The 112,417-nt window shown below is 71.0% G+C and carries 101 protein-coding genes, 2 tRNA genes, 1 other RNA gene, 2 pseudogenes and 2 riboswitches (1 of these 108 cut by a window edge); of the genes and pseudogenes, 68 read left to right on the plus strand and 38 right to left on the minus strand.

Going from position 1 to position 112,417, the window contains the following annotated elements:
- Nucleotides 1–698: the 5' end (the start) of an FHA domain-containing protein gene (locus R2B67_RS22885; protein WP_317820667.1), read on the minus strand. It extends 3,196 nt beyond the left edge of the window; 698 of the gene's 3,894 nt are visible here — the first part of the coding sequence; the start codon lies at nt 696–698; the stop codon falls past the left edge of the window.
- A gap of 502 nt (nt 699–1,200) precedes the next feature.
- Between R2B67_RS22885 and R2B67_RS22890 the strand changes: the two genes are divergently transcribed.
- The 4 genes from R2B67_RS22890 to R2B67_RS22905 all read left to right on the plus strand — a co-directional run bounded on the left by R2B67_RS22890 (nt 1,201) and on the right by R2B67_RS22905 (nt 6,857).
- Complete coding sequence (locus tag R2B67_RS22890) at nt 1,201–2,910, plus strand: serine/threonine-protein kinase (protein WP_317820669.1); 1,710 nt, start codon at nt 1,201–1,203, stop codon at nt 2,908–2,910.
- A 213-nt stretch (nt 2,911–3,123) separates the two neighbouring features.
- Complete coding sequence (locus R2B67_RS22895) at nt 3,124–4,377, plus strand: serine/threonine-protein kinase (RefSeq protein WP_317820671.1); 1,254 nt, start codon at nt 3,124–3,126, stop codon at nt 4,375–4,377.
- A 70-nt stretch (nt 4,378–4,447) separates the two neighbouring features.
- Nucleotides 4,448–5,554 (plus strand): peptide chain release factor 2, encoded by a 1,107-nt coding sequence (gene prfB / locus R2B67_RS22900; RefSeq protein ID WP_026241534.1) that lies wholly within the window; start codon nt 4,448–4,450, stop codon nt 5,552–5,554.
- Nucleotides 5,555–5,909: 355 nt separating this feature from the next.
- Complete coding sequence (locus R2B67_RS22905; protein WP_317820673.1) at nt 5,910–6,857, plus strand: LPXTG cell wall anchor domain-containing protein; 948 nt, start codon at nt 5,910–5,912, stop codon at nt 6,855–6,857.
- Nucleotides 6,858–7,026: 169 nt separating this feature from the next.
- On the opposite strand, the gene R2B67_RS22910 is transcribed toward R2B67_RS22905, so the two are convergent.
- On the minus strand, nt 7,027–7,227 hold the full coding sequence (locus R2B67_RS22910) for a hypothetical protein (RefSeq protein ID WP_018512315.1): 201 nt from the start codon (nt 7,225–7,227) through the stop codon (nt 7,027–7,029).
- A 260-nt stretch (nt 7,228–7,487) separates the two neighbouring features.
- Between R2B67_RS22910 and ftsE the strand changes: the two genes are divergently transcribed.
- From ftsE to ssrA, 5 genes are all read left to right on the plus strand, one after another.
- Entirely contained in the window at nt 7,488–8,177 is a 690-nt protein-coding gene (gene ftsE / locus R2B67_RS22915) for a cell division ATP-binding protein FtsE (RefSeq protein ID WP_018512316.1), read from the plus strand.
- A 57-nt stretch (nt 8,178–8,234) separates the two neighbouring features.
- Entirely contained in the window at nt 8,235–9,155 is a 921-nt protein-coding gene (gene ftsX / locus R2B67_RS22920; RefSeq protein ID WP_018512317.1) for a permease-like cell division protein FtsX, read from the plus strand.
- Nucleotides 9,156–9,223: 68 nt separating this feature from the next.
- Nucleotides 9,224–10,411 (plus strand): S41 family peptidase, encoded by a 1,188-nt coding sequence (locus R2B67_RS22925; protein ID WP_317820679.1) that lies wholly within the window; start codon nt 9,224–9,226, stop codon nt 10,409–10,411.
- An 18-nt stretch (nt 10,412–10,429) separates the two neighbouring features.
- Nucleotides 10,430–10,918, plus strand: a complete 489-nt coding sequence (smpB, locus tag R2B67_RS22930; protein WP_026241535.1) for an SsrA-binding protein SmpB — start codon at nt 10,430–10,432, stop codon at nt 10,916–10,918.
- A 98-nt stretch (nt 10,919–11,016) separates the two neighbouring features.
- Nucleotides 11,017–11,404, plus strand: a transfer-messenger RNA (tmRNA) gene (gene ssrA, locus R2B67_RS22935).
- A 68-nt stretch (nt 11,405–11,472) separates the two neighbouring features.
- Here ssrA and R2B67_RS22940 read toward each other — a convergent pair.
- Nucleotides 11,473–11,979 carry a GNAT family N-acetyltransferase gene (locus R2B67_RS22940; protein WP_317820680.1) on the minus strand — a complete coding sequence of 169 codons (507 nt, stop codon included), beginning with the start codon at nt 11,977–11,979 and terminating at the stop codon, nt 11,473–11,475.
- A gap of 88 nt (nt 11,980–12,067) precedes the next feature.
- Nucleotides 12,068–12,154 (minus strand): annotated as a pseudogene (locus R2B67_RS22945) (DUF397 domain-containing protein); the annotation flags it as partial.
- On the opposite strand from R2B67_RS22945, the gene R2B67_RS22950 reads away from it, so the two are divergent.
- Both R2B67_RS22950 and R2B67_RS22955 read left to right on the plus strand, forming a co-directional pair.
- Nucleotides 12,137–12,334, plus strand: coding sequence for a hypothetical protein (locus R2B67_RS22950; RefSeq protein WP_317820682.1), 198 nt, complete (start codon nt 12,137–12,139; stop codon nt 12,332–12,334). The pseudogene R2B67_RS22945 and the gene R2B67_RS22950 sit on opposite strands and share 18 nt — an antisense overlap.
- Nucleotides 12,335–12,409: 75 nt before the next feature.
- The gene (locus R2B67_RS22955) at nt 12,410–12,757 is read left to right on the plus strand and encodes a VOC family protein (RefSeq protein ID WP_317820683.1); all 348 of its coding nucleotides are present in this window, start codon (nt 12,410–12,412) and stop codon (nt 12,755–12,757) included.
- On the opposite strand, the gene R2B67_RS22960 is transcribed toward R2B67_RS22955, so the two are convergent.
- Nucleotides 12,735–14,045, minus strand: coding sequence for an MFS transporter (locus R2B67_RS22960; RefSeq protein ID WP_317820684.1), 1,311 nt, complete (start codon nt 14,043–14,045; stop codon nt 12,735–12,737). The genes R2B67_RS22955 and R2B67_RS22960 overlap by 23 nt on opposite strands.
- Nucleotides 14,046–14,162: 117 nt before the next feature.
- Here R2B67_RS22960 and R2B67_RS22965 point away from each other — a divergent pair, with 117 nt between their 5' ends.
- The 9 genes from R2B67_RS22965 to R2B67_RS23005 all read left to right on the plus strand — a co-directional run bounded on the left by R2B67_RS22965 (nt 14,163) and on the right by R2B67_RS23005 (nt 25,504).
- Nucleotides 14,163–15,134, plus strand: a complete 972-nt coding sequence (locus tag R2B67_RS22965; protein WP_317820686.1) for a LysR family transcriptional regulator — start codon at nt 14,163–14,165, stop codon at nt 15,132–15,134.
- A gap of 225 nt (nt 15,135–15,359) precedes the next feature.
- Nucleotides 15,360–16,691, plus strand: coding sequence for a nitrate/nitrite transporter (locus R2B67_RS22970; RefSeq protein WP_317820687.1), 1,332 nt, complete (start codon nt 15,360–15,362; stop codon nt 16,689–16,691).
- A gap of 134 nt (nt 16,692–16,825) precedes the next feature.
- Nucleotides 16,826–17,977, plus strand: coding sequence for a uroporphyrinogen-III synthase (locus R2B67_RS22975; RefSeq protein ID WP_317820688.1), 1,152 nt, complete (start codon nt 16,826–16,828; stop codon nt 17,975–17,977).
- Nucleotides 17,978–18,098: 121 nt separating this feature from the next.
- On the plus strand, nt 18,099–18,743 hold the full coding sequence (locus R2B67_RS22980; RefSeq protein WP_317820689.1) for a CGNR zinc finger domain-containing protein: 645 nt from the start codon (nt 18,099–18,101) through the stop codon (nt 18,741–18,743).
- A gap of 80 nt (nt 18,744–18,823) precedes the next feature.
- Complete coding sequence (locus R2B67_RS22985) at nt 18,824–19,411, plus strand: sigma-70 family RNA polymerase sigma factor (RefSeq protein ID WP_076966337.1); 588 nt, start codon at nt 18,824–18,826, stop codon at nt 19,409–19,411.
- Nucleotides 19,408–20,391, plus strand: coding sequence for an anti-sigma factor family protein (locus R2B67_RS22990; RefSeq protein ID WP_317820690.1), 984 nt, complete (start codon nt 19,408–19,410; stop codon nt 20,389–20,391). The genes R2B67_RS22985 and R2B67_RS22990 overlap by 4 nt, the downstream gene beginning before the upstream one ends.
- A 166-nt stretch (nt 20,392–20,557) precedes the next feature.
- A complete protein-coding gene (locus R2B67_RS22995; RefSeq protein ID WP_317820691.1) occupies nt 20,558–22,990 on the plus strand; it encodes a HelD family protein in 2,433 nt (810 codons plus the stop codon).
- A 418-nt stretch (nt 22,991–23,408) separates the two neighbouring features.
- The gene (locus R2B67_RS23000) at nt 23,409–24,845 is read left to right on the plus strand and encodes an NAD-dependent malic enzyme (protein WP_317820693.1); all 1,437 of its coding nucleotides are present in this window, start codon (nt 23,409–23,411) and stop codon (nt 24,843–24,845) included.
- A gap of 377 nt (nt 24,846–25,222) precedes the next feature.
- The gene (locus tag R2B67_RS23005; RefSeq protein WP_003968811.1) at nt 25,223–25,504 is read left to right on the plus strand and encodes an HU family DNA-binding protein; all 282 of its coding nucleotides are present in this window, start codon (nt 25,223–25,225) and stop codon (nt 25,502–25,504) included.
- A 114-nt stretch (nt 25,505–25,618) separates the two neighbouring features.
- Here R2B67_RS23005 and R2B67_RS23010 read toward each other — a convergent pair whose 3' ends face one another.
- Complete coding sequence (locus tag R2B67_RS23010; RefSeq protein ID WP_317820700.1) at nt 25,619–26,083, minus strand: PTH2-like family protein; 465 nt, start codon at nt 26,081–26,083, stop codon at nt 25,619–25,621.
- Between R2B67_RS23010 and R2B67_RS23015 the strand changes: the two genes are divergently transcribed.
- Entirely contained in the window at nt 26,082–26,960 is an 879-nt protein-coding gene (locus R2B67_RS23015; protein ID WP_317824940.1) for a helix-turn-helix transcriptional regulator, read from the plus strand. The two genes, R2B67_RS23010 and R2B67_RS23015, sit on opposite strands and share 2 nt — an antisense overlap.
- Nucleotides 26,961–27,012: 52 nt before the next feature.
- Here the strand turns inward: R2B67_RS23015 and murA are convergent, their stop codons facing one another.
- Nucleotides 27,013–28,353, minus strand: coding sequence for a UDP-N-acetylglucosamine 1-carboxyvinyltransferase (gene murA / locus R2B67_RS23020; RefSeq protein WP_109977970.1), 1,341 nt, complete (start codon nt 28,351–28,353; stop codon nt 27,013–27,015).
- Between the two features lie 286 nt (nt 28,354–28,639).
- Here murA and R2B67_RS23025 point away from each other — a divergent pair, with 286 nt between their 5' ends.
- From R2B67_RS23025 to R2B67_RS23070, 10 genes are all read left to right on the plus strand, one after another.
- Complete coding sequence (locus tag R2B67_RS23025; RefSeq protein WP_018512335.1) at nt 28,640–29,200, plus strand: YqgE/AlgH family protein; 561 nt, start codon at nt 28,640–28,642, stop codon at nt 29,198–29,200.
- A 30-nt stretch (nt 29,201–29,230) separates the two neighbouring features.
- Nucleotides 29,231–29,530, plus strand: a complete 300-nt coding sequence (locus R2B67_RS23030) for a DUF3039 domain-containing protein (RefSeq protein WP_029395429.1) — start codon at nt 29,231–29,233, stop codon at nt 29,528–29,530.
- Between the two features lie 296 nt (nt 29,531–29,826).
- On the plus strand, nt 29,827–31,131 hold the full coding sequence (locus tag R2B67_RS23035) for an extracellular solute-binding protein (protein WP_317820702.1): 1,305 nt from the start codon (nt 29,827–29,829) through the stop codon (nt 31,129–31,131).
- Between the two features lie 2 nt (nt 31,132–31,133).
- On the plus strand, nt 31,134–32,120 hold the full coding sequence (locus R2B67_RS23040) for a carbohydrate ABC transporter permease (RefSeq protein ID WP_109977968.1): 987 nt from the start codon (nt 31,134–31,136) through the stop codon (nt 32,118–32,120).
- Entirely contained in the window at nt 32,117–33,004 is an 888-nt protein-coding gene (locus R2B67_RS23045) for a carbohydrate ABC transporter permease (protein WP_317820703.1), read from the plus strand. The genes R2B67_RS23040 and R2B67_RS23045 overlap by 4 nt, the downstream gene beginning before the upstream one ends.
- A gap of 4 nt (nt 33,005–33,008) precedes the next feature.
- The gene (locus R2B67_RS23050; protein ID WP_317820704.1) at nt 33,009–34,658 is read left to right on the plus strand and encodes a beta-N-acetylhexosaminidase; all 1,650 of its coding nucleotides are present in this window, start codon (nt 33,009–33,011) and stop codon (nt 34,656–34,658) included.
- A 315-nt stretch (nt 34,659–34,973) separates the two neighbouring features.
- On the plus strand, nt 34,974–35,870 hold the full coding sequence (locus R2B67_RS23055) for an FAD binding domain-containing protein (RefSeq protein WP_018512341.1): 897 nt from the start codon (nt 34,974–34,976) through the stop codon (nt 35,868–35,870).
- The gene (locus R2B67_RS23060) at nt 35,867–37,579 is read left to right on the plus strand and encodes a 2Fe-2S iron-sulfur cluster-binding protein (protein ID WP_317820706.1); all 1,713 of its coding nucleotides are present in this window, start codon (nt 35,867–35,869) and stop codon (nt 37,577–37,579) included. Before R2B67_RS23055 ends, R2B67_RS23060 begins: the two co-directional genes overlap by 4 nt.
- Nucleotides 37,580–37,676: 97 nt before the next feature.
- Nucleotides 37,677–40,031 carry a xanthine dehydrogenase family protein molybdopterin-binding subunit gene (locus R2B67_RS23065; RefSeq protein ID WP_317820710.1) on the plus strand — a complete coding sequence of 785 codons (2,355 nt, stop codon included), beginning with the start codon at nt 37,677–37,679 and terminating at the stop codon, nt 40,029–40,031.
- 63 nt (nt 40,032–40,094) lie between these two features.
- The gene (locus R2B67_RS23070; protein ID WP_317820712.1) at nt 40,095–40,847 is read left to right on the plus strand and encodes a hypothetical protein; all 753 of its coding nucleotides are present in this window, start codon (nt 40,095–40,097) and stop codon (nt 40,845–40,847) included.
- 12 nt (nt 40,848–40,859) lie between these two features.
- On the opposite strand, the gene R2B67_RS23075 is transcribed toward R2B67_RS23070, so the two are convergent.
- Complete coding sequence (locus R2B67_RS23075) at nt 40,860–41,411, minus strand: hypothetical protein (RefSeq protein ID WP_317820713.1); 552 nt, start codon at nt 41,409–41,411, stop codon at nt 40,860–40,862.
- Nucleotides 41,412–41,580: 169 nt separating this feature from the next.
- Nucleotides 41,581–41,652 (minus strand) — tRNA-Cys (locus R2B67_RS23080).
- A 185-nt stretch (nt 41,653–41,837) separates the two neighbouring features.
- Between R2B67_RS23080 and R2B67_RS23085 the strand changes: the two genes are divergently transcribed.
- The 4 genes from R2B67_RS23085 to R2B67_RS23100 all read left to right on the plus strand — a co-directional run bounded on the left by R2B67_RS23085 (nt 41,838) and on the right by R2B67_RS23100 (nt 46,070).
- Nucleotides 41,838–43,505 (plus strand): MFS transporter, encoded by a 1,668-nt coding sequence (locus tag R2B67_RS23085; protein WP_381074017.1) that lies wholly within the window; start codon nt 41,838–41,840, stop codon nt 43,503–43,505.
- A 36-nt stretch (nt 43,506–43,541) separates the two neighbouring features.
- Complete coding sequence (locus tag R2B67_RS23090) at nt 43,542–43,739, plus strand: hypothetical protein (RefSeq protein ID WP_018488586.1); 198 nt, start codon at nt 43,542–43,544, stop codon at nt 43,737–43,739.
- Nucleotides 43,739–44,107 carry a type II toxin-antitoxin system death-on-curing family toxin gene (locus R2B67_RS23095; RefSeq protein ID WP_317820715.1) on the plus strand — a complete coding sequence of 123 codons (369 nt, stop codon included), beginning with the start codon at nt 43,739–43,741 and terminating at the stop codon, nt 44,105–44,107. Before R2B67_RS23090 ends, R2B67_RS23095 begins: the two co-directional genes overlap by 1 nt.
- A 169-nt stretch (nt 44,108–44,276) precedes the next feature.
- Nucleotides 44,277–46,070, plus strand: coding sequence for a DEAD/DEAH box helicase (locus tag R2B67_RS23100; protein ID WP_317820716.1), 1,794 nt, complete (start codon nt 44,277–44,279; stop codon nt 46,068–46,070).
- Nucleotides 46,071–46,163: 93 nt separating this feature from the next.
- Here R2B67_RS23100 and R2B67_RS23105 read toward each other — a convergent pair whose 3' ends face one another.
- From R2B67_RS23105 to R2B67_RS23115, 3 genes are all read right to left on the minus strand, one after another.
- Nucleotides 46,164–46,721 carry a hypothetical protein gene (locus R2B67_RS23105; protein ID WP_317820718.1) on the minus strand — a complete coding sequence of 186 codons (558 nt, stop codon included), beginning with the start codon at nt 46,719–46,721 and terminating at the stop codon, nt 46,164–46,166.
- A gap of 150 nt (nt 46,722–46,871) precedes the next feature.
- Nucleotides 46,872–49,172 carry a hypothetical protein gene (locus R2B67_RS23110; protein ID WP_317820720.1) on the minus strand — a complete coding sequence of 767 codons (2,301 nt, stop codon included), beginning with the start codon at nt 49,170–49,172 and terminating at the stop codon, nt 46,872–46,874.
- Nucleotides 49,172–49,621: a hypothetical protein gene (locus R2B67_RS23115; protein WP_237326138.1), complete on the minus strand. Its 450-nt coding sequence runs from the start codon at nt 49,619–49,621 to the stop codon at nt 49,172–49,174. Before R2B67_RS23115 ends, R2B67_RS23110 begins: the two co-directional genes overlap by 1 nt.
- Nucleotides 49,622–50,107: 486 nt before the next feature.
- Between R2B67_RS23115 and R2B67_RS23120 the strand changes: the two genes are divergently transcribed.
- Together R2B67_RS23120 and R2B67_RS23125 are read left to right on the plus strand one after the other, a co-directional pair.
- On the plus strand, nt 50,108–50,752 hold the full coding sequence (locus tag R2B67_RS23120) for an IclR family transcriptional regulator (RefSeq protein WP_018512354.1): 645 nt from the start codon (nt 50,108–50,110) through the stop codon (nt 50,750–50,752).
- Nucleotides 50,753–50,895: 143 nt separating this feature from the next.
- Nucleotides 50,896–51,684 carry a S16 family serine protease gene (locus R2B67_RS23125; RefSeq protein ID WP_317820722.1) on the plus strand — a complete coding sequence of 263 codons (789 nt, stop codon included), beginning with the start codon at nt 50,896–50,898 and terminating at the stop codon, nt 51,682–51,684.
- Here the strand turns inward: R2B67_RS23125 and R2B67_RS23130 are convergent.
- The 7 genes from R2B67_RS23130 to R2B67_RS23160 all read right to left on the minus strand — a co-directional run bounded on the left by R2B67_RS23130 (nt 51,644) and on the right by R2B67_RS23160 (nt 58,007).
- Nucleotides 51,644–53,044, minus strand: coding sequence for an MFS transporter (locus tag R2B67_RS23130; RefSeq protein ID WP_317820724.1), 1,401 nt, complete (start codon nt 53,042–53,044; stop codon nt 51,644–51,646). The two genes, R2B67_RS23125 and R2B67_RS23130, sit on opposite strands and share 41 nt — an antisense overlap.
- The gene (locus tag R2B67_RS23135) at nt 53,041–53,649 is read right to left on the minus strand and encodes an ArsR/SmtB family transcription factor (RefSeq protein ID WP_317820729.1); all 609 of its coding nucleotides are present in this window, start codon (nt 53,647–53,649) and stop codon (nt 53,041–53,043) included. Before R2B67_RS23135 ends, R2B67_RS23130 begins: the two co-directional genes overlap by 4 nt.
- A gap of 90 nt (nt 53,650–53,739) precedes the next feature.
- A complete protein-coding gene (locus R2B67_RS23140) occupies nt 53,740–54,723 on the minus strand; it encodes a glycine betaine ABC transporter substrate-binding protein (RefSeq protein WP_381074008.1) in 984 nt (327 codons plus the stop codon).
- Nucleotides 54,724–54,725: 2 nt separating this feature from the next.
- The gene (locus tag R2B67_RS23145; RefSeq protein WP_109977956.1) at nt 54,726–55,595 is read right to left on the minus strand and encodes an ABC transporter permease; all 870 of its coding nucleotides are present in this window, start codon (nt 55,593–55,595) and stop codon (nt 54,726–54,728) included.
- Nucleotides 55,592–56,851, minus strand: a complete 1,260-nt coding sequence (locus R2B67_RS23150; RefSeq protein WP_317820730.1) for a betaine/proline/choline family ABC transporter ATP-binding protein — start codon at nt 56,849–56,851, stop codon at nt 55,592–55,594. Before R2B67_RS23150 ends, R2B67_RS23145 begins: the two co-directional genes overlap by 4 nt.
- Nucleotides 56,844–57,491 carry an ABC transporter permease gene (locus tag R2B67_RS23155; protein ID WP_018512361.1) on the minus strand — a complete coding sequence of 216 codons (648 nt, stop codon included), beginning with the start codon at nt 57,489–57,491 and terminating at the stop codon, nt 56,844–56,846. Before R2B67_RS23155 ends, R2B67_RS23150 begins: the two co-directional genes overlap by 8 nt.
- Nucleotides 57,492–57,533: 42 nt before the next feature.
- Nucleotides 57,534–58,007 (minus strand): Lrp/AsnC family transcriptional regulator, encoded by a 474-nt coding sequence (locus R2B67_RS23160; protein ID WP_026241547.1) that lies wholly within the window; start codon nt 58,005–58,007, stop codon nt 57,534–57,536.
- Nucleotides 58,008–58,129: 122 nt separating this feature from the next.
- Here R2B67_RS23160 and hppD point away from each other — a divergent pair, with 122 nt between their 5' ends.
- On the plus strand, nt 58,130–59,275 hold the full coding sequence (gene hppD / locus R2B67_RS23165) for a 4-hydroxyphenylpyruvate dioxygenase (RefSeq protein ID WP_317820732.1): 1,146 nt from the start codon (nt 58,130–58,132) through the stop codon (nt 59,273–59,275).
- Between the two features lie 87 nt (nt 59,276–59,362).
- On the opposite strand, the gene R2B67_RS23170 is transcribed toward hppD, so the two are convergent.
- Nucleotides 59,363–61,099, minus strand: a complete 1,737-nt coding sequence (locus R2B67_RS23170) for a tetratricopeptide repeat protein (RefSeq protein ID WP_317820734.1) — start codon at nt 61,097–61,099, stop codon at nt 59,363–59,365.
- 99 nt (nt 61,100–61,198) lie between these two features.
- Between R2B67_RS23170 and R2B67_RS23175 the strand changes: the two genes are divergently transcribed.
- Nucleotides 61,199–62,566: an FAD-binding oxidoreductase gene (locus R2B67_RS23175; protein ID WP_237326131.1), complete on the plus strand. Its 1,368-nt coding sequence runs from the start codon at nt 61,199–61,201 to the stop codon at nt 62,564–62,566.
- Between the two features lie 73 nt (nt 62,567–62,639).
- Here R2B67_RS23175 and R2B67_RS23180 read toward each other — a convergent pair whose 3' ends face one another.
- Nucleotides 62,640–63,122, minus strand: coding sequence for an SsgA family sporulation/cell division regulator (locus R2B67_RS23180; RefSeq protein ID WP_317820735.1), 483 nt, complete (start codon nt 63,120–63,122; stop codon nt 62,640–62,642).
- Nucleotides 63,123–63,371: 249 nt separating this feature from the next.
- Here R2B67_RS23180 and R2B67_RS23185 point away from each other — a divergent pair, with 249 nt between their 5' ends.
- Nucleotides 63,372–64,886, plus strand: coding sequence for an RDD family protein (locus tag R2B67_RS23185; RefSeq protein WP_317820736.1), 1,515 nt, complete (start codon nt 63,372–63,374; stop codon nt 64,884–64,886).
- A gap of 149 nt (nt 64,887–65,035) precedes the next feature.
- Nucleotides 65,036–65,746, plus strand: a complete 711-nt coding sequence (locus R2B67_RS23190; protein WP_317820737.1) for an RDD family protein — start codon at nt 65,036–65,038, stop codon at nt 65,744–65,746.
- 73 nt (nt 65,747–65,819) lie between these two features.
- On the opposite strand, the gene R2B67_RS23195 is transcribed toward R2B67_RS23190, so the two are convergent.
- Nucleotides 65,820–66,146 (minus strand): hypothetical protein, encoded by a 327-nt coding sequence (locus tag R2B67_RS23195; RefSeq protein WP_317820738.1) that lies wholly within the window; start codon nt 66,144–66,146, stop codon nt 65,820–65,822.
- 370 nt (nt 66,147–66,516) lie between these two features.
- On the opposite strand from R2B67_RS23195, the gene R2B67_RS23200 reads away from it, so the two are divergent.
- Together R2B67_RS23200 and R2B67_RS23205 are read left to right on the plus strand one after the other, a co-directional pair.
- Nucleotides 66,517–68,928, plus strand: a complete 2,412-nt coding sequence (locus tag R2B67_RS23200; RefSeq protein ID WP_317820740.1) for an immune inhibitor A domain-containing protein — start codon at nt 66,517–66,519, stop codon at nt 68,926–68,928.
- Nucleotides 68,929–69,052: 124 nt separating this feature from the next.
- Nucleotides 69,053–69,409: a hypothetical protein gene (locus R2B67_RS23205; protein WP_078533132.1), complete on the plus strand. Its 357-nt coding sequence runs from the start codon at nt 69,053–69,055 to the stop codon at nt 69,407–69,409.
- Between the two features lie 30 nt (nt 69,410–69,439).
- Here R2B67_RS23205 and R2B67_RS23210 read toward each other — a convergent pair whose 3' ends face one another.
- Nucleotides 69,440–70,027 carry an isochorismatase family protein gene (locus R2B67_RS23210; protein ID WP_237326125.1) on the minus strand — a complete coding sequence of 196 codons (588 nt, stop codon included), beginning with the start codon at nt 70,025–70,027 and terminating at the stop codon, nt 69,440–69,442.
- A gap of 157 nt (nt 70,028–70,184) precedes the next feature.
- A complete protein-coding gene (locus R2B67_RS23215) occupies nt 70,185–71,513 on the minus strand; it encodes a nicotinate phosphoribosyltransferase (protein WP_317820742.1) in 1,329 nt (442 codons plus the stop codon).
- A gap of 79 nt (nt 71,514–71,592) precedes the next feature.
- Here R2B67_RS23215 and clpS point away from each other — a divergent pair, with 79 nt between their 5' ends.
- The 10 genes from clpS to R2B67_RS23265 all read left to right on the plus strand — a co-directional run bounded on the left by clpS (nt 71,593) and on the right by R2B67_RS23265 (nt 79,561).
- Nucleotides 71,593–71,910 carry an ATP-dependent Clp protease adapter ClpS gene (gene clpS / locus R2B67_RS23220; RefSeq protein WP_026241551.1) on the plus strand — a complete coding sequence of 106 codons (318 nt, stop codon included), beginning with the start codon at nt 71,593–71,595 and terminating at the stop codon, nt 71,908–71,910.
- Nucleotides 71,911–71,957: 47 nt separating this feature from the next.
- Nucleotides 71,958–72,569 carry a DUF2017 domain-containing protein gene (locus R2B67_RS23225; protein WP_237326122.1) on the plus strand — a complete coding sequence of 204 codons (612 nt, stop codon included), beginning with the start codon at nt 71,958–71,960 and terminating at the stop codon, nt 72,567–72,569.
- 321 nt (nt 72,570–72,890) lie between these two features.
- Entirely contained in the window at nt 72,891–74,336 is a 1,446-nt protein-coding gene (locus R2B67_RS23230) for an amino acid permease (RefSeq protein WP_030567738.1), read from the plus strand.
- A gap of 176 nt (nt 74,337–74,512) precedes the next feature.
- Nucleotides 74,513–74,935: a M67 family metallopeptidase gene (locus R2B67_RS23235; RefSeq protein WP_018512377.1), complete on the plus strand. Its 423-nt coding sequence runs from the start codon at nt 74,513–74,515 to the stop codon at nt 74,933–74,935.
- Between the two features lie 18 nt (nt 74,936–74,953).
- Nucleotides 74,954–75,132: riboswitch (cobalamin riboswitch) on the plus strand.
- A gap of 39 nt (nt 75,133–75,171) precedes the next feature.
- Nucleotides 75,172–76,167, plus strand: coding sequence for an ABC transporter substrate-binding protein (locus R2B67_RS23240; RefSeq protein ID WP_317820746.1), 996 nt, complete (start codon nt 75,172–75,174; stop codon nt 76,165–76,167).
- Nucleotides 76,164–77,204 (plus strand): FecCD family ABC transporter permease, encoded by a 1,041-nt coding sequence (locus R2B67_RS23245; RefSeq protein WP_317820747.1) that lies wholly within the window; start codon nt 76,164–76,166, stop codon nt 77,202–77,204. The genes R2B67_RS23240 and R2B67_RS23245 overlap by 4 nt, the downstream gene beginning before the upstream one ends.
- Nucleotides 77,205–77,235: 31 nt before the next feature.
- On the plus strand, nt 77,236–78,033 hold the full coding sequence (locus R2B67_RS23250; RefSeq protein ID WP_317820749.1) for an ABC transporter ATP-binding protein: 798 nt from the start codon (nt 77,236–77,238) through the stop codon (nt 78,031–78,033).
- A gap of 69 nt (nt 78,034–78,102) precedes the next feature.
- Complete coding sequence (locus R2B67_RS23255) at nt 78,103–78,219, plus strand: putative leader peptide (RefSeq protein WP_309544402.1); 117 nt, start codon at nt 78,103–78,105, stop codon at nt 78,217–78,219.
- A 113-nt stretch (nt 78,220–78,332) separates the two neighbouring features.
- Complete coding sequence (locus tag R2B67_RS23260; protein WP_006124874.1) at nt 78,333–78,611, plus strand: MoaD/ThiS family protein; 279 nt, start codon at nt 78,333–78,335, stop codon at nt 78,609–78,611.
- Nucleotides 78,611–79,561 (plus strand): PLP-dependent cysteine synthase family protein, encoded by a 951-nt coding sequence (locus R2B67_RS23265; protein ID WP_018512381.1) that lies wholly within the window; start codon nt 78,611–78,613, stop codon nt 79,559–79,561. The genes R2B67_RS23260 and R2B67_RS23265 overlap by 1 nt, the downstream gene beginning before the upstream one ends.
- A gap of 171 nt (nt 79,562–79,732) precedes the next feature.
- Here the strand turns inward: R2B67_RS23265 and R2B67_RS23270 are convergent, their stop codons facing one another.
- Nucleotides 79,733–80,266 (minus strand): type II toxin-antitoxin system PemK/MazF family toxin, encoded by a 534-nt coding sequence (locus tag R2B67_RS23270; RefSeq protein WP_317820752.1) that lies wholly within the window; start codon nt 80,264–80,266, stop codon nt 79,733–79,735.
- A gap of 249 nt (nt 80,267–80,515) precedes the next feature.
- Between R2B67_RS23270 and R2B67_RS23275 the strand changes: the two genes are divergently transcribed.
- Nucleotides 80,516–81,268: an MBL fold metallo-hydrolase gene (locus R2B67_RS23275; protein ID WP_317820754.1), complete on the plus strand. Its 753-nt coding sequence runs from the start codon at nt 80,516–80,518 to the stop codon at nt 81,266–81,268.
- 107 nt (nt 81,269–81,375) lie between these two features.
- Here the strand turns inward: R2B67_RS23275 and R2B67_RS23280 are convergent, their stop codons facing one another.
- Both R2B67_RS23280 and R2B67_RS23285 read right to left on the minus strand, forming a co-directional pair.
- Nucleotides 81,376–82,641, minus strand: coding sequence for a PTS transporter subunit EIIC (locus tag R2B67_RS23280; protein WP_018512384.1), 1,266 nt, complete (start codon nt 82,639–82,641; stop codon nt 81,376–81,378).
- Nucleotides 82,642–82,901: 260 nt separating this feature from the next.
- On the minus strand, nt 82,902–84,161 hold the full coding sequence (locus tag R2B67_RS23285; protein WP_026241552.1) for a PTS transporter subunit EIIC: 1,260 nt from the start codon (nt 84,159–84,161) through the stop codon (nt 82,902–82,904).
- A 221-nt stretch (nt 84,162–84,382) separates the two neighbouring features.
- Here R2B67_RS23285 and R2B67_RS23290 point away from each other — a divergent pair, with 221 nt between their 5' ends.
- The 4 genes from R2B67_RS23290 to rdgB all read left to right on the plus strand — a co-directional run bounded on the left by R2B67_RS23290 (nt 84,383) and on the right by rdgB (nt 86,688).
- On the plus strand, nt 84,383–84,616 hold the full coding sequence (locus R2B67_RS23290) for a PTS sugar transporter subunit IIB (protein ID WP_109165463.1): 234 nt from the start codon (nt 84,383–84,385) through the stop codon (nt 84,614–84,616).
- Nucleotides 84,617–84,801: 185 nt separating this feature from the next.
- The gene (gene rph, locus R2B67_RS23295; protein WP_317820757.1) at nt 84,802–85,539 is read left to right on the plus strand and encodes a ribonuclease PH; all 738 of its coding nucleotides are present in this window, start codon (nt 84,802–84,804) and stop codon (nt 85,537–85,539) included.
- A 123-nt stretch (nt 85,540–85,662) separates the two neighbouring features.
- Entirely contained in the window at nt 85,663–86,052 is a 390-nt protein-coding gene (locus R2B67_RS23300) for a hypothetical protein (protein ID WP_018512387.1), read from the plus strand.
- A 33-nt stretch (nt 86,053–86,085) separates the two neighbouring features.
- Entirely contained in the window at nt 86,086–86,688 is a 603-nt protein-coding gene (gene rdgB / locus R2B67_RS23305; RefSeq protein WP_109977936.1) for an RdgB/HAM1 family non-canonical purine NTP pyrophosphatase, read from the plus strand.
- A gap of 57 nt (nt 86,689–86,745) precedes the next feature.
- Here the strand turns inward: rdgB and R2B67_RS23310 are convergent.
- The 5 genes from R2B67_RS23310 to bcp form a co-directional block, all read right to left on the minus strand.
- A tRNA-Leu gene (locus R2B67_RS23310) sits at nt 86,746–86,821 on the minus strand.
- 12 nt (nt 86,822–86,833) lie between these two features.
- Nucleotides 86,834–87,667 (minus strand): HNH endonuclease signature motif containing protein, encoded by an 834-nt coding sequence (locus tag R2B67_RS23315; RefSeq protein ID WP_317820760.1) that lies wholly within the window; start codon nt 87,665–87,667, stop codon nt 86,834–86,836.
- Nucleotides 87,664–88,299 (minus strand): HNH endonuclease, encoded by a 636-nt coding sequence (locus R2B67_RS23320; protein WP_317820762.1) that lies wholly within the window; start codon nt 88,297–88,299, stop codon nt 87,664–87,666. The genes R2B67_RS23315 and R2B67_RS23320 overlap by 4 nt, the downstream gene beginning before the upstream one ends.
- Before the next feature lie 117 nt (nt 88,300–88,416).
- The gene (gene proP / locus R2B67_RS23325) at nt 88,417–89,913 is read right to left on the minus strand and encodes a glycine betaine/L-proline transporter ProP (protein ID WP_317820763.1); all 1,497 of its coding nucleotides are present in this window, start codon (nt 89,911–89,913) and stop codon (nt 88,417–88,419) included.
- 223 nt (nt 89,914–90,136) lie between these two features.
- Nucleotides 90,137–90,604, minus strand: coding sequence for a thioredoxin-dependent thiol peroxidase (gene bcp, locus R2B67_RS23330; protein ID WP_015608808.1), 468 nt, complete (start codon nt 90,602–90,604; stop codon nt 90,137–90,139).
- Between the two features lie 143 nt (nt 90,605–90,747).
- Here bcp and R2B67_RS23335 point away from each other — a divergent pair, with 143 nt between their 5' ends.
- The 3 genes from R2B67_RS23335 (at nt 90,748) to R2B67_RS23345 (ending at nt 92,017) form a co-directional block, all read left to right on the plus strand.
- Complete coding sequence (locus tag R2B67_RS23335) at nt 90,748–91,062, plus strand: DUF3618 domain-containing protein (protein ID WP_018512393.1); 315 nt, start codon at nt 90,748–90,750, stop codon at nt 91,060–91,062.
- Nucleotides 91,063–91,174: 112 nt separating this feature from the next.
- A complete protein-coding gene (locus R2B67_RS23340) occupies nt 91,175–91,531 on the plus strand; it encodes a GroES family chaperonin (protein WP_237326113.1) in 357 nt (118 codons plus the stop codon).
- A gap of 64 nt (nt 91,532–91,595) precedes the next feature.
- Nucleotides 91,596–91,654: riboswitch (guanidine-III (ykkC-III) riboswitch) on the plus strand.
- A gap of 42 nt (nt 91,655–91,696) precedes the next feature.
- Complete coding sequence (locus R2B67_RS23345) at nt 91,697–92,017, plus strand: DMT family transporter (protein ID WP_015608805.1); 321 nt, start codon at nt 91,697–91,699, stop codon at nt 92,015–92,017.
- Nucleotides 92,018–92,020: 3 nt separating this feature from the next.
- Here the strand turns inward: R2B67_RS23345 and R2B67_RS23350 are convergent, their stop codons facing one another.
- Nucleotides 92,021–94,444 (minus strand): transglycosylase domain-containing protein, encoded by a 2,424-nt coding sequence (locus R2B67_RS23350; protein WP_317820768.1) that lies wholly within the window; start codon nt 94,442–94,444, stop codon nt 92,021–92,023.
- Between the two features lie 219 nt (nt 94,445–94,663).
- On the opposite strand from R2B67_RS23350, the gene R2B67_RS23355 reads away from it, so the two are divergent.
- From R2B67_RS23355 to R2B67_RS23370, 4 genes are all read left to right on the plus strand, one after another.
- On the plus strand, nt 94,664–95,464 hold the full coding sequence (locus tag R2B67_RS23355) for an ABC transporter permease (protein ID WP_317820770.1): 801 nt from the start codon (nt 94,664–94,666) through the stop codon (nt 95,462–95,464).
- Entirely contained in the window at nt 95,457–96,350 is an 894-nt protein-coding gene (locus R2B67_RS23360; RefSeq protein ID WP_317820771.1) for an ABC transporter permease, read from the plus strand. Before R2B67_RS23355 ends, R2B67_RS23360 begins: the two co-directional genes overlap by 8 nt.
- A gap of 38 nt (nt 96,351–96,388) precedes the next feature.
- Nucleotides 96,389–97,453, plus strand: coding sequence for an ABC transporter ATP-binding protein (locus R2B67_RS23365; RefSeq protein ID WP_317820772.1), 1,065 nt, complete (start codon nt 96,389–96,391; stop codon nt 97,451–97,453).
- A 128-nt stretch (nt 97,454–97,581) separates the two neighbouring features.
- Nucleotides 97,582–98,298, plus strand: a complete 717-nt coding sequence (locus tag R2B67_RS23370) for a DUF1707 SHOCT-like domain-containing protein (protein ID WP_317824943.1) — start codon at nt 97,582–97,584, stop codon at nt 98,296–98,298.
- Between the two features lie 42 nt (nt 98,299–98,340).
- On the opposite strand, the gene R2B67_RS23375 is transcribed toward R2B67_RS23370, so the two are convergent.
- Nucleotides 98,341–99,585, minus strand: coding sequence for an SGNH/GDSL hydrolase family protein (locus tag R2B67_RS23375; protein ID WP_317820773.1), 1,245 nt, complete (start codon nt 99,583–99,585; stop codon nt 98,341–98,343).
- A gap of 196 nt (nt 99,586–99,781) precedes the next feature.
- Here R2B67_RS23375 and R2B67_RS23380 point away from each other — a divergent pair, with 196 nt between their 5' ends.
- Entirely contained in the window at nt 99,782–101,254 is a 1,473-nt protein-coding gene (locus R2B67_RS23380) for a DUF445 domain-containing protein (protein WP_317820774.1), read from the plus strand.
- A gap of 181 nt (nt 101,255–101,435) precedes the next feature.
- Here R2B67_RS23380 and R2B67_RS23385 read toward each other — a convergent pair whose 3' ends face one another.
- Nucleotides 101,436–102,290, minus strand: a complete 855-nt coding sequence (locus R2B67_RS23385) for a hypothetical protein (RefSeq protein WP_317820775.1) — start codon at nt 102,288–102,290, stop codon at nt 101,436–101,438.
- A 263-nt stretch (nt 102,291–102,553) separates the two neighbouring features.
- On the opposite strand from R2B67_RS23385, the gene R2B67_RS23390 reads away from it, so the two are divergent.
- A complete protein-coding gene (locus R2B67_RS23390; protein WP_317824944.1) occupies nt 102,554–104,425 on the plus strand; it encodes a BamB-related PQQ repeat family beta-propellar protein in 1,872 nt (623 codons plus the stop codon).
- Nucleotides 104,426–104,434: 9 nt separating this feature from the next.
- Here R2B67_RS23390 and R2B67_RS23395 read toward each other — a convergent pair whose 3' ends face one another.
- Nucleotides 104,435–104,734: a hypothetical protein gene (locus R2B67_RS23395; protein WP_317820777.1), complete on the minus strand. Its 300-nt coding sequence runs from the start codon at nt 104,732–104,734 to the stop codon at nt 104,435–104,437.
- A 134-nt stretch (nt 104,735–104,868) separates the two neighbouring features.
- Here R2B67_RS23395 and R2B67_RS23400 point away from each other — a divergent pair.
- Nucleotides 104,869–105,255 (plus strand): annotated as a pseudogene (locus R2B67_RS23400) (hypothetical protein); the annotation flags it as partial.
- 33 nt (nt 105,256–105,288) lie between these two features.
- Here R2B67_RS23400 and R2B67_RS23405 read toward each other — a convergent pair.
- Together R2B67_RS23405 and R2B67_RS23410 are read right to left on the minus strand one after the other, a co-directional pair.
- Nucleotides 105,289–105,993 carry a hypothetical protein gene (locus R2B67_RS23405; protein WP_317820779.1) on the minus strand — a complete coding sequence of 235 codons (705 nt, stop codon included), beginning with the start codon at nt 105,991–105,993 and terminating at the stop codon, nt 105,289–105,291.
- Between the two features lie 211 nt (nt 105,994–106,204).
- Complete coding sequence (locus R2B67_RS23410; RefSeq protein WP_317820781.1) at nt 106,205–112,336, minus strand: DNRLRE domain-containing protein; 6,132 nt, start codon at nt 112,334–112,336, stop codon at nt 106,205–106,207.
- Nucleotides 112,337–112,417: the final 81 nt, after the last annotated feature.

A 112,417-nucleotide genomic window follows, 5' to 3' on the forward strand; every position in this document is an offset into this window, starting at 1 on the left:
GACGGCGACGGGCCCCCGAACGCGGCGTCCGGCGCGTGCGGCTCCGTCTCGACGCGGCTCACCCGCAGGTGGCCCTCGCCGTCCGGGGCCGTCGGCAGCGTCACCGGACGCCCGCCCGCCGTCAGCCGGAGGGTCGATTCGCCGAGCCGCAGCAGGGCGCCGGGCGGGAAGCGGACGGGCCGGTCGCGGACCTCCGTACCGTCCAGAGAGGTGCCGTTCGTCGAGCCGAGGTCGGCGACCGCGACCCGGCCGTCCTCGGAGACCGTCACCGCGCAGTGCAGCCGGGACACGTCCGGGTCGTCCAGCGGGACATCGGCCTCGGCGGAGCGGCCGATCCGGATCTGCCCGCCGTGCAGCAGATGGACCCCGCCCGCGTCCGGCCCGGCGACCACGTGGAGCTGGGCCGGAACGGTGTCGTCCGTCGCCTCGTCCTCGCCGGGGAGCTGGAGCGAGAGGACCGCCCCGTCCACCAGCGGCGGCTCACCGAGGGCGATGCGCTGGGAGTCCAGCCGCTCCCGCCCGGCGAAGAGCACCACCGCCCCGCCGCCCTGGGAGCCCTCGGGCCCGGAGACGGCCTGGGCCAGGCCGGAGGCGACCGCGGCCAGTGCCGTCCCGGCCGGTGCGGTGACGAGCACGTCGCAGGCGCGCGCCGGGGTCTGGCCGCTGCGCGGCGCGAGGACGGTCAGCCGGATCTGCATCGCCGTCGGCGGTCCCTTCTGCGCGGGGTGCCCGGCAGGGGAAACGCCCTGTGATTCCCCCCACCCGGCACGGACAGGTCGTCCGTACAGGTCGTCACGGACCCCGGGCTCCCGACCCGTCAGATCCGTCCTTGGAGGCATCCTCGCACCTGCCACTGACAACACGCCCGGCGGTCACCTTTAAATGATCTTGAATGGTCGGCTGTGGGCGCAAAAGTGCCGGGTTGCGTCCGGTTCCCGCCGTCAGGACCCTGGTGGCGGGGGTTGCCCGCCGCATCCCGCACGGGCGTACGGCACTGCTGTTCGAGCCTCCGACGCCCGAGCGCCAACCGCGTGCGGCAACCATCTGTCCGGTCTGCGCGTCTTCCCCCGAAACGCGACTCCCCGGCCCCGTGCCCGACGGCATTAGAGTGGCCCGGAACATGGGCCGGAGCGTCGGCCCGGACACATCCGGGTGGGCCCGGGGGACCGCAAGCACCACGATCAGCAGGGAGTGCAAGACGTGCGGCCTGTAGGCAGCAAGTACCTCCTGGAGGAGCCGCTCGGACGCGGCGCCACGGGCACCGTCTGGCGAGCCCGCCAGCGGGAGACCGCGGGCGCCGAGGCGGCCGTCGCCGGGCAGCCCGGCGAGACCGTGGCGATCAAGGTCCTCAAGGAGGAGCTCGCCAACGACGCCGAGGTGGTGATGCGCTTCCTGCGGGAGCGCTCCGTGCTGCTCCGGCTCACGCATCCGAACATCGTGCGCACCCGCGACCTGGTCGTCGAGGGCGATCTCCTCGCCCTGGTGATGGATCTCATCGACGGCCCGGACCTGCACCGCTACCTCCGCGCGAACGGCCCGCTCACCCCGGTCGCCGCCTCGCTGCTCACCGCGCAGATCGCCGACGCGCTCGCCGCCAGCCACGCCGACGGCGTCGTCCACCGCGACCTCAAGCCGGCCAACGTGCTGCTCGACGAGCGGGACGGCGGCATGACCCCGATGCTCACCGACTTCGGCATCGCGAGGCTCGCCGACTCCCCGGGGCTGACCCGGACGCACGAGTTCGTCGGCACCCCCGCCTACGTGGCGCCGGAGTCCGCCGAGGGCCGCCCGCAGACCTCCGCCGTGGACATCTACGGCGCGGGCATCCTGCTGTACGAGCTGGTCACCGGCCGCCCGCCGTTCGCCGGGGGCACCGCCCTCGAAGTCCTGCACCGGCACCTCAGCGAGGAGCCCCGCCGCCCCTCCACCGTCCCCGAACCGCTGTGGACGGTCATAGAGCGCTGCCTGCGCAAGGACCCGGACCAGCGGCCCAGCGCCGAGAACCTGGCCCGTGGTCTGCGTACGGTCGCCGCCGGCATCGGCGTCCACGCGAACTCGGCCCAGATCGCCGCCGCCGACGGGGTGGGCGCCCTGCTCGCCCCCGACCCGGCGCCCACGGCCGTCCCCGAGACCCCCGGCGCAGCCGACCCCACCCAGGTGCTGCCGAGCAACGCGGGCTCGTACGACCCCGGCGCGGCCACCAGCGTGCTCCCGCAGACCGGTGGCCCCGGCAACAACCAGGGCCACGGCAACCAGGGCCACGCCGACCCGACCGCCGTCATGCCGCCCGTACCGCCGCAGCACCCCGACGGGCAGCGGCAGCCGGACGGCCCGCACCCCTGGCAGTCGCAGCTCCAGGCGGCCCGCGACCGCAACCAGCAGACGCAGGTGCAGTACCTGGACCCGAGCCAGGACCCCCTGCGCCGCCGCCCCCAGCGCCAGCAGCAGCCCCCGCAGCGGCAGCAGCAGCCTCCGCAGCACCGGCAGCAGCCGCTCCAGCAGCAGTACCCGCAGCACCAGCAGCAGCACCAGCCTCAACACCAGCAACAGCACCAGCCGCAGCGCTACCAGGCCCCGCAGCAGCCCCAGCGCCAGCAGTACGCGCCCCCGCAGCCGCAGCAGCCCCAGCAGCCGGCCCAGCGCCCGCCGCGTGAGCCGCGTCCGCCGAGGCAGCGCAGCTCCAACCCGATGCGCATCCCCGGCCTCGGCTGCCTCAAGGGCTGCCTGTTCACGATCGTGCTGCTGGTCGTCGCCGGCTGGCTGATCTGGGAGCTGACCCCGCTCCAGGACTGGGTCGCCCAGGGCAAGGGCTACTGGGAAGCGATCGGCGACGCGATCGGCAAGGTCACCGACTGGGTTTCCCAGATCGGCGAGGCCACCGGCGAATCCGGGGGCACGGGCGGGGCCTGACGGCCGCGGACGGAATCCTGACGGCCGCGGACGGAGGCCTGACGGGCCGCGGACGGAGGCCTGACGGCTCCCGACCCTGTCCCTTTGTCGACTTCTCCGGACCGATTCGGTCCGGAGAAGTGCAGGTTGGCGCCATCCCGGGCACGCACCACCCCGAACGCCGCGTAACTTTGTCGACCGGGGGTCCCACCGCCAGCCGCTGAGGGAGCAGTCTTGGCACGGAATATCGGCAGCCGGTACACGGCCCACCAGATCCTGGGGCGCGGCAGCGCCGGCACGGTGTGGCTCGGCGAAGGGCCCGAGGGCCCGGTCGCCATCAAGCTGCTCCGTGAGGACCTCGCGTCCGACCAGGAGCTCGTGGGCCGCTTCGTACAGGAGCGCACCGCCCTGCTCGGGCTCGACCACCCCCATGTGGTCGCCGTCCGGGACCTCGTGGTGGACGGCAACGACCTCGCCCTGGTCATGACCCTCGTACGCGGCACCGACCTGCGCACCCGACTGGACCGCGAACGCCGCCTCGCCCCCGAGGCGGCCGTCGCGATCATCGCGGACGTCGCCGACGGCCTGGCCGCCGCCCACAAGGCCCAGATCGTCCACCGGGACGTCAAGCCCGAGAACATCCTGCTCGACATGGAGGGCCCGCTCGGCCCCGGCGGCTCCCACCCGGCCCTGCTCACCGACTTCGGCGTCGCCAAGCTCATCGACACCCCGCGCCGCACCAAGGTCACCAAGATCATCGGTACGCCGGACTACCTGGCCCCGGAGATCGTCGAGGGCCTCCCGCCGCGCGCCGCCGTCGACATCTACGCGCTCGCGACCGTGCTGTACGAGCTCCTCGCCGGGTTCACCCCCTTCGGCGGCGGCCACCCCGGCGCAGTCCTGCGCCGCCATGTCACCGAGACCGTCGTCCCGCTCCCCGGCATCCCCGAGGAGCTCTGGCAGCTCCTGGTGCAGTGCCTGGCCAAGGCCCCGGCCTCCCGGCTGCGCGCCTCCGAGCTGGCCGTACGCCTGAGGGACCTGCTCCCGCTCCTCGCCGGCATCCCGCCCCTGGACGTGGACGAGCCCGGCGGCGACGAGGCGGAGCAGCAGCAGCCGGCCGCGTACGACGAGCAGCAGTACACCCCGTCCGCCGAGGAGCCGCGCCGCCGCGGGGCGGTCCCGCTGGTGCCCGGCTCGTCCCCGGACTCCAACCGGGACACCCACACGAGCATGCGCGTCCCCGCCCCCGACGAGCTGGCCGGCGGCCCGCTCGGCACCGCCCGCGCCCCGCGCTCCCCGGGAAAGCCGCGCCCCGGCTCCGCCCGTAACAAGGCGGCGGCCGTCCGCAAACGCCGCATCACCCTGGGCGCCGCGGCCCTCCTGCTCTGCGCGGCCGTCGCGGTGGGCGGCTGGTTCGCCGCGGGCGGCGGGGACGGCGACCCGGCCGGGCCCCAGGACAGCGAGAACTCGGCTCCGGCGACCCCGTAGGAACCCTGCGAGGGGAGGAGGGTTCCCGGGGGAGGGCAAGCTTCACCCGCCATGCCGTTACGCTGGACCCGTGGCAGTCGTCGATATTTCCGAAGAGCTGAAGTCCCTCTCCTCGACCATGGGGTCGATCGAGGCCGTCCTGGACCTGGATGCGCTGAGGGCGGACATCGCCGCGCTCGAGGAGCAGGCAGCGGCACCGTCCCTCTGGGACGACCCGGACGCGGCCCAGAAGATCACCAGCAAGCTTTCACACCTCCAGGCCGAGGTCCGCAAGGCCGAGGCCCTGCGCGGTCGCATCGACGACCTCGGAGTCCTCTTCGAGCTCGCCGAGGACGAGGGCGACGCCGACACGCTGGCCGAGGCCGAGGCCGAGCTGGAGTCGGTGAAGAAGGCGCTGGACGAGATGGAGGTCCGCACCCTCCTGTCCGGCGAGTACGACGCCCGCGAGGCGCTCGTCACCATCCGCGCCGAGGCCGGTGGCGTGGACGCCGCCGACTTCGCCGAGAAGCTCCAGCGCATGTACCTCCGCTGGGCCGAGCAGCACAACTACAAGACCGAGGTCTACGAGACGGCGTACGCGGAAGAGGCCGGCATCAAGTCGACCACCTTCGCCGTCCAGGTCCCGTACGCCTACGGCACGCTCTCCGTCGAGCAGGGCACCCACCGCCTGGTCCGGATCTCGCCCTTCGACAACCAGGGCCGCCGCCAGACGTCCTTCGCGGGCGTCGAGGTGCTCCCGGTCGTCGAGCAGACCGACCACATCGAGATCGACGAGTCCGAGCTGCGCATCGACGTGTACCGCTCCTCGGGCCCCGGCGGACAGGGCGTCAACACCACGGACTCCGCGGTCCGTCTGACCCACCTGCCGACCGGCATCGTCGTCTCCTGCCAGAACGAGCGCTCGCAGATCCAGAACAAGGCGTCCGCGATGAACGTCCTCCAGGCCAAGCTCCTCGAGCGCCGCCGCCAGGAGGAGCAGGCCAAGATGAACGCGCTCAAGGGCGACGGCGGCAACTCCTGGGGCAACCAGATGCGTTCGTACGTCCTCCACCCGTATCAGATGGTCAAGGACCTGCGTACGGAGTTCGAGATGGGCAACCCCGAAGCGGTCTTCAACGGCGAGATCGACGGCTTCGTCGAGGCGGGCATCCGCTGGCGCAAACAGCGCGAGAAGTAACCTCCGCCGTACGAAGGTTGGGCCCGGACAGGGAACTGTCCGGGCCCGCCTGCGTTGGGGTGCGGCCGGCGCGAGTTGGGGGGAAGCTGTGCCCGATGCGTCACAGTCGTGCTGCCGAATACCCGTCAAGAACCCCTATAAGGGTGCCTACTGCACACAACGGCCTTGACGGAATCCTTAACTCTGGCCAGGGTGCTAGAGCAGCATGCGTATGTCTGGGACAGGTGTGAACCGGGGGACTGGCGGGGTGACCACGGCACGAACGTGGCCTCGCCGAGAGCGATCCCCGCAGGGCCGCCGTGGCCCCGCATATGGCTGCTCCAATGACGAGATCAGCTACTGGGGGTAGCAACAGATGACGAAGAAGACGCGCATTCGCGTCGCGCGGATAGCCGCTGGTGCGGTTATTGCCGCAGGTGCCTCGCTGACCGCCGCGGGTGCGGCGCAGGCGGTCGGCATCGGTTTCGGTGCGGACGGCGGCGACCTCAGCGGCGACGTGTCGATCCAGACAGGGGACAACCCGATCGGCGGCGCCGACCAGGGTGGCACGACGGGCGAGGCCACCACGGGCGAGGCCACGACCGGTGAGGCCACCACGGGTGAGGCCACCACGGGCGAGGCCACGACGGGCGAGGCCACCACGGGCGAGGCCACGACGGGCGAGGCCACCACGGGTGAGGCCACCACCGGTGAGGCCACGACGGGCGAGGCCACCACGGGCGAGGCCACCACCGGTGAAGCCACGACCGGTGAGGCCACCACGGGTGAAGCTACGACCGGTGAGGCCACCACCGGCGAGGCCACGACCGGTGAAGCCACGACGGGCGAGGCCACCACGGGTGAAGCCACCACGGGCGAGGCCACCACGGGTGAAGCCACGACCGGTGAGGCCACGACCGGCAACAACGGCGGCACGGGTAACAACGGCGGCACCGGCAACAACGGCGGCACGGGCAACACCGGCGGCAACGGCGGCGACACCGGTTCGACCGGCACCACCGGTTCGACCGGCACCACCGGCACCACCGGTTCCACCACCGACGGCGTCGGCACCACCGGCTCCGCGACCGGTGGCGACGACGCCTGCACCGTCGAGTCCGGTGTCGTCGAGTGCGCCGACAACACGGACACCGACAGCGTCGGCAACCAGCCGGTCGAGCAGAGCAAGGGCAAGGAAGAGCTCGCCGAGACCGGTGCGGCCGAGACCACCTTCCTGGTCATCGGTGCCGCGACGATGATCGCCGGCGGCATCGGCTTCCGCATCCTGCCCCGTCTGGTCGGCGGCGCCCGTACGGTCGCCTAGGACCCGCTGAAGACCGCGTACGGGGTGCACCTGAGCCCCGTACACGGTCCGGCACGGCACAGTGAAGGGCCCGGGAGGCCGTACAGCGCCTCCCGGGCCCTTCTGCGTGTATGAAGCCGCCCCAGCGGCCGTCACAGCCGTCACGGCCGTCACGGCCGTACGGGAGGGGTCAGGCGGTCTGGTGGGCCACCAGCGCCAGCGCCGCGAGCAGCACGACCATCAGCGCGATCAGCATGGCCGGATTCATCCCGGCCAGCGGGCCCTGCCCCTGCTCCTCCAGCATCTGCTGCCGGACGGCACGGCAGACCCGGCAGCGGCCCTCGCTCACGGGGGACGCGCAGTTCGCGCACACCAGTCGGTCGTAGGTCATGCGCATTCCTCCTCCCGCGCGGCGGAGCCGCTGACTGCTTCTCTCTCCGCACAACGCTCCGGGAAACGCAACCGTTCCCCCCACCACTGTGCCAGCTCCCACCGTTTTCGGCGCGGCCCGCCGGACAAGGGAGGGCCCGACCCGATACGTACCCGGCGGCGATCCACCATAAATCGCCCATTGCCGGACGCCGCCTGCACGCGTGAGCCCGGTTCGCGTATGGTCACGCTCACCTACTCCCGGCCGACCGTGGTGCATCCGTGATCCGATTCGACAACGTCTCCAAGACCTACCCGAAGCAGACCCGACCGGCTCTGCGCGATGTCTCGCTGGACATCGAGAAGGGTGAGTTCGTCTTCCTGGTGGGCTCCTCCGGCTCCGGCAAGTCGACCTTCATGCGGCTGATCCTGCGCGAGGAGCGCGCCAGCACGGGCATGGTCCATGTGCTCGGCAAGGACCTCGCGCGGCTCTCCAACTGGAAGGTGCCGCAGATGCGCCGCCAGCTGGGGACGGTCTTCCAGGACTTCCGCCTGCTGCCCAACAAGACCGTCGCGCAGAACGTGGCCTTCGCCCAGGAGGTCATCGGCAAGCCGCGCGGTGAGATCCGCAAGGCCGTGCCCCAGGTGCTCGACCTCGTCGGCCTCGGCGGCAAGGAGGAGCGGATGCCCGGTGAGCTCTCCGGTGGTGAGCAGCAGCGTGTGGCGATCGCCCGTGCCTTCGTCAACCGCCCGATGCTGCTGATCGCGGACGAGCCGACCGGCAACCTCGACCCGCAGACCTCCGTCGGCATCATGAAGCTGCTGGACCGGATCAACCGGACCGGCACCACCGTGATCATGGCGACCCACGACCAGAACATCGTCGACCAGATGCGCAAGCGCGTCATCGAGCTCGAACAGGGCCGTCTCGTACGCGACCAGGCACGCGGCGTCTACGGCTACCAGCACTGACCGATGGCGCCCCCGGGCCCCTCGTTCATGTCGAGCATCGAGTACTGAAAGGACGCCATGCGCGCCCAGTTCGTCCTGTCGGAGATCGGCGTCGGTCTCCGTCGCAACCTCACGATGACCTTCGCCGTCGTGGTCTCCGTCGCCCTGTCGCTCGCCCTGTTCGGGGGCGCGCTGCTGATGCGCGAACAGGTCAGCACGATGAAGGACTACTGGTACGACAAGGTCAACGTCTCGATCTTCCTCTGCAACAAGAACGACGCCAAGGACATGCCCAAGTGTGCGAAGGGCGCGGTCACGGCGGAGCAGAAAGCCCAGATCAAGGCCGACCTCGAGAAGATGGAGGCCGTGCAGAAGCCGGTCCACTTCGAGACGGTCGACGAGGCGTACAAGCACTACCAGGAGCAGTTCGGGGACTCCCCGATGGCGGGCAACATCACGCCCGACCAGATGCAGGAGTCGTTCCGCGTCAAACTGAAGGACCCGCAGAAGTACAAGGTCGTCGCGACGGCCTTCGCGGGGCGGGACGGGGTGCAGTCCGTCCAGGACCAGCGGTCCATCCTGGACAACCTCTTCGAGCTGATGAACGGCATGAACGTCGTCGCGATCTACGTGATGATCCTGATGCTCGTCATCGCGCTGATCCTGATCGTCAACACCGTGCGCGTCTCCGCGTTCAGCCGGAGACGTGAAACAGGCATCATGCGCCTGGTGGGAGCCTCCGGCTTCTACATCCAGGCCCCCTTCATCATGGAGGCGGCCGTCGCCGGACTCATCGGCGGTCTGCTGGCCTGCGCGATGCTGCTCGGCGGCCGGTACTTCCTGATCGACGGCGGGCTCGCGCTCCAGGAGAAGCTGAACCTGATCAACTTCATCGGCTGGGACGCGGTCCTCACCAAGCTTCCGCTGGTGCTCGCGATCGGCCTCCTGATGCCGGCCGTCGCCGCTCTCTTCGCGCTGCGCAAGTATCTGAAGGTATGACTTATACCTCCTGGGGCGCGCGGGCAACTGCCCGTGCGCCCCAGGAGGCTTGTCCTAGACTCGGCGCCATGTCCGGTTGTTCGTACCGCTTCCGGCCCCGCGGCCTCTGCCGCGGGGTGACCCTGACATTGGTCTTCGGGTGTGTCCTCGCCACCGGCGCGGCGACCGGTTCGCTGCCGCAGGACCCCGACCCCGTACCCGAACTCCCGGCCCGTACGGTCGCCTCCCGCCATGCCCCGGTCGACCGCGAGGAGATCGAGGACGCGGCGGCGGAGGCCGAGGCCGACGGCAAGTCCGTGAAGGATGCCGCCGGGGAGGTCGTCAGCCGCAGCGGGGACCGCTGGGGGGCGGTCTACGACGAGCAGGAGTACGAGGAGTTCGAGCAGGCCCTGGACGGCTCGTACCTCGGCGTCGGCCTCTCCGCCCGCCGCACCGCGAACGGAGGCGTCGCCGTCTCCCGGGTCCAGCCCGGGGGCCCCGCCGACCGGGCCGGCATCCGCGAGGGCGACCTGCTCCGCACGATCGACGGCCGCCGCGTCGACAAGCGCCCCGTCCCCGAGGTGGTCGCCTTACTCCGCGGTGACGGTACGGGGGCCGGGGAAGGCACCCGCGTCACCCTCGGTCTCGTACGGGACGGAGAACCCACCACACAGACCCTGAAGCGCGCCCGGCTGACCCCCGACGCGGTCACCGTGAGCCGTCTGGGCACCGGCCCCTCCTCGGCGCTCCTCGTCAAGGTCGCCGCCTTCACCAAGGGGACCGGTCAGGAGGTACGGGACGCGGTCCGCGGGGCGCCCGGGGACGCCGGGATACTCCTGGACCTCCGTGCCAACTCCGGGGGCCTGGTCACCGAGGCCGTCACCGCCGCCTCCGCCTTCCTGGACGGCGGACTGGTCGCCACGTACGACGTACGCGGGGAGCAGCAGGCGCTGTACGCCGACCCGGGCGGCGACACCGAGCGGCCTGTGGTGGTTCTCGTCGACGGCGGCACGATGAGCGCGGCCGAGCTGCTGACCGGCGCCCTCCAGGACCGGGGCCGCGCGGTCACCGTCGGCTCGCGCACCTTCGGCAAGGGCTCGGTGCAGATGCCGAGCGAGCTGCCGGGCGGTTCGGTGGCCGAGCTGACCGTGGGCCACTACCGCACTCCGGCGGGCCGCAGCGTCGAAGGTACGGGCATCACGCCCGACCTGGTGGCGGGGGAACGAGCCCAGCAGCGGGCCGAGACGGTATTGAGTGGCCTCGGGGGTGGGTCGTAGTGCGAAAATGACCGCACTATGGCTAAGGAAAAAGACACCGGGCGCAAGATGATCGCGCAGAACAAGAAGGCGCGGCACGACTACACGATCCTCGACACCTACGAGTGCGGCCTCGTGCTCATGGGCACCGAGGTGAAGTCCCTGCGCATGGGCCGGGCCTCCCTGGTCGACGGGTTCGTCCAGATCGACGACCACGAGGCGTGGCTGCACAACATCCACGTCCCCGAGTACGTCCAGGGCACCTGGACCAACCACGCGGCCAAGCGCAAGCGCAAGCTGCTCCTCCACCGGGCCGAGATCGACAAGCTGGAGTCCAAGTCCCAGGAGAGCGGCCACACGATCGTGCCGCTCGCCCTGTACTTCAAGGACGGCCGGGTGAAGGTCGAGATCGCGCTGGCGAAGGGCAAGAAGGAGTACGACAAGCGGCAGACGCTCCGCGAGAAGCAGGACACGAGGGAGACGAACCGCGCGATCGCGGCTGCCCGCCGGCGGCAGCGCAGCGCCTGAGAACCCCCTGCGGGGGAATACGCTGGCATCGTCCCGCGTTGGTCACGTACGATGGGCCGTGCACCTCAGCGAAGGTGCACGTTTTGAAAAATCAACATGGGGATGATCGGTTTCGACAGCGGATGTCGAAGCAGGGGAAGCGAGTCGAGGAAGCGGCAATGATCTCGTAAACCATATGTCGCAAACAATAATCGCCAATTCCAAGCGCGATTCCTCCGCCTTCGCCCTCGCTGCCTAATTAGCAGCTAAGCGAAGACTCTGCGGAGTGTCAGCCCGGGGGTGATCCCGACCCGGATCCTGGCATCAACTAGGGATCTAAACTTCTAAGCCCGGCCACGGGGCCTAGAAGGAAATCAAACAGTGGCTGAGCCTGTCGGAGGCTTGTTCGCGTGACCTCCGGGGCCGAGAAAAGCGTAGCGAACTGCACTCGGAGAAGCCCTGGTTCCGCACCGTTGGACGCGGGTTCGATTCCCGCCATCTCCACAATTCCCATGTAGGCCGCTGCCCCGTGAGTTCGCTCGCGGGGCAGCGGCTTTTTCATGCCGCAGGGCTTTTCACGGCAACGACCGGGTGAGCCACACCACCTCTTTGGCGCCTTCCAGGGAAACGCGGTCCTGCTCGAACCCGAGCTTCTCCAGAACGCGGAGCGAGGGCGTGTTCCACGTACCGACGGTGGACCAGAGCCGCTGCCGCCCGGTCGCACCGGCGGCGCCGACCACCGCGCGGGCCGCCTCGGTGGCGTAGCCCCGCCCGTGTGCGTGCCGGAACAGCTCGTACGCGATCTCGGGCTCCTCCAGGGTGGAGCGGCCGATGATCAGCCCGCAGTACCCGATGAAGTCACCCTCGGCCCGGCGCTGGACGGGCAGCAGGGCGATTCCCGTGGTCTCGGTCGCGGCGAGCAGTCCCGCGATCCTTTCGCGGCCGTGCTCGACCGTGTACGTCTTGTCGTCACCGCGTTCGGAGAGGAGGGCGCTCAACTCGGCAGCGTCCGACTCCGCCCACGGCCGCAGTATCAGCCGCTCGGTCTCCAGGTGGAACGCCATGGTCCCGTAGCTCGACATGCCCCCACCCTGCCCCATGAGCAGGCCGGGCCGCAGCGGTCATCCCGCGCGGCCCGGCCGTGTGCGTGGCTGTGGTGGTGCGTCCGCGTCAGCTCCCGTACGCCCCGCCCTTCACGCCGTCGGTGAAGGCGGCCCACTGGGCGGGGGCGAAGTGGAGGTGGGGGCCGCGCTGGTTCTTGCTGTCGCGGACTGCCCGGCCGCCGTCGGAGAGGGGGGCCTGAAACTGGCGGGCTTCTCCCTGCCCTCCCTCTACGGCGACATCCCCACCATCACCGACGGGGCCCTGGTCCACCTCGGCGGCGCTTCGGCCGAACTCGTCCGTGAACTGGCCGCGTGGATCCGGCAACGGGCCTGAAATGCCGGTCCCTGGGGGCGCGTTCTGGTAGGCGTGGGCATGCCTGGATCTCTGTCCGCCTCACCGGGAGTCCCGATGACCGTTCGCCGCGTCATGCCCCTCGTCCAGTCCGAAGCCGTGCAGGAGAGCCGGGAGTTCTACGGCCTGCTCGGCTTCGAGGAAGTCATGAACCACGGCTGGATCATGACGCTCGCCCCGCCGTCCAGCCCGACGGCACAGATCAGCATCATCACCAGCGACGCCACGGCCCCCGTCACCCCCGATCTGAGCGTGGAGGTCGACGACGTGGACGCGGCGTACGCGGTCGTGCGGGAGAGCGGGGCGGAGATCGTCCATCCGTTGCAGGACGAGGAGTGGGGGGTGCGGCGGTTCCTGGTCCGCGACCCCAACGGCCGTGTGGTCAACGTGCTGAGTCACCGCTGACACCCTGCCGCCGCAGTGCTGCGCCCGCCGCCGCGATGACCAGCGCCAGGGCCGCCGCGCCCATCGGAGCGGCGTAGCCGGAGACCGTACCCGCGTGCTCCACCAGCCAGCCGCCCGTCGCCGCGCCCGCCGCCACCCCGCCCAGCAGGGCGGTCACCGAGAGCGTCATGCCCTCGTTCAACTGGCCCGCAGGTGTCGCGCGTTGGACCAGCGTCATACCCGTGACCATGGTGGGGGCGGTGGCCGCGCCCGCGAGCAGCAGGCAGAGCGCCAGGACCGGCAGGGAGGCGGTCGAGGTGGTGGCGAGCAGCGGCAGGGACATCAGCGCGGTCATCGCGGCCAGGCAGAGCAGCAGCCTGCGGTGGACGTTCCGGGCGGGCCGCAGTGAGCCGTAGAGCAGGCCCGCCGCACAGGACCCCGCCGCCTGGAGCGCCAGGATCGCGCCCCCGGCATGGGCGATGGAGACGACCTCCAGCGCCCCGAACACCGCGCCCGTGGCGAGGAAGACCGCCAGCAGCGCGGGCATCCCCGGCGTGCGGAGCGGGGAGACGGCCGTGCGCGTACGCGGGGTCGGCGGCGGTTCCGTCGCGCGCTGGGCGGCGAAGATCAGGACCCCGGTCATCAGCAGGAACGCGCCCACCAGCGTGCCCGCCTCCGGGAACAGCGCCCCGCAGAGCACCGCCGCGAGGACCGGGCCGAGCATGAAGCAGAGCTCGTCGGCGGCCTGCTCGAAGGAGTTCGCGGTGTGCAGGGCCGCCGGGTCGCCCCGGTGCAGGTGCGCCCAGCGGGCCCGGGACATCCCGCCGGTGTTGGGGGTGGTCGCGGTGGCGGCGTACGCCACGAAGAGCGTCCAGGCCGGGGCGTCGTACCGTACGCAGAGCACCAGCGCGAGGGAGCCGAGCACGGCGAGGGCGGTCGCGGGCACCGCGATCCTGGCCTGCCCGTAGCGGTCCACCAGCCGGGCGGTGAAGGGCGCGACCACGGCCGTCGCGGCGAGGCCCGTCGCGGTGACGGCCCCGGCGAGCGCGTACGAGCCCCGGGACCCGGCGATCATGATGACCGCGCTGACGCTGAGCATCCCCATGGGGAGCCGGGCGATCAGGTTGCCCGCGGTGAAGGCGCGGGCGCCGGGGGTGGCGAGCAGCCGGAGGTAGGGGTTGGCGGAGGCGGGCCGTTTCCTCCGTACGCGCTCCGGCGCGGCGCGCGGGGCCGCGACCAGGTGGCCGCCGGCGACGGTGAGCAGCGGGGTGGAGGAAGGGAGCGTACGGGTGGCAGGGGATTTCGGCATGGGGTTCAGCCTCGTCGCGCCCGGCCGCCCCGGTCCAACACCTTCTGCAGGCCCATTCACGCACTGCTGTTGTGAATCGCCCGCCGCGCTGTGGAGCCCGCGTTGTAGATTCGCCGTGTGCCCGCCCCCGACACCGACCCCCGGCTCCTCCGTGCCTTTCTCGCCGTCGCCGAGGAGCTGCACTTCACCCGGGCCGCCGCCCGGCTCTTCGTCGCCCAGCAGGCGCTGAGCCGGGACATCCGCCGACTGGAGCGCGAGCTCGGCGCGGAGCTGTTCGTCCGCACCACCCGGCAGGTCTCCCTGACCCCGGACGGCGAGCGGCTGCTTCCGTACGCCCGCCGGGTTCTCGACGCCCACGCCGAACTCGCCGGAGCCTTCGGCGGCGGGTCCGCCCGGCCGCTGCTGGTCGACCTGAACACGGACGGGATGACCGCCGCCCGGGTGCTGGCACGGGCCCGGGAGATCGCCCCGGAGTGCGAGCTGATGGCACGGTTCGAGTCCGGGCTCACCTGGGCCGCCTCCGAGATCCTGGCCGGGCGGCTCGACGTCTCCTTCGGCCGGGCCGCCGGGCTGGCCCCCGGGGTGCGGGCCGGACTCTCCGTACAGCCGGTGCGGTACGAGCCGATGGCCCTGATGCTGCCCGCCTCCCACCCCCTCGCCGGACGCGCGGCCATCCCCCTGGCCGAGCTGTCCGGGACGACCGTCTACGCGGGGGCGGGCAACGAGCGGACGAGGGAGTGGACGGAGCTGGCGGCGCTGCTCTTCGCCGCCTGGGGGATCGTGATGGCCCCGCCCGTGCCGCTCGCCGTGGGGGTGGCCGAATTCCAGCGGGTCATGGCGAAGGGCGGACACCCCGTACTCGCGGTGACGGACTTTCCCCCGCTGCCGGGGACCGTGCTCCGCCCGCTCGTCGATCCCGTTCCGCTGTCGCCGCTGATGCTGGTCTGGCGCAAAGGCCTGAACCACCCCGGAGTGGATGCGCTGCGCACGGCATCGGACCAGTTGGGTACGGCCCAGGGCTGGCTCGCACCCCCGCCTGGCGCCTGGCTGCCGGAGAGGGATCTGGCACTGATGCGCCAAGGGCGCTGACGTATCGAGGGCGCTGACGTAATCAACGGCGCTGACGTGCCAAGGGCGCTGATGCGTCAGGCGGTTCCGTAGCGGCGCATCTCACCGGGCCGCCTCCGGCCCGGTGAGAGCAAGGTTGCCCACCGGTCACCTCACGGCACTCCGCCGAAACGCGCGCTCCCTAGCGTCGGGACCACACCCCGCAGCGACGGGGACACCACCCCGACCCCCCTGTGGAGGCGCGTGATGGCAGGCCGTTGGATCGAGACCTGGGAGCCGGAGGACGAGACGTTCTGGCGGGAGAAGGGCGAGCGCGTCGCCCGCCGCAACCTGTGGTTCTCCGTGCTCTCCGAGCACATCGGATTCTCCGTCTGGACGCTGTGGTCGGTAATGGTCCTGTTCATGGGACCGGAGTACGGCGTCGACCCGGCCGGGAAGTTCTTCCTGATCTCCACCGCCACTCTGGTCGGGGCGGTGGTGCGGGTGCCGTACACCTTCGCCGTCGCCCGGTTCGGCGGCCGCAACTGGACCATCTTCACCGCGGTCAGCCTGCTCGCCCCGACGCTCGCCGCGCTCTGGGTGATGGAACCGGGGACCTCGTACGGCACGTTCGTGGCGGTCGCCGCGCTCACCGGGATCGGCGGTGGCAACTTCGCCTCCTCGATGACCAACATCAACGCCTTCTTCCCGCTCCGCGAGAAGGGCTGGGCGCTCGGCCTCAACGCGGGCGGCGGCAACATCGGCGTCCCCGTCGTCCAGCTCATCGGCCTCCTCGTCATCGGCACCCTGGGCGCGGCCCACCCCCGGCTGGTGCTCGGCGTCTACATCCCGCTGATCGTGGTGGCCGCGCTCTGCGCCGCGCTGTACATGGACAACCTCCGGCCCGTACGCAACGACACCGGGGCGGCCAAGGAAGCCGTCCGGGACCCGCACACCTGGATCATGTCGACGCTCTACATCGGCACCTTCGGCTCGTTCATCGGCTACAGCTTCGCCTTCGGCCTGGTCCTCCAGACCCAGTTCGGCCGCACCCCGCTCCAGGCCGCCTCGCTCACCTTCATGGGCCCGCTGCTCGGCTCGCTGATCCGCCCCTTCGGCGGGCGGCTCGCCGACCGGCACGGCGGCGCCCGGATCACCCTGGCCGCCTTCGCCGCGATGGGCGCCGCCACCACGGTCGTCATCTACGCCTCCGCCACCGCGTCGCTCCCCGTCTTCCTCGTCGGCTTCACCGCCCTGTTCGTCCTGACGGGGCTCGGCAACGGGTCGACGTACAAGATGATCCCGGGCATCTTCCACGCCCAGGCCATCGAGAAGGGCCTCGACGGCGAGGCGGCCGCCGCCCACGGACGGCGGCTCTCCGGCGCCGCCATGGGCTTCATCGGGGCCGTCGGCGCCCTGGGCGGCCTCGCCATCAACCTCGCGTTCCGTCAGTCCTTCCAGACCTCCGGCACCGGCACCGCCGCCTTCTGGTCCTTCCTCGCCTTCTACGGCGTCTGCTCCGCCCTCACCTGGGCGGTATACCTTCGCCGGCCCGCACCCGTGCCCGCGAAGGCCCAGGTCGGTTACGCAGAGGTGTAGGGACGGGACCGCCCGGGCCACTGGTGACGTAACGGCCGGGAAATACGGGGGAACCGAGCCTGTCACGCACCGTTGGCAGTCTCGGGCCTCCGCACCATCGCGTAACAGCGGGACACAGAAGCCGGGGACACGCCATGCAGGACGACGACACCACCCACGGCCCCCTCGCGGGCTTCACGGTCGGAGTGACCGCCGCCCGCCGCGCCGAGGAGCTCGCCACCCTCCTCAAGCGGCGCGGCGCCGCCGTCCAGCACGCCCCCGCCCTGCGGATCGTCCCGCTCGCCGACGACAGCGAACTCCTCGACGCCACGAAGGAGTTGATCGACCACGCCCCCGACGTGGTGGTCGCCACCACCGCGATCGGCTTCCGGGGCTGGGTCGAGGCGGCCGACGGCTGGGGCATCGGCGACGCGCTCCTGGAGCGGCTGCGCGGCGTCGAACTCCTCGCCCGGGGCCCCAAGGTCAAGGGCGCGGTGCGGGCCGCCGGGCTGACCGAGGCCTGGTCACCCGGGTCCGAATCGATGGCCGAAGTCCTCGACCGGCTCCTCGGCGAGGGCGTCGAGGGCCGCCGCATCGCCCTCCAGCTGCACGGCGAACCGCTCCCCGGCTTCATCGAGTCCCTCCAGGCAGCGGGCGCCGAGGTCGTCGGCGTCCCCGTCTACCGCTGGATGCCGCCGCAGGACATCGCCCCGCTCGACCGGATGCTCGACGCCACCGCCGCCCGGGCCCTGGACGCCGTCACCTTCACCAGCGCCCCCGCCGCCGCCTCGTTCCTGGGCCGCGCGGAGACCCGCGGGCTGCTCCCGGAGATCCTGGGCGCCCTGCGCGACGACGTCCTGGCCGCCTGCGTCGGACCGGTCACCGCCCTCCCGCTCCAGGCCCGTGGCATCCCCACCGTCCAGCCCGAACGCTTCCGCCTGGGCCCACTCGTCCAGCTCGTCTGCGCCCAACTCCCCACCACCGCCCGGGTCCTGCCCATCGCCGGCCACCGCGTCGAGATCCGCGGCCACGCCGTGCTGGTCGACGACGAACTGCGCGCGGTCCCGCCTGCGGGCATGGCCCTCCTGCACACCCTGGCCCGCCGCCCCGGCTGGGTGGTGGCCCGCGCCGACCTGCTGCGGGCGCTGCCCGGCAGCGGCACCGACGAACACGCGGTGGAGACGGCGATGGCCCGGCTGCGCTCCGCGCTGGGGGCGCCGAGGCTGATCCAGACCGTCGTCAAACGCGGCTACCGGCTGTCGCTGGACCCGGCGGGGGACACCCCGGGTTCGGCCGCGCCGCGCTGAGCATCGTCCGTTCCCCGTGATCCTTGATGGCCGTCACGGTAGCGGGGGTTACGGCCGGGCCCCGCCGGGGGCACTCTGGAGGGTGGCATCCGACCGGTGACCCCGAGGCGGTGACAGGCGCATGGCGGCGGGCAGGGGCGCGTACGTGTGGCGGTTCGACTCCGGCCGGATCTGTCTCGACCTGGTGGCCACCGGGCCCGCGGGCGGGACACCCCGCGCCCGGGAACAGCTCGACGGACCGGGGCGGCTCGCCGACTGGCTGACCGCCGCCCGGCTCGTCCCGCCGGGTACGGCCCTGAGCGCGCTGGACGCCACCTGGCTGACCCGGTTCCGGCAGCTGCGGGCGGACGTGGGCCGGCTGATGTCGGCCCAACTCGCCTTGGCAGACAGTGGTGTCGACCCTTCAGTCGCCCAACTCGGCAGCCCGGGCTACGGGAGCGCCCTGGACCGGCTCAACTCCCTTGCGGCCGAAGCCCCGCCGGGACCGCGTGCCGTGCGTGGCGAGGGCGGGGCGCTGGTTCGGACCCTGAGCGCCGAACCCGGCTGCGCGGGGCTCCTCGCGGTCGTGGCGCGGGACGCGGTGGACCTGCTCACCGACCCGGTGGCGCGGGGAGCGCTGCGCCGCTGCGCGGGCGGGGCGTGCCACCGGCTCTACCTGGACACCTCGCGCGGCGGCCGGCGCCGCTGGTGCTCCGGCGAGGTCTGCGGCAACCGCGAACGGGTGGCCCGGCACCGGCGCCGGAGGATCTCGACGAAAGAAATATGAAGCGACGTTGAATGATCCGGCGCCCGACCCCGTATCCCTCCCCGAAGAGCTCCATTCAGGGTCTCGACCAGGAGGTTCGGGTGCGCAAGGATGCGGCCGTGGCCGATGACCGTCCGCACAGGGCTCGACATCGCAGTGAGCCGCCCACGCCTCCTGACGGGATACCGGACGAGGAGCTGATGCGGGCGCTCTACCGCGAACACGCCGGGCCGCTGCTCGCGTACGTCCTCCGGCTCGTGGCGGGCGACCGCCAGCGGGCCGAGGACGTGGTGCAGGAGACGCTCATCCGTGCCTGGAAGAACGCCGGCCGGCTCAACCGGGCCACCGGCTCCGTCCGCCCCTGGCTGGTGACGGTCGCCCGGCGCATCGTCATCGACGGCCACCGCAGCCGGCAGGCCCGGCCGCGCGAGGTCGATCCGTCGCCGCTGGAGGTCATTCCCGCGGAGGACGAGATCGACAAGGCGCTGTGGCTGATGACGTTGTCGGACGCGCTCGACGATTTGACGCCCGCGCACCGGGAAGCATTGGTCGAGACCTACTTCAGGGGACGTACGGTGAACGAGGCGGCCGAGGTGCTCGGCATCCCCAGCGGCACCGTGCGGTCCCGGGTCTTCTACGCACTCCGTTCGATGAAGCTCGCACTCGAAGAGAGGGGGATCACGGCATGAGCGACCAGCAGTGGCAGCCGTTCGGGCCCCGGCCTCCGGGACCCCGTATGCCCACCGGTCCCTCTCACCCCCCGCACTCCCCCTATCCCGCGGGTCCTGCACACCCCTCAGGGCCCGCGTACCTCTCCGGCCCCGGGCAGCCCCCGGGCCTCGGCTATCCGGGCGCTCCGGGCGGCCCCACCGGACCCGAGCCGCCGTTCGGCGGCGAGCCCGAAGGGAGCGAGCACGACGCCGCCGCCGCCTATGTCCTGGGCATCCTGGACGACGCGCAGGCGAGCGCGTTCGAAACCCATCTCGCGGGCTGCGCCCGGTGTTCCGCGCATCTGGACGAGTTCGCGGGGATGGAGCCCATGCTCGCGATGCTGGCCGAAGCGCCGGCGGCGGCACCCGGGGCCCGTCCCGTACCGCACGTTCCCGAGCGGCCCGCGCCCAAGGTGCTCGGCGGGCTGATGGACGAGGTCGCGCACCGGCGGCACCGGCGGACGAGGCGGAGCAGATATCTGATCGCCGCGGCGGCCGCCCTGATCATCGGCGGGCCGGTCGCGGCCGTCGCCGTCACGGCGGGCGACGAGGGCGGCGGCCGCTCCGTCGCCGTCGGGGACCCGCACCCCACCAGCCCGGCCGAGGACGCCTTCTTCCAGCACATGACGGAGAAGGTGACGGCGACCGACCCCACCACCCGGGTCGGCGCGACGGTCGGGATGGAGGAGAAGGCCTGGGGCACCCACACGGTCCTGGAACTGAAGAACGTCAAGGGTCCGCAGAAGTGCACGCTCGTCGCCGTCTCCAAGACGGGGGAGGAGGAGGTCGTCACCTCCTGGTCCGTCCCGAAGTGGGGGTACGGCATCGAGGGTTCGACGCACGAGTCGGCGAAGAACCCGCTGTACGTGCACGGCGGCGCGGCGATGGCCCGTGAGGACATCGACCGCTTCGAGGTGCGCACGTTCGACGGGGAGCGGCTGGTGGAGATCGGCGCCTGAGGCATGTCCGCCGGACCCGGCCGCTCCGGCGCGTCACCCCGGCCGCCTGGGCGGGCAGCCTTCCGACGCGCAATCGCAACACGCGTAACGGTGGACGGCAGGTGCGCCCGGGCCCCCCTTCGCATAGGGTTGACGGCTGCCCGATGCACGTCAGAAGGGGGCCTCGGTGGCCGCGCAGGATGCCGCTGTCGATTCGCTGCGGGACCGGGAAATCGGTGTCGAGCAGGATCATCTGGACCGCGTTTACCACCGTCTCGAAGAGAAGATCGACGAGGCGGAATTTCTCATGAACGACGCCGTCAAACGCGGGCAGGTCGGCACGCCCGGCGCCCTCGCCGAGCGGGACGCCCAGGTCTTCCGGGCGGGCGTCCACCTCAACCGGCTGAACAACGAGTTCGAGGACTTCCTCTTCGGGCGGATCGACCTGCTCCTCGGCAAGGACGGTGAGCGCGGCCCCGACGGCGCGTACACCTCCGTCGAGCCGGCCGACGACGCCGTACGGGAGGACGCCACCGCCGACATCGCCGAGACGCTCCACATCGGCCGGATCGGGGTCCTGGACTCCGACTACGCGCCGCTGGTGATCGACTGGCGGGCCCCGGCCGCCGCCCCGTTCTACCGCTCCACCCCGAAGGAGCCCGGCCGCGTCGTACGCCGCCGGGTCATCCGCTCCAAGGGCCGCAGGGTCCTCGGGGTCGAGGACGACCTGATGCGCCCGGAGCTGACGGCGTATCTGGACGGCGACAAGCTCCCGGTGATCGGCGACGGAGCCCTGATGGCCGCCCTCGGCCAGGCCCGCAGCCACACCATGCGGGACATCGTCGCCTCCATCCAGGCCGAGCAGGACCTGGTGATCCGGGCCCCCGCCGCCTCCGTCACCGAGGTCACCGGCGGCCCCGGCACCGGCAAGACGGCCGTCGCCCTGCACCGCGCCGCCTACCTCCTCTACCAGGACCGGCGGCGGTACGCGGGCGGCATCCTCGTCGTCTCACCGACCCCGCTCCTGGTCGCGTACACCGAGGGCGTGCTGCCCTCGCTCGGCGAGGAGGGCCAGGTCGCGATCCGCGCGGTCGGCTCGCTCTCGGACGAGGCGGCGGGCGTCGAGGGCGCGTACGGAAGGGGCGGCCCGAAGGGCCTCGATGAGGGGCGGTGGTCGGGTGACGGGGGGGCCTACGACGAACCGGCGATCGCCCGGATCAAGGGCTCCTCGCGGATGCTCCATGTGCTGCGCAAGGCGGCCCGGGGAGCCCTGGAGGCACCGAAGCCGCCCAACAGCGGTGGCGGCCAGCTCTCCTTCGGCGACGAGCCCGCGCAGAACGGCACGGCGACCACCCCCACCCGGCTGCGCGTCGTCGCCTTCGGCGCCCGCATCGAGCTGGAGGCCGACGAGCTCCAGCGCATCCGGCACAACGTGCTCAGCGGCACCGCCCCCGTCAACCTGCTGCGCCCGCGCGCCCGCAAGCTGCTGCTCGACGCCCTGTGGAGCAAGTCCTCCGGGCGCGGCCGCTACACCGACCCGCAGCTGGTGGCGGAGTTGCGGTCCTCCTTCGACGAGGACGTCTCCACCGAGACGCCGTTCCTGGAGTTCCTGAACGCCTGGTGGCCCGAGCTGACCCCGCGTCGGGTGCTGGCCGCGATGGCCGACGAGAAGCGGCTGGCCCGCTGGTCCCGGCGCATCCTCAACCAGGGCGAGGTGCGCCGGCTGGCCCGCTCCCTGAAGCGGCTGGACCCGGTGGACGGCAGTGGCGCCCTCTCCGTCCACGATGTGGCGTTGCTGGACGAGCTCCAGGCCCTGCTGGGCACGGTGGCCCGGCCGAAGCGGAAGCGTGAGGCGGACCCGCTGGACCACCTCTCGGGGCTGGAGGAGCTGATGCCGCAGCGCGAGGAGACCCAGTGGGAGCGGGCCGAGCGGCTCGCGGCGGAGCGCACGGAGTACGCGCACGTCATCGTCGACGAGGCGCAGGACCTCACGCCCATGCAGTGGCGGATGGTGGGCCGCCGGGGCCGCCACGCCACCTGGACCATCGTCGGCGACCCGGCGCAGTCCTCCTGGTCCGACCCGGACGAGGCGGCGGCGGCCCGGGACGAGGCGCTCGGCTCCCGCCCCCGCCGCCGCTTCACCCTCACCGTCAACTACCGCAATCCGGCCGAGATCGCGGAGCTGGCCGCGAAGGTGCTGGCGCTCGCCATGCCCGGCATGGAGTCCCCGTCGGCGGTCCGCTCGACCGGGGTGGTGCCGCGCTTCGTGCCGGTGGAGGGCGGCGACCTGGCCGCCACGGTCCGCGAGGAGGCGCGCCGGCTGCTGGCGGAGGTCGACGGCACGGTCGGTGTGGTCGTGGCGATGGACCGCCGCGCCCAGGCCCGCGAGTGGCTGGCGGAGCTGGGGGAGCGGGTGGTGGCGCTGGGCAGCCTGGAGGCGAAGGGCCTGGAGTACGACGCCACGGTGGTCGTCTCCCCGGCGGAGATCGCGGACGAGTCCCCGGCCGGGCTGCGGGTGCTGTACGTGGCGCTGACGAGGGCCACGCAGCAGCTCACGGTGGTGTCGGGGGAGCGGGACATGCCGGACGAGGACGGGGTGCCTGACCTGCTGCGGGAGTGATCCGGAGCTGCTGCCGGAGTGACGGGATCAGGTCGGCCCGTCGTACGGGAATCACTTCTCCGGGGTCTTTGTTACCGTGGTACTGGCACCGGCTCGATCCAAGCCCCCGGGCCCAACCTTCGTCGCTTCGAGCGACCACTTGCCGCGAGGCGAGCATGGCGGGTCGGTGCCACCTAAGTGAAGAAGACAGACCCGCGTCACCTGATGGTGGCGCGGGTCTGTTTTCGTTTACGAGACTACTCGAGGGCTGTTGGGGGTTCCGCCGAACGGGTGACTTCTCGTATGGTGGAAAACACTTTCCGAAAGAAGATGCTCATTACCGGCTACCAGTCGGTAGGTGCGACGATCGGGAAGCGTGACCGGAACGAGGGTTCCGGATGCGAAGCAATGAAGCTTGAGGAAAGCGAAGGACTCGGCCATGGCAACGGCGCCCAGCGTCTCGTACTCGATGACGGTCAGGCTGGAGGTGCCCGCGAGCGGCACCGCGGTCTCCCACCTCACCACGGCGGTCGAGTCCTCCGGAGGGTCGGTCACCGGCCTCGACGTCACGGCGTCCGGCCACGAGAAGCTCCGGATCGACGTGACGATCGCCGCTTCCTCCACCTCGCACGCGGACGAGATCGTCGAGGGCCTGCGCGGCATCGAGGGCGTCGTGCTGGGCAAGGTCTCCGACCGTACGTTCCTCATGCACCTCGGCGGCAAGATCGAGATGGCGTCCAAGCACCCCATCCGCAACCGTGACGACCTCTCGATGATCTACACCCCCGGCGTCGCCCGGGTCTGCATGGCCATCGCCGAGAACCCCGAGGACGCCCGCCGCCTCACCATCAAGCGCAACTCCGTCGCAGTCGTGACGGACGGCTCCGCGGTGCTCGGCCTCGGCAACATCGGCCCGATGGCCGCGCTGCCCGTCATGGAGGGCAAGGCGGCCCTCTTCAAGCGCTTCGCGGGCATCGACGCCTGGCCGATCTGCCTGGACACCCAGGACACCGACGCCATCGTCGAGATCGTCAAGGCGATCGCCCCCGGCTTCGCGGGCATCAACCTGGAGGACATCTCCGCGCCCCGCTGCTTCGAGATCGAGGCCCGGCTGCGCGAGGCCCTGGACATCCCCGTCTTCCACGACGACCAGCACGGCACCGCCATCGTCGTCCTGGCCGCCCTGACCAACGCCCTGCGCGTGGTGGGCAAGAGCATCGGGGACGTACGGGTCGTCATGTCCGGTGCCGGAGCCGCCGGTACGGCCATCCTGAAGCTGCTGATCGCCGCCGGTGTCAAGCACGCCGTCGTCGCCGACATCCACGGCGTCGTCCACTCCGGCCGCGAGGACCTCGTCGCCGCGTCCCCCGACTCGCCGCTGCGCTGGATCGCCGACAACACCAACCCGGAGGGCGTCACCGGCACCCTCAAGGAGGCCGTCGTCGGCGCCGACGTCTTCATCGGCGTCTCCGCCCCGAACGTCCTGAACGGCGACGACGTCGCGGCGATGGCGGACGGCGCGATCGTGTTCGCGCTCGCGAACCCGGACCCCGAGGTGGACCCGGCGATCGCCCGCGAGACCGCGGCCGTCGTCGCCACCGGCCGCTCCGACTTCCCCAACCAGATCAACAACGTGCTGGTCTTCCCGGGTGTCTTCCGCGGTCTGCTGGACGCTCAGTCCCGCACCGTCAACACGGAGATGATGCTCGCCGCCGCCGGAGCCCTCGCCGACGTGGTCGCCGAGGACGAGGTCAACGCGAACTACATCATCCCCTCCGTCTTCAACGACAAGGTCGCCGGTGCGGTCGCCGGAGCCGTCCGCGCAGCCGCCAAGGCCGCCGCCGGCACCGGAGCCGCACCCTCCGACGCCGTCTAGGCCACACCGTTTCGCGGGGTCCATCAGGGGTACGCGCGAAACACCCCGGGCCGCACCCGCCCGTGCCGTACGGCGCGTCGCGGGTCGCGGCGCCCCAAACGCCCCTTTAGGGTGGGCGGGCAGTGGGCCCCGTAGGGCCCGGCATCCGCTGCGGACCGCTAAGGGAAGCCGACGGAACGTCACCACGAGCAGACAGTGGCGCTTTTCGTTGACCCTGAAGGGTTCCGGATTGGCTTTCCCGCCGCAGGTGGGGGCAGGATGCGTAATCGGGCGCGAGGGTCTGACATCAGACCCGGGTCCGGGGACTGTCAGAGGGCCCTGGCAGCATCGGCTTCGATCTCACGCCTCACAGGCAAGAAGAACACGGGAGTAACAACATGAACCGCAGTGAGCTGGTGGCCGCCCTGGCCGACCGCGCCGAGGTGACTCGCAAGGACGCCGACGCCGTGCTGGCCGCGCTCGCCGAGACCGTCGGTGAGATCGTCGCCAAGGGCGACGAGAAGGTCACCATCCCCGGCTTCCTGACCTTCGAGCGCACCCACCGTGCCGCTCGCACCGCTCGCAACCCGCAGACCGGCGACCCGATCAACATCCCCGCCGGCTACAGCGTGAAGGTCTCCGCGGGCTCGAAGCTCAAGGAAGCCGCCAAGGGTAAGTAACCCCCAAAGGCGCAAGGAGGGCGGTCACCCCCGACCAGGGGTGGCCGCCCTCGCGCATGCCACGGGCACATGCGCCCCGCTCAGGCGCTCGCACACTGCTGGGCTCACCCGGGGTCAGGGATGCATCCGCGCGCCCTTGAGGGCCTTGTCCACGGCGTTGCGGGGCCCGTACACGAGTAGCCCCACCAGATCCAGCGCGTCCCGCCCCACGGCCCGTACCGCCGCCCGGTTGTCCCGGTCGTTCCCCGTGCCGAACAGGTCCGAGGTGAACACGGCCGTCGTCAGGGACCGGGAGAGCGCCTTGGTGTGCGCGGCGGCCAGCGTCTCCTTCGTCCCCTCGAAGACCAGCACGGGCTGCCGGATCATCGGGAGGTACGGGGTGGAGTCGGCGTCCTCGTAGGGCTCGCCGATCACTTCGGGCGCCACCGTCCCCAGGCCGCTGACCAGGAAGGCGGTCACGTTCAGGCGCTGCCAGGTCTCCAGGTCGTCGCGGAGCAGCACCGCGACCTTCGTGTCGAAGCGGACGGGAGCCTCACCGGTGGCCGTGGTTCCGCTCGCTGTCTCGTGCGTGTTCGTCATGGTCCGAGCCTGGCCGGTGGCCCCCGGCCGTTTCTTGTACGTTTTAAGCGTGGTGGCACGTCAGGAGATCTCGGCCTGGCGTCCGGCGGTCCCGGGCGTCGTGGAGGTCTTCCACGCGCGCTTCACCGAGCACGCCTACCCCATGCATGTGCACGACGCCTGGACGCTCCTGATCGTCGACGACGGGGCCGTCCGCTACGACCTGGACCGCCACGAGCGCGGCACCCCGGGCGGCACGGTGAGCCTGCTGCCGCCGCAGGTCCCGCACAACGGTTCGCCCGCCACCTCCGACGGCTTCCGCAAACGGGTGCTCTACCTGGACATGACCCTCCTCGACACGGGCTACATCGGCCCCGCCGTGGACACCCCCGCCCTCGCCGACCCGCTCCTGCGCAGCCGCGTGGGCCGCCTCCACACGGCCCTGGCGGACCCGGACGGGGCCTTCGAGGCGGAGAGCCGCCTGGCGTTCATCGGCGAGCGGCTACGGGGCCACCTGCGCCCCCGTACGGCCCCCGCGGGCCCGCCGCCCGGCCCCGGCGTCGCTAAGGACCTCCGCGACCTCCTGGACGAGCGGCCGGTCGAGGGCATCACCCTGGCCGAGGCCGCCCGGCTGGTCCACGCGCACCCCGCCCATCTCGTACGGGCGTTCAGCGCGGCGTACGCGATCGCGCCGCACCAGTACCTGACGTCCCGCCGGGTCGACCGGGCCCGCCGCCTGCTGCTGGACGGCGTGCCGCCCGGGGAGGCGGCGGCCGCCGTGGGCTTCCACGACCAGTCCCACCTGACCCGGCACTTCAAGCGGATCGCGGGGACGACGCCGGGGCGGTTCGCGCGATCCCGAGGAGCCCGGGAAGCACGGCGCCCCGGCCCCCTGTGAGGGGACCGGGGCGCCGGGTGCGCAGTGCTGTGTGCGGCAGCGCTGTGCGGGGTCAGACCAGGGAACCGCCCGGCAGCTCCACCTTCGCGCCGAGCTTCTCCAGCTTGTCCATGAAGTTCTCGTAGCCACGGTTGATCAGGTCGATGCCGTGCACCCGGGAGGTGCCCTGCGCCGCCAGCGCCGCGATCAGGTACGAGAAGCCGCCGCGCAGGTCGGGGATGACCAGATCGGCGCCCTGGAGCTTCGTCGGTCCCGAAACGACCGCCGAGTGCAGGAAGTTGCGCTGGCCGAAGCGGCAGTCCGAGCCGCCCAGGCACTCGCGGTAGAGCTGGATGTGCGCACCCATCTGGTTGAGCGCGGAGGTGAAGCCGAGCCGCGACTCGTACACCGTCTCGTGGACGATGGACAGCCCCGCGGCCTGCGTCAGCGCCACGACCAGGGGCTGCTGCCAGTCGGTCTGGAAGCCGGGGTGGACGTCCGTCTCCAGCGCGATGGCGTTGAGCGCGCCGCCCGGGTGCCAGAAGCGGATGCCCTCGTCGTCGATCTCGAAGGCGCCGCCGACCTTGCGGTAGGTGTTGAGGAAGGTCATCATCGAACGCTGCTGGGCGCCGCGTACGTAGATGTTGCCCTCGGTCGCCAGCGCCGCCGACGCCCAGGAGGCCGCCTCCAGACGGTCCGGGATGGCCCGGTGGGTGTATCCGTCGAGCTTGTCGACACCGGTGATCCGGATGGTCCGGTCGGTGTCCATGGAGATGATCGCGCCCATCTTCTGCAGTACGCAGATGAGGTCCTCGATCTCCGGCTCGACGGCCGCGTTGGACAGCTCGGTGACGCCCTCGGCGAGGACGGCGGTGAGCAGCACCTGCTCGGTGGAGCCCACCGAGGGGTACGGCAGCCGGATCTTGGTGCCGCGCAGCCGCTGCGGGGCCTCCAGGTACTGGCCGTCGGCCCGCTTCTCGATGGTCGCGCCGAACTGGCGGAGCACCTCGAAGTGGAAGTCGATCGGCCGGCCGCCGATGTCGCAGCCGCCCAGGCCCGGGATGAAGGCGTGGCCGAGGCGGTGCAGCAGCGGGCCGCAGAAGAGGATCGGGATGCGCGACGAACCCGCGTGGGCATCGATGTCGGCGACGTTCGCCGACTCGACGTGCGAGGGGTCGAGGATCAGTTCGCCCGGCTCGTCGCCGGGGCGGACGGTGACGCCGTGCAGCTGCAGCAGTCCTCGGACCACCCGTACGTCACGGATGTCGGGAACGTTGCGGAGACGGCTGGGCCCGCTGCCGAGCAGCGCGGCGACCATTGCCTTCGGCACCAGGTTCTTGGCGCCTCGGACGCGGATCTCGCCCTCCAGCGGGGTGCCGCCGTGGACAAGCAGGACATCGTCTGTGCCGGTCATGTATCTCGCGTTCCGGAGTGGTCGGGCAGGGGGCCAACGAAAAGGGTAATGGCCTCCTACCCCCGTTCCGTAAGGCGAAGGGGGGTGTACGAACGTCATGAATCCGCCACAACACCCTCCGCGCATCCGATCTTGCGGAGGGTCACCGTCCGGATGGCCCCCGGATCCTGCCCGTACGGTGCGCTCCCCGTGCCTCCGTGCGCCCTGAGCTGCGCTCGCTCTCCTGCGGTGGTCATCACGGCCGCCGGGACCCCGCGGAGGGCGAAGATGCGGGATCATTTCTGCCATGACGGAGGTGTCCTCGCTCACAGGGCGACTGCTCGTGGCCACACCCGCCCTCGCGGACCCGAATTTCGACCGCGCGGTGGTGCTCCTCCTCGACCACGACGAGGAGGGCTCCCTCGGCGTGGTCCTGAACCGCCCGACCCCGGTCGGCGTCGGTGACATCCTCGGCTCCTGGGCCGGGCTCACCGGTGAGCCGGACGTCGTCTTCCAGGGCGGCCCGGTCTCGCTCGACTCGGCGCTCGGCGTGGCGGTGATCCCCGGCGACGAGGGCCCGCTCGGCTGGCGCCGGGTGCACGGGGCGATCGGCCTGGTCGACCTGGAGACCCCGCCGGAGCTGCTGGGACCGGCGCTGGGCTCGCTGCGGATCTTCGCCGGGTACGCGGGCTGGGGGCCCGGTCAGCTGGAGGGCGAGCTGACCGAGGGCGCCTGGTACGTGGTCGAGTCGGAGCCCGGTGACGTCTCCTCCCCGCGCCCGGAGAACCTCTGGCGCGCGGTGCTCCGGCGGCAGCGCAGCGAGCTGGCGATGATCGCCACGTATCCGGACGACCCTTCGCTCAACTGAAGGCACCTTCTTTCAGTACCCTTGGCGGTTATGAGCACTCTTGAGCCCGATCGCGGGGCAGGTACGGGGACCCTCGTAGAGCCGACGCCGCAGGTGTCGAGGGGCGACGGCGACCACGAGCGCTACGCCCATTACGTCCAGAAGGACAAGATCATGGCGAGCGCCCTGGAGGGCACTCCCGTGGTCGCACTGTGCGGCAAGGTCTGGGTGCCGGGGCGCGACCCCAAGAAGTACCCGGTCTGTCCCATGTGCAAGGAGATCTACGAGTCCATGGGCGCCGGCGGCGACAAGGACAAGGGCAAGGGCGGCAAGGACAAGGGCAAGAAGTAGGGCCGGGTTCCCGCTTCGTCAGTAGGGCCGGGCTCCCACTCCGTCTTCGGAAGGCCCCCGGTACACGCGTCGACCGCGTGTGCCGGGGGCCTTTCGCGTGCCCGGGCCCAGGACTCCCACGCCGCCGGTCACGGATCGTGACCGCGCGTGCTCGCGTTGCGCGGGCTGCGTCGGCGGGTCACAGAGTGGTGGAGACCACTTGTCGGGCGCCGGAACCGGACTTACTCTCCTGCCAGTTGTGCAGAACGAAACGCACGTTGCACATGATGCAACGCATGACCGGTAGGGGTTCCCGGATGAAGCTTTCTGCCCGAATTGCCGCCCCGGTTGCGGCGCTTGTGCTGGCGGGCCTCACCGCCACCGCCTGCGCGCCGCAGACCTCCGACACCAGTGCGAAGGGTGACGAGAAGAGCGGGACTCTCCGTGTCTGGCTCTTCCAGGAGGTCGGCAACAAGCCCAAGGAGAAGGTCGTCGACGATGCGGTCGCCGCGTTCGAGAAGAGCCACAAGGGCGCGAAGGTCGAGGTCGAGTACATACCCGTCGACACCCGCGCCCAGCGCATCAAGGCCGCGTTCAACGACCCCAAGAGCGCCCCGGACCTCATCGAGTACGGCAACAGCGACACCGCCGGATACGTCAAGGACGGCGGACTCGCGGACGTGACCGAGGAGTTCGGCGCCTGGGAGGAGGCCAAGGACACCGACCCGATCGCCAAGCAGTCCGTCACCGTCGGCGACAAGGTCTACGGCGCCCCCTTCTTCGTCGGCGTCCGGGCCCTCTACTACCGCACCGACGTCTTCAAGGACCTCGGCATCGAACCCCCCAAGTCCCAGGCCGAGTTGATCTCCACCGCCAAGAAGATCCACAAGGCCAAGCCGGACCTCTACGGCCTCGCGGTCGGCGGCGCGTACACCTACGGCGCGATGCCCTTCATCTGGTCGCACGGCGGCGAGATCGCGGGCGAGAGCGGCGGTACGTACAGGTCGGCCATCAACAGCGAGAAGGCCCGCAAGGGCATCGAGGCCTACACCTCCCTCTTCGGCGACGACAACTGTCCGGCCGCCAAGTGCGCCTCCATGGGCGGCAACGCCACCGTGACCGCCTTCGCCTCCGGCAAGGCCGCCATGGCCATCGGCGGCGACTTCAGCCACGCGGCCGTCGAGGCGGGCTCGGTCAAGGGCAAGTACGCGGTCGTCCCGCTGCCCGGCATCGCCCCGAACTCCATCGCCCCCGCCTTCGCGGGCGGCAACAACATCGGCGTACTGAAGAGCAGTTCGCACCGCACCCTCGCCGTCGACCTGATGAAGTCGCTCACCGGCAAGAAGACCCAGGCCGAGATGTTCGACGCGATGGGCTTCCTGCCCACCTACACCGACGTCCTGGACAACGCCGCGAAGAAGCAGCCGTTCGTCGCGCCGTTCGTCCAGACCCTCGGTGCCGGCGCCAAGTTCGTCCCCGCCTCGCCCGCCTGGGGCCAGATCGACGCCTCGCTGGTCCTGCCGAACATGTTCCAGGAGATCGTCTCCGGCCGTAAGGACGTGGCGCAGGCCTCGGACGACGCGGCGAAGAAGATGGACGCGGCCTTCACCGACGCGGGCTGACGATGACCACGCCCACCACCGCTCTCAAGGCTCCGGCCCCCGGTGCGTCCGGGGCGGGCGCGGGCACTCCCGCCGCCCGCCCGCCCCGGCGCGGCCGCTCGGTGTCCCCCCGGGGCCACTCCGGCTGGACCCCCTGGCTCTACCTCCTGCCCGCCCTCGTCCTGCTCGCCGGGCTGCTGGTCTACCCGATCTACCAGCTCGGCCTGATCTCGTTCCTGGAGTACACCCAGGCCCAGGTCAGCGGCGGCGAACCGACCACCTTCAAGGGCTTCGACAACTACGCCACCCTCTTCAACGACAGCCAGTTCTGGCAGGTCCTCCTCGCCACCGTCCTCTTCGCCGCGGCCTGCGTGGTCTCCACGCTGGCCGTCGGCTGCGCGCTCGCCGTCCTGCTCACCCGCATCCGCGCCCTGCCCCGGCTGGTGCTGATGATGGCCGCACTCGGCGCCTGGGCCACCCCCGCGATCACCGGTTCGACGGTCTGGGTCTTCCTCTTCGACCCCGACTTCGGACCCGTGAACAAGGTGCTCGGGCTCGGTGACTTCTCCTGGACGTACGGGCGCTACAGCGCCTTCGCGCTCGTGCTCCTCGAAGTCCTGTGGTGCTCGTTCCCGTTCGTCATGGTCACCGTGTACGCGGGCATCCGGGCCATCCCCACCGAGGTGCTGGAGGCCGCCTCGCTGGACGGCGCATCCCAGTGGCGGATCTGGCGGACCATCATGGCGCCGATGCTCAAGCCCATCCTGATCGTCGTCACCATCCAGTCGATCATCTGGGACTTCAAGGTCTTCACCCAGATCTACGTCATGACCAACGGCGGCGGCATCGCCGGCCAGAACCTGGTGCTCAACGTGTACGCGTACCAGAAGGCGTTCGCGTCCTCGCAGTACAGCCTCGGCTCCGCGATCGGCGTCGTGATGCTGGTGATCCTGCTGGCCGTCACGCTGGTCTATCTGCGCCTGGTGCGGCGCCAGGGGGAGGAACTGTGAGCGCGACGACCGACAGTGCCGCACGTGGGGGCACACGCGGCGTACGTACGCTGCTGCGCGTCAAGCGGCCCGGCAGGCTGGCGGCCGAGGCCGCGGCCCTGCTGATCGCCGTGGCGGTCGCCTTCCCCCTCTACTGGATGGTGCTCTCCGCCTTCAAGCCGGCCGGGGAGATCCAGTCGACCGAGCCCCGCCCCTGGACGCTCGCCCCCTCGCTCGACTCGTTCCGCCGGGTCTTCGAGCAGCAGGACTTCGGCCGCTACTTCCTCAACAGCCTGCTGGTGGCGGGCACGGTGGTCATCCTCTCGGCGCTGGTCGCCTTCCTGGCCGCCACCGCCGTGACCCGCTTCCGCTTCAAGTTCCGCACCACGCTGCTCATCATGTTCCTGGTGGCGCAGATGGTGCCGGTGGAGGCGCTGACCATCCCGCTGTTCTTCCTGATGCGGGACTTCGGCCAGCTCAACACGCTCGGCTCGCTGATCCTGCCGCACCTGGCCTTCTCGCTGCCGTTCGCCATCTGGATGCTGCGCGGCTTCGTCAGAGCGGTCCCCGAGGCCCTGGAGGAGGCCGCCTACATCGACGGGGCCAGCCGCACCCGCTTCCTGTGGCAGATCCTCTTCCCGCTGGTCTTCCCGGGCCTGGTGGCGACGAGCGTCTTCTCCTTCATCACCACCTGGAACGACTTCCTGTTCGCGAAGTCGTTCATCATCAGCGACACCTCCCAGTCGACGCTGCCGATGGCGCTGCTGGTCTTCTTCAAACCGGACGAGAACGACTGGGGAGGGATCATGGCAGCCTCGACGGTGATGACCATTCCCGTCCTCGTCTTTTTCGTACTCGTACAGCGACGCCTCGTCTCCGGACTGGGCGGAGCGGTTAAGGACTGACGTCATGACATCCGATGACACGGCGGCTCCCGGCCTGATCCCCGCGCCGCGCGAAGTGACCTGGGCCGGGCCGGGGCAGGGGCGGTATCCGGTGGACGAGGCGACGGTGCTCAGCGTCGCGCCGGGCGCCGAGGGCGTCGCCCGCTGGCTGCGCGCCACCGTCGGCGCGGCCACCGGACTGCCGCTCGCCGACGGCACGGAGGGCTCCCGCGTGGAGCTTTCGCTCGACCCGGCGCTGGCCCCCGAGGCGTACGGACTGGTCGTCGACGGCGACGCCGTACGCATCACCGGCGGCAGCGCGGCCGGCCTGTTCTGGGGGACGCAGACCTTCCGTCAGCTCCTCGGCCCGGACGCCTTCCGCCGCGCGCCCATCGTCCCGGGGCGCACCTGGGACGTTCCGGCGGTGGTCGTCGAGGACGAACCCCGCTTCTCCTGGCGTGGTCTGATGCTCGACGTCTCCCGGCACTTCCTGCCCAAGGACGACGTCCTGCGCTACCTGGACCTGCTGGCCGCCCACAAGCTGAACGTCTTCCACTTCCACCTCACCGACGACCAGGGCTGGCGCGTCGAGATCAAGCGCTACCCGCGTCTCACCGAGGCCGGTGCCTGGCGCTCCCGTACCAGATACGGCCACCGGGCCTCCGAGCTGTGGGACGAGACCCCGCACGGCGGCTACTACACCCAGGACGACATCCGCGAGATCGTCGCCTACGCAGCCGAGCGGCATATCCGCGTCGTCCCCGAGATCGACATCCCGGGCCACTCGCAGGCCGCGATCAGCGCGTACCCCGAGCTGGGCAACACCGACGTCATCGACACCACCACCCTCTCCGTCTGGGACACCTGGGGCATCAACCCGAACGTACTCGCCCCCACTGACAACACCCTCCGCTTCTTCGAGGGCGTCTTCGAGGAACTGCTCGACCTCTTCCCCGCCGCCACCTCCCCGTTCATCCATGTCGGCGGCGACGAGTGCCTCAAGGACCAGTGGAAGGAGTCCCCGACCGCCCAGGCCCGGATCGCCGAACTCGGCCTCAAGGACGAGGACGAGCTCCAGTCCTGGTTCATCCGCCACTTCGACAGCTGGCTCACCGCCCGCGGCCGCCGTCTCATCGGCTGGGACGAGATCCTCGAAGGCGGCCTCGCCGAGGGCGCCGCGGTCTCCTCCTGGCGTGGGTATGCGGGCGGCATCGCGGCAGCCGAGGCCGGGCACGACGTGGTGATGTGCCCGGAGCAGCAGGTGTATCTGGACCACCGTCAGGACGGCGGCCCCGACGAGCCGATGCCCATCGGGTACGTCCGCACCCTGGAGGACGTGTACCGCTTCGAACCCGTTCCGCCGGGGCTGAGCGAGGAGGCCGTACGCCACATCCTCGGCACCCAGGCCAACGTGTGGACCGAGGTCATGCAGAACAGGTCGCGCGTCGACTACCAGGTCTTCCCGCGCCTCGCCGCCTTCGCCGAGGTCGCCTGGAGCTCCCTGCCGGCCCCGGCCGACCGGGACTTCGCGGGGTTCGACGCGCGCATGACCGACCACTACGCCCGGCTCGACGCTCTCGGCGTCGACTACCGCCGGCCGGGCGGCCCGCTGCCGTGGCAGCGGCGGCCCGGCATCCTCGGTCGCCCGATCGAGGGAGCGCCGCCGGTGGTGTGAGCCCCGGGACGGTCCGCGCCGGAGTGTGTACCGGCGCGGACCGAACGGGCTCCGGACGAACAGCCTCGGGAACGAACGGCCTCCGGAACGAACGGAATAAGTCGTACAAGCATCGCTGAAGAGTGGCAATTCACCCTCCACTCCGAAGAGGTGCGAAACCGGATCATCACCCAGGTCAGGGACGGATCCACCCTTCGCGGACCCTCGCGCCGGTCCCATCGGAAGATGTGCCAGAGTTGCCACGTCCGGCCTGTGAACACGTACCGTACGGCGCAACAGGCGGACCAGCCGGGAGACCGGGAAGGGGCAGCTGGGTTGACCACGCACGCACCGCAGGCGATGCAGTCGGTGACGCTGCCGGCCTCGCTCGACGAGGCCGTGGCGGCGCTGGAAGCCATGCCTGCCGCCGTCCCCGTGGCGGGGGGAACGGACCTGATGGCGGCCGTGAACAAGGGGCTCCTGCGCCCCTCGGGGCTGGTCGGCCTCGGCCGGATCAGCGAGCTGCGCGGCTGGCACTACCAGGACGGTCACGCCCTGCTCGGCGCCGGCCTCACCCACGCCCGGATGGGCCGACCCGACTTCGCCGCCCTGATCCCCGCCCTCGCCGCCTCCGCACGCGCCGCGGGCCCGCCCCAGATCCGCAACGCCGGAACCCTCGGCGGCAACATCGCCACTTCCGCGCCGACCGGCGACGCCCTCCCGGTGCTGGCCGCCCTGGAGGCCGAGCTGGTCGTCGCGGGACCCGGCGGGGTCCGCCGCGAGATCCCCGTCTCGCACCTGCTGGCGGGCCGCGAGATGCTGAGCCCGGCCGAGCTGATCGGCTTCGTGCGGGTCCCGCTGCTGCACGCCCCGCAGGTGTTCCTGAAGGCCACCGGCCGCACCGGCCCCGGCCGCGCCACCGCCTCGGTCGCCATCGTGCTCGACCCGGCCCGGCGCGGGGTGCGCTGCGCGGTCGGCGCCATCGCCCCGATGCCGCTGCGCCCCCTGGAGGCGGAGCGCTGGATCGCCTCGCTGATCGACTGGGACGGCGAGCGGGGCCTGGCCCCCGACGCGCTGGCCGCCTTCGGCGAGTACGTCGCCGCCGCCTGCATCCCGGACCACGAACCGCCGGCCGACGGATCGGAGACCCCGCCGCTCTCCCCGGCCGTACTCCACCTGCGGCGCACCGTCGCCGTGCTGGCCCGACGCGCACTGGGGAGGGCACTGTCGTGAGCAATGAGGAACACCCCGACCCCCGGTACGAGGGCTGGGAGCCGACGCCGCAGAGCGGTGAGTACGACGCGGACGCCACCGCGTTCGTCCAGTTGCCGCCGGAGGACCTGGCCAACATCCCGCTGGCCGCGCCCGGCCACGGGTACGTACCGCCGATGATCGTCCCGCTGACCCCGGCCGCCGGTCTGGACCCGGCCGCGACGGGCAGCTGGGTCGTGCAGACGCAGAGCCAGCAGCAGGCGCAGGCCGAGCGGCGCGCCCAGGAGCAGGCCCCGGGGGCGGTGCACTGGCCGGACCCGAACGAACAGGGCGGCTACGCGCAGCCGTACCAGGAGACCTCGCACTCCACGGCCCAGTGGAACTTCACCGAGGCGAGGGGGGAGCAGCCCGGGCAGTCCGGGCAGTCAGGTGCGGGGGAGGGCTCTGCGGAGTACCAGGACCACACAGGCCACCAGGGCCACACAGGCCACCAGGACCACACAGGCCACCAGGGCCACACAGGCCACACCGAGACCTCCGCGCACACGGACCCCTCCGCACAGACGGGTCACACAGACCACGCAGGCCACACGGACCACACGGACCACACAGGCCACACGGACCACACAGGTCACACCGGTCAGTGGACGATCCCGGTCGCGGACGGGGATCTTCCGGACGAGTCGGGCGAGTTCCTGGCCTCGGCGGCGGCCGCTCAGCAGTGGTACACGGACGACACGCGCCCGGCCACGCTCCCCGGCGGCGCCCCCGCCCCCTGGGCGACGCAGCCGCAGGCACAGCCGCAGCCCGAGGAGTCCCCGGCGCCCGCGCGCCCCGCCCCGGACGAGGAGTACGAGGAGCACACGGCGGCCCACCCCGTCGCGGACCCCGCCCCCGAGACCGACGGCCACCCGCTCCCCGCCCCCGAAGCGGAGGAGCCGCCGGCGGAACCCCTCGCCGCGGCGGACACGGAACCGGAAGCGGAGTCCCCGGCCGTCCCCGGCCCGGAAACCACAGCCGCCCCCGAGGCGGAAGCGGAACAGACCCCCGAAGCGGAACCCGAGCCGGACCCGGCCCACGACCCCGCGCACGACCCGTCCCACGACCCGGTCGCCGCCCCCCTCGACGTACCGAGCGAGCACCCCGCCGCCTCCTACGTCCTCCACGTCAACGGCGTGGACCGCCCGGTCTCCGACGCCTGGATCGGCGAGTCCCTGCTCTACGTGCTCCGCGAGCGCCTCGGCCTCGCCGGTGCCAAGGACGGCTGCTCGCAGGGCGAGTGCGGGGCGTGCAACGTCCAGGTCGACGGCCGCCTCGTCGCCTCCTGCCTGGTGCCCGCCGCCACCGCCGCGGGCAGCGAGGTCCGTACGGTCGAGGGGCTCGCTGTCGACGGCGAACCCTCCGACGTCCAGCGGGCGCTCTCCGCCTGCGGGGCCGTCCAGTGCGGCTTCTGCATCCCCGGCATGGCGATGACCGTCCACGACCTGCTGGAGGGCAACCACGCCCCCAGCGAACTGGAGACCCGCCAGGCCCTCTGCGGCAACCTCTGCCGCTGCTCCGGCTACCGGGGCGTGCTCGACGCGGTCGCGGACGTCGTGGCGGCCCGCGAGGCGAGTGCGGAGGCGTCCGCGGCCGCCCAGGACGAGCCCCGCATCCCGCACCAGGCCGAGCCCGGCGCCGGCGGCGTACAGCAGCACCAGCACCACTCGCACGAGGGAGGCGCGCAGTGATCAACGCGCGCAGACCCGTGCCATCCGGACAGCACCCCGCGACACCACAGGTCACCCCCCGCCCCCGTAGCGGCGGGGCGAACGACAAGGAGGCGGCGTGAGCGGCGACGCAGCCACCGCGGCCAACGCGACCAGCACCACCCTGCCCAGGATCGACGCGGCCGCCGGCCCGGGCGACGGTCCCGGCCAGGAGCCGCCCCTGATGGGCCTGGGCGCCTCGCTGCCGCCCGCCGACGCCCGCGCGAAGACCGAGGGCACCTTCCCGTACGCCGCCGACCTCTGGGCCGAGGGGCTGCTCTGGGCCTCCGTGCTGCGCTCGCCGCACCCGCACGCCCGCATCCTGTCGGTCGACACCTCGGCCGCCGCCGCGATGCCCGGGGTGCGCGCGGTCGTCACGCACGAGGACGTCCCCGGGGACAGCAACTACGGCCGCAGCGTCGTCGACCGCCCGGTCTTCGCCTCGGACCTGGTCCGCCACCACGGCGAGCCGATCGCCGCCGTAGCAGCCGACCACCCGGACACCGCGCGTCTCGCCGCCGCCGCGATCGCCGTCGAGTACGAGGTGCTGGAGCCGGTCACGGACCCGGAGAAGGCGTTCGCGGCCGAGCCCCTGCACCCCGACGGCAACCTGATCCGGCACATCCCCCTCCGCTACGGCGATGCCGAGGCGACCGGCGAGGTCATCGTCGAGGGCCTCTACCGCATCGGCCGCCAGGACCCGGCCCCCATCGGTGCGGAGGCCGGCCTCGCCGTGCCCCGCCCCGACGGCGGCGTGGAGATCTACACCGCCTCCACCGACCCGCACACCGACCGCGACCTGGCCGCCGCCTGCTTCGGCCTGGAGCCGGACCGGGTCAAGGTCGTCGTCACCGGCGTCCCCGGCGCGACCGGCGACCGCGAGGACCCCGGCTTCCAGATCCCGCTGGGCCTGCTCGCCCTGCGCACCGGCTGCCCGGTGAAGCTGGCCGCCACCCGCGAGGAGTCCTTCCTCGGCCACGCCCACCGCCACCCCACCCTCCTCCGCTACCGCCACCACGCGGACGCGGACGGCCGGCTGGTCAAGGTGGAGGCCCAGATCCTGCTGGACGCGGGTGCGTACGCCGACTCCTCCTCGGAATCACTCGCGGCGGCCGTGGCGTTCGCCTGCGGACCGTACGTCGTCCCGCACGCCTTCATCGAGGGCTGGGCGGTCCGTACGAACAACCCGCCCTCCGGCCACGTACGCGGCGAAGGCGCCATGCAGGTGTGCGCGGCGTACGAGGGCCAGATGGACAAGCTGGCCGCCAAGCTCTCCATCGACCCGGCCGAACTCCGCCTCCGTAACGCGCTCTCCACGGGCGACATCCTGCCCACCGGCCAGACGGTGACCTGCCCGGCCCCGGTGGCCGAACTGCTCCGCGCGGTCCGCGACGCCCCCCTCCCCGCCCTCCCCAAGGACACCCCCGAGGACGACTGGCTGCTGCCCGGCGGCCCCGAGGGCGCGGGCGAACCCGGGGCGGTGCGCCGGGGCGTGGGCTACGGGGTCGGCATGGTCCACATGCTCGGCGCCGAGGGCGCGGACGAGGTCTCCACAGCCACGGTCCGGGTCCACGACGGCGTGGCCACGGTCATCTGCGCAGCGGTCGAAACAGGCCAGGGCTTCACCACTCTCGCCCGCCAGATCGTCCAAGAGGTCCTAGGCGTCGACGAGGTCCATGTCGCGGCGGTCGACACCGATCAACCGCCCGCGGGCCCGGCGACGCACGGCCGCCACACCTGGGTCTCCGGCGGGGCGGTGGAGCGGGCGGCGAAGATGGTCCGCACCCAGCTCCTCCAGCCGCTGGCCCACAAGTTCGGCATGTCCACGGAGCTGCTCCAGATCGCCGACGGCAAGATCACCTCGTACGACGGCGTCCTGTCCACCACGGTCATGGAGGCGATGGACGGCAAGGAACTCTGGGCCACCGCCCAGTGCCGCCCCCACCCCACCGAGCCGCTGGACGGCTTCGGCCAGGGCGACGCGTTCGTGGGCCTCGCGTTCTGCGCGGTACGGGCCGTGGTCGACGTCGACATCGAGCTCGGCTCGATCCGCGTGGTCGAGATGGCGGTGGCCCAGGACGTGGGCCGCGTCCTCAACCCCAAGCAGCTCGCGATCCGCATCGAGGCAGGCATCACCCAGGGCATCGGCGCGGCCCTCACCGAGAACCTCCGCACCGCCCGCGGCCTGATCCGCCACCCCGACCTGACCGGCTACGCGCTCCCGACCTCGCTGGACGCCCCGGACATCCGCATCGTCAAACTGGTCGAGGAACGGGACGTGGTGGCCCCCTTCGGCGCCAAGCCCGCCTCGGCCGTCCCGGTCGTGACCGCCCCGGCGGCGGTGGCCTCGGCGATCCGCTCGGCCACCGGCCGCCCGGTCAACCGCCTGCCGGTGCGGCCGCAGGCGGCGGTGGTGACGGCTCCGAAGGCCTGACGGCGGGGTTTGATCAACCAGCTCGACCAGCTCGACCAGCTTGACCCGGGGGGAGAACCGAACATGATTTCCGAGCCGGAGCTGATAGGCGAGTTCGGACCGGAGCACACCGCGGAGGCGGTGGGCGACTTCGACCGGAAGCCCGCGTCCGAACGCAGACGCGGCCACGGCCTGCTCTGGGGCGCGGCCGGAGCACTGGTCGCGTCCGCGGTGTGGGCGACGGCCGTCTTCGCGTACGGGGACGGCGTCGCGCGGAAGCCGGACGCGCGCGGCTACCAGGTGGACGGCCGCTCGTGTTCCGCGATGCAGGTGAAGGCGCTGACCGCGTCGGTGGGGAAGCACGAGGACGCCCCCGCCCTCGCCGCGGGACGCATAGAACACCCGGCGCTCCACCAGGTCCGCTGCTTCATAGGACTCGTCTCCGAGGAGGGCGCGGAGACGTACGCCCAGGGCTGGAGCGTCAACGCCCACGTCGGGCTGACGGTCGAGTTGTACAAGGAGAGAGACCCCCGGTCCGAGTTCGAGGCCCGCGAGGGGCCCTCGGTTCTGACGGACGGCGAGGAGAAACGGCCCGAGCTGGTACCCAACCTCGGGGACCGGGCCTATCTGCTGGTCGAGGACGAGGAAGGGACGCGGCTGAGCGTGCTGGACGGCGCCGCGGTCCTCACGCTCACCGTCTCCGCCGTCATGAACCGCGCGGAACCTGAAGCCGACGAGGAGCCGGACGAATGGCCCGACGGCCCCGCGCCGGAGTCGTTCCACGCCGACATGATCAGTGACATGCGCGACGTGATGGAAAAGCTGAAGACGCCCTGAGCGCCGCCCGGTTCAGCAGGCGCCGTCCTCGACCGTCGCGGTCAGGTCGTACGTGGCGATGGACCCGCTGCCGCCACCCGCTTCCGGCACCAGGATCCCGCCCTGTGCCGACCTCACCTCCGTGACGTGCATGCAGACCTCGGAGCCGTCCGCCGAGATGGCGTAGGAGTGACCGGAACCGGCTCGTTCGACGGAGACGTGGTACGAGGGTCCCTGGCCCTCTCCCGCTTCGCGGACGGCCGCCTCGATCAGTGAGGTGTAGCCCTCCGCCGGATCGCGGCGGATCTGCGGGTCGGAGGCCATCGACTTCGCCGCGTCCTCGGAGGCTTTCCGGACCTCGCTCGCTGTCCAGGCCCCCAGGTCGGCCGCTTCCTGGGCCGAGCAGCCCGCGAAGACGAAGGCCCCGGCGGCCCCGAACGCGGCGATCCGCCCCACCGCTAGAGCCGCTTCCGAAGGCTGCCCCGCCGCGCGTGGCCGGGCCCGCCAGTACAGGCGGTACGGGCCGATCAGGGCGACGGCGAGAAATACCGCGGCTATGAGGAACAGGAGGACGACGACGGCCATGGGTGCGATCCCTGTGCTTCCGCGGGTTCGTTGCTTTCGTTGCTTCAGTTGCTCAGGAGGGGAGAGCGAGCCCCGGCCGCGCCTGCGTCCCCGTGACGCCGTGCCCCGGACACGGCAACGGCCGCCCCCGCAGAATAGGGGCGGCCGTAGCCTTTCGGTGCCTCATCGGAGGCCGTGACCGGAATCGAACCGGTGTAACTCGAGTTGCAGTCGAGCCCCTGAGCCTCTCGGGCACACGGCCATGCGTTTGCTGTTGTGTCCTCGACGTTAGGGCGCGCGGGGAGCGGACCACAAGGGAAGCGGCCGGTACGCAATGTGACTGCCATACGCCGTTCACGCCCGGCCCTGCGGCCTACGACCAAGGGACGACCCGGGGCAGGCCCAGGGACAGGGCTCAAACCGCTCCACGCCCCTTACTCTGGGGCCATGACCGCCCCCGAACAGCGTGACGGCACCGACGCCGCGCGCCCCGCGCCGACCGATCCGCCGCATGACCACCGCGGGGCCGACCTGCCTCACGACCACCGCGGGGCCCACCTGCCGCACGACCTGCCGGGCGGCCCCACCGACCCGGCGACCGGGCTGCCGGCGGACCTCCCCACCGATCTGAAGACCGGCATACCCGGGGACCTGCGGCCGGGGATGCCGGACGCGCTGCCCGACGATCTGGCCGGGGCGGTCACCGGGGCGGCCGCCGAGGGGGTGCTCGGGCGGACCTACCGGGCGCTGAGCATCGGCATCGTCTCCGTGGTGTTCCTCATCGCGTTCGAGGCGACGGCGGTCGGTACGGCGATGCCGGTGGCGGCCCGGGAGCTGCACGGCATCCCGCTCTACGCGTTCGCCTTCTCCGCGTACTTCACCACCAGCCTCTTCGCCATGGTCCTCTCCGGCCAGTGGGCCGACCGGCGCGGGCCGCTCCAGCCGCTCGCCACCGGGATCACCGCCTTCGGCGCGGGGCTGCTGCTCTCCGGGGCGGCCGGCTCCATGTGGGTCTTCATCGCGGGCCGGGCGGTCCAGGGGCTCGGCGGCGGGCTGGTGATCGTCGCCCTGTACGTGGTCATCGGGCGCGCCTACCCCGAACGCATCCGGCCCGCCATCATGGCCGCCTTCGCCGCGAGCTGGGTGATCCCGTCCGTGGTCGGGCCGCTGGCCGCTGGCACGGTGACCGAGCACCTCGGCTGGCGCTGGGTCTTCGTCGGCATCCCCGCCCTGATCGTGATCCCGCTGGCCCTGGCCCTTCCGCAGATCCGCCGGATGGCCTCGGGCCCCGCGGACCCGGACGCGCCGCCGGCCCCGTACGACCGCCGCCGCATCCGCCTCGCGCTGGGGATCTCGGCGGGGGCCGGGCTGCTCCAGTACGCGGGCCAGGAGCTGAACTGGCTCGCCGTGCTCCCCGCCGCCGCGGGCGTCGCGCTGCTGGTGCCCGCCGTACGGGGCCTGCTGCCCACCGGCACCGTACGGGCGGCGCGCGGGCTGCCGTCGGTGATCCTGCTGCGCGGGGTGGCGGCCGGTTCGTTCATCGCGGCCGAGTCCTTCGTACCGCTGATGCTGGTCACCCAGCGCGGCCTGACCCCGACCATGGCGGGCCTCTCCCTGGCGGTGGGCGGCGCGACCTGGGCGCTCGGCTCGTACGTCCAGTCCCGGCCGCGCCTGGAGCCGTACCGGGAGCGGCTGATGGTGAGCGGGATGGTGCTGGTGGCCGCGTCCATCGCCGTCGCGCCGACCGTCCTCATCCCGGCCGTCCCGGTCTGGATCGTCGCCGTGGCCTGGGCCTTCGGCTGCTTCGGCATGGGCATGGTGATCGCCTCCACCAGCGTGCTCCTGCTGAAGCTGTCGGCCCCCGAGGAGGCGGGCTCCAACTCCGCCGCCCTCCAGATCTCCGACGGCCTCTCCAACGTCCTGCTCCTGGCCCTCGGCGGCGCCGCCTTCGCGGCCCTCGGCGGCGAGGCCCTGGGCGCGGCGGCCCACGGCACGGTGTCCGGCGCGGCCACGGGCTCGCACCCGGCGGCCTTCGCGGCGGTGTTCGTGCCGATGGCGGTGGTCGCGGTGGTGGGGGCGTGGGTGGCTACGCGGGTGGTCGTACGGGAGAAGTGAGTGGTACCGCGCGGTACCACTCGGTACCATGGGCCTATGGCTGGTCTGAATCTGCGGTTCACCGAAGAAGAGCTGGACTCCCTGCGCTCCCGTGCCGAGGCGGAGGGCAAGAGCATGCAGGCGTTCGCCCACGACGCGGTGATCACTGCCATAAACGAGCACTCGCGGCTCTTCAACGAGGCCGCGGACCATGTGCTGAAGGCGAGTGAGGAGCTCAACCGGAGGCTCGCCTGATGCAGTACCTGACTCTGCCCGAGGTGTTGAACCTGGCGGAACGGCTCGGCGCTGCGGAGGTGCGCGACTACGGGCTGCTGGAGTCGGCCCTGGCCAGACCACAGGCGAGCGTGTTCGGACAGGATGCGTATCCGGACGTCTGGCAGAAGGCCGCGGCCCTGATGGAGTCCCTGGCCCGCAACCACGGGCTGGTCGACGGCAACAAGCGCATCGCGTGGTACGCGACCTGGGTCTTTCTCCACATGAACGGCCATCCGCTCGATCCGCACTTCGATGTCGACGAAGCGGAGCGGTTTGTGCTGGCCGCGTGCCAGGGGGCCCTGGACATGCCCAAGATCGCCGAGCAGTTGCCGCGGTTCGCCCGGTAGCCGCAGTTGTGAAGAGGGTCTCAACGGACTCGAACCGCGACTCGTTCGTACGGGTTCTCAGCCGGGCCCCCGGTAGGGTGGCCCGGTTGTCGTATCGCGGGCCGGGTCCTTCGGGCCGGGTGCGGTAGCGGCAGCGACCCACGTACCCGAGCGCCCCGAACCGGAGACCGTGACTACCACCACCACCGCCTCCTCCTCCCACCACCTCTCTCCCGCCTTCCCGGGCCGCGCCCCCTGGGGCACCGCCAACAAGCTGCGAGCCTGGCAGCAGGGGGCCATGGAGAGGTACGTCCAGGAGCAGCCGCGCGACTTCCTCGCCGTCGCCACGCCCGGCGCCGGCAAGACCACCTTCGCGCTGACCCTCGCGTCGTGGCTGCTGCACCACCATGTCGTCCAGCAGATCACCGTGGTCGCCCCGACCGAGCACCTCAAGAAGCAGTGGGCGGAGGCGGCCGCCCGCATAGGGATCAAGCTGGACCCGGAGTACAGCGCCGGTCCGCTGAGCAAGGAGTACCACGGCGTCGCCGTGACGTACGCCGGTGTCGGCGTCCGGCCCATGCTGCACCGCAACCGCTGCGAGCAGCGCAAGACCCTCGTGATCCTCGACGAGATCCACCACGCCGGTGACTCGAAGTCCTGGGGCGAGGCCTGCCAGGAGGCGTTCGACCCGGCGACCCGGCGGCTCGCGCTGACCGGTACGCCGTTCCGGTCGGACACCAACCCGATCCCCTTCGTCCAGTACGAGGAGGGGAACGACGGCATCCGCCGTTCCTCGGCCGACTACACCTACGGGTATGGGAACGCGCTCGCCGACGGCGTGGTCCGGCCGGTCATCTTCCTCAGCTACAGCGGCAACATGCGCTGGCGCACCAAGGCCGGCGACGAGATCGCGGCCCGGCTCGGCGAACCGATGACCAAGGACGCCATCGGCCAGGCCTGGCGCACCGCGCTCGCCCCCACCGGGGAGTGGATCCCCAACGTGCTGGCCGCCGCCGACAAGCGGCTCACCGAGGTCCGCAAGGGCATCCCCGACGCGGGCGGGCTCGTCATCGCGACGGACCAGGACTCGGCCCGCGCGTACGCCAAGATCCTGAAGAAGGTCACCGGCGAGACCCCGACCGTCGTCCTCTCCGACGAGAAGGCCGCCTCGAAGAAGATCGACAAGTTCAGCGCGGACGAGTCGCGCTGGATGGTCGCCGTGCGCATGGTGTCCGAGGGTGTCGACGTGCCGCGGCTCGCCGTCGGCGTGTACGCGACCACCATCTCGACGCCCCTCTTCTTCGCCCAGGCCGTCGGCCGCTTCGTGCGCTCCCGCAGGCGCGGTGAGACGGCCTCCGTCTTCGTACCGACGATCCCGATGCTCCTCGACTTCGCCAACGAGATGGAGGTCGAACGCGACCACGTCCTCGACAAGCCGAAGAAGGGCAGCGACGAGGAGAACCCGTTCTCGGAGGAGGACAAGCTCCTCGCCGACGCCGAGCGGCTGGAGGACGAGGAGACCGAGGAGCAACTGCCCTTCGAGGCACTGGAGTCCGACGCGGTCTTCGACCGGGTGCTGTACGACGGCGCCGAGTTCGGCATGCAGGCCCACCCGGGCAGTGAGGAGGAGCAGGACTACCTCGGCATCCCCGGCCTCCTCGAACCCGACCAGGTGCAGCTCCTCCTCCAGAAGCGCCAGAGCCGGCAGATCGCGCACAGCCGCCAGAAGCCGGCCGAGGAGGCCGACCTCCTGGAGAAGCCCGCCGAGGCGCGGCCCGTCGTCACCCACAAGCAGCTGCTGAGCCTGCGTAAGCAGCTCAACACGATGGTCTCCGCCTACACCCACCAGAGCGGCAAGCCCCACGGCGTGCTCCACAACGAACTGCGCCGCGTCTGCGGCGGCCCCCCGAGCGCCGAGGCGACCGCCCACCAGATCCAGCAGCGGATCGCCAAGGTCCAGGAGTGGGCCACCCGCATGACGTGAGCGGGCGCGCGGAGGTCCGTGCGCACGGGAGAGAGGAGGAGGGCGGAACGCGTACGGATACGCGTTCCGCCCTCGTCGTCCGTACGCAGACCGTCAGCCCTTCGCGGGTCCGGGGACCTGAGCGGGCAGCGCGGCCTCGTCGGCGCAGCCGAGCTGCCCGGCCATGGCACGAGACACGTCGTTGAGGATGGCCATACGGTCTGTGGCCGTGCTGTCCGGCTGTGTCTGTTCCGTCGGGACATAAAGAGATGCCTTGACGTGGGAGGTGCTCCCGTCGGGCCCCTTCGTCGCACAGGTGAAGATCAGGGTCGCGTAGTCGCTGCCCGGCTTGGAATTCACCGCTGCGAAGGCACCGAGCGGGTAGAACACTTCACCGTCCCCGGCTTTGACGTCCTTTCCCGGAACCGAAGAGGCGGTTTGCGCCTCGAAGCCGATGTCAAGGAGCGGGAAGTCGTTCTTCCCGTCGGCCTTGTACACCGCGCACTTGTTCCGCAGGGGCAATTCCGAGTGGAGGCGTTCGGCGGCCAGTGGTAGCGAGAACCGGCGGGGATCCCCGTTCTCCTGGTTCCCCGACAGCTCGGTGTACCGGTCCGTTCCCCCGATATCTTCCAGCGCCTTCCGGGCCGACGCCTTCAACGTCGCGTCACACACCTGGGACGGGGAACGTACGGGCTGTCCCGCCTCGTCGCTTCCACCGTCGCCGCATGCGGCGGCCCCTATGACGAGCGCCGTTCCGTACGCCGCCCACCGCCAGACCTTGCCCACCGAGACTCCGCCCTTCGTGGTCCGTAGCATCGTGGCTCAGTCCTTGTAGGCGGGGCGACCGCGGGTGTCACCCTGGCCCGAGCCTGTGTCGTAGGCATTCTTGACGTCCTGGGTCCAGTCCGACCGGTCGGCGGACATGTCCATCCGGGGATTCTCCTTGAGATAGTTGTCGTAAGCCGCACCCAGTTCGGCGGTGCCTTTCCCGTAGAACTCCTGACTGGTGAGCTGCGCCTGTTCCGTCGGGTCCTTCTCGCTCTTGTCGATGCTCTTGTCGATCTCTTGTCCGATAAAGGTGTTGACCGCGTTTCCGACCGTGTCCGCGGCCAGCGGGGCGACCACGAGGGCTGCCGCAGTCGACCCGGGCAGCGGAATCGCGGCGATGCCACCGCCCACCACGACCCCGGCGCCCAGCTTGACCCAGTCCCCGGAACGACCGAGCGACTTGTTCTGCTGCTCCGCCTCGTCCTTGTACGTCGTCTCGGCCTGCTGCACGCGGGCGTGGTCGAGGATGCCGCGGGCTTCGGCCCCTGTTGTCAGAGCGTCGTGCGCGTTGTCGATGTTCTGCGCGCTCGTGGCCGGGTTGGCGTCCAACGCGCTCAGCGTGTATAGGTGCTGTGCCGCAGTGACGACACCGTGTGAGGTCTCGTTCTGGCCGAGCACGCTGAGAAAGTCGATGGCGCCCTGGTTGCCGAATTCGGCCCGCCCCGCGTACTTCGCGGGAAAGGCGTCCGGGTCCTTCGCGCTGTCGCCGATCCCCGACAGGCCGTAATTGATGTCATCGATATACGCAGCCCCCATCTTGCCGAGGCTGTCGGCCAGCTGTGACTGCTCATGGAGCATCTTCGGACCGTCCTCGCTCCCGTAGAGGAACACGACCTGCTCCATGACGCCCGCCGTCTCCGCCGTGCGCAGGTCGCGGTTGCCGGGAGTCATCGGGTCCTTGGCGGACATCGGCTCGGCATCGTACGCGTATCCGGTGGCGGCGGCCTCCAGGGCGTGGCCGAGGGCGTCGTGGCCGGCGATGACCTTGTTGTCGCCGCCCATGACGTAGACATCGGACAGCCAGATGCGCTCCTTGGTGAGGTACTTGAGGTTCTCGTTCACCTCGGATTCCTTGTCGACGCCCGCCCCGGCGCCGTCCGGCTGGGCGAAGAACTGTGTCGAGGCGCCGGGGTTGTGGCCGAGGGCCTCCAGGAATCCGGTCATCGGGTCCCGGCCCCGGTCGTTCTCGCTGTAGAAGTTCAGGTCGCCGTTGTTCCAGTTGTTGATCCACGGGCTCATGTGCTCGACATTGCGCTCCTTGTCGAACGCCACGAGCTTCTCGCCGTAGTCGTTGAGGAACTGGTCGTCGTAGTCGCCGAATCGCATGAGGTTGCTCATGACGGCGAACCCGCGAGGGTTGTTCGCGTGATCGGTGCCGAGTTCGTCCGGACCCAGCTTGATCATTTTCTGTTCCCAGGACCGCATGGCCGCGCTGTCGGAGAGCGTGGCGGTGCCCAGGGCGATGCCCAGGTTCTTCTGGAGGAGCTTGGCCTGCTCCATCCGCTGCTTCGGGTCTGCCCCGTATCCCTGGTACGGGTCGGCGATGCCGGCGTAGAACTTCAGGAGCCCGTCGGGCGTCGTCGAGGTGGCGAGCTTCTCCGCGAACAGCGGGTCCTTGCCGTAGCCGGCGAGCGTCACGTTGACCTTGTTCAGTTCGGTCGGCGTGATGTCGGCCGGATCCTTCTTGAGGATCTTGGCGATCGCCTCCGCCTCGGCGACGGCCTTGGCCGCCGAGTCCCGGTCGGCGTAGTCCGCGCCGGAGAACCCGTACGTGGCCTGGTCCACGATGAGCCGCAGCGCCTCGGCGGCGCTGGTGTCGCTGTGCGTGGCCTTCTTCATGATTGCCTCGACCTGGTCGCGCAGCCCGTCCACGTCGCTCTGGCTGTGCTCGGGGAGCGTGGTGCCCTTGGCGGCGCGGTCGGGGTGAATGTTCATCGTGACGGTGAACGAGCCCTCACCCGTGTCCCTGACTGTCAGGTTCTTCTTCGCGCCCTGGGCGATCGCCTCGGTCAGCTCGGTCCGGAAGGCGACCAGCTCGTCGCGGGTGTCGCCGAGGATGCGGGCGATCGTACGAGCCTGGGTGTGGGCGTCGGCGAACTCACCGGCGGTCTTCTCCACGAAGGTTCGGGTGACCGTTGCGTTCTCCCCGGCCCAGCGGGCCTTGGCCGCCTTGCCGGCCAAGTTGTCCTTGGCGTCACCCTTGAGGGTTTCCAGCTTCTTGGCCATCTGGTTCCAGTCGGTGATCGCCTCACCGAGCTGGGAGAAGTTGCCGAAGCGGAGGGCGTCGAGATCCATCAGGAGCCCTTCCGCTCGTTGAAGCCCGCGTCGAGCGTGGAGATGCTGCTGACCGTCCCTGCGATGTGGACCTCGTCGCCCGCGTGGGCGCCCTTGGTGTAGTCGAGGTGGTTGGAGATGTGGGCCGTTGCGTCCAGCAGCGACCTGGACTGGTCGATCCAGCGCGAGGCGACGTGATCCAGCGCGCCGCCGAGCGCGAACCCCTCGGACTTCAGCCCGCCTGCCGCCTTCTGCGAGGCGGCACGGGCGTGGTTGCCGACCTGCTCGAATTCCTGGCGGAGCTCGAAAGCGGCGTCCCCGATCGCGGCCAGGTCCCTCTGGTTGACCTTGAGGTCACCCTGCTGGTTGCCGCCTCCGCCCGGCTCCGGGGCCAGCTGGTTCAGCCGCATCCGGGTCGATTGCTCCTCGGCCGCCTGGGCCTTTAACTTTTCCCACTCGTCCCACGCCATGAAGGTGCGCGCCTCCCGTGAACTGCGCGGCCTCCGTCAGGTGACCGCTTGTCAGCTTGTCAGCGGAAGGTACCAACAGCGTTGTGAGCCGCAGGCGTTCGGTCGTCGAACGACGAAAAATGATGCACCAATCCTTCACGATGAGTTAACGGCAGTTCACATGAGGTGTACGAAGGGTCACCACCACGTCTGTCCTCCTGGACGCGCGTAGATGTTCGCGTTCCGGACGCCACCGCGCTGACCGGCGGTTATGTCATACGGTCGGGGCCCCGCCCGGCGGGGCGCCCGGATTCTGGACGAGGGCTTCCGCTGAGCGGACTGGCTCGCTACTGTCCCCGCCATATGAACGCCCCGTGGCAGAGCCGCCGCGGAGCGCAGCCGGTGCCTATGGCCAGACCGGCGGCCTCTCCGTGCGTCGCCGCTGGGACCGGTGCCGCAACCCCCGGAGCAGGGCCGCCGTCGCTCACCCGAAGAGGAGAGGGCGTCGTGACAGCGGAGACTTCCCAGACGCTCGACCGAGGACTGCGGGTCCTCAAACTGCTCGCCGATACCGACCACGGCCTGACCGTCACCGAGCTGTCCAACAAGCTCGGGGTCAACCGCACCGTCGTCTACCGGCTGCTCGCCACCCTGGAGCAGCACGCCCTGGTCCGTCGTGATCTGGGCGGCCGCGCCCGGGTCGGACTCGGTGTGCTGCGCCTGGGCCGTCAGGTGCACCCCCTCGTCCGGGAGGCCGCGCTGCCCGCGCTGCGTTCCCTGGCCGAGGACATAGGGGCCACCGCCCACCTCACGCTCGTCGACGGCAGCGACGCCCTCGCGGTCGCCGTCGTGGAGCCGACCTGGACCGACTACCACGTGGCCTACCGGGCGGGCTTCCGGCACCCGCTGGACCGCGGTGCCGCCGGGCGGGCCATCCTCTCCGCCCGCCAGCACACCGCGGCCGGGCACCCCGGCTACACCCTCACCCACGGCGAGCTCGAAGCCGGTGCCAGCGGGGCGGCCGCGCCGCTGGTCGGGGTGTCGGGGGTGGAGGGGAGCGTCGGCGTGGTCATGCTCGCCGACGCCGTACCGGAACGGGTCGGGCCCCGGGTGCTCGACGCCGCCCAGGAAGTGGCGGACGCCCTGCGGTAGCGCGCGGGGCGCGGTGCGGCGCGGGCGGGTGGCCGGGGCCACGCGTCCCGGCCGTCGCGCCCGCGGCGCTCTCTGCGGCAGCGGTGCGGCGGGGGCGTACGCCTGGCGCGTTCCCGCTTCCGCGCGGCGGTTAGATTGGACGGGTGCTCACTCGTCTCCCGCGCCCCCGCGCGCTCGCCCTCTGCGCGCTGCCCGTCCTCGCCCTCCTCGGTACGGCGGCCCTCGCGCCGCTGCCCTTCACCGTGGCGCAGCCCGGGGTGACCGCCGACGTGCTCGGCAAGGACCGGGGCAAGCCGGTGATCACCATCACCGGCGCGGAGACCCGGCCCACCGACGGGCAGCTGCGGATGACCACCATCGTCGCCACCGGGCCCACGGCGGACATCCGGATCGGCAACGTGCTGGACGGCTGGTTCCGTACGGACCGGGCGGTCATGCCCCGGGACTCCGTCTACCCGACGGGCGGCTCCGAGCAGGAGATCGAGAAGCACAATCTCAACGACATGAAGCAGTCCCAGAACGTCGCCGTCGACGCGGCCCTGAACCAGCTGAAGCGCAAGCCCGGCTCGATGCGGGTGACCGTGGACCTCGGCGACATCGGCGGGCCCAGCGCCGGACTCTTCCTCTCCCTCGGCATCATCGACAAGCTCGACGGCGACGGCAAGGGCGGCGACCTCACCGGGGGCCACACCATCGCCGGTACGGGGACGATCAGCGCGGACGGCGCGGTCGGCGCGGTCGGCGGGGTCTCCATGAAGACCCAGGCCGCCCACCGCGACGGGGCCACCGTCTTCCTCGTCCCGAAGGCCGAGTGCCGCGAGGCGGAGGCCGAGCGGCCCGACGGGCTGCGGCTGATCCCCGTCACCACCCTGGGCGGCGCGGTGGACGCGCTCAAGGCGCTGGAGCAGGGCGGGAAGGTGCCGAGCTGCTGACCTCCGGCGAAGGTGCCGAGCCGCTGACCTCCGGAGATGGTGCCGAGTCGCCGACCTCGGACGTGACCTCGGACTGCGGTACGGAGACCTCCTGACCCGCCTCCCCTTCCTCCGCCGGCCCCTCCATCGTCCGCCACGACGGGAACACCAGCGGGCTCAGCGTCGCCACGAGGTACACCCCGCCCATCGCCAGCAGCGCCCCCGACGCGCCCATCCCCTCCACCAGCAGCCCGGCCGCCAGACCGCCCACCGGCATCGCGAACTCGCAGCCGGCGGTCAGCGCCCCCGAGACCCGGCTGCGCAGCCGGTCGGGGACCCGCTCGTAGATCACCGTCGTCAGGATCGGGTTCAGCACCCCGCCCGCGATCCCGCCCAGCAGCATGGTCACCGCCAGCGGCAGCACCGTCCCGGTCACCCCGGCGACGAGGAAGCGCGGCGCGCCGCACAGGATCACGCACACCGTGAACACCGCCCGCCGCGAGAACCGGTGCCCCACCGCCCCGTACAGCAGCGCGCCCGTCAGCCCGCCCGCCCCGAACAGCGCGGTGAGCAGCCCGATCGCCTTCGCCCCGCCCAACTCGGCCTCGGCGTGCACCGGGAGCAGGACGGCGTTCCAGCCCTGGTCGGTACCGTTCATCACCATCACCATCACCACGACCGCCAGCAGCAGCCGGTTGCCCAGCAAGTGCCCGTAGCCCTCACGGAGTTCGGTGCCATACGTGTGCAGCGAGACGGGCGCCCCGCCCTTGCGCGGCTCGGCCGAGCTCAACCCCCGTACCCCGACGGCGATCAGCAGGGCGGAGAGAGCGAACGTCGCGGCGTCCAGGAGGAGTACGGTCTCCGATCCGGCGAAGGCGATGAGCACTCCGGCCAGCGCCGCGCCGACCATCCTGGCCCCGCGCGAGACCGCGTCGAAGAGGCTGGCGGCCCGGGGGAGCGTGGTGCCCGCGTGCTCCGCGAGGTCCGGGATGAGCACGTACCGGGCGGTGTTGCCCGGGGTGTGCGCGAACCCGTTCAGCGCCATCAGTGCGCAGAGCATCCAGAATTCGAGGGCGCCCACGTGGTGCAGCACCGGGATCGCGGCGATGGCGAGGCCGCACACCGTGTCCGAGGCGATGGCGACCCGGCGGCGGCCGATCCGGTCGATGAACGGCCCGCCGATCAGCGCGGCGAGGACGATCGGCAGGGTGGCGCAGAACGCGACGACGCCCGCCCGGCCGGCGCTGCCGGTGGTCTCCAGGACGAACCAGGGGACACCGATCAGGGTGAGTGAAGTCCCGGCGGTGGAGATGGAGTTGGCAGCGAGCGTGGCGGCGAGCGGTGTGCGGCGGCCCGCGGGCTTTCGGGGTGCGCTGCTCATTCGGAGGGGCGGGGGAAGACGTGCAGGTGGGTCCGCACGACCGCGGAACCCTCGGTGCCCTCCGGGACACGGTCCCGGTAGCTCTCGGCGACGGCGTGGAGTTTCTGCGACAACTCCCGTGCCAGTTCAGGCGTGAGGCGGAGTTTGAAGTCGCTCATGTCCGAGCTTCGCCGCCACTCCTGCGGCCATTCGCCCATCGTGCCGAGCCAGGTGTTCAGCTCCTGGGCATGGGTGGTGGCCACCTCGTGCATGACGACGTCGATCGCCCCGCGCACCTCCGGGTCGGCGTGCGTCAGGAAGTCCGCGCTCTCGAAGACGGAGCCCTCGTGCACCGACCGCCACCACCGCTCCCGGCCCTTGCCCAGCTCCGGTGCGTCCTCGACCAGCCCGCCCTCCGCCAGTTGGCGCAGGTGGTAGCTGGTCGCCCCGCTGGACTCGCCCAGCCGCTCGCCCAGCCGGGAGGCGGTGGCGGGGCCGAACTCCCGCAGGGCGTTGAGCAGTCGGATCCGCAGGGGGTGCGCGAGGGTGCGCAGCGTACGGGCGTTGACGTTGTGGATGTTCCGCCCGTGGGCGGGGGCGCGCCGGCCGGTCTCGTTCTCCGTCATGCTTCGACCGTAGGCATGCAAAGGTCTCTTTGCAAGGGATTCTTTGCAACGCTCTCTTTGTAACTCGCCTCGCCCCCTCGCCCCGCCCCCTCACCCCTCCTCGATGAACCCCTCCGCCACCAGCCAGTCCTTCGCCACCTCGTGCGGGTCCTCCCCGTCCACGTCCACCTTCGCGTTCAGCGTCTGCGCGACTTCGGTCGTCAGCTTCTTCGTGAGCGGGGCCAGCAGCTCCGCGATCACCGGGTACTTCTCGAAGGTCGCCAGGTGGACGACCGGGGAGGCGTTGTAGTTGGGGAAGAAGTTCTTGTCGTCCTCCAGCACGTCCAGGTCCATCGCCTTGATCCGGCCGTCGGTGGTGAACACCTCGCCCAGCAGGCAGGAGTCGGACTCGGAGACCTGGGTGTAGATGATCCCGGCGTCCATCTTCTGGATGTTGCCGGCCGGGATCTTCATCCCGTACCGCTTCTCCATGCCGGGCAGCCCGTCGTCGCGGGAGGCGAACTCGTTCTCCACGCAGATCGTCACCGCACCCGGGTCCTTCTTCGCGAGGGCGGCCACGTCCGAGAGGGTCTTCAGCTTGTAGCGGGCGTTGTTCTTCTTGCTGATGGCCAGCGCGTACGTGTTGTCGAGCGGGGCCGGCGGCAGCCAGACCACCCCGTTGCCCTTGTCCTCGTCCCGTACCGCCTCGTACTGCTCCTGCGGGTCGACGATGGGGTCGGCGTGGCCGAGGAAGGTGATCCAGCCGGTGCCGGTGTAGTCCCACTGCGCGTCCGCGTCGCCGTTGATGATGGCCTCACGGGCGCTGATCGAGCCCGGCAGATTTGTCCGGTCCAGGACCTCCGCCCCGGCCGCCTTGAAGACCAGGCCGGTCATCTGGCCGAGGATGATGTTCTCGCTGAAGTTCTTCGAGGTCACCGTCAGCGTGGCGCCCTTCAGCGGCTCGCCCTGCCCGACCGACCCCGGCGACACGTCGTCCACCATCGGCGAACCGCTCTTGAGCCCGCAGCCGCCCACCAGCAGCACCAAGGACGCGGCGGCCACCAGGACCCGGCGCCGCACACCGTACGTCGTCATCCTCACCGCTCCTCCAGCCCGCGCGGCGTCAGCGCCAGTTCGGCCAGCGAGGCCAGCCAGTCCACCAGCAGCGCCAGCACCACCGTCAGCACCGAGCCGATGATCAGCACCGGCATCCGCTGCGTCTGGATCCCCGAGGTGATCAGGTCGCCGAGCCCGCCGCCCCCACCGAACGTGGCCAGTGTCGCCGTACCCACGTTCAGGACCAGTGCCGTACGGACTCCCGCCAGGATCAGCGGCACCGCCAGCGGCAGCTCCACCTTCAGCAGGACGCCCCGCCCGGACATCCCCATCCCGCGCGCCGCCTCGATCATGTTCGGCTCGATCGCCCGCAGACCCGCCACCGTGTTGGAGAGCACCGGCAGCACCGCGTAGATCACGATGCCGATGATCGCCGTGCGGGGCCCGATGCCCAGCCAGATCACCAGCAGCGCCAGCAGACCGATCGCCGGGGTCGCCTGCCCGATGTTGGCCAGCGCCGTGAACGCCGGGGCCGCCTTCCGCAGCCGCCGCCGGGTCAGCGCGATGCCCAGCGGGATCGCGATGATCAGCACCCAGAAGGTGGAGATCGCCGTCAGCCGCACATGCTGCCACCAGCGCAGCTGCACATTGCCGCCGGAGAGGGAGTTCTCCGCGATCGAGTCCAGGTGGATGTTGGTGATCCACACGTACGTGACGACCAGGATGACCGCCAGCACCGCCGGCAGGACCACCAGCTTCCGCCAGGTGATCCGGCGCGCCGGGGCGGCCGGGGCGGGGGAGGGGTCGCTCTCCTCGTCGTGGAACGCGTGGCCCTTGACGTCGTGCTCGCCCGGCGGCCGGGTGGGGGCGGCCGGGCCCTTGCCGGAGCCTGACGGGTGGCTGGGGCTCATACTCCGCCGCCACCCCCCTCCAGCTCCTGCTCGGTCTGGTGGACGCGCTGCTCCTCCAGCTCGTGCTGGTGCTCCATCGCGGTCAGCCGGTCGGCCTCCAGCAGCTCCTGCACGTTGTCCATCAGCGTCTTCATGTCGACGACCCCGATGAACTCACCGCGCCGCCCGGTCACCGCGACCCGCCCCCCGCTGTCCGTCAGCACCGCCTCCAGCGCGTCGTGCAGCGTGGCGTCCCGGGTCACCGTGTCGTGGACCAGCTGCCCGGCCCGCGCCAGCGAACCGCGCGCCCGCATCAGGTCGCCGCGCCGCAGCCACTTGTACGGGCGGTTCTGCCGGTCCAGCATCAGCAGCTCGTTGTGCGGGCCGTTGCGCAGCTTGTTGAAGATCGTCTGGAGCGGGTCCTCGACCGTCACCGTCGGGAAGTCCGCGATGCCCACATCCCGTACGCGGGTGAGGTTGAGGCGCTTGAGGGCCGCGCCCGCGCCGACGAAACCGGAGACGAAGTCGTCCGTCGGGTTGGTCAGGATCGCCTCGGGGGTGTCGAACTGCGCGATGTGCGACCGCTCCCGCAGTACGGCGATCCGGTCGCCCAGCTTGATCGCCTCGTCGAAGTCGTGGGTGACGAACACGATCGTCTTGTGCAGCTCGTGCTGGAGCCGGATCAGCTCGTCCTGGAGGTGGTCGCGGGTGATCGGGTCGACCGCCCCGAACGGCTCGTCCATGAGGAGGACGGGCGGGTCCGCCGCCAGCGCCCGCGCCACGCCCACCCGCTGCTGCTGGCCCCCGGAGAGCTGGCGCGGATAGCGGCCGTGGAACTCGCGCGGGTCCAGGCCCACCAGGTCGAGCATCTCCTCCACCCGGTCCTTCACCCGGGACTTGGACCAGCCGACCATCTTCGGGACCAGCGCGATGTTGTCCGCGACCGTCATGTGCGGGAAGAGGCCGGAGGACTGGATCGCGTACCCGATCTTGCGGCGCAGCTTCACCGGGTCGATGTCGGTGACGTCCTCGTCGCCGATCCTGATCCGGCCCGAGGTCGGCTCGATCAGCCGGTTGATCATCTTCAGCGTGGTGGACTTCCCGCAGCCGGACGGGCCGACGAAGATCACCGTCTCACCGGCCTTGATCTCCATCGAGACGTTCTCGACGGCCGGGTTCGGGTTGCCCGGGTACCGCTTGGTCAGGTTCTCCAGCTCGATCGTGGCCCCGGAGGTGGCGACGCTCTCCCTCGGCGGAACAGTCTCGGTCTCAGGCACGGATCCCCCTCGGGATGGTCAGCCGCCCCAGCAGGACGTACGCGGCGTCGAAGAGCAGGGCGAGCACGACGATGCCGAGCGTGCCCGCGAGGACCTGGTTGATCGCGTTGGCGCTGCCCAGCGAGGCGATGCCCCGGAAGATCTCGTTGCCGAGGCCGGGCCCGGAGGCGTACGCGGCGATGGCGGCGATGCCCATGAGCATCTGGGTCGCGACCCGGATGCCGGTCAGGATCGGCGGCCAGGCGAGTGGCAGCTCCACCCGGCACAGCCGCGCCACCCGCGACATCCCGATGCCCGTCGCCGCGTCGACCAGCGCCGGATCGACGCCTCGCAGCCCCACGATGGAGTTCCGGACGATGGGCAGCAGCCCGTACAGCGTCAGGGTGATCACGGTCGGCGCGACGCCCAGCCCGACCAGCGGGATCAGCAGACCGATCGCGGCCAGCGAGGGGATGGTGAGGATCGTCGCCGTGGAGGTGATCGCCAGCGAGCCGCCCCAGCCGCTGCGGTAGCTCACCACCCCGATGACCACACCCAGCACAGTGGCGATGACCATGCACTGGAAAACCGCGCTGACGTGCTGGAACGCGTCCGTGAGGAGCTGCTGGTGGCGGGTGTTCAGATACTCCCAGAAGCTCACACGGCACTCCCTCGGCCCGGGGCCTGCCGCGTGGGTCAGGCGCTAGTCGGTGTCCTGGGCCGCCTGTTCCACCAGCGGGATGATCCGCAGCGGAACCGGGTTCTCCATGACGATCGCCGTGGAGGCCCGGACAATGCCATCAAATCCGACAACCCGGTCGATCACCCGCTGAAGATCGGCGTTGGAACGGGCCACCAGCCGGCAGAACATGTCCCCGTGCCCGGTGGTGGTGTGCAGCTCCAGCACCTCCGGTACGCCGCCCAAATGGGCCCGTACGTCGGCTCCTTGCCCCTGCTTGATCTCCAGCGTCGCGAACGCGGTGACCGGATAGCCGAGCGCCGCCGGGTCCACGTCCGGGCCGAACCCCCGGATGACGCCATTCGACTGAAGGCGGTCCAGCCGCGCCTGTACGGTCCCGCGCGCCACGCCGAGCCGCCGGGATGCTTCGAGGACGCCGATCCGCGGCTCCCGCGCGAGCAGCACGATGAGCCGGCCGTCCAGATGATCGATCGCCACGAGCCCGCCTCCGGTGGTCACCCTGTACAGATAGTCCGGCCATCATGGCGAGTGACTGCACATCTTGACCAGTGAATGCGCGAACTATTGCGCACCTTGCGATGCGGGGAGAGCCTTCGAACATGACTGAGACTCTGCACACCAGCCCTGACACCGCCCGGCAGGCCGACCCCTTCCCGGTCAAGGGAATGGACGCGGTCGTCTTCGCCGTGGGCAACGCCAAGCAGGCCGCGCACTACTACTCGACCGCCTTCGGCATGAAACTCGTGGCCTACTCCGGACCGGAGAACGGCAGCCGCGAGACCGCGAGTTACGTCCTGGAGAGCGGCGCCGCCCGGTTCGTCCTCACCTCCGTGATCAAGGCCGCCACCGACTGGGGCCACTTCCTCGAAGGCCATGTCGCCGCACACGGCGACGGCGTCATCGACCTCGCCATCGAGGTCCCGGACGCCCGCGTCGCGTACGCGTACGCCGTCGAGCACGGTGCCACCTCGGTCGCCGAGCCGTACGAGGTCAAGGACGAGCACGGCACGGTCGTCCTCGCCGCCATCGCCACCTACGGCGAGACCCGCCACACGCTGGTGGACCGCAGTGGCTACGACGGCCCCTACCTGCCCGGATTCGTCGCCGCCGAGCCGATCGTCGAGCCCCCGGCCAAGCGCACCTTCCAGGCCATCGACCACTGCGTCGGCAACGTCGAACTCGGCAAGATGAACGAGTGGTGCGCCTTCTACAACGAGGTCATGGGCTTCACGAACATGAAGGAGTTCGTGGGCGACGACATCGCGACCGAGTACTCGGCCCTGATGTCCAAGGTCGTGGCCGACGGCACCAAGAAGGTGAAGTTCCCGATCAACGAACCGGCGATCGCGAAGAAGAAGTCGCAGATCGACGAGTACCTGGAGTTCTACGGCGGCCCCGGCGTCCAGCACATGGCGCTCGCCACCAACGACATCGTCTCGACGGTGCGTGCCATGCGCGCGGCGGGCGTCCGGTTCCTGGACGTCCCCGACTCGTACTACGACACCCTCGGCGAGTGGGCCGGCGAGACCCGGGTGCCGGTCGAGACGCTGCGCGAGCTGAAGATCCTGGTCGACCGCGACGAGGACGGCTACCTGCTGCAGATCTTCACCAAGCCGGTCCAGGACCGCCCGACCGTCTTCTTCGAGATGATCGAGCGCCACGGCTCCATGGGCTTCGGCAAGGGCAACTTCAAGGCCCTGTTCGAGGCGATCGAGCGCGAGCAGGAGAAGCGCGGCAACCTCTGAGCCCAGCCTTTCCGCGGATACACACGCCACCGCGGTCCCGGGCAGCACCCCGGACCGCGGTGGCGTACGCCGCTTCCGGCAGCCGTTCTACAGGGACTTCGAGGCGTCCGCCTCCACCGCGGCCGGGCTGCTCGGGGCCGCCTTCGACGGGGCCGGAGCCGTCTGCGAAGGAGCGGGCGCCGGGGCCTCGGGCTTCGGTGACTCCCGCTTCGGCTCGGGCTTCGGCTCCCGCTCGGGTTCAGGCTCCGGCTCGGTCTTCCGCTTCGGCTCAGGCGCCGGAGGCGGAGGCGGGGGCGGCGGCTGCATGTCCCCCGGCCCGCCCGGCGGCGGCTCACCGAGCGTCTCCAGCGCCTCCCGGGCCTTCGGCGCGTCCAGCGGCGAGAAGGCCGGGTTGGTGCGCAGCGCCTCCTGAAGGTGGCGGCGGGCCGGACCGTACTGTGCCAGCTCCCGTTCGATCATGCCGAGGTGGTACGCGTACGAGGCGTTCCGCACCCCCGTGTCCACGGCCTGCTGGGCGTACTCCAGCCCCTCCTCCGACTTGCCCGCCCGGTGCAGCGCCCAGCCCAGCGCGTCCGCCACCGCCGCACTGCGGTGCTGCTTCTTCCACTGGCCGCGCAGCAGCTCCACCGCCACCGCCGGGTCCCCGTGGTCGCTCTCGTACCGGGACTGGACCACCGACTCGTCGACCCCGGCCGCCTTGGCCTGCTCCAGCAGCCCGGCCAGCTTCTCGTACTGGCTCCGCGCGTCGCCGTCGAGCTCCAGGGACGCGTACAGCTCGCCCAGTTCGAGGGCGTACGCCGGGCGCGGGAGCTTGGTGATGACGCTCTGGTACGCGGCCACCGCCTCGCCCGTCCGGTCCAGTGCCACCAGCGCCCGGGCCTTGCCCGCCAGCGACGCGTGGTGGCCGGCGTCCGTGCGCAGCGCCGCGTCGAACTGCGCCACCGCCTCCTCCGGCTCGCCCCGCTCCCAGGCCAGCTCGCCCAGCCGGTGCAGCGCCTCGGCCTTCTCGGCGGGCGCGGTCGCCCGGTCCGCGGCCTCCCGGGCGGTGGCGAGCGCGTCCTCGCGCCAGCCCTGGCCCCGGTAGAGGTCGGCGGTGCGGGCCAGCGCGGGGACGCCCTTGCGCAGCTCGCCGAACTTCTCCGTCGCCCCGGTCGCCGCCTTGACGTCCCCGAGACCGGTGTAGGCGTCGATGAGGACCGGGTACACGCTCCAGGTCTTCGGGTCCTGCTTCCGTACCGTCTCGCCCCACCGCTTCGCCGCCAGGAAGTCGTGCCGGGCGTTGGCCAGCGCCGCCATCCCCACCCACGCCTCCCCGTTGCCGCGCTCACCCGGCTGCTCCTCCAGCGACCGCTTCAGCGCCTCCTCCGCGCGCCCGAAGTACGCCGCGTCCGCCGAGCGCCGCCCCCACTCCACGTACGCCGAACCGAGCGTCGCCCACGACGGCGCGTCGCCCGGATGCGCCTCCACCCACTTCTGCCGGTCCCCGATCAGCGCGGTCAGGTCCGAGAGGGAGGCGGGGGAGCCCGCCGTCGCCGCCGCCTCGGCCCGCTCCACCGGACCCGGCTCCTTCGCCCGGTCGTCCTCCCGGTCCGGCACGGCCACCAGCGCCCCGGCCAGCAGCACCCCCGCCGCCAACGCCCCGAACGCGGCCCGGCGCAGGGTCGTCCGCAGAGTGGGCGGGGGAGGGGGTACGGCGGTGGCGCCTTCGGCGGGCATCACGTAAGGGTCCTGCTGGGCGTGCGGATCGTGCTGGGCGTGCGGGCCCTCCGGGGACGGCTCGGGCGGCCGGCGGGACTCGGGATCCTGCTGGGGCATGACATCCATGGCCATCACTGTGCGTCAGTCATACGAGCACACCGCTCCTTGCGGATCGCCCCCGCCGACGGGTTCACACCATTGGCCCCCGGGTGCCACGCTGGAACCATGAGCGATCTTCTCGAACGCCTGCGCACCGGCCTCCCCGCCGAGGCCCTGATCACCGATCCGGACGTCACCGCGTCCTACGCCCACGACATGGCGAGCTTCTGCGAGGCCGGCACCCCGGCCGTCGTGGTGCTCCCGCGCACCGTCGAGCAGGTCCAGCACGTCATGCGCACCGCCACCGAACTCCGCGTCCCGGTCGTCCCGCAGGGCGCCCGCACCGGCCTGTCCGGCGCGGCCAACGCCTCGGACGGCTGCATCGTGCTCTCCCTGGTGAGGATGGACCGGATCCTGGAGATCAGCCCGGTCGACCGGATCGCCGTCGTCGAGCCGGGCGTCATCAACGCGGTGCTGTCACGCGCGGTGAACGAACACGGCCTCTACTACCCGCCGGACCCCTCCAGCTGGGAGACCTGCACCATCGGCGGCAACATCGGCACGGCCTCCGGCGGTCTGTGCTGCGTGAAGTACGGGGTCACCGCCGAGTACGTCCTCGGTCTGGACGTCGTCCTCGCCGACGGGCGGCTCCTGACCACCGGCCGCCGGACGGCGAAAGGCGTCGCCGGATACGACCTGACCCGGCTCTTCGTCGGCTCCGAAGGCAGCCTCGGGATCGTCGTCAAGGCCGTCCTCGCGCTCAAACCGCAGCCGCCGCAGCAGCTTGTGCTCGCCGCCGAGTTCCCCTCGGCAGCCGCCGCCTGTGACGCTGTGTGCCGGATCATGGAACGCGGTCACACCCCGTCACTCCTCGAACTGATGGACCGGACGACCGTGCGTGCCGTCAACCAACTGGCCTCCATGGGGCTGCCGGAGACCACCGAGGCGCTCCTCCTCTGCGCCTTCGACACCCCCGCCCCTGCCCCCGACCTCGCCGCCGTCGGAGCGCTCTGCACCGCCGCCGGAGCCACCGAGGTGGTCCCGGCCGATAACCCGGCCGAGTCCGAACTCCTCCTCCAGGCCCGCCGGATGTCGCTCACCGCGCTGGAGGCCGTCAAGTCCGCCACGATGATCGACGACGTCTGCGTACCGCGCTCGCGGCTCGGCGAGATGCTCGCGGGCACCGCCGCCATCGCCGAGCGGTACGACCTCACCATCGGCGTCTGCTCCCACGCGGGCGACGGCAACACCCACCCCGTCGTCTGCTTCGACCACACCGACCCCGACGAGTCCCGCCGGGCCCGCGAGTCCTTCGACGCGATCATGGCGCTCGGTCTGGAGCTGGGCGGGACCATCACCGGCGAACACGGCGTCGGCGTCCTCAAGAAGGAGTGGCTCGCCCGCGAACTGGGCGAGACCGGTATCGAGCTCCAGCGCGGTATCAAGGCCGCCTTCGACCCGCTCGGCCTCCTCAACCCCGGCAAGCTCTTCTGACACCACCCGCTGCTTACGGAGCACTCACGCCCGCTGGTCACGGGGCCCTCACGCCTGCTTCTTGCGGGGGCCCTCACGCTTCACCGTCCTGGGACGGCGACTCGTCCGCCGACCACGGGTCGCTCAGCCACAGGTCGTCCGCCGGCAGCGGGGCCAGCAGCTCCGCCAGCGCCTCGTCGATCCCGAGCCGGTCGCTCTCCGTGCCCGGCGGCACCACGCGCAGGGTCCGCTCCACCCAGGCGGCCACGGCGGCCGAGGGCACTTCGAGGAGGGCGTTGCCGTCGGGGGAGGTGAGGGCCACGCAGATCACGCTGCGGTTCTCGATCTTCGTCGGCCAGATCCGTACGTCCCCGTGCCCGCACGGCCGGAACACCCCTTCCACCAGCAGCTCCCGGGCGAACGTCCAGTGCACGGGCGACTCGGAGGAGATGTGGAAGGCGATGTGCACGGCGTACGGGTCGTCCGTCCGGTACGTCAGCCGGGCGGGGACCGGGATGGACCGCTCGGGGGACAGGACGAGCTTCAGCTCCAGCTCACGTTCCACGATGTTCATCATGAGAATGCACGACCTTCCGGTGCTCCTGGGCCGGTCCCGCTGACCGTCCCGCACAAGGAGAGAGCGCCCTCCCCGCCACCTATTACGCGACTTCTCAAAAAAACTTCGATCCGTCGCGAAAGTGGTCCCAAACAGGCGGACCGGCCCGGGGATACGTGGCGGTCTGATAGATGTGGACCCTTGTATTGAGGCCGTCCGCCCTCCCGGCGCCGAACGGCCTGAGGCCTCGAAGAGATACGGGACCCGCTGATGAGCGCGCCAACTCCGGCACCCGGTGACGACAGCCCCCGTGAGGGCTACTACCCGGACCCCTCCATCCCCGGCTACGTCCGGTACTGGAACGGCGCGTCCTGGGTGCCCGGGACGAGCCGGCCCGCGCCGCAGCAGCAGGCGCAGGCAGCGCCGGTGGAGGAGACCGGACCGATCTTCTTCGACGAGGAGGAGGACGGGGGCGCGGACAGCACGAACGGGTCCGCCGATGCCGGGCGTCACGAGAGCACGGCCGAGGGCGAGGCCGGGTCCGTCTGGCAGGCGGACTCCGCGCGCCAGGCCGGCTTCGGCGGCGAGCGGGACCGCCGGATCTCGTGGGGCGGCCCGGCCCCGGAGCCCGCCACGGACCCGGCCGACCCGCGCACGCCCCTCGCCCAGGACCCGACGCGCGGCGCGCTGCCGGGGATGCGGGACGGCGGCGGGGCGGCGGAGGAGGCGGGGGCGCGCCCGCCGACGGAGGGCACGGTCACGATCCGCGCGGTGGGCCCGCAGGCCGGTGCCGCACAGCCGAACGCCGTACGGGGGAGCGCCCCGCGCCCCGACTCCGTACAGCCGAACACCGGTACGCCGCAGGGGCCGCAGGGACTCCCGGCCGCCTCTGCCCCCGCCGCCGCCCAGCCCCTCCCCGTACCGGCCCCCGCGCCCGCCCCGCAGGAGGCGCGGCAGGGTCCGGTCCAGGTCCCGGCCGCCCCCGCCGCCCCCTCCGTACCCACGCCGCTCACCCCGGGCCCCGGCGGCGGCTCGGCGTCCTGGGCGCAGCAGGTCCACCAACTGGCCCAGCCCGAACAGCAGCAACAGCAGCAACAGCAACAACAACACCAGCAGCAGTCGGCGCCCCGGTCCCTGCACCAGCAGCCCCACCCCCTGCCCCACCAGCACCAGCAGCCCCCCTTCGCGCAGTCCGGGTCCGGACCCGGGGCCGGGACGGCGGCGGGTCCGGACCAGCCCGTCGTGCCCTGGAAGCCCCCGGCGGCCGACGACCCCTTCCAGCAGCTCGTCCGCGCCCAGGCGGCGGCCCGGCCCGCCGGGCTCGGCAAGCGGTTCGCCGCCCGGCTGGTCGACAACCTGGTGCTCGGCACGGTCGTCGGCGCGGTGGCCATTCCCCTGGGCACCCAGGCGATGGACCACATCGACCGGAAGATCACCGCGGCGAAGCAGACCGGCGAGACCGTCACCGTCTGGCTGCTGGACTCCACCACCGGGACGTTGCTCGGCGCCCTGATCGCGGCCTTCCTCGTCCTCGGCTTCCTCCTGGAGGCGCTGCCCACCGCCAAGTGGGGCCGCACGCTCGGCAAGAAGGTCTTCGGTCTCGACGTACGGGACATCGAGTCCCACGACACGCCCTCCCTCGGAGCGGCCCTGCGCCGCTGGCTCGTCTACGGGGTGCTGGGGATCCTCGTCATCGGCGTGGCCAACGTGCTGTGGTGCCTGATCGACCGCCCCTGGCGCCAGTGCTGGCACGACAAGGCGGCCCGCACGTTCGTGGCCGGCTGAGCGGAGACAGGACCCGGTCGGTCGGGCGGCCTGAGCCGACGATGGGCGGGCGGCCCCCGGAGGCCCGCCGTAGACTCGTATGCCGCCCCGCGTCCCCCGAACGCACCTGAGCCGTTGCGGGCCCCGGTGGCACGGGATGCACTGCCCCCATGAGCAACGACCAGCCGACGCCCGGCCAGCCGCCCGAGGACGACGATCCGTTCCTCAAGAAGCCGCAGGAGCCCCCGCCGCCGTCAGACGGTCAGCCTCCGTCAGGCGGTGAGCCGCCGTACGGTCAGCCTCCGTCGGGCGGTCAGCCGCCCTATGGGAGCGCCCCGCCCCCTCCGCCGCCCCCGCCCCCGCCGAACGACCCGTACGGAAGCGGCGGGGGTTTCGGGGCGCCGGACCCGCTGGCCGGGATGCCGCCGCTGGCCGAGCCGGGCAAGCGGATCCTGGCGCGGCTGATCGACTTCCTCATCATCTCGATCCCGCTGTACCTGATCTCGCTGCCGTGGGGCGGGGCGATCGATGTCGACGGGGACGGCGGTGACGGGTTCGACGGCGCCTACAGCGGCCACCAGTTCCTGTGGTCGTTCATCGGCCTGGTCGTCTACGTCGCGTACGACACGTACTTCACCCACAAGGACGGCCGGACCATCGGCAAGCGGCTGCTGAAGCTGCGCGTGGCCATGCTCAACGACGGCCGGGTGCCCGACACCGGGGCCGCGCTGATGCGGGCCGTCGTCCTGTGGGCTCCGGCGCTGCTGTGCTGCCCGTGCCTGTGGTGGCTGATCAACATCGTGCTGATGTTCACGGACAAGCCCTACCGGCAGGGGCTCCAGGACAAGGCGGCCAAGACCGTGGTGGTCGCGGCCAGGTAGGAACACCGGGCAGGCCGGCAGCCGGGCGGGTACGGTACGTCGTCCCCGCCCGGCTGCCGGAGGTGCGGATCGCTCAGCGGCGCAGCGAGTGCTGCCGGTCCGCCTGCTGGGACGGGCGGGCGGCCGGCACCCGCTCCCGGGCGCCGAGGCCGTCCAGGGCGTGGTGCGTCCGGTCGGCGGAGGCGTGGACGGTGCGGTGCGGGTGCGCCGTCCGGGCCGGGGCGGGCTGCCGGGGCTGGGGCAGGCGTACGGCCACCAGCAGGCCGAGCGCGAGCGCGGTGACGGCGGCGATGCCCACGCCGATGCCCGACTCCGTACCGGAGAGCAGCAGCAGGGCGAGGGTCGTACAGATGACGGTGGCCGAACCGTAGACGAGCTGTGCGGCAGTCGGACGCGGCATGGCGTTCTTCCGTCCTCGGGACGTCGGATGGGCGGGCGGAGGTACGTGCACAGGTACCTTCCGACCCTACGACGGTGGATGCCCGACCGGGACCGGTAGTAAGCGTGACCTAACCCACGGTACCGGTGCACAGGGGGCGCACGGAGTCACGCCTCTCACCAACCGGACGGCGCGGCGCGCCCGTTGACGGTGATCCTGTCCGCATATCGGGAAAGCGCTCCTGCATAGTGCACTTGGTCTGTTCAAGTCAAGGTCTGTCTTTTCTCTCGCAACTCCGATCGAATGTCGTCACTTGTGACGCGTTCACGCGCGCGGCCCTCTCCGTACCCCCCTGGCCGCCGCGCGGGACGCCCGGGGAGGACTGCATCAAGTGACCAACCAGAGACGGGCGCTTCGCGCCGCTGCTGTTGTCGTGGCCATGGCCGCGACCGCGGCGACGGCCTCGACCTTCGCCACCGCCCAGGCGCATGACACCACGTCAGGTAACACCGCCTCCGCCGCTCCCACCGTCGACCGCCACGACCCGGCGCCCGGCAAGGGACATGTGGAGCACAACCTCGAAGGCCCCTTCAGCGAGCAGCAGGCAGCGCAGCGGGAGGCCGCGCTGGAGCAGGTGCTCGCCGGGGACAAGAAGGTGACGACCAAGGCCGGTTCCAAGGTCGTCAAGCTCGGCAGCAAGAAGTACGTGGAGCTCGGCCGGGAGAAGACCGACAAGATCTTCACCATCCTGCTGGAGTTCGGCGACAAGGTCGACGACACCACCCTGTTCGACCCGGACGGCGACGGCCCCAAGCCGCCCGTCAAGAAGTACGGCGGCACCCCCGGCCCGGCGCACAACGAGATCGCCAAGCCGGACCCGAAGAAGGACAACAGCACCGCCTGGAAGGCCGACTACAACCAGGCGCACTTCCAGAAGCTGTACTTCGGCGAGGGCAAGAACGTCCACTCGCTCAAGACCTACTACGAGAAGACCTCCTCGGGCCGTTACTCGGTCGAGGGCCAGGTCTCCGACTGGGTGAAGGTCGACTACAACGAGGCCCGCTACGGCTCCAACTACTGCGGCCAGTCCAACTGCGCCAACGTCTGGGACGCGGTCCGCGACGGCGTCAACGCCTGGGTCGCCGACCAGAAGGCCAAGGGCCGTACGGACGCGCAGATCAAGGCGAACCTCGCCGAGTACGACCAGTGGGACCGCTACGACTTCGACGGCGACGGCAACTTCAACGAGCCGGACGGCTACATCGACCACTTCCAGCTGGTCCACGCCGGTGAGGACGAGTCGGCCGGCGGCGGCGCCGAGGGCCCCAACGCCATCTGGGCGCACCGCTGGTACGCGTACGGCACCAACGCGGGCGCGACCGGCCCGGCGAACAACAAGGCCGGTGGCGCGCAGATCGGTGAGACCGGCATCTGGGTCGGTGACTACACCGTCCAGCCCGAGAACGGCGGCCTGGGCGTCTTCGCCCACGAGTACGCCCACGACCTCGGCCTCCCGGACCTGTACGACACCTCCGGTGGCGGCGAGAACTCGGTCGGCTTCTGGTCCCTGATGTCGGCGGGCTCCTGGCTCGGCACCGGCAAGGGCGAGATCGGCAACCTGCCGGGCGACATGACCTCGTGGGACAAGCTCCAGCTGGGCTGGCTCGACTACGACACGGCCAAGGCGGGCAAGACCTCGCTGCACAAGCTGGGCGTCTCGGAGTACAACACCAAGGACCCGCAGGCGCTCGTCGTCGAGCTGCCGGCCAAGGCCGTCACCACCACCGTCGTCAAGCCCGCCCAGGGGACGAAGCAGTGGTGGAGCGACCGGGGCGACAACCTGTCGAACACCCTGACCCGCTCGGTCGACCTGACCGGCAAGTCGTCGGCCAAGCTGGACCTTTCGGGCTGGTACGACATCGAGGCCGACTACGACTACCTCTACACCGAGGTGTCCGACAACGGCGGCACGAGCTGGACCGCGCTCGACGGCACCGCCGACGGCAAGGCCATCCCGCGTGACGCCAGCGACAAGCCGGCCCTGACCGACGTCTCGGGCGCGTACCAGAAGCTCTCCTTCCCGCTCGACGCCTACGCGGGCAAGAAGGTCGACCTCCGCTTCCGCTACCAGACGGACGGCGGCGCGGGCGGCAAGGGCTTCGCGGCCGACGAGATCACCATCACCGCCGACGGTGCCACCCTCTTCTCGGACAACGCCGAGGACGGTGACAACGGCTGGACGGTGAAGGGCTTCTCGCGGATCGGTGAGTCGTTCACGCAGGACTACCCGCAGTACTACATCGCGGAGAACCGCCAGTACGTGTCGTACGACGAGACCCTCAAGGTCGGCCCGTACAACTTCGGCTTCTCCACCACCCGCCCCGACTGGGTCGAGCACTACGCGTACCAGACCGGTCTGCTCGTCTGGCTCTGGGACACCTCCCAGAAGGACAACAACACCTCCGTCCACCCGGGCGAGGGTCTGATCCTGCCGGTCGACGCGCACGCCAAGCCGCTCAAGTGGAAGGACGGCTCGCTCCTGCGCAACAAGATCCAGCCGTTCGACGCCCCGTTCAGCTGGTACCCGAACAAGGGCTTCACGCTCCACAACGCGGACGTCCCGCTGCACATCAAGCCCGCCCTGGGCAACCCGGTCTTCGACGACCGCAAGGGCACCTACTGGTACAAGGACAACCCGACGGGCAGTGTCAAGGTTTCTGACACCAACACCCGCATCTCCATCCTCCTGGAGCCGGCCAACGGCTCCTCGATGACCGTGCTGGTCAGCCCCTCGGGCCGATAATTCCATAAAACCGCAGGTCAGAGCATGATCGGCCGTCGCCCTCTAGCGGGCGGCGGCCGATCGTGTTTAGGTGCGTCTTGTTCACATCCTTATTGACACGACGTCTCACGGGGGAGTGCGGAGCATGGCAGGCGGAGGTTTCTGCAGGTTGCCGAACGGCACGGTGGTGGTGGCGCTCACCCTCACCAGACCGTGCGGCGGTACGGGTACGGGGACGGGCCCGGACGCCCCGGTACGGGTGCTGGTCCACGCGGCGAACCGGGCGCGCGCCCTGACCAGGCTGCGCAACCTGGGGCTGCGGGCGGTGTACCTGCGCGGCAACGACCGGCCGCCCACACCGGACGAGATCACGGCGGTGCTGCACCACCCGGACGGCCTGCTGTGGCGGGCGGCGCCCCAGGCGGGCCAGGAGCTGTGGCACCCGATCAGGGCCCTGCTGGGCCCGGCGGGCCACGCCGGCCCCGCCCGCCCGGCGGCGTAGGGGCCGTGTGGAGCTGGCCGTATGGAGCTCCTAGGCCACGACGGGCTTCCCGGAGAGCTTCACGCCCGCTGTCCGGAGCTCGTCCAGGGCCTTCTCAGTGGTGGCGGAGGAGACCCCGGCGGTCAGGTCGAGCAGGACATGGGTGACGAAGCCCTCACGGGCCGCGTCCAGGGCGGTGGCCCGTACGCAGTGGTCGGTGGCGATGCCCACCACGTCGACCTCGGTGACGGACCGCTCGCGCAGCCACTCGGCGAGACCGGTCCCGTTCTCGTCGGCGCCCTCGAAACCGCTGTACGCGGCCGAGTAGGCGCCCTTGTCGAAGACGGTGTCGATGGCCCCGGAGGCGACGGCGGGCGCGAAGTTCGGGTGGAACCCGACGCCCTCGGTCCCGGCGACGCAGTGCACCGGCCAGGAGTCCACGAAGTCCGGCGTCTCGGAGAAGTGGTCCCCGGGGTCCACGTGGTGGTCCCGGGTGGCCACGACGTGCCGGTAGCCGGGCTGGGCCTCACCGATGAGATCGGTGATGGCGGCGGCGACATCGGCACCACCCGCCACCGCGAGGCTGCCGCCCTCGCAGAAGTCGTTCTGAACGTCCACGACGATCAATGCGCGGTGCATGGCGGGTGTCCTTAGGTGGGGAGGAGGGGGAGCGGAGATATTTCAACGTTCACGGGGATGCCAACGAGCGTAGAGACTAGGCCCTGACAATCAACCCCTACCCAGTTCAGCCCGTCCGGCGCTTGAGGACGAAGCGGCCAGCCGGACGCCCCCGGCCTCACACGTACTCCGTCCCGATCACCGGCTCGCCCCGCGACAACTGCATCGCCGACATCGGCAGCCCCGCCCGGGCGGAAACATGCCGCTCCCGAGCCGCCTCCAACGGCTCCCGAGCCACCACCACCCCACCCCGCACCAGCTCCACCAGCAGCTCCCGCCCCACGAGCCCCTCCGGCACCGCCCCGGTCCCGATCACCTCGGCCTCGGCCACGCCACCCTCGTCGACCCGGCGCGCCGCCCACTTGCGACCGCCCTTGGACGACTTCGCCCCGAGCGACTTCTTCGCCACCGGCACCAGCGGAGCATCCGGCTCCGCCGACCCGGCCCGCGCCACCAGCTTGTAGACCATCGAGCACGTCGGGTGCCCGCTCCCGGTCACGAGCTGCGTGCCCACCCCGTACGCGTCCACCGGCGCCGCCGCCAGCGAGGCGATCGCGTACTCGTCCAGGTCCGAGGTCACCACGATCTTCGTGCCCGTCGCCCCCAGCTCGTCCAGCTGCTGCCGCACCCGGTGCGCGACCAGCAGCAGGTCGCCCGAGTCGATCCGTACGGCCCCGAGCTCCGGCCCCGCGATCTCCACCGCCGCCCGCACGGCCTCGGTCACGTCGTACGTGTCGACCAGCAGCGTCGTCCCACGCCCCAGCGAGTCCACCTGCGCCCGGAACGCGTCCCGCTCCGTGTCGTGCAGCAGGGTGAAGGCGTGCGCGCTGGTGCCGACCGTCGGGATCCCGTAGCGGAATCCGGCCGCCAGATCGGAGGTCGCGTCGAACCCGCCGACGTACGCCGCTCGCGCCGAGGCCACCGCCGACAGCTCGTGCGTCCGCCGCGCCCCCATCTCGATCAGCCGGCGCCCCCCGGCCGCGGCCGACATCCGCGAGGCGGCGGCCGCGATGGCCGAGTCGTGGTTGAGGATGGAGAGGATCACCGTCTCCAGCAGCACGCACTCGGCGAAGGACCCCTCGACCCGCAGGATGGGCGATCCCGGGAAGTACACCTCGCCCTCCGGGTAGCCCCAGATGTCGCCGCTGAAGCGGTAGCCCGCCAGCCATTCCAGGGTCGGCTCGTCCACGATGTTCTGCTGGCGCAGGAAGCCGATCATCTCGTCGTCGAAGTGGAAGTTCTCCACCGCGTCCAGCACCCGCCCGGTGCCCGCGACGACCCCGTACCGCCGCCCCTCGGGCAGCCGGCGGGTGAACGCCTCGAAGACGGAGTGCCGGCCGGCGGTGCCCGCCTTGAGGGCCGCCTGCACCATGGTCAGCTCGTACTGGTCGGTGAAGAGCGCGGTCGACGGAACGCCGACCCGTCGCCCGAGGTCCGCTGAGTTCATGGCAGGGATGCTACCCCCTATTCGTCAAAGTGACGAGATGTGGGGTCCGTTTGTGCGCCCGGGCCGCCCGGGTGGCAGCATGGGACAGGTGAGCGTTGCTACCCCGCTAGAGATCGAACGTCCCGATTCGGCCGAGGAGACCTTCGCGGTCCCCGAGCCGGACGTCCCGTGGGTGACGCTCGTCCACAACGACCCGGTCAATCTCATGAGCTATGTGACCTATGTCTTCCAGGCCTACTTCGGCTACTCCAAGGACAAGGCCCACAAGCTCATGCTCGACGTGCACCAGAAGGGCCGCGCCGTCGTCTCCAGCGGGAGCCGCGAGGAGATGGAGCGCGACGTCCAGGCCATGCACGGCTACGGGCTGTGGGCCACCCTCACCCAGGACCGCAACTAGAACCCCTTCAGCGCCCCTGCCCCGTTCGACCCACCATCGGAGAATCCATGGCCGGCCATTTCGAGGCCACCCCGGGCGGCGGCGCGGCCGTCGCGCTCGACGAGGTCGAGATCTCGATCCTGCGCTCCCTCGCCGTGCAGCTGCTCGAACTGATCGGCCCGGGCGAGACGCCCGCCGACGGCGAGGATCCGCTCGCCGCGCTCTTCGCCGAGGGCCCCAGCAAGCCGCCGTCGGACCCGGCCCTGGCCCGGCTCTTCCCCGACGCGTACGGGGGTCCCGACGGGGCCGCCCCCGAGGAGAAGTCCGAGGAGGAGCTGCGGGCGCTGTCCGCCGAGTTCCGCCGCTTCACCGAGAACGATCTGCGCTCCCGCAAGCGCGAGGACGCCCTCGCCGTCGTCCGGACGCTGGACGCGCTCTCGCCCGACGGCAGCGGCGCGGCCGTGCTCACCCTCACCGCCGACGAGTGCCGCTCCTGGCTCGGCTCGCTCAACGACCTGCGCCTCACCATCGGCACCCGGCTGGACGTCTCCGACGAGGACGAGGGCGAGGAGGGTTCGCTCTACCGGCTCCCCGACAGCGACCCGCGCAAGCCGATGGTGATGGCTTATCTCTGGCTAGGGGCGCTCCAGGAAACGCTCGTCGAAACCCTGATGCCGTAATCCTCCGGCCCGACCGGTGAGCCGTCCGTGTTCGCTCAACGGACGCTCAGATCCGGGTAATGATCCCGCCAAGACATAAGCGCCATTCGTGGTGGATGGCGCCCCTTGTCCGCTTTTATCTGTGGGGTGCGCCACAGAATGTCCCATGGTGTCCTGTGACGGCCGTGATAAATCTTCACGACGCCCGGGGACGCCACCCCTGTTCCCGGGGCCGCCACCAGCCGGCCGAACGCCGGTGGCACTCCATCCATATCCGGGGGGATCAGGACCTGATCCGCAGCCTTGAGGGCGCGGATCGGCGTGGAGAAAGGCGCACCACACATGACATCGGCACAGGTCGACGAGGGACAGGCCGACAAGGGAAGGCCCGGCGCGGAAGCCGACGGGACCGAGACCGGCGGCGAGGGGTACCAGCGAGGTCTGGGCGCCCGCCAGATCCAGATGATCGCCATCGGCGGAGCCATCGGCACCGGGCTCTTCCTCGGCGCGGGCAAAGCGATCGACCGGGCCGGACCCAGCCTCATCCTGGCTTATGTCCTCGCGGGCCTGGTGATCTTCTTCATCATGCGGGCCCTGGGCGAACTGCTCATGTACCGCCCGGTCTCCGGCTCCTTCTCGGAGTACGCCCGCGAATTCATCGGGCCCTTCTTCGGATTCGTGACCGGCTGGACGTACTGGCTGTTCTGGGTGGTCACCGGAATCACCGAAGTCACCGCCGCAGCCACCTATATGACGTACTGGTGGGACATTCCGCAGTGGCTGTCCGCACTGGTCTTCACCGTCATTCTGTACGGCGCCAACCTGATCTCCGTGAAGCTCTTCGGTGAGCTGGAGTTCTGGTTCTCCATGGTCAAGGTCACCGCGATCGTCGGCATGATCCTCATCTGCGCCGGCGTGCTGACCCTCGGCTTCTCCGACGCGGGCGACACCGCGACCGTCTCCAACCTCTGGAACGACGGCGGGTTCTTCCCCAACGGCATCGGCGGCATGCTGATGACACTCCAGATCGTCATGTTCGCCTTCCTCGCCGTCGAGCTGGTCGGCGTCACCGCCGGGGAGTCCAAGGACCCCAAGACCGTGCTGCCCAAGGCCATCAACACCGTGCCGTGGCGCATCGCCGTCTTCTACGTCGGCGCGCTGATCATGATCCTGTCGGTCGTCCCGTGGTCCACGTTCAAGCCGGGCGTCTCGCCGTTCGTGAAGGCCTTCGAGGAGATGGGGCTCGGCATCGGCGCCGCCATCGTCAACTTCGTCGTCCTGACCGCGGCGCTCTCCTCCTGCAACTCCGGCATGTACTCCACCGGCCGTATGCTCCGCGACCTGGCCATGAACGGACAGGGCCCGCGCGCCTTCACCAAGCTGACGAAGAACGGCCTGCCGCTCGTCGGCACCACCTTCTCCGCCGCCCTGATGCTCGTCGGCGTCTGGATCAACTACCAGTGGCCGGGCGAGGCGTTCAACTACGTCGTCTCCTTCGCGACCATCTCCGGCATGTGGGCCTGGATCATGATCCTGTTCAGCCAGATCCGCTACCGCCGCCTGGCCGACCGGGGCGTGCTCCCGCACTCCTCGTTCAAGGCGCCGGGCGCCCCGTACACCAGCTGGTTCGCGCTCGCCTTCATCGGCATGGTCATCGTGATGATGGCGGTCGACAAGGACGCCAGGATCTCGCTCTACTGCGCCCCGGTCTGGGCGCTCCTCCTGGGCGTCTCCTACCTGGTGCTCAAGTCGCGCAACCCGGAGAACACGGCCTTCGCCAAGCGCTGACCCCGTCCTGGCCAAGCACCGACCCCGAGGGCGGACCCGGCGACCCCGGGCCCACGACCGGCCCTCCTCCCGGACGCCCGGCCGCTCACCCTCCCCCCACGGCCCCGGCGTCCACCATGCGGGCCCTCCCGTACCACCCACCGGTACGCGAGGGCCCGCATGCCTATCCTGGCGCCATGCTGACCATCACCCAGGCGCTCCACGACCAGATCGTCGCCCACTCCCGCGCCGACCACCCCGACGAGGCGTGCGGCGTGGTGGCGGGCCCGGCCGGAACGGGGCGCCCCGAGCGCTTCATCCCGATGCTCAACGCCGCCCGCTCGCCCACGTTCTACGAGTTCGACTCCGGCGACCTCCTCAAGCTCTACCGCGAGATGGACGACCGCGACGAGGAGCCCGTGGTCATCTACCACTCCCACACGGCGACCGAGGCCTACCCCTCCCGCACCGACGTGACGTACGCGAACGAGCCCGGCGCCCACTACGTCCTGGTCTCCACCGCCGACACCGACGGCGCCGGCCCCTTCCAGTTCCGCTCGTACCGCATCGTGGACGGCGAGATCACCGAGGAAGACGTGCAGGTCGTCGAGGCGTACTGAGCACCCGGGTACGTCGCGGAGCCCGTGGTCGGGTCTGGCACACTGCACCCCAGACCCGACCACAGGGCAGCAGGAACCAGGAAGCCGGTGCGAATCCGGCACGGTCCCGCCACTGTGACCGGGCAGCCCTCCCGTACGTACCGACGTACCGGACGGCGGCCCGGAAGCCAGGAACTGGCCCGCTGCCTTCTCCGCATCGACCAGGGGACGCGGAAATCCCCCGGAGAGGCCCCGCCATGTCCCGGCGCACCCCCGCGCTCATAGCCGCCGCCGTGCTGCTCCCGCTCGCCCTCACCGCCTGCTCCAACCCCGAGGGCGACGAGCCCGCCGGGAACAAGGCCGCGGCGAAGAGCGACGGCTTCCCGTACACCGTCACCAACTGCGGTGTCACCACCACCTACAAGGCCCCGCCGAAGCGCGTGGTCACCATGAACCAGCACGTCACCGAGATCATGCTGGAGCTCGGCCTCACCAAGTCCCTGGTCGGCACCGCCTACCTCGACGACAAGGTCCTGCCGAAGTACGCGAAGGACTACGCGTCCGTCCCGGTCATCGCCAAGGAGTACCCCTCCTACGAGCAGGTCCTCGCCAGCAACCCCGACTTCGTCTACGGCGGCTACAGCAGCGCCTTCACCGCCGGCGACGGCCGCGGCCGCGAGGCGTTCGAGAAGGCCGGCATCGAGACCCGGCTCAACACCGAGAGCTGCGCCAAGGCCGACACCCCGATGGAGACCCTCTACGAGGAGATCCGCGAGGTCGGCCGCACCTTCGGCGTCACCGACCGCGCCGAGGCCTGGATCAAGCAGGCCAAGGCCGACAACGCGGCCACCGCCGAGAAGCTCAAGGACCTCAAGGCCCTCCCCGTCTTCGTCTACGACAGCGGCGACAAGACCGCGTTCACCGCGGGCGGCAAGGGCATCGGCAACGAGCTGATCACGCGCGCCGGCGGCACCAACATCTTCGCCGACCTCGACAAGTCCTTCGGGGACGCCTCCTGGGAGAACGTCGTCGCCCGCAAGCCCGAGGCGATCGTGATCTACGACTACGGCGCGACCACCGTCGCCCAGAAGAAGAAGCGCCTCCTGGACGACCCGGCCCTCGCCGACGTCCCCGCCATCAAGAACAAGCGCTTCGCGGTCATGCCGCTCTCCGACGCGGTCCTCGGTGTCCGTGTCCCCGCCGCCGTCGAGAAGCTCGCGGCCCAGCTCCACCCGGCGGCCACCACCTCGTGACCTGCCGCACCCCCGCACCGCGGCGGCTGCTGCGCTACACCCTGGTCGTCGGCGTCCTCGCCGCCCTCCTCGCAGCCGCCGTGGTCGCCGCCCTCGCCCTCGGCTCCGTCCGCATCCCGCCCGGCCAGGTCATCGACATCCTGACCGGCCGGGCGGACGCGAGCCCGTTCCGCACGATCGTCCTGGACGTCCGGCTGCCCCGGGTCCTGCTCGGCATCGTCGTCGGCGCCGGACTCGCCGTCATCGGCACCGTCCTCCAGGCCCTCGTACGGAACCAGCTCGCCGACCCGTTCCTCCTCGGCGTCTCCTCCGGCGCCTCCACCGGCGCGGTCCTGGTCATCGTCCTCGGCATCGGCGCCACCCTCGCCACCACCGTCACGATCCCGGCCGCCGCGTTCGCCGGAGCGCTGCTCTCGCTGCTCCTCGTCTACACCCTGGCGCGCGGCGGGGGAGGCCTCACCACCAACCGGCTGGTCCTCGCCGGGGTCGCCGTCTCCTACATCCTCTCCGCCCTGACCAGCCTGATCCTGGTCACCTCCGCCCGCGCCGACCACCTCCAGGAAGTCCTCTACTGGACCCTCGGCGGCCTCGGCGCGGCCCGCTGGGACATGCTCGCGCTGCCGACGGTCACCCTGATCGCCGGTACGGCCGTGCTCCTCACCCTGGCCCGCCCGCTCGACCTGCTCCTGGTGGGGGAGGAGGGCGCGACCGTCCTCGGCCTGGACACCGCCCGCTTCCGGGCCGCCGTCTTCGTCCTCGCCTCCCTGATGACCGGGGCGCTCGTCGCGTACAGCGGAGCGATCGGCTTCGTCGGGCTGATGGTCCCGCACATGGCCCGGATGGCGGTCGGCGCCGCGCACCGCGCGCTGCTCCCGGTGGTCGCGCTCGGCGGGGCGGTGTTCCTGGTCCTCGCCGACCTGGCCGCCCGCACGCTCGCGGCCCCGCAGGACATCCCGGTAGGCGTGCTCACCGCCCTGACCGGCGGCCCGTTCTTCCTGTGGATGCTGCGCCGCAGGCCGGAAGGGGCCCCCGCATGAGAGCCGTACGTACGCCCGAGGGAGCCCGCCCGTGACCACCCTGCGCACCGAGGCACTCTCGTACGGCGTCGGCGAAGGCCGCCACCTCGTGGACTCCGTCGACCTCACCGCCGCCGACGGCGAGACCGTCGGCCTGGTCGGCCCCAACGGCAGCGGCAAGACCACGCTCCTGCGCTGCGTCTACGGCACCCTGCGCCCCACCCACGGCCGCGTCCTCCTCGACGGCGACGACCTCGCCACCCTCCCCGTGAAGGCCCGCGCCCAGCGCATCGCCACCGTCCCGCAGGACGGCCACGCCGGGTTCGAGCTCACCGTCGGCCAGGTCGTCGCGATGGGCCGCGCCCCGCACAAGCGGTTCTGGGAGGCCGACAACGCCGCCGACACCGCCCTCGTCACCGAGGCCCTCGACCGGGTCGGGATCGCCGCACTCGAACCCCGTACGTTCGCCTCCCTCTCCGGCGGCGAACGCCAACGCGCCCTGGTCGCCCGCGCCCTGGTCCAGCAGCCCGCGCTCGTCGTCCTGGACGAGCCGACCAACCACCTGGACATCCGCTACCAGCTGGAGATCCTCTCCCTGGTCCGCGGCCTCGGCACCACCAACCTCCTCGCCCTGCACGACCTCAACCTCGCCGCCTACTACTGCGACCGCCTGTACGTCCTCAAGGGCGGCCGCGTCGTCGCCTCCGGCACCCCCGAGGAGGTCCTCACGGCGGACCTGCTCGGCGAGGTCTACGGCGTCGCGGCCGAGGTCAGCGCCCACCCGAAGACGGGTGCGCCGACGGTGATCTACCTGCCGGAGGGACCAGGCCGCCCCGCCCTGTCCACATAATGATCGCTCACCATCCACCATGTGGGATCACACTCGGGTTTCCGGACGGGGAATCGATACGATGCCCGCATGGTTCCCCATGACGTGAGCAACAGGACGCCGGGCACACTGCTCGTCGCGCGGCTGCACGTCGACCTGTGCAGGCTCAAGAGCGCGATCTGTCCCCCGCCCGCAGCCTGCCCGTGAGCCGCACGGCCTGAACCACGGCCCACGCGCCACCCACCTGCTCCACCCCCCGCGCGGGGGAAGAAACGCGCGCCCCACGCCACCACTCCCCGCTTTCGACAGGAGCCCACGCCATGGCCATCGAGGTCCGCATCCCGACCATCCTCCGCACCTACACCGACGGCGCCAAGGCCGTCGAAGGCAACGGGGACACCCTCGCCGACCTCTTCGCCGACCTGGAGAGCCGCCACACCGGCATCCGTGAGCGCATCGTCGACGGCGAGCAGCTCCGCCGCTTCGTGAACGTCTACCTCAACGACGAGGACGTCCGCTTCCTCGACGGCATCTCCACCAAGCTCAGCGACGGCGACAACGTCACCATCCTCCCGGCCGTCGCCGGCGGCATGCGCTGATGCGGTACGACTCCCCGCTGGCGGCCGTGGGGAACACCCCCCTCGTCCGCCTCCCGCGGCTGTCCCCGTCCGAGGACGTCCGCATCTGGGCCAAGCTGGAGGACCGCAACCCCACCGGCTCGATCAAGGACCGCCCCGCGCTCCACATGGTCGAACAGGCCGAGAAGGACGGCCGGCTCACCCCCGGCTGCACGATCCTGGAGCCCACCAGCGGCAACACCGGCATCTCGCTCGCCATGGCGGCCAAGCTCAAGGGCTACCGCATCGTCTGCGTCATGCCGGAGAACACCTCGCAGGAACGCCGCGACCTGCTCGCCATGTGGGGCGCCGAGATCATCTCCTCCCCGGCCGCGGGCGGCTCCAACACGGCCGTACGGGTCGCGAAGGAGCTCAGCGAGGAGCACCCGGACTGGGTGATGCTCTACCAGTACGGCAATCCGGACAACGCGGGCGCCCACTACGCCACCACCGGACCGGAGATCCTCACCGACCTCCCGTCCATCACGCACTTCGTGGCGGGCCTCGGCACCACCGGCACCCTGATGGGCGTCGGCCGCTACCTCCGCGAGAACCGCCCCGGCATCCAGATCGTCGCCGCCGAGCCGCGCTACGACGACCTGGTCTACGGCCTCCGCAACCTCGACGAGGGCTTCGTCCCCGAGCTCTACGACGCCTCGGTCCTCACCACCCGCTTCTCGGTCGGCTCCGCCGACGCGGTCACCCGCACCCGCGAACTCCTCCAGCAGGAGGGCATCTTCGCGGGCGTCTCCACCGGCGCCGCACTCCACGCGGCGATCGGCGTGGGCAACAAGGCGGTCAAGGCGGGGGAGAGCGCGGACATCGTCTTCGTGGTGGCGGACGGCGGCTGGAAGTACCTGTCGACGGGCGTCTACACAGCGGAAACGACGGAAGCGGCGATCGAGACGTTGCAGGGCCAGCTCTGGGCGTAGCCCACTCGAGCCTGTCCGGGGGCGTCCTCTCTGGCCCGTTTCGGGGGCGCCATCCCAGCCCGTCCGGGCTCACTCCAGCCCGTCCGGCGTTTGAGGACGTCTTTTCATCTTTTGAGCCCCTCCGGCGATTGAGGAGCGGGGCCCGGGGCAGCGCCCCGAAGGGCCCCGCCCTCACCCCGCCCCCAGCCCCCGCACCCGCTCCCACAGCTCGGAATCCACCGCCCCCACCCTCCGCCGGAACCCCCCGAGCGCCACCTCCCGCAGCTCATCCGTCTCCAGGAAGCTCTGCCGCCCCCGCTGATCCCCCACCGTCCCCGCGGGCAGCGCGATCACCCCGGGCCGCTCCTCGTGATGCTTGCTGGTGATCTTGGCGACGATCACCGTGCGCCCCCGGCCCCGCCCCCGTACGGAAAGCACCAGGCACGGCCGGTCCTTGGACCCGGGCCCGTCCTCGTACGGCACATCGGCCCACCACACCTCACCCGCCCGCGGTGTACGCGCGTCCCCGCGCCCCGACGGCCCCGACGGCCCTGACGGCTTTCCCGAAGGCCGCGAAGGCCGCGACGGCGGCCGGGCCGACCCTGCCGGCTGCCGCGGCCGCCGCGACCGGGGCCCCCGGTCCGAGCGCCCCCGCCCGTCCACCACCGCGGCGACGAGGGCCAGCAGAACCACGGCGACCAGCGCCACCCACCAGAACGTGTTCATCCCCCGACGGTACCGGCGGCCGCCGGACACCCCTCCCGCACCCGGACGCCGCGCCCGGGCCCCACCGTGGGCGCGCTTCCATCGAACCGGTGACAGAGCAGGTGAGTTCCCCCACAACGGCAGGCGGCAGAGGAGCGACGCGGAGTTTTGCGCCTTACGCTCGACAAACCGCAAAACGTTCCGGCAGGAATTGCACGACCCCACCCGCACGAACCCTCCCCGTTCCCATGCCTCGGAGGTTCACGCTCCATGAAGCTCACCGTCGTCGGCTGCTCCGGCTCGTTCCCGTCCCCGGGTTCGGCATGCTCGAGCTACCTCGTAGAGGCCGACGGCTTCCGGCTGCTCCTCGACATGGGCAACGGCGCCCTCGGCGAGCTGCAGCGCCACGTCGGTCTCTACGACCTCGACGCGATCTTCCTCAGCCACCTCCACGCCGATCACTGCGCCGACATGTGCGCGTACTTCGTCGTGCGCTACTACCGCCACGACGGCGCCCGCCCGGTCCCTCTTCCGGTCTACGGACCCGAAGGCACCGAGCAGCACCTGACCGCCGCCCACGGCGACACCCCCTCCGAGCAGGCGATGAGCGAGGTCTTCGACTTCCACACGCTCAAGGCGGACTCCTTCGAGATCGGCCCCTTCACGGTCCGTACGGAGAAGCTCCGCCACCCCGTCGACACCTTCGGCATCCGGGTCGAGCACGGCGGCTCCACCCTCGCCTACTCCGGCGACACCGGGACCTGCGACGCCCTGGAGGAGCTGGCCCGGGACGCGGACCTGTTCCTGTGCGAGGCGTCGTTCGTCGACGGCAAGGAAGACATCCCCGACCTGCACCTCAACGGCCGTGAGGCCGGCGAGGCCGCCGCCCGCGCGGGCGCCCGCCGGCTCGTCCTCACCCACATCCCGCCGTGGACGGACGAGAACCGCAACCTCGCCGACGCACGGGCGGCCTACCCGGGCCCGGTGGACCTGGCGGCGCCGGGAGCGGTGTACGAGTTCTGAGTACGGGTCCGGGTCCAGGTCCAGGTACGACGAAGCCCCCGCCTTCCAAGAAGGAAGGCGGGGGCTTCGTGCGTACGGAGTACGGGGGGTACGGGTGCGGCTGAGGGCTACTTCGCCTCGGCCTTCTGCAGCTCGGCGAGCTCCTCGTCCGACTCCCGGCCCGGGGTCGGGAGGTTGAACTTGGTGATCGCGAAGCGGAAGACCACGTAGTAGATCACCGCGAAGCAGAGGCCGACCAGGACCAGCAGCCAGGGCTTCGACGCGATGCCGAGGTTCAGCAGGAAGTCGACCAGACCGGCGGAGAAGCCGAAGCCGTCCTTCATGCCGAGCGCCCAGGTCAGGGCCATCGACACACCGGTCAGCACCGCGTGGATCGCGTACAGCACCGGGGCGATGAACATGAACGTGAACTCGATCGGCTCGGTCACACCGGTGACGAACGAGGTCAGCGCGAGGGAGAACATCATGCCGCCGACGACCTTGCGGCGCTCCGGACGGGCACAGTGGACGATCGCGAGGCAGGCCGCCGGGAGGGCGAACATCATGATCGGGAAGAAGCCGGTCATGAACTGTCCGGCGTTCGGGTCACCGGCGAGGAAGCGGGCGATGTCACCGTGGGCGCCGTTGTACTCGCCCGCCTGGAACCACGGGAAGGAGTTCAGCAGGTGGTGCATGCCGACCGGGATCAGCGCACGGTTGGCGACACCGAAGATGCCCGCGCCGACCGCGCCCGAGCCGACGAGCCACTCACCGAAGTTGTGCAGACCGGCGCCGAGGACCGGCCAGATCAGACCGAAGACGATACCGATGAGCAGACCCGCGAAGGCGGAGAGGATCGGGACCAGACGGCGGCCGCTGAAGAAGCCGGCCCAGTCGGGCAGCTTCGTCCGGTAGAACTTCTGGTACAGCAGGGCCACGACTATGCCCATCACGACACCGCCGAGGACACCGGCGTTGACGGGGGCGTCGCTCATCACGATCTTGCCGTCGGCGACGCTCGCGACCTGGGGCAGGTTGCTGTCCGTGAAGGTGGCGAGCACCTTCTGGAAGACGAGGTAACCGGTGACGGCGGCCAGCGCCGTCGAGCCGTCCGACTTCTTCGCGAAGCCGATCGCGATACCGACGGCGAACAGCAGCGGCATGTTGTCGAGGATCGCGCCGCCGCCCGCGGCCATGTAACCGGCGAGCTTCGTGATGAAGGTCGGGAACGACTCGCGCCCCAGCATGTCGCCGTTGCCGAGGCGGACCAGGAGCGCGGCTGCCGGCAGCACGGCGACCGGCAGCATGAGGCTGCGGCCGATGCGCTGCATGACGGCCATCGCGCCGGCGCCCTTCTTCTTCTCGGCCGCGGGTGCGGTCTCAGCCGTGGTCATCAACTTCCTCCATGGGACACGGTGCCGCCAAGGTCGTTGATGCGGGGAGGCGGCGACTCGACAGACCCTGCGGCAGAGCGCCGTGGTCTGGACCACTCAGTGGTGTAGACCAGTTTTAGCACGGTGAGGGTTAGATAAGGAACCTGCAATTCCCTGCTGATTCGCGGTAGCAGACCCGGCACGTTCGGTGACAAGCGAAAGGCCCCCGGACCAGGTGGTCCGAGGGCCTTGCGTGACCGGGGTGGAACCCGGCCGACCTGCTACTTCGTGAGATCCTTCTCGATCTCCTTCTCGATCTCCTCCGGTTCACGGCCCGGCGTCTTGAGGTCGAACTTGGTGATCGCGAAGCGGAAGATCACGTAGTAGATCACGGCGAAGCACGCGCCGATCGGGATGATCAGCCACGGTTTTGTATCCAGATGCCAGTTGACGACATAGTCGATCAACCCGGCCGAGAAGCTGAACCCGGCATGCACTCCCAGCAGCCAGGTGATGCCCATCGAGGCCCCGGTGAGCACCGCGTGCACGCCGTACAGCAGCGGCGCGACGAACATGAACGAGAACTCCAGCGGCTCGGTGACGCCGGTCACGAACGAGGTCAGCGCCACCGACACCATCAGACCGCCCACCTCCTTGCGGCGCTCGGGACGCGCACAGTGGGTGATGGCCAGGGCGGCGGCGGGCAGGCCGAACATCATGATCGGGAAGAAGCCCGAGGTGAACTGGCCGGCCGACGGGTCCTCGGCGAAGAACCGGGAGATGTCGCCCTGGACGGTCTGGCCGTCCGCCCCGGTGAACTCACCCGCCTGGAACCAGAAGAACGTGTTCAGGAACTGGTGCATGCCGATCGGGATCAGCAGCCGGTTCGCGAAGCCGAAGATCGCCGCGCCCCACGAGCCGAGGTCGATCAGCTGCTTGGAGAACCAGGTCAGCCCGTCACCCACCGGCTGCCACAGCAGTCCGAACACCACGCCCAGGATCACGCAGAGGAACGCCATCAGGATCGGCACCAGGCGCCGGCCGTTGAAGAAGCCGAGCCAGTCCACCAGCTTGGTGCGGTGGTAGCGCTGCCAGACCACCGCGGTCAGCAGGCCGATCAGGATGCCGCCGAGGACGCCGGGGTTCTGCGGTTCGCCGTCGGGCAGCTCGTCCGTGACCGTGCCGTCCATGGGGAAGGCGGTGAGGACGCCCCGGTAGACCAGGAAGCCGACCACCGCCGCGAGCGCGGTGGAGCCGTCCGCCTTCTTCGCGAAGCCGATGGCCACGCCGATGCAGAAGAGCAGCGGCAGGCCCAGCTCGCCGTCCAGGATCGCGGTGCCGCCGTTGAGCAGGACCTTGGAGGTCTTGTCCCAGAAGGCGCCGTGGAGGTACGAGTCGAAGAGGTTCCCGAGGCTGACGAGCAGACCCGCCGCCGGGAGGACGGCCACCGGGAGCTGGAGGGAGCGGCCGACCTTCTGCAAGCCCTGGACCGGCCCGTTCCACCATTTCGGCTGCGGTGCCGCAGCGGCGCTCGAACTCATCGGCGTCCTTCCCGGAACAAGCCTCGTTTGGCGGTCGTCGGAAACTGGTGTAGACCAGTTGCGTCACGGTCCGGGCCCGCCCCGAAGTCAGGGCACCGGTGATCGTTATCTTTGGTGATAGTCCGGTTACCCGCCCGCGAAGTTGGGCCAACCGTGCGTTACCGTGACGAAACGGACCCGCAGCGGGCGGCCCGTCTGCACGCGAAAACCAGGGAGAAGGCATGGCCACCAAGGCTGAGAAGATCGTCGCCGGGCTCGGCGGCATCGACAACATCGACGAGATCGAAGGCTGCATCACCCGCCTCCGCACCGAGGTCCACAACGCCGACCTGGTCGACGAGGCCGCCCTGAAGGCCGCCGGCGCCCACGGCGTCGTCAAGATGGGCACCGCGATCCAGGTCGTCATCGGCACCGACGCCGACCCCATCGCCGCCGACATCGAAGACATGATGTGACCGGCTGACACCCCGCCGCCGCGCACCGCAGGCCCCCGCACCCCACCAGGTGCCGGGGCCTGCGTCGTACGAGAGCACGGTCCGAGGGGGCGGCGGCGCCCGCGGCGTACGCACGCTCCCGGCCCCGCCCACGGCCGCTCCGCACCCGAACGGACCCGCCCCCGCCACCCGATAAAGTCGGTCCCATGTCTCGCATCGACGGCCGCACCCCCGAACAGCTCCGCCCCGTCACCATCGAACGCGGCTGGAGCAAGCACGCCGAAGGCTCAGTCCTCATCTCCTTCGGCGACACCAAAGTCTTCTGCACCGCCTCCGTCACCGAAGGCGTCCCGCGCTGGCGCAAGGGCAGCGGCGAGGGCTGGGTCACCGCCGAGTACTCCATGCTGCCCCGCTCCACCAACACCCGCGGCGACCGCGAAGCCGTACGCGGCAAGATCGGCGGCCGCACCCACGAGATCAGCCGCCTGATCGGCCGTTCCCTCCGCGCGGTCATCGACTACAAGGCGCTCGGCGAGAACACCATCGTCCTGGACTGCGACGTCCTCCAGGCCGACGGGGGCACCCGTACGGCCGCCATCACCGGCGCGTACGTCGCCCTCGCGGACGCGGTCGCCTGGGCCCAGGGCAAGAAGATCGTCAAGGCCGGCCGCAAGCCGCTCACCGACACCGTCGCCGCCATCAGCGTCGGCATCGTCGACTCCACCCCGCTCCTCGACCTCTGCTACGAGGAGGACGTCCGCGCCGAGACCGACATGAACGTCGTCTGCACGGGCGACGGCCGCTTCGTCGAGGTCCAGGGCACCGCCGAGGGCGCCCCCTTCGACCGCAAGGAACTGGGCTCCCTCCTGGACCTGGCCACCGCGGGCTGCGTCGACCTCGCCGCACTCCAGCGTGACGCACTCGCAACCACGCAGAACGCGTAGCGACTCACCTTCCCCGGGTAAAGAAGCAACCAAATACGCACGCCACAGCGTCGTTACGGGCACGGGCGCACGGGTCGAACCGTGCGCCCGTCCGCGTACCGATCCCCGGGGAGGGACCGCACCATGGCTTCGCGCCGCCACCAACGCCTCGCACTCGCCACCGCCGCCGCCTTGCTGACGCTGACCACGGCCGTCGGCTGCGCCGGCCTCGACAAGGCCCTCGACTGCGTCCGCACCGCCGACGCCATCGCCACCAGCGTCAACAACCTCCAGCAGGCCGTCTCCAACGCCTCCGAGGACATCACCCAGGCCTCCGAGTCCCTGGACGAGATCGACCGCGAGCTCAAGAAGCTGGACGACACCACGGACAACGCCGACCTCTCCAAGGCGGTGGACGACCTCCAGGCGGGCGTCACCGAGGTGCGCGGGTCCATCGAGAGCGGCGACGCCACCCCGGACATCACCCCGGTGACGAACGCGGCGACGGAGATCGGCAAGGTCTGCTCGCCGTAGGATCCGCCCGCCGCGGGAGGGGACAATGGGCGCATGACGCGCCTGATCCTCGCCACCCGCAACGCCGGGAAAATCACCGAACTGCACGCCATCCTCGCCGACGCGGGACTCGACCACGACCTCGTCGGCGCGGACGCGTACCCGGACATCCCCGACGTCAAGGAGACCGGCGTCACCTTCGCCGAGAACGCGCTCCTCAAGGCCCACGCCCTCGCGCAGGCCACCGGCCACCCGGCGATCGCCGACGACTCCGGCCTCTGCGTCGACGTCCTCGGCGGCGCCCCCGGCATCTTCTCGGCCCGCTGGTCCGGCACCCACGGCGACGACCAGGCCAACCTCGACCTGCTCCTGGCCCAGCTCGGCGACATCGCCGACGCCCACCGCGGCGCGTACTTCACCTGCGCCGCCGCCCTGGCCCTCCCCGACGGCACCGAACGCGTCGTCGAGGGCCGCCTGAACGGCACCCTGCGCCACACCCCGTCCGGCACTGGAGGCTTCGGCTACGACCCGATCCTCCAGCCGGAGGGCGACACCCGCACCTGCGCGGAGCTGACCCCGGCCGAGAAGAACGCGATCAGCCATCGGGGGAAGGCGTTTCGGGCGCTGGTGCCGGTGGTGCGGGAGTTGGTGGGCTGACAAACAGAGCGGGCGGCTGCTTCCTTCGAAACGAAGGTGGCAGCCGCCCTGCACCTGTGGGCCCGGTGGGACTCGAACCCACGACACACCGGACCTAAACCGGCGCCCTCTAGGCCAGCTGGGGTACGGACCCGCGCGCACCACTCTACTGTGCGACCCTGCGCGGCTTCGAGAAGGTTTGCGTCTGGCTGTGACACGAGGGGCAGAGGTAGCGGAGGTTCTCCCGGCGATTGTCGAGCCGGTCGCCATTGATGTGGTCGATCTCCAGGACGAGCCGCCTGCCCCGCCAGGTGTCTCCGGTGCCGCACCCTGCGCAGGCGTGAGGGACTCCGATGTCGTCCAGAGCCCGTCGTAACTGAGCCGTCTTCGTCCGAGGTGCTCCGGTGCTCAGACGCTGAAGTATCTCCGCCGCGGACTTGCGGTTCGGTGAGCGCGTTCCGCGACCGTGCCCCTGTCCGGTGAAGTGGGCCATGGACAAGCCGTACGTTTCGATGTCCCGCTTCACGCGAGCGCGAGCAGTGCCGTTGTTGCCCAGCCCCAAGGCTTTCAGAACGCCGGCCAGGCTGCGGGACGCGGCGACCGCTTCGGCCAGTGCCGTGCGGGGTGTGGAGGGCGTTCCGTACCGGCGTCCGCCGGTGAAGTGGGAGGTGTCGATGCCGAGCCGGTCCATCCTCCCGCGCAGGTAGCCGTACGGACTGTCGCTCGGCGGCAGGCCCATGTACGTGAACATCTCCCTGATGCTGTGGGACTGGGCAGCGGCTTCGGCGAGGAGGTCGCGTGGGTACGCGCAGCGCTCTCGTGGCGGGAGCTCCTCCTCCACGAAGTGGGACGTGTCGACCCCGTAGTGCGCGAGTCGGTTGCGTACGTAACGGAGTGTCCGGCTGCCCAGGGGCGCGTTCAGGCGGCGCAGAAGATCGACGAGACTGCCCGCCTCCGCAGCTGCCCGTGCGAGCAGTTCGCGGGGGTACTTGGCGCTCACGCCGCCCTCCTGCGCTTACGGCCCCGATAGGTGTCGGTGGCCGCGTGGCAGTTGGGGCACAGGAGGCGCAGGTTCTCCGGGCGGTTGTCCCACCAGTCGCCGTTGACGTGGTCCACTTCGAGCCGGAGAGGCTGCCCCAGCCACTCCCCGTCGTTGCCGCATTCGGCGCACCTGTTCTCAACTCCCCTACGCACGAGTTCCCTGCGGAGCCGTTCGCCGGGGACTCTGCCGTCCGACGGCGTACGGAGCGTCAGGAGGTCTCCCAGCGAACCCTTGGGCCTGCGTCCGCCCGGAGGCGTTGCCGTGAAGTGGGAGGTGTCGATCCGCAGAGCCGCGATGCGCCGGCCGATGTGCGCCTGGTTGCCGCCCACCGGACTGATGCCCAGCCTGCGCACGACTTCGGCCACGCTCATGGAGCCTGCGACCAGCTCGCGCAGTGTCTCTTCCGTGTGGCGTACTCGCGTGTCGGCGAAATGCGAGGTGTCTACACCCGCCTCGGCCATCTTCTGACGCAGATAACGCCGACTGCCGGACGTCGGTGTTCCTCCGCACCACCGCACCGCGTCGGTGGCGTTCGTCGTCATCCGCGCCGCCTCTTCGAGCAGCTCACGGGTGTAGCGGACCGGTGCCATGTCCCCCTCCGATTCCGGCCGCACGTTCGCAGCCTCGTACGGAGTAACGAACCGTTTATCGGATGGTTACGTCCGGAATCCGGAGAGGGTGCCCAAGAGGACCCAAGAGGGAAGGCCTCAGAACTTCGGTTCCGGCGCCTGCGCCTGCACCAGTTCCGCCGCCTCCTCGTCCGTCTCCACCGACGGCGGGGAGCCGATCAGGGGCTGCTGGGCGGTCTCCTTCATGCAGGCGACCGCGATCACGCCGATCAGGGCCGCCGCCATCGCGTAGTACGCGGGCATCAGGTTGGAGCCCGTCCAGCTGATCAGGGCCGTGATCACCAGCGGGGTCGTACCGCCGAAGATCGACGCGGAGAGGTTGTAGCCCACCGACAGGGACCCGTAGCGGACGTTCGTCGGGAACAGGGCCGGCAGGGCCGCCGACATCGTGCCGAGCATGCAGACCAGGGAGAGGCCCAGCATCAGCATGCCGACCGTGATCGGGAGGATGCCGTCGATGCGGATCAGGAGGAACGCCGGGAGGGAGAGGAAGAGGAAGCCCAGCATGCCGGTCATCAGGAGCGGCTTGCGGCCGAAGCGGTCCGACAGCTTGCCGACCTGGCTGATGATCGCCATCAGGAACACCATCACCGCGAGCAGGATCAGCAGCCCGTGCGTCTCGCTGTAGCCGAGCTCGTCGGAGAGGTACGTCGGCATGTACGACAGCAGCATGTAGTCGGTGATGTTGTACGCGCCCACCAGGCAGATGCAGAGGATCAGCGTCGGCCAGTACTGCCGGAAGATCTTCGCGAGGTCCCCCTTGGCCGTGGACTCCACGCCGTCCGCCGCCTCGCTCGCGTGCGCCGTGCCGCCCTCCAGCTTCTGGAAGGCCGGGGTCTCGTCCAGGCGCAGTCGCAGGTAGAGGCCGACCAGGCCCAGCGGGCCCGCGACGAGGAACGGGATCCTCCACCCCCAGGCCTCCATCTGCGCGTCGTTCAGGAGGGCGTACAGGGCCGTCACGAGGCCCGCCGCGCCGACGTAGCCGGCCAGGGTGCCGAACTCCAGGAAGCTGCCGAAGAAGCCGCGGCGCTTGTCGGGGGCGTACTCCGCGATGAACGTGGACGCGCCCCCGTACTCCCCGCCCGTCGAGAAGCCCTGGAGCATCCGGAAGAAGATCAGCAGGACCGCGGCCCAGACGCCGATCGTCTCGTGCGAGGGGATCAGGCCGATGGCGAACGTGCCGACCGCCATCAGGATCATCGTCAGCGCGAGGACCTTCTTGCGGCCGACCTTGTCACCCATCGGGCCGAAGAACATGCCGCCGAGCGGCCGTACGAGGAAGGCGACCGCGAAGGTCGCGAAGGAGGAGAGGAGCTGGGTGGTGTCGTTCCCGGACGGGAAGAAGACGTGCCCGATCGTCACGGCCAGGTAGGAGTAGATGCCGAAGTCGAACCACTCCATGGCGTTGCCCAGCGAGGCCGCCTTGACCGCGCGCTTCACCGCCGCGTCGTCCGTGACGGTGATGTCCGTACGGCGCAGCTTCGGGTTCCTGCGCTTGCGGACCGCCCGGAAGAGCGTGGGGTGGCGTTTGACCGCTTGGGGGTCGGCCGCCTGGTGGGGGTCGGGGGCCGCCATGGCCGGGTCCTTTCCTCGGAGGGTGTTCCAGGAAAGGCTTCTGCGCGGTCGTGGCGGTCGCAAACCGACTTCATGGTCCGATGCGATGTCCCTCACATGTTCTCGACATCGTTTCGGGGCAGGCGTACGGGCTGCGCGTGGTCCGCCGCCGTACGGGAGGGCGTCCGGGCCGTCTCGCCCCGGATGGCCCATCCGGGGCGAGACCGAGCCGGGAGGGGCCGGGTCAGATGCCCAGGTCCCTGATGATCTTGGCCACGTGGCCGGTCGCCTTGACGTTGTAGAAGGCGTGCTCGACCTTGCCGTCCTCGTCGACGACGACGGTGGAGCGGATGACGCCCGTCACCACTTTGCCGTAGAGCTTCTTCTCGCCGAAGGCGCCGTACGCCTCCAGGGTCTCCTTCGACGGGTCGCCGACCAGGGTGACCTTGAGGTTCTCCTGCTCGCGGAACTTCGCGAGCTTCTCCGGCTTGTCGGGGGAGACGCCGATGACGTCGTATCCGGCGCCCGCGAGGAGGTCGAGGTTGTCCGTGAAGTCGCAGGCCTGCTTGGTGCAACCGGGGGTAAGAGCAGCCGGGTAGAAGTAGACGATGACCTTGCGGCCCTTGTGGTCCGCGAGCGAGACCTCGTTGCCGTCGGCGTCGGGAAGGGTGAAGGCGGGAGCGGGGTCGCCGGGCTTGAGTCGCTCGCTCATGTGGTTCTCCTCGGGTGGTGCACGGGTCGGACGGGACCGAGCGTAATAGGGGTGCCGCCGGGTGCGCGGGGGTTCGAGCTGACAGACTGTCGACGAAGGTTCAGAAGAAGGTTTACCGGAGACACGACCACGGAGGCGGCGCAGTGTCGGATGCCAGGACCCCTGCGCAGATCGAGGCGGACATCATCAGCAGGCGTGAGCAGCTCGCTGTGGTGCTCGACGAGATCGGGGTGCGGGTACACCCGAAGACGATCATCGGCGACGCGAAGGCCAAGGCGGCCCAGACCGTGGACCGCACGGCCGGCCGCGCGTTCGTCGCGGTGAATCGCTCGGTGTCACAGGTGAAGGCGCAGTTCGTCGCGGTGGACGGCTCGCCGCGGCTGGAGCGGGTGATTCCCGCCGCGCTGCTGGTGGTGGGTGTGGTGGGGCTGATCACGCTCTCCAAGCGCCGCGGGTGACGGACGCGTCCGCCCGCGATCTCTGAGCGCCGCGGGTGACGGACCCGTCGCCCCGGGAGGCGCACGGCCCCCTCGGGCGTGCGCGCCGGTGCGGTGACGGTAGGTTGCGGGCGTGAGCGAGAAGACTCAGGGCAACACCCATGATGACGACAAGCTGCCCATCCGCATGCTGCACGACCGTGTCCTGGTGCGGAACGACACCGCCGAGGGTGAGCGGCGTTCCGGCGGCGGCATCCTGATCCCGGCGACGGCCGCGGTGGGCCGGCGGCTCGCCTGGGGCGCGGTCGTCGCGGTCGGCCAGAACGTGCGGACGGTGGAGCCCGGCGACCGGGTGCTGTACGACCCCGAGGACCGTGCCGAGGTGGAGGTGCGGGGTGTGGCGTACGTGCTGATGCGCGAGCGCGATCTGCACGCGGTGGCGGCGGACCGGTTCGAGGGGTCGGTGGACTCGACCGGGCTGTATCTGTAGGACGTACGGGACGTACGGCGGAGGGCCTGGTGACCATGGTCACCAGGCCCTCCGGCCATTCCTTGCTACGGTGGAACCACCCCGACGAGACGCGCCGTACCGGGCAGGCAAAGACGACGCATCCGTGTTCGTTCACGCGCTCGCGCGTTGTCGTCGGAGGTTCTCATGGCCTGGGTTCTGCTGCTCGTCGCCGGTCTGCTCGAAGTGGGCTGGTCGATCGGGATGAAGTACACCGAGGGGTTCACCCGGCTCTGGCCGAGTGTGTTCACCGGCCTCGGGATCGTGGCGAGCATGGTGTTGCTGTCCCATGCGGCGAAGACGCTGCCGATCGGTACGGCGTACGGGGTCTGGGTCGGCATCGGCGCGGCCGGTGCGGCGATCCTCGGCATGGTCGTGCTGAACGAGCCGGTGACCGCCGCCCGGATCTTCTTCGTCTGTCTGCTGCTGGTCGCGGTCGTGGGTCTGAAGGCGACCTCCGGGCACTGAGCGTTATTCGCCCTGTTCGCGGGCGCCGCGGACCCCTTCGATGAGGCCGCCGCCGAGGGCTCCCGTATCGCCGTCGCTGTCGCCGTTGTCTCCGTCGGTGCCGCCCTCCGTGCCGGTGCCGGTGCCGGTGCTGGTTCCGCCGTCGCCGGTGTCCCCGGTCGTTGCGCCGCCCTCCGTCCCTCCCGTCGCGTCGCCGGTGGTGCCCGTTCCGCCGTCGCCGTTGCCCGGCGGGGCGGGGGTGGTGGGGGCCGAGGGGGTGGTGGGGTCGGCCGGGGCGCTGGGGGAGGTGCTGGAGGAGTCGGTGTCGTCCGGGGTGTCCGGGCCGTCGATGGTGTCGGTCCCCTCGTCGCCCGGCTCCTGGGGTTCGTCGGAGCCGGGGGCCGTCCGGAGGTCGAACTCCTGGGCGGGGGAGGAGCGCAGGGCCGCTTCGGTGTAGGCGGCCCAGGTCTCGGCGGGGACGCCGCCGCCGTTGACGCGGTCCAGGCCGAGGGCTCCGTACAGCGGGGTCTGGGTGCCGGAGTCGGGGTCCTGGCCCATCACGGCGACGACGGTCGCGAGGTCGGGGGTGTACCCGGCGAACCAGGCGGCCTTGTCCTCCTCGGCGGTGCCCGTCTTGCCGACGGCGGGGCGGCCCGCGGCCTGGGCGGCGGAGCCGGTGCCGCCCTCGACGACGGAGCGGAGGAGGGCGGTGGTGGTGTCGGCGGCCTCGCGGCTGATGGCCTGTTCGGTCTTCCGGTCGGGCAGCTCGATCTCGGTGCCGTCCTTGGTGACCTTGTCGACGAGGGTGTACGGGCCGTGCCGGCCGTGGTTGGCGAGCGTCGCGTACGCCTCGGTGAGGTCCAGGACGCTGGCGGTGGCGGGGCCGAGCGCGATGGAGGGGGAGGCGGTGAGGTCGGGGGTGGTCTTCGGGATGCCGAGGGCGACGGCGGTGTCGCGGACCTTTTCCGGGCCGACGTCCTGGGCCATCTGCGCGTAGACCGCGTTGACGGACTTGTCGGTGGCGGTACGGACGGTGATCTGCCCGTAGTCGACGTCGTCCTCGTTGGCGGGGTCGTAGCCGGTGGAGCCCTGGGGGCCCTGGACGGTGCGCTTGTTGGTGCCGTCGTAGTACGTCTCCGGGGTGATGCGCCGGCCGTCCTGGGTGGTGGAGTCGTTGGCGATCGCGGAGGTGAAGACGAACGGCTTGAAGGTGGAGCCGACCTGGTAGTCGCGGCGGGTGGCGTTGTTGACGTACTGCTGCGTGTAGTCGACGCCGCCGTACATAGCGACGACCTCGCCGGTCTCGGGGACGATGGAGGCGCCGCCGACGCGCACGTTCTTGTCGGGCTCGCGGTCGTCGCTGCGCTTCTTCATCACGTTGTTCTTGACCGCCGCGACGAAGGCGTCCTGCTTCTTCTTGTCGAGGGTGGTGGTGATGCGGTGGCCGCCGGTGGCGAGGGTCTTCTCGTCGATGATCCCGTTGCCGGTGAGGTACTGCTCGACCGCCTGCACGAGGTAGCCGCGCTGGCCGGAGAGGCCGGTGGAGGGCTTGGCCTCGCCGGGGACCGGGAACTCGGTCGTCGACCGTTCGCCGGAGTCGAGCCAGCCCTCCTTGACCATGCCGTCCAGGACGTAGTTCCAGCGGCTCAGGGCGGCCGGCTTGCTGTCGGGGTGGGCGACGACGTCGTACGCGCTGGGGGCGTTGAGGAGGGAGGCGAGGTAGGCGGCCTCGGCGGTGGTGAGGTCCTCGACGTTCTTGCCGTAGTACGCCTGGGCGGCGGCCTGGATGCCGTAGGCGTTGCGCCCGAAGTAGCTGGTGTTGAGGTAGCCCTCGAAGATCTGGTCCTTGCTCTGCTCGCGGTTGAGCTTGATCGCGATGAAGAACTCCTTGGCCTTGCGGACGACGGTCCGTTCCTGGCCGAGGTAGTAGTTCTTGACGTACTGCTGGGTGATGGTGGAGCCGCCCTGCTTGCCCTTGCCGGTCGCGGTGTTCCAGCCGGCCCGGAACATGGCCCGTACGTCGACGGCGGGCTGGCTGTAGAAGTCGCGGTCCTCGGCGGCGAGCACGGCGTGCTGGACGTCGGAGGGCACCTGGGAGAGCTTGACCTTCTCCCGGTTCACCTCGCCGTCGCGGGCCAGGACGGTGCCGTCCTTGTAGAAGTAGACGTTGGACTGCGCGTCGGCGCCGGCGTTGGCGGCCGGGATGTCGACGAGCTGGTATCCGGCGAAGAACCCGCCGACGAGCAGGAGACCGGCCACCAGGACCGACCCGAGGACCATCCGCCAGGTCGGGAAGAGGCGGCGCCAGCCGGTCCGCTTGGGGCGCTTCGTGCGCCCCTTCTTTCCGGGTGCCTTGCCCTGCGCTCCTTGTGCGCCCTCGTCGTCCCCGGGGCTCGTGGAGGCGGCTGAGGGGTCCCGGGGGGCCCAGGTCTGGTGCTCGTCGCTCATGTCGGTGCGGGCTCCTCGGGTGCGGTCGGTGCACCCATAGTGCCCGTTTCGCCGGGAAACCCTCGTATCATCCTCCGATCTCCCCCGTTCTCCCGCCTCCGCGCCCCTCGAAAAGCCGTCGCGGTGGCCTCCGTCCGTGCACTAAGGTCGTGCGCTTTGGTGTCCGGAGCCGGAAGCGGGAGTTCCCCGACCGGCCGGCGGTGGGGGAGAGGGGACGGCGTGCGGCTGTACGCAGTGGTGGCGGCGGGCGGGTTCCGGCGCTACGCCACGTACCGGACGGCGACGGCCGCGGGGGTGTTCACCAACACCGTCTTCGGCTTCATCCTGGCGTACACGTACATCGCCCTGTGGGACGCGAGACCGCAGCTCGGCGGGTACGACATGTCCCAGGCGCTCGCGTACGTCTGGATCGGGCAGGGCCTGCTGGCGGCCTGCGCCATGATGGGCGGCGGCTTCGAGGACGAGCTGATGGAGCGGATCCGGACCGGCGACATCGCGGTGGACCTGTACCGCCCGGCGGACCTCCAGCTGTGGTGGCTGGCGGGGGATCTGGGCCGGGCGGCGTTCCAGTTGGTGGGGCGCGGGGTGGTACCGATGCTCGCGGGGGCGCTCGCCTTCGATATCGCGCTCCCCGGCTCGGCGTGGATCTGGCCGGCGTTCCTGCTCTCCGTGCTGCTGGGCGTGGTCGTGAGCTTCGCCGTGCGCTACCTGGTCGCCCTGTCGGCGTTCTGGCTGCTCGACGGTGCGGGCGCGACCCAGATGGCCTGGCTGCTGGGGTTGTTCTTCTCCGGGATGCTGCTGCCGCTCCCGCTCTTCCCCGGTCTGCTGGGCGAGGTGGCCCGGATGATGCCGTGGTCCTCGCTGCTCCAGATCCCGGCCGATGTGTACCTGGGCAAGCACACGGGGTGGGGGCTGGTGGAGGCGTACGCGTTCCAGGGCGGCTGGGCGGTGGCGCTGCTGCTGGCGGGGCGGCTGCTCCAGTCCGTGGCGACGAGGAGGGTGGTGGTGCAGGGTGGCTGAGACGGTGGCGGTGCGGCCCGGGCCCGAGGAGAGCCGGGAGCCGGGAGGCCCCGCGTACTTCGCGTACGAGGAGCGGCCCTGGCTGCTGGAGGGGCTGCGGGCGTACGGGCTGATCGTGGCCATGTGGGTGCGCTCGACGATGGCGTACCGGGCCTCGTTCGTGATGACGACGTTCGGGAACCTCGCGGCGACGGCGTTCGACTTCCTCACGATCGTGCTGATGTTCACCCACGTCGACGCGCTGGGCGGCTACACGCTCCCGGAGATCGCCCTGCTGTACGGGGTGTCGGCGACGGCGTTCGGGCTGTGCGATCTGCTGCTGGGGTCGATGGAGCGGCTGGGGCGGCGGGTGCGGGACGGGACGCTGGACACGCTGCTGGTGCGGCCGGTCCCGGTGCTGGCGCAGGTGGCGGCGGACCGGTTCGCGCTGCGCCGGATCGGGCGGATCCTTCAGGGGCTCGCCGTGCTGGGCTACGCGCTGGTCACCCTGGACATCGCGTGGACGCCGCTGAAGGTGGCGATGCTGCCGGTGATGGTGATCAGCGGTGCGGCGGTCTTCGGGGCGGTCTTCGTGGCCGGGGCGGCGTTCCAGTTCGTCGCGCAGGACGCCTCGCAGGTGCAGAGCGCCTTCACGTACGGCGGGGCGACGCTGCTCCAGTACCCGCCGACGATCTTCGCGAAGGACCTGGTGCGCGGGGTGACGTTCGTGGTGCCGCTGGCCTTCGTGAGCTGGTTGCCGACGCTGTACGTGCTGGACCGGGAGTATCCGCTGGACCTTCCGCAGTGGGTGGCGTTCCTGGCGCCGGTGGTGGCCGTGGCGGTCGGTGGGCTGGCCGGGCTGGCGTGGCGGGCGGCGCTGCGGACGTACCGGAGTACCGGAAGTTGAGGGAAGAGTACGGGACTTTGAGGGAAGGGGAGTCGGACATGCTGGACACATCGGTCGGAGCCGCGGGGGAGGGTGCGGGCGTGGGCCACGACGGCTTCATCACCCTCGACGGCGTCGAGAAGGTCTTCCAGGTCCGCCGGAAGGCCGGTCTGCTGCGCCGGCAGCGGCATGAGGTGCGGGCCGTGGACGGCATCAGCTTCCAGGTCGCGCGCGGCGAGATGGTCGGCTACATCGGCCCGAACGGGGCCGGCAAGTCGACCACGATCAAGATGCTGACGGGCATCCTGACCCCGAGCGGCGGCCGGCTGCGGGTGGCGGGCATCGACCCTTCCCCAAGCTCTCGAACACGCTCGAGCAGGGGATACCCCACTCGGGAACGTACGCGCCTGGCGCACCGCATCGGTGTGGTCTTCGGCCAGCGGACCACCCTCTGGTGGGACCTGCCGCTGCGCGACTCGTACCGGCTGATGCACCGCATGTACCGCATCCCGGACCGGCGTTACCGGGAGAACCTGGACCGGTGCGTCGAACTCCTCGATCTGGGTGAGTTGTTGGACGTCCCCGTACGTCAACTCTCCCTCGGGCAGCGGATGCGGGGCGACATCGCGGCGGCCCTGCTGCATGACCCCGAGGTGCTCTACCTGGACGAGCCGACGATCGGGCTCGATGTGATCTCCAAGGCCAAGGTGCGGCAGTTCCTCAAGGAGTTGAACGCGGAGCGCGGGACGACGGTCCTGCTGACGACGCACGACCTGACCGACATCGAGCAGCTGTGCCGCCGGGTGATGGTGATCGACCACGGCCGTCTGATGTACGACGGTTCGCTCGCCGGTCTCCACGAGGTGGGGGAGAGCGAGCGGATGCTGGTGGTGGACCTGGAGCGCGAACTCCCGCCGATCTCGCTGGAGTCGGAGGGGGCCGGACCGTCGGCTCGGGTGGTCAAGGTGGAGGGTCCGCGCCAGTGGCTGGCCTTCCCCGCCTCGGCGTCGGCCGCCCCGCTGGTGGCGCGGATCGCGGCGGAGTACCCGCTGATGGACCTGTCGGTGCGGGAGCCGGACATCGAGGCCGTGATCGCGCGGATGTACGAGGCGGCGGCGCCGTGAGGGGGCGCCGTGACGGGGCGACGTGAGGGAGCCCGTGAGCCGACGCGTGCAGGTCCTGGGCCTGTACGTCTGTGCCGGGACCGGGTGCGTTCAATAGGGTGCGTGGTATGACAAGTGAACGTCCGGACATGCGTGCCTCCGATGCGGAACGTGAGCGGATCGCCGAGTTGCTGAGGGAGGCCGTGGCCGAGGGCCGGCTGGAGATGGACGAGTTCGAGCAGCGCCTCGAAACGGCCTACACGGCCCGTACGCACGGGGAGTTGGAGCCCCTCGTCCGGGACCTCCCGGCGCCCGGCACGGCGGTGGCCCCGGTGGGCTCGTCCGCGCCCGCCCCGCTGCGGGGCTCCGCCGCGAACTGGCCCGCCCGGATCGGCTCCACGGCCACCTCGAAGGGCGGGTTCGCCCTGTGGGGCGGCTTCAACCGGAAGGGCCGCTGGACGGTGAGCCGGAAGTTCACCGCGTTCGCGATGTGGGGCGGCGGCGAGATCGACCTGCGCGAGGCGGACTTCGAGGACCGCGAGGTCGTCATCCGCTGCATCGCGATCATGGGTGGCATCCATGTGACGGCCCCGCCGGAGCTGAACGTGGACGTCCGGGGCGTCGGCATCATGGGCGGTTTCGGCGAGGGCCCGAACGAGGACGGGGAGACCGTGCCGGAGGCCCCGCGCGTACGGATCACGGGGCTGGCCCTGATGGGCGGTGTCGGCGTGGAGCGCAAGCGGACGAAGGCGGAGCGCCGCCGCCTGAAGGAGGCCGAGGAGGCCGAGCGGGCGGTCCGCGAGCGGCAGCGGCTGGACGGCCCGGACCAGGGGCCGGGAGGCGGCGGCCGCAAGGAGCTGGGCTGAGCTATCGGCCCTCGTACGTCACCCTCCCCGCCCTCCGCCTCCTCACAGCTCGTCGGACTCCGGCGTGCCGGCCGCCTGCTCCAGGGACAGCAGGTCGATCCGCTCGCCCAGCGCCCGGTACCCGGCGTCGTTGAAGTGCACGCGGTCGCCGCAGTCGTAGGCCGCCAGGAGCCGGTTCGGGGCGGCCGGGTCGCGGACGACCTCGTCGAAGTCGACGTACGCGTCGAAGACGGTGCCCCTCCGGATCTGCTCGTTGACCGCGAGCCGTACGGCGTTGCGCTCGGGCGTCCAGGTCCGGTAGCCCTCGAACGGGGTCAGGGTCGCGCCGACGACCGTCAGGCCGCGGGCCCGCGCCTGGTCGGCGAGGGCGCGCAGCCCGGCCACGATGCGCCCGGCGTCGGTCTCCTGCGGCGCCTGCTGTATGTCGTTGATGCCGATGGCCACGATCACGGTGCGCACCCCGGCGACCGAGAGCGCGTCCCGCTCGAACCGGACGAGGCCGGCCTGCCCCGACGGGCCCTGGATGAGGAGCCGGTTGCCCGCGATGCCCGCGTTGGCGACCCCGTACCGGCCGCCCAGCCGGTCCGCGAGGACGTCGGGCCAGCGGGTGTTGGCGTCGGTGGTGGAGCCGCTGCCCGCGGTGAGGGAGTCCCCGAGGGTGACGATGGTGCCGGGGACGGACTCGTTGCGGACGTCCACGGCGGTCAGGTAGCGCCAGCTGGTGGTGGACCAGGTGCCGCGGCTGTCGGCCAGGTAGGACGTCTGGTGGCTGTTCGGGTGGTAGGTGACCGGGCCGCCCGGGCGCGGGGTGCGGAAGCCGACCTCCAGGTCGGAGTCGGGCGCGACCGGCACGACGACCGGGTCGCTGACGACCCGTCCGCCCGCCGCGATGGTGACGGAGGCGGCGCCGTCGAAGGTCACCGGGCGGGTGTTGACGGTGGCCCGGTCGACGCGGAGCGGGACGGTGCCGAAGAGGTTGGAGAGCGTGATGCGGGCGGCGTCCCCGCCGACGCTGGTGTGCACGACGTTACGGATGGTGCTGCCGGGGAAGCCGTTGTCGGTGTTCGGCTCCGGGCCGACGGGCGCCGTGGTCCAGGTGGCGATCCAGTTCCCGCCGATGTTGGCGGGCGCGACGGGGTTGCGGGCCGCGGCGTGCGTCTCGGCGGGAGGCGGCGGGGCCTGGTGGCGGCCGGAGAGGAGCGTCGTGCCGAAGACGGTGGCTGCGGCGAGTACGGCGGTGCCCGCCAGTAGGGCGATGAGCAGGGCGTACCCCTGGCGCCTGGGCATGTGCGGTGATTCTCCTTGTGATGATCGTGCTGGTCCCATGATGCGACAGGCCGCGGGGAACTCGACGTGCGGCCCGGGAGTAGGGGAAGTAGGGACAATGCGTACGTCGCGGGGGCGAGGCGTACGCAGACGGCTTGAACGGCTGGATCGGCTGGAACGGCCGGATCGGCTTGAACGGGTGGGACGGGTGGAGCGCATGGGACCGACCGGTTCCGGAGAGCAGGACGCGGTGCAGCAGCCAAAGCAGGACCCGGACTCCGGGGAAGGCGGGTCCGGGACGCGGACCGGGGCCCGTAAGGAGCTGGGACCGGGCACGTCGCGAGGTGCTGGCGCCGGTGCAGGTGCAGGTGCAGGTGCCGGTGCCGGTGCCGGGAAGGGCGCCGCGCCCGGGCCCGGCCCGCTGGCCTCGTTCGCGTACACCGCCGCCGACGAGGAGAAGCAGCGCGGCGTACGGCGCATGAAACTCACGGCCACCGGCCTCCTTCTGCTCGTCGCACTGGTCTACGTCCTGGCCACCTGGGCGGAACACTCAGGGGTGAAGGGCTGGCCGGGCTACGTCGCGGCGGCTGCCGAGGCGGGGATGGTGGGCGCTCTGGCGGACTGGTTCGCCGTGACGGCGCTCTTCCGGCGCCCGCTCGGCCTGCCCATCCCCCACACGGCCATCATCCCCACCAAGAAGGATCAGCTAGGACAGTCCCTCGGTTCCTTCGTTGGCGAAAACTTTCTCTCCGGAGACGTCATTCGTGACCGAATTCACGCTCTGGGGGTCGGCCGGAGGGTCGGTGCGTGGCTTTCGGAGCCGGCCCATGCCGACCGGGTGACCGCCGAGTTGGCGACGGCGCTGCGCGGCGCGCTGACGGTGCTGCGGGATTCCGACGTCCAGGCGGTGGTCGGCGAGGCCATCACCCGGCGGGCGAACGCGGCGGAGGTCGGCCCCGGTCTCGGCAAGATGCTGGAGCGGGTCGTGGAGGACGGCGGCCACCGCAAGGTCGTCGACCTCGTCTGCGTACGGGCGCACGACTGGCTGGTGGAGCACGGCGACTCGGTGATGGACGCGGTGCAGGGCGGGGCGCCGGGCTGGACGCCGCGCTTCGTGGACAAGCGGGTGGGCGAGCGGGTCTACAAGGAGCTGCTGCGGTTCGTCACGGAGATGCGGGACATGCCGGGCCACCCGGCGCGCGGCTCCATCGACACGTTCCTCACCGACTTCGCGGCCGACCTCCAGAGCGACGCCGACACCCGGGCCCGGGTGGAGCGGCTGAAGTCGGAGATCCTGGGCCGCGGCGAGGTGCAGGACGTCATCGCCTCGGCCTGGTCCTCCGTCCGTACGATGATCCTCGCGGCGGCCGAGGACGAGCGCAGCGAACTCCGCCTGCGGGCCCGGGCGTCCCTGATGTCGCTGGGTGCCAAGCTGGCGGGCGACGAGCGCCTCCAGGGCAAGGTCGACGGCTGGCTGGAGGACGCGGCGGTCTACGTGGTCACCCGCTACCGGGCCGAGATCACCTCGCTGATCAGCGAGACCGTGGCGAGCTGGGACGCGGACCAGACGTCGAAGAAGATCGAGGCGCACATCGGCCGTGACCTGCAGTTCATCCGCATCAACGGCACGGTGGTCGGCGCGCTGGCGGGCCTGGCGATCCACACGGTGTCGCGGGCGCTGGGCGGCTGAGCGGTTTTACGGTTCCTGCGGGTTCCGGGTGCGTACCCGTCCTGTCGTACGGGTACGCACCCGGCTTACACGGGGGAGTTGCCCGGTAGTACGGGCGCGGCGCGGCGGGTGTTCAACGCGGCGCGGACCCTTCCGGGGGAGCGGGCGGCGGCCGTCCCGGGTCCTCGGTCACCTCGGCGCCTCACACCCCGCCGCCGCACCCGCCGCCGCACCCGCCACCGGAGCCTCCGCCGCACGAACTGCTCGCGCCGACACCGCCGACACCGCCGTCACCGGCCCAGCCGGAGGCCGCGGGCTTCGCGGGATGGTCGGCCTCGACCATCTCGATCCGGAACTGAAGCGGTGCGCGGGCCTCCTCCCTCTCGACGAGGCGCCGGCACAGCGCGTCGAACTCGGGCCACTGCGGAGCCGCGAACCGGCCGCCCTGGCCGTCGGTCATCCCGATCCAGATGCCCGCCGGAGCGTGCGAGGCCAGGGCGATCAGGAACCAGAAACCGGAGGCGTCGGGCCGCTGGATGTAGAACCCGATCCCGTACACGAGGACGGCGGCGAGGCCGAAGACGGCCGCCCACGCGGCCACGCGGTCGAGCACATAGCGCGTCCGCCGCCGTGGCAGGCGGTGCTCGGCGGCCTCGCGCAGCCCGGAGCGGAAGGCGGGGTAGCCGTCCGATGCCCGGACGCGCCGGACCGAGTGCGCCTCTCCGGCCTCCGCGGCCTCACGGACCGGCGTCCGCAGCGCCGCGAGCAGAGGTTCGGGCCGCGACCGCGCTCGGCGCTCCCGCTCGCGGGAGTGCCCGTGCCGACGGGCCAGCACCAGCATCCCGGTCCGCGTGGCGGCCGCCTCTCCTTTGAGGTGGTACGCGGCGAGGACGGGCGCGTCGGCACCGGCGCCGAGAAATCGGCGCATGACGACCCGGTCACGCTGGAGCCCGTAGCCGAGACGGAGCAGCGAACACGTCATGAACAGGCTGAAGGCGCTGCCCCAGACCAGCGCGAAGGCGGGGAAGGCCGGCAGACCCGCCAGGAAATCGATCATCTCTCGCCCCCCGTCCGGGCGGCCGAACGGCCCGCCCCCGCCCGCCGCCCTGGTGGTGAGGTCCGGTGCCGCGGACGGCGTCACCGCTTCCAGGATGGCATCAACGCAGCGCTCTCCACAGGTGTCTGACGGATGGTGAAACGACTGACACACCTGCGGGGAGTGCGCGAGGCTGGTCTCCCTGCCGGGGCAGGCTCGACGGTCACATCGCCGGGCCCCCGGCCGTGGGGCGGGAGGCCATGATGGAGGCGGATGTGACAGCGATGTACCGGGGAGACGCCGCGCGTACGGGTGTGGCTGGAGCTTCGCGGCCTCCCGAGGGGTTCCTCCCGTGGGGCGCTCCGTGCCCCGGCCCAGTGCTGGCGGCTCCGGCCGTCGCTTCCGGCATGGTCGTGGTCGTCGACGCCTTCGGGCTAGTCACCGCACGTAATGCGATCAGCGGTGTCCTGCACTGGAGGTACGCCCCTGAGCCGCGGACGCCCCCTCGCACCGTTGTCACCGCCGCGCCGGTGATCCATCAGGGCGCGGTCCACTTCGTCTCCCCGGAGGGAGGCGGCCGCCTCCTCTCCCTGGACCTGGAGTCGGGGGACGTCCGCTGGTCCCGGTACACGGGCGTCGCCACCGCCGCCCCCGCCGCCGCCGGCGGCCTCGTCTTCGCCTGCGCGGAAGGGCCCCGCGTGTGCGCGCTGTCGGTGGAGGACGGCAGCGAGGTGTGGGCGGCCGAGCTCGGCGGATACCGGTCCGACGAACGGGACCTGATCGTAGAGGTCCTGCGCAGCGGCGGTCAGCCGGTCTTCTTCGGTTCTTCCCCGGCGGTCTGCCGGGACGGTGTGTACCTGGTCGGACCGGACGGCGCCCTCTACGCGCTCGCCGCCACGGACGGCTCGGTCCGCTGGAGACGGGAGCTGGACTTCTCGGTCCGGACGAGCTGCGCGGTCGATCAGGATCGCGTGTACGCGTCCGACCCCACCGGAGTGCTGCACGTCCTGGACGCGCACGACGGCCGTACGCTGTGGACCCGGGACACGGGCGTCGACGCCCGTGATGTCGTTCCGGTCGTGTCCGACGGCCAGGTCTACGTGTCCGGGCGGGCCATGTCCGCGGGAACACCCCAGCTGACCAGCGGGGCGATCCTCGCCTACGATGCCGCGACAGGAGCACACAAATGGTCCCGGCCTACCGGGAGTTGGGTGGCGGCGCCGCCTGCCGCGGGTGAGGGCCGGGTCTACCTGGCCACCCGGGGCAGCGTCCTCGACGCCGCGGAGCTGTGTGCCCTCGCCGCCACCGACGGTCGTGTGCTGTGGCGACGTCCGGTCGATCACCGTTCCGGCCATCCCACCGACGTCCGGTGGGACGGCGTGCGGGCCGCGCCGACCGTCCACGACGGCGTGCTCTACCTCGGCCTGCCGGACCGCACCCTGCGGGCGCTGGACGCCGCGACCGGGATCGTCTCCTTCCGGTTCCTCAGACGCCGGGCGCTGCGCCGGGCCCGGCCCGTCGGTATGCGCCGCAACCGATTCACCGCCGGGATCCGCCCGGCCCTGCGGGTCCTGCTGCTGGTGGCGCTCTGCGTCGCTGTGGGCGGCGCCCTCGGGGCCACCTCATGGTGGCTCGCGGTCAGCGCGGGCGCCGCACCCCTGCTCATGGCAGCCGCCCAGGGTGCGTCCCGGGGGCTCTTCACGCTCGGAGTCCGCGCGCAGCAACGCGGCGCATACCGCTCCGCGGCACTGGCCTTCGCCCTCACCCATGCCTCGCAGCTCCTGACCCCACCGGGCCTGCGATCCGCCACCCACCGCGTACGCACGCTCGGCAACCTGACGGTGTCCGTGGGCCAGAGCGGCGCATTCGGCCTCTGGAAGAGTCTTGCCGCCGCCCACCGGTATGCGGCGTCAGCCCTGGCCCGTCGTTCTCCCGGCCAGGAGACCGGGCTGCTCCGCGCCCAGTCCTACGCCATGACCGCCCAGGGCTTCACCGTCTTCCACGAATCCGGACGGATTGACGGAACGCGCGAAGCCGCCTCCTACGCGGCCCGCGCGGTCGACCTCTACCGCACGGTCGACGCCTTCTCGGGCCGGCACCGGGGCGAGGCGGAGCAGGCCAACCGCCTCTACCTGGCGCTGGCTGTCCCCGACTGATCCTTACGCCTACGCGCGGCGGGTGACGGCCCAGGAGGCGGCGGCCACGCCACCGGCGACGGCGAAGACGGCGGGCCAGGCACCGACCTTCTTGGCGAGCGGGTGCGACCCGGCGAAGGCGGCGACGTACGCGAGAGTCAGCGCGGTGGCCGCACGCGGTCCGGCCTGACGGTTCCACTCGTACGCGGCGAGAGACCCGGCGGCGGCGAGCGCGACCCCGCCGAGCGGACGCCTCCCGGTCCACCGGGCGACGCCGTAACCCCCGACGAGCCCGCTCGCCGCCACTGCCGCCGCCGGAACCTTCGCCATCGCCGCCACCATCGCCTTCGTGTTCGTGTTCGTGTTCGTGTTCGTGTTCGTGTTCGTGTTCGTGTCTGTGTCTGCGTACGTGTGTACGTACGTGTCCCTGCCGAGGCTAACCTCAGGAGCAGGAGGTGGACCCGGCGGAGAACGCCGACCAGGTCGAGCAGGCGGCCGGCGAGGCCGCGGAGGAGCCGACCGCACCTGCCGAACCGGCTCCCGAGCTCGTACGCGACGCCTTCGCGACGCTCCAGGCCACCCTGGGCGAGACCTGTACGCCGGGCGCGGGGGACTGCGCCTACTTCCTCGGCCGGGTCACCCAGGAACTCACGGAGCTGGACGAGGCGATGCGGGCGGACCCGAAGGGGCCCGGCCACTTCAAGCAGCCGCTGGCGGACATGAAGGTCCTGTTCGGCAAGCTGGGCAAGGACCGGTCGACGCCGCACCTGGAGAAGTTCTTCACCGAGATCGTCTCCACCCGCGACGGCATCAACACCTGGATGCAGGACCACCCGGACGACTACCGCTGAGGCGGCACCCGAGGGGCTGCTCCCCCCGGGCCGTCACCCCAGCGACGCCCGCCGCTCCTCGATCAGGCGCCGGTAAGCGGGATACCACGGCTCGGTCTCGGCCCGGGCGATGACGCGGCGGCCCTCGACGCGCTTGCGGTGGGACCGGTAGAGGTCGTAGACGAACCACAGGCACAGTGCAGGCAGGACGATGCGCAGCCATGTCAGCGGCAGGAAGGCGACGGCCAGGCCGAGGACGACACAGACGACGGCCCCGGTCACGGCGACGGCACGGCCGGCGATCCGGCCCATGGTGGCGTCGTCCTCCTCCGGTTCGTCCGCATCCTCGCCGCGGCGGCTCCCACCGTCCGGCACCACTGAGCTGTCCGGCTTCACCGCGCCTTCGGCTCCGGCGCCGCCTTCGGCTCCGGCGCCGCCTTCGGCTCCGGCGCCGCCTTCGGCTCCGTCGCCCCGGTCGTCCTCCTCCTCGTCGTCACGGAAGACGATGACCGCCTCGGTCAGAGCCTTGGCGCGCAGCAGCAGGTGAAGGCCCGGAATCAGCACCGCGGCCAGGGCGACGGCCCGGCCGACGCCCTCGGCCGACAGCCAGATTCCGGCCGCCGCGGCCACCGAGGCAAGGAAGTAGGCCCAGGCAGGGAGGATGCGCTGGAGGGCGCGGGTCCGTTCGGCTTCGAGGAGTTCGGCCAAGCGGCTCCGGTCCGGGAGAACGCCGTCGGGGGGCGGGAAGGGGTTGCTCATGGAGGTTCTCCTCAGGTGGTCGTGCGACAAGGATGGGGCGGGGAGACGCCGGAGGGAAAACGACTGAGCGCACGCACGGTCCGGGAAGGACCGTGCGGGCGCCTGGACCCGGGCCGGCCGAGGGATGTCGGCCGGCCCGGGGGTTGGGTGTCGGTCACGCCGGGCTGTCGGTCAGTCCGACGCGCGTGCGGTCCCGTTCACGGAAGCTGCCTCAGCGGTTGCCGTGGGACGGGTGGACGGTGATCAGCGGGGTCCAGTACGTGATGCCCCACTTCTTCCCCTTCCAGATACCGAACCTGATGGCCACGCCCCAGCCCGGAGCCTTGCGCGCGGCGTCGATGACCTTCCCCAGCGTCTTCGCCCCCATGCCCACTGCCTGGAGCGCGAGTCCGAGGGCCTTGCCCACGGGGTGCGGGATGAAGCCGACGAACTTGCCGAGGGTCTTGGCGACGCTGCCACCGCCCTTGAGCGCCTTGGCCAGCTTCTTGGCCTGGGAGTCACGCAGGTAGTACGACCAGACCTTGCTCCAGCCACGGCCGTCGAGGTCCACCATGGTGATGGGGTCGGCGGGGTAGCCGTAGTAGTTCGGCGATCCGGCCGGGACCGGGTCGACGGACAGGAACCGGCCCGTGGTCGGGTTGTAGACCCGCTGGCCCATCAGGGTCAGACCGGTCAGGGTCTCGCTGGAGCGCTGGTTGCCGCCGAGCCAGCCGTAGCGGGCCGAGGGCTGGCCGTCGCGGGCGTTTCCGTACTCGTCGCTGTCCAGCACCTGCGGGGCGTCCTCCGGGTCCAGCGGGAGCTGGAGGGCGACGTCACCGTGGATGTTGGTCAGCTGGAGGACGACGCCGCCCTGGGCCGCGGTGGTGGCCGCGAGCAGGCCGCTGGCCGATTCGACGTTACGGGTCAGCGCGCCGGTGGCCACGTCCTCCACGATCCAGCGCGGGTTGTCGCTCTGTCCGTCGTAGTGGTTGAGCTTCTGCTGCTCCTGCGTCCACGCGCCGTCGATCTGGGTCTCGGTCGTCCAGCCGCGGAAGCGGTGGGTGGCGTCGAGGGTCCACGTCTGGCGGTTGGCGCCCGTCGTCTGACGCTGCACCAGGTCGTTGGCGAAGTAGCCGAGCGTGCTGCCCGGCAGGGCGGTGGTGCGGCCGAAGGCGTCGTAGGTGTAGCCGGCCTCGATCAGACGGTCGCCGGTGTCGTACGTGTACGTCTTGCCGGTGCCACCGCTGGTCGGGCAGTCGGCGTCGGCGGCGCCCTCGGCCGTGGTCAGCCCGGTGCGGTTGCTGCGCTTGTCGAAGGTGTACGAACGGGTCGTGCAGACATCGCCGACGGTGTCGTTCACCCGGGTCAGGCGTCCGGCACGGTCGTAGGAGTAGTCCTGTGCGGACCAGCCGGAGGCGCTGAGTGCCTGCCCGTGCGCCGACCGGTTCACGATGTCGGAGTAGACCACCATGCCGTCGCTGTCGCGCGTGTAGACCCGCTCCAGGCCGGAGCCGGTGGAGTCCTCGCGGACCTTCACCGTGTAGCCACCGGGAAGCTTCTCGGAGGCCACGCCCGCGTCGGCGTCGTAGGTGGTGGAGAAGGTGCCGGCGACCGAGTCGGTGGTGCTGGTGACCAGGCCGCGCGGCTCGGCGTCGTGGTCGTAGGCGTACGTCACCGTCGACGGCGCGGAGTCGGAGGCCTTGACCGGACGGTTCAGCAGGTCGTACGCGAACGTGGTGGTGCCACCGTCGGCGTCCGTGTACGAGATGAGCCTGCCGAGCTTGTCGTACTGCTGGGTGATGGTGCCGCCGGTCGGCGAGCTGGTCTTCGTCACGTTGCCGGTGTGCGGGTCGTACTCGAAGGTACGGTCCGGAACCGCCGCGCCCACGCCGCCGGTGGTCTTCACCGAGGTCGGGCGGCCGGCGTTGTCGAACTCGGTGAGGGTGGTGCGGGTCACGCCGTTGGCGGTCTCGGAGATCTTGAAGATCTCACCCCACCAGTTGTACTCGACCGTACGGCCGGGCAGTTCGGCGGGGTTGCTGCCGCCGCCGGTGGTGGCGGCCGCCGGGCCGCTGTAGCACGGCAGGTCGGCCCACTCCGGGCGGCCTGCGCACGCACCGGTGCCGGTGGCGGACCAGTACCTGGTCACGAAGGTGGCCGCGTCGGAACCGTTGGAACCGGGACGGACCGACTTGGTGACGCGGCCCTGCGCGTCGGTCTCGGCCGAGCTGGTGATCGCCAGTCCGGACGGGTCCTGGATCGTCTTGGTGGACAGGCCCTTGACCCAGTCGTAGACCGTCTGCGTCTCCCGCGCGTCGGCGTGCAGCGTCGGGGCCACCAGCAGCTGGGCGCCCTTGGTGGCCTTGGTGACCTGGTTCTCGATGGTCGCGGTGCCGTTGGTCGGACGCCCCGCGTCGTACTCGTTGACCGTCCAGCCGCGGGCGACGACGGAGGTGCCCTTGGTCGCCACGGTGGTGCTGCCCGACTTCAGGTCCTCGGCCAGCGAGATGCGGTGCAGCGGGCCGAGCTCCTGGAGCTCGCGACCGCCCTTGGCGTCGAAGACCGACCGGCTGGAGAGCAGCTCCGCGCGGTCGGCGGTGGCCAGTCCGTTGATGCCGAGGTCGGCCAGCAGGGCCTTGTCGGCGTCGGTGACGCCCAGAGCCAGAGCGCGGTTGTTCGCGGTCAGATCGCGGACGATGTTGCCGAGGTGGTCGTACTCCGTGGCGGAGATGTGCCCGCCGGGCTCGGCGGAGTTGACCTCGCGGCCCGACGCGTCGGTGTACGTGATCCGGGCGCGCTCGTAGGCCGCCGCGGAAAGCGCCGAACCGGCGTGGCCGGCCGGGACCGCGTCCGCGGGGAAGACGGCGGTGGCGTCGGTCGGGGCGCCGGTCTGGCCCCAGGCCTTCACGTCCGCCGCACCCATCTTGTACGGGGCGGTGGTGCCGCTCAGCGGCACGTCGTAGACGACGCTGGTGGAGGCGGTGCCTTCCTCGACATCGGCCGTGCCCTGCTTGATGCCCTTGCGGGTGGCCTTCAGCAGCATGCCCTCACCGGCGGTGGCGGCGTTGCCCGCCTTGCCGTAGGTGAAGTCCCAGGGGATCTCGGACTGCGCGTGGTACCACGTGATGCGGCCCGCGGAGTCGTACGAGTACTGGGTCTGCATGCCCTGGTTCAGGTGCGGGTTCCACGCCTGGCGCAGCTTGCCGCTCGCGTCGTAGCGGTACGTCGCGATCGCCTGGGAGGTGGCTTCCGCGGCCCCGCCCCAGGTGGACCAGAGACGGATCTCCTTGACCTGGCCGGTGAAGTCGCCGAAGTCGGCGCCGGTCGAGTGGCCGGTGGCCGTGGTGGAGGTCGCGTACACGAACTCCAGGGCGCGGCAGCCCTTGGTGGCGGGTGTCGTGGTGCAGGTCTGCGCGGAGACAGCGGACGTGGGCGCGATGATCCGCTTGGGGCGGGCCAGCTTCTTGCCGTCCACCGTCACGGCTTCGGAGACGACCGTGGTGGTGGCGTGCTCCAGGCCGCCCTTGGTGGCGCTGGTCATCGGCCAGTTCAGGCCGGCCGCGTCGGCCTTGGCGAAGGTGACGGTGGCGCCGTCGTCCTCCTTCAGCGTGAACGAGCCGGTCAGGGAGCCGGTGAGCTGCAGCTCCTCGGAGCCCGGTTCGGGCTTCCAGCCGTTGCCGGAGGTGGCGGTGAAGCCGGTCTCCTCGCCCGTGTTGTCGACGACGGCGACCGAGGTGGCCGAGGTCTTCTTGACGTAGGACCACCGGGTCTCGGTCAGTTCGGCGATGGTGCCGGAGGTCCACTCCTTGCCGAAGATCGGGGCCTGGCCGTCCTGCAGCGCGCCCGCTCCGGGGCGGCGGGAGGAGGCGGAACGCGTCACCGACATGTCGAACGCGGAGGCGTCGGTCTCGGTGAGGGTGAAGTCACCGGTCAGCTGGTTGAGCGTGCCCGGGCCGACGGAGGTCAGCGGCGCGTCACCGGCGACGCGGTCGACGGTGATCGTGTGGTGCGGGGAGTAGGTGTATCCCGAGCCACTGGTGAAGCCGGACCGCACGTCGATCGCGCCGTCCGCGGCGAAGGTGTCGGTGATGTTCCAGGTGAGGCGGACCGGCTTGCCCGCAGGTGCGGAGGCCGGCCAGCCGGAGAGGGCGGAGCCGTCGGACGCCTTGCGGACGTCCGCGGCGGGGACGTCCTTCCAGGTGTCCGTCTCACCACGGCGGTACTGGTAGACGACGCCGGTGTGGTTCTCCCTGCCCTCGGCGGACAGGTCCACGCGGCGGGCCGGGCGCTCGCCCTCGCCCGGGGCGAGGAGTGCGGCGCCGCCACCCGCGGAGAAGGTGTAGGCGGTCTCGGCGGAGGTGTTGCCCGCCGCGTCACGGGTGCGCACCTTCAGGGTGTGCTCGCCGGCGCCGAAGGTCAGCGAGCGGGTGACGGCCGTGGTGGTGGCGACCGTGGTCCAGGCGCCGCCGTCCAGCGAGTACTGGATGTCCTTCACGTCGCTGGAGGGCGGGGTGAAGGTGAAGCCGCCGGTGAAGTTGCCGTTGCCGTCCGGGGTGCCGGACCACTGGCCCGCCGGGAAGTCCGTCGAGGTGATCTTCGACGTGGCCGGGGCGGTGGTGTCCACCGTGAAGGTCTGCCAGGCCGACCAGCTGCCGTTCCACGCCGAGCCGTCGTAGGTGGCGGCACGCCACTTGTACTGGCCCGGTGCCAGGGCGGTGGTCGGCGTCCAGGGGGCGTTGGCACCCGAGGAGACGTATGCGGAGGTGCCGGTCTGCAGGGCCGCGGTGCCGTTCGGCGTCCAGATCTCGTACGAGAGCCGGACGGTGTTGCCGTCGGCGTCGCTGGCCTTGCCCGTCAGGGTCGGCTTGGTGTTACTGGTCGATGCGCCGGTCAGCGGTGAGACCGGGGACGCGAGGCCGGGCTTGGTGTTGTACGTGACCGACAGGTACGGCGTGTTCGACGCGGCGTTGCCGGAGTTGAACCGCTTCCAGCCGTACGGGTCGGACTCGTCGGTGGCCCGGATGCCGAGGGAGTTGGTGCCGTTGCCGTTGGCGGCCCAGGCGCCGGCGAGCGAGGTGATGTTCTGGCTCACCCAGCCGTCGTTGCAGGCGGACGAGAAGCCCTTGGTCGACGTGGTGGACGCCCACTTCTTGTTCCAGCTCGGCTGGTTGGTCCAGCGGGTGGCGGTGGACGGGGAGCTGGTGTCCCAGACCTCCCAGCCCTTGGCCGTGCAGGACCACGAGTGGTGGTTCCACAGGTTCAGTTTGGCGTCGAGGATCTGCTTGCCCGTCATCTTCGCCATGGGGAAGCTGAGGAAGGAGCGCGCGATCTGGCCCGAGCCGTTGTTGCCGAGCTTCAGCTCGGTCTGCGCCGACACGTCCGTCGTGAAGCCCTGCTGGACGAAGGTGTCGAAGCCGACGCCGATACTGACGGCCGGGTCGATGGTGACCGGGAACTTCGTCTCCGGGTCGGCCAGGAACGCGGCGTCCGGAGTCAGCGTCAGGTCGATCTCGTCGCCGTTCTGCGTGACCTTCAGACCCACGTCGGCGATGTTCTTGTGATCGCCGGACTTCGGGTCGACGGCGGCGTCCCACATGATGGGCGCGGGCAGGACGCCCACCTGCTTGCCCGTGCGGGCATCCAGGAAGGTGATCGAACGGTCGTCGTTGGCACGGGCCTTGACGCCCTTGGCGTCCAGGGTGAGCGTGACCGAGCCGTTGGCCGCGATGGCGCTGCGGTCCTTGAGCTCCAGGTACTGCTCGAAGCCGGTACGGGTCGACTCGACGATCAGGTCGGTGCGGGTGAGCGCGTCGACGTAGCGTGCGGTCGTGCCCTCGATCGTGGGCGCGGGCAGCGCGCCGCGCCACCCGATGGTGATCTGCTTGTCGTCCTCGCCGATCGAGACCAGCGGGGTGGACGGCGTCTTCCGTGCGCCGGGAGCGCCGGCCGCCTTGATCTTGGCGGCCTTGGCGGTGGGCGTGCGGTCGGCCAGCTTCAGGTCCAGCGGGTGCGACTTGGCGTGCACCCCCTGGCTGGAGCGGACGAGGTCCACGTCGATGGACTGCCAGGCGCCCGACTCGTCCTGGAAGCGGATCGGACCGCTGGCGGCTTCGACGGTGGTGCTGCCGTCGGCGTTGGCGAAGGTCGACGTGTTCTCGGTGCGCTCGGAGAGCGCCTCGACGCGGTGGCCGGACAGTCGGGCCGCGACCTGGGCGGAGGCCAGATCCTTGGCGGATTTGGCATAGTTGACGGACTTCTGGGGTGCGGCCGGAGCCTTCTCCTGAGGCAGCGCCACGGCCTGGCCGGTGGCCGCGACGACCACCGCGGCCTCCAGTGCCATGAGCGTGGCCATCCCGATGGCCACGCGCGACAGAGTCCTGTCTCTGCCGGACGCGACTCGGCGCAGCGCAAGGGATATCGGCAGGGCCCCGGGTCTCGCCCGGCC

The organism is Streptomyces cyaneofuscatus, assembly GCF_033109485.1.
GTDB classification, from domain to species: domain Bacteria; phylum Actinomycetota; class Actinomycetes; order Streptomycetales; family Streptomycetaceae; genus Streptomyces; species Streptomyces cyaneofuscatus.

What these genes read in the sequence shown, in the direction of transcription:
- R2B67_RS22905 (WP_317820673.1), top strand. Translation starts at nt 5,910, where the DNA reads ATGACGAAGAAGACGCGCATTCGCGTCGCGCGGATAGCCGCTGGTGCG.
- R2B67_RS22910 (WP_018512315.1), bottom strand. Translation starts at nt 7,227, where the DNA reads ATGACCTACGACCGACTGGTGTGCGCGAACTGCGCGTCCCCCGTGAGC.
- ftsX (WP_018512317.1), top strand. Translation starts at nt 8,235, where the DNA reads ATGCGCGCCCAGTTCGTCCTGTCGGAGATCGGCGTCGGTCTCCGTCGC.
- R2B67_RS22925 (WP_317820679.1), top strand. Translation starts at nt 9,224, where the DNA reads ATGTCCGGTTGTTCGTACCGCTTCCGGCCCCGCGGCCTCTGCCGCGGG.
- smpB (WP_026241535.1), top strand. Translation starts at nt 10,430, where the DNA reads ATGGCTAAGGAAAAAGACACCGGGCGCAAGATGATCGCGCAGAACAAG.
- R2B67_RS22940 (WP_317820680.1), bottom strand. Translation starts at nt 11,979, where the DNA reads ATGTCGAGCTACGGGACCATGGCGTTCCACCTGGAGACCGAGCGGCTG.
- R2B67_RS22955 (WP_317820683.1), top strand. Translation starts at nt 12,410, where the DNA reads ATGACCGTTCGCCGCGTCATGCCCCTCGTCCAGTCCGAAGCCGTGCAG.
- R2B67_RS22960 (WP_317820684.1), bottom strand. Translation starts at nt 14,045, where the DNA reads ATGCCGAAATCCCCTGCCACCCGTACGCTCCCTTCCTCCACCCCGCTG.
- R2B67_RS22970 (WP_317820687.1), top strand. Translation starts at nt 15,360, where the DNA reads ATGGCAGGCCGTTGGATCGAGACCTGGGAGCCGGAGGACGAGACGTTC.
- R2B67_RS22975 (WP_317820688.1), top strand. Translation starts at nt 16,826, where the DNA reads ATGCAGGACGACGACACCACCCACGGCCCCCTCGCGGGCTTCACGGTC.
- R2B67_RS22980 (WP_317820689.1), top strand. Translation starts at nt 18,099, where the DNA reads ATGGCGGCGGGCAGGGGCGCGTACGTGTGGCGGTTCGACTCCGGCCGG.
- R2B67_RS22990 (WP_317820690.1), top strand. Translation starts at nt 19,408, where the DNA reads ATGAGCGACCAGCAGTGGCAGCCGTTCGGGCCCCGGCCTCCGGGACCC.
- R2B67_RS23000 (WP_317820693.1), top strand. Translation starts at nt 23,409, where the DNA reads ATGGCAACGGCGCCCAGCGTCTCGTACTCGATGACGGTCAGGCTGGAG.
- R2B67_RS23005 (WP_003968811.1), top strand. Translation starts at nt 25,223, where the DNA reads ATGAACCGCAGTGAGCTGGTGGCCGCCCTGGCCGACCGCGCCGAGGTG.
- R2B67_RS23015 (WP_317824940.1), top strand. Translation starts at nt 26,082, where the DNA reads ATGGTCCGAGCCTGGCCGGTGGCCCCCGGCCGTTTCTTGTACGTTTTA.
- R2B67_RS23010 (WP_317820700.1), bottom strand. Translation starts at nt 26,083, where the DNA reads ATGACGAACACGCACGAGACAGCGAGCGGAACCACGGCCACCGGTGAG.
- murA (WP_109977970.1), bottom strand. Translation starts at nt 28,353, where the DNA reads ATGACCGGCACAGACGATGTCCTGCTTGTCCACGGCGGCACCCCGCTG.
- R2B67_RS23025 (WP_018512335.1), top strand. Translation starts at nt 28,640, where the DNA reads ATGACGGAGGTGTCCTCGCTCACAGGGCGACTGCTCGTGGCCACACCC.
- R2B67_RS23030 (WP_029395429.1), top strand. Translation starts at nt 29,231, where the DNA reads ATGAGCACTCTTGAGCCCGATCGCGGGGCAGGTACGGGGACCCTCGTA.
- R2B67_RS23035 (WP_317820702.1), top strand. Translation starts at nt 29,827, where the DNA reads ATGAAGCTTTCTGCCCGAATTGCCGCCCCGGTTGCGGCGCTTGTGCTG.
- R2B67_RS23040 (WP_109977968.1), top strand. Translation starts at nt 31,134, where the DNA reads ATGACCACGCCCACCACCGCTCTCAAGGCTCCGGCCCCCGGTGCGTCC.
- R2B67_RS23050 (WP_317820704.1), top strand. Translation starts at nt 33,009, where the DNA reads ATGACATCCGATGACACGGCGGCTCCCGGCCTGATCCCCGCGCCGCGC.
- R2B67_RS23070 (WP_317820712.1), top strand. Translation starts at nt 40,095, where the DNA reads ATGATTTCCGAGCCGGAGCTGATAGGCGAGTTCGGACCGGAGCACACC.
- R2B67_RS23075 (WP_317820713.1), bottom strand. Translation starts at nt 41,411, where the DNA reads ATGGCCGTCGTCGTCCTCCTGTTCCTCATAGCCGCGGTATTTCTCGCC.
- R2B67_RS23085 (WP_381074017.1), top strand. Translation starts at nt 41,838, where the DNA reads ATGACCGCCCCCGAACAGCGTGACGGCACCGACGCCGCGCGCCCCGCG.
- R2B67_RS23090 (WP_018488586.1), top strand. Translation starts at nt 43,542, where the DNA reads ATGGCTGGTCTGAATCTGCGGTTCACCGAAGAAGAGCTGGACTCCCTG.
- R2B67_RS23095 (WP_317820715.1), top strand. Translation starts at nt 43,739, where the DNA reads ATGCAGTACCTGACTCTGCCCGAGGTGTTGAACCTGGCGGAACGGCTC.
- R2B67_RS23110 (WP_317820720.1), bottom strand. Translation starts at nt 49,172, where the DNA reads ATGGATCTCGACGCCCTCCGCTTCGGCAACTTCTCCCAGCTCGGTGAG.
- R2B67_RS23115 (WP_237326138.1), bottom strand. Translation starts at nt 49,621, where the DNA reads ATGGCGTGGGACGAGTGGGAAAAGTTAAAGGCCCAGGCGGCCGAGGAG.
- R2B67_RS23130 (WP_317820724.1), bottom strand. Translation starts at nt 53,044, where the DNA reads ATGAGCAGCGCACCCCGAAAGCCCGCGGGCCGCCGCACACCGCTCGCC.
- R2B67_RS23135 (WP_317820729.1), bottom strand. Translation starts at nt 53,649, where the DNA reads ATGACGGAGAACGAGACCGGCCGGCGCGCCCCCGCCCACGGGCGGAAC.
- R2B67_RS23140 (WP_381074008.1), bottom strand. Translation starts at nt 54,723, where the DNA reads ATGACGACGTACGGTGTGCGGCGCCGGGTCCTGGTGGCCGCCGCGTCC.
- R2B67_RS23145 (WP_109977956.1), bottom strand. Translation starts at nt 55,595, where the DNA reads ATGAGCCCCAGCCACCCGTCAGGCTCCGGCAAGGGCCCGGCCGCCCCC.
- hppD (WP_317820732.1), top strand. Translation starts at nt 58,130, where the DNA reads ATGACTGAGACTCTGCACACCAGCCCTGACACCGCCCGGCAGGCCGAC.
- R2B67_RS23170 (WP_317820734.1), bottom strand. Translation starts at nt 61,099, where the DNA reads ATGGATGTCATGCCCCAGCAGGATCCCGAGTCCCGCCGGCCGCCCGAG.
- R2B67_RS23175 (WP_237326131.1), top strand. Translation starts at nt 61,199, where the DNA reads ATGAGCGATCTTCTCGAACGCCTGCGCACCGGCCTCCCCGCCGAGGCC.
- R2B67_RS23180 (WP_317820735.1), bottom strand. Translation starts at nt 63,122, where the DNA reads ATGATGAACATCGTGGAACGTGAGCTGGAGCTGAAGCTCGTCCTGTCC.
- R2B67_RS23185 (WP_317820736.1), top strand. Translation starts at nt 63,372, where the DNA reads ATGAGCGCGCCAACTCCGGCACCCGGTGACGACAGCCCCCGTGAGGGC.
- R2B67_RS23190 (WP_317820737.1), top strand. Translation starts at nt 65,036, where the DNA reads ATGAGCAACGACCAGCCGACGCCCGGCCAGCCGCCCGAGGACGACGAT.
- R2B67_RS23195 (WP_317820738.1), bottom strand. Translation starts at nt 66,146, where the DNA reads ATGCCGCGTCCGACTGCCGCACAGCTCGTCTACGGTTCGGCCACCGTC.
- R2B67_RS23205 (WP_078533132.1), top strand. Translation starts at nt 69,053, where the DNA reads ATGGCAGGCGGAGGTTTCTGCAGGTTGCCGAACGGCACGGTGGTGGTG.
- R2B67_RS23210 (WP_237326125.1), bottom strand. Translation starts at nt 70,027, where the DNA reads ATGCACCGCGCATTGATCGTCGTGGACGTTCAGAACGACTTCTGCGAG.
- R2B67_RS23215 (WP_317820742.1), bottom strand. Translation starts at nt 71,513, where the DNA reads ATGAACTCAGCGGACCTCGGGCGACGGGTCGGCGTTCCGTCGACCGCG.
- clpS (WP_026241551.1), top strand. Translation starts at nt 71,593, where the DNA reads ATGGGACAGGTGAGCGTTGCTACCCCGCTAGAGATCGAACGTCCCGAT.
- R2B67_RS23225 (WP_237326122.1), top strand. Translation starts at nt 71,958, where the DNA reads ATGGCCGGCCATTTCGAGGCCACCCCGGGCGGCGGCGCGGCCGTCGCG.
- R2B67_RS23230 (WP_030567738.1), top strand. Translation starts at nt 72,891, where the DNA reads ATGACATCGGCACAGGTCGACGAGGGACAGGCCGACAAGGGAAGGCCC.
- R2B67_RS23235 (WP_018512377.1), top strand. Translation starts at nt 74,513, where the DNA reads ATGCTGACCATCACCCAGGCGCTCCACGACCAGATCGTCGCCCACTCC.
- R2B67_RS23240 (WP_317820746.1), top strand. Translation starts at nt 75,172, where the DNA reads ATGTCCCGGCGCACCCCCGCGCTCATAGCCGCCGCCGTGCTGCTCCCG.
- R2B67_RS23255 (WP_309544402.1), top strand. Translation starts at nt 78,103, where the DNA reads ATGGTTCCCCATGACGTGAGCAACAGGACGCCGGGCACACTGCTCGTC.
- R2B67_RS23260 (WP_006124874.1), top strand. Translation starts at nt 78,333, where the DNA reads ATGGCCATCGAGGTCCGCATCCCGACCATCCTCCGCACCTACACCGAC.
- R2B67_RS23265 (WP_018512381.1), top strand. Translation starts at nt 78,611, where the DNA reads ATGCGGTACGACTCCCCGCTGGCGGCCGTGGGGAACACCCCCCTCGTC.
- R2B67_RS23270 (WP_317820752.1), bottom strand. Translation starts at nt 80,266, where the DNA reads ATGAACACGTTCTGGTGGGTGGCGCTGGTCGCCGTGGTTCTGCTGGCC.
- R2B67_RS23275 (WP_317820754.1), top strand. Translation starts at nt 80,516, where the DNA reads ATGAAGCTCACCGTCGTCGGCTGCTCCGGCTCGTTCCCGTCCCCGGGT.
- R2B67_RS23280 (WP_018512384.1), bottom strand. Translation starts at nt 82,641, where the DNA reads ATGACCACGGCTGAGACCGCACCCGCGGCCGAGAAGAAGAAGGGCGCC.
- R2B67_RS23285 (WP_026241552.1), bottom strand. Translation starts at nt 84,161, where the DNA reads ATGAGTTCGAGCGCCGCTGCGGCACCGCAGCCGAAATGGTGGAACGGG.
- R2B67_RS23290 (WP_109165463.1), top strand. Translation starts at nt 84,383, where the DNA reads ATGGCCACCAAGGCTGAGAAGATCGTCGCCGGGCTCGGCGGCATCGAC.
- rph (WP_317820757.1), top strand. Translation starts at nt 84,802, where the DNA reads ATGTCTCGCATCGACGGCCGCACCCCCGAACAGCTCCGCCCCGTCACC.
- R2B67_RS23300 (WP_018512387.1), top strand. Translation starts at nt 85,663, where the DNA reads ATGGCTTCGCGCCGCCACCAACGCCTCGCACTCGCCACCGCCGCCGCC.
- rdgB (WP_109977936.1), top strand. Translation starts at nt 86,086, where the DNA reads ATGACGCGCCTGATCCTCGCCACCCGCAACGCCGGGAAAATCACCGAA.
- R2B67_RS23320 (WP_317820762.1), bottom strand. Translation starts at nt 88,299, where the DNA reads ATGGCACCGGTCCGCTACACCCGTGAGCTGCTCGAAGAGGCGGCGCGG.
- proP (WP_317820763.1), bottom strand. Translation starts at nt 89,913, where the DNA reads ATGGCGGCCCCCGACCCCCACCAGGCGGCCGACCCCCAAGCGGTCAAA.
- bcp (WP_015608808.1), bottom strand. Translation starts at nt 90,604, where the DNA reads ATGAGCGAGCGACTCAAGCCCGGCGACCCCGCTCCCGCCTTCACCCTT.
- R2B67_RS23345 (WP_015608805.1), top strand. Translation starts at nt 91,697, where the DNA reads ATGGCCTGGGTTCTGCTGCTCGTCGCCGGTCTGCTCGAAGTGGGCTGG.
- R2B67_RS23350 (WP_317820768.1), bottom strand. Translation starts at nt 94,444, where the DNA reads ATGAGCGACGAGCACCAGACCTGGGCCCCCCGGGACCCCTCAGCCGCC.
- R2B67_RS23365 (WP_317820772.1), top strand. Translation starts at nt 96,389, where the DNA reads ATGCTGGACACATCGGTCGGAGCCGCGGGGGAGGGTGCGGGCGTGGGC.
- R2B67_RS23370 (WP_317824943.1), top strand. Translation starts at nt 97,582, where the DNA reads ATGCGTGCCTCCGATGCGGAACGTGAGCGGATCGCCGAGTTGCTGAGG.
- R2B67_RS23375 (WP_317820773.1), bottom strand. Translation starts at nt 99,585, where the DNA reads ATGCCCAGGCGCCAGGGGTACGCCCTGCTCATCGCCCTACTGGCGGGC.
- R2B67_RS23380 (WP_317820774.1), top strand. Translation starts at nt 99,782, where the DNA reads ATGGGACCGACCGGTTCCGGAGAGCAGGACGCGGTGCAGCAGCCAAAG.
- R2B67_RS23385 (WP_317820775.1), bottom strand. Translation starts at nt 102,290, where the DNA reads ATGATCGATTTCCTGGCGGGTCTGCCGGCCTTCCCCGCCTTCGCGCTG.
- R2B67_RS23390 (WP_317824944.1), top strand. Translation starts at nt 102,554, where the DNA reads ATGTACCGGGGAGACGCCGCGCGTACGGGTGTGGCTGGAGCTTCGCGG.
- R2B67_RS23395 (WP_317820777.1), bottom strand. Translation starts at nt 104,734, where the DNA reads ATGGCGAAGGTTCCGGCGGCGGCAGTGGCGGCGAGCGGGCTCGTCGGG.
- R2B67_RS23405 (WP_317820779.1), bottom strand. Translation starts at nt 105,993, where the DNA reads ATGAGCAACCCCTTCCCGCCCCCCGACGGCGTTCTCCCGGACCGGAGC.